The following is a 115,343-nucleotide window of genomic DNA, read 5'->3' as shown; positions in this document are numbered from 1 at the left end:
GTCAAAAGCTCACTTTTTGTTTCTTCAAGTGGGTCCTCTAGGCTGGTGGCGTCAGTACTTTCTTCTTCCCCCCAACCCATCAAAGCAGCAAGGTCGTCACCGCCACTTTCTTCATCAGCGTTACCTGTTGCGAGAACTGGAAGCTCAGAAAAGTGCTCTACGGCTTGAATAAGTTGATTGTTTGCTTCGATAAGTAATTGCTTGTTGGCGCTTGTTGGTGCGTTGAGATAAGTGGTTTTTGCGATACTTAAATCCGTAAGGGAGACATAAATCTCGCCTTGAGAGCGCAGGTAGCCTTGTACTTTTTCAATAGGGTGTTGATCGATGTATTTCTCAATGGAGGCATGTAAGTAATCCATAGATAGAATCATCTGACGTTCGTTGTTTTCAATTAGGGCAAAAGGGTTGCCGGAAAGCTTTCCTGCCGCTCGAACATCTGTTTGTAGCGTGTTCAATACCGTATCTAGGCTTGACTGGATTGGAGTTTGAATATCCTGAGGTAAGGTATTTAGCAGAGGGTGGATATTGTCCGTAATGTAGTGCTCAGAAGCTTGTAGCTCTGATGCTTCACCAGTTGCCAAATAACTCTCAATTTTTTGCTTCAGCGTGATGGCCGAGGCTTCCCATACTTTAGTATATGCTTCATTTTGATCAAACGCGTCGCGGAACTTAAGTAGGCTCCAAAGTAGGAGGCCTACTAAAACCAACGCGATTGCGACGTAGCTAAAGGTGGTTACTCGAGTTACATGTGCAATTTTCAAATTATTAATCTCTTAGTTTTTAACGCTTCGTAACGTATATCACTTACGTTATTTACGTAGTGTTACAAATCGAGAACAAAGGTATTAAATAATTGTGACGGTAATGTTTCAGTGTCTGAAAGAGAACTTAATAAGAGCTTGTTATTAGTTTTTGTTATTGAGCGCGTATCTTCATATAACTAAATAGTCATAAAAGTGTCATACTTTCTATGTACTGTGATCAATCATTAAAGTTAATATCTATAGCTACGCTGGAGCTAAATGATTGTTCTGTTAAATAGCTTCAATACATTAGTTCAATTAATCAGATCGAATCGGGAGTGTTTAAGATGACTCTGTCTCGTCGTCAATTTGTTAAAGGTGCATCCGCTGCTGGTGCGGTTGCAGCGGCGCCTTTCTCTATAAATAAAGCCATTGCTGCTAACAAAGAGTTACGTATCTATGCTTGGGCCGGCTACATTACAGATGAAATGCTAGCGGACTTTAAAGCGAAGACAGGTATCAATGCGACATTCACTCCGTATGGAACGAATGATGAGCTAATGAACTCGCTTCGAGCTACTGACGGTACAGGCTTCGATATTATCATGCCAACAGTTGACCGTGTGCCTGGTTACCTTGATTATGACTTGGTACAACCTTTGGATACTACACGTATCAATTGGGATGGTTGTCTAGACAGCGCTATCGCTGGTTCTGAAGTGGGTGGTGTGATTGACGGTAAACGTTACTTTGCACCTTCAGACTGGGGTACGGAAGCCATTGCGTATAACACAGAGTACGCGGATGTTGATCCTAAAAACCTGAGTTACGGTGACCTTTGGAAACCAGAAAATTCAGGTGGCGTAACCGTTCGTGGCCATTCTGCTTTAGTGGGCATTGGTCTTTGGTTAGAAAAAGCAGGCAAACTTCCTTACCCACTTTTAGAGTCTTACAAAAACGAAACAGCCATGCGTGCTAACTTCGATGTGATTCTAAAAGTCGCTGTAGAGAACAAATCTGCAATTGCTCAATTCTGGTCGACTGAGAATGAAGCGCAAGGCGCATTCCGTGCTAACGGCGCGATCATTGGCCAGACTTGGGATAGCACTGCATTTAAGTTGGGGCAAGAAGGTGAGCCAGTTGCATTCGGAGCGCCTAAAGAAGGTGCTCTAGCATGGATGGAAGGTTTTGTTATTCCTAAAAATGCGAATAACGTGGATTCTGTTTATGAGTTCATTAACTGGTATTACACACCGGAAGCGGGTGCGATGTTTGTTAAGGCAACAGGTTACAATTCTACAGCCAAGGGGGCTGCGGACTTACTACCTGAAGCAACTAAGCAGTTCTTCAAAGATTCTTACACTGAGCAAGACCTTGCTAACCTATGGTGGTGGCCTATCCAAGAACCATGGTATGTGGCGCTACGTAACGAGTATCAAGACCGTTACTTATCTGCATAAGCACTTGATAGTAAAACTAAATGCCCGCTGAATTCGTTCCGCGGGCATTTCGCGTTTCATATGCTTTGTTAATTACTTTTAAGATAATCCCAAATTTTCATATCAAATATATATTCGAGAGGCCTCATGGACAGTAGTGTTCATTTAGATAACGTTGTAATGCAATTCGGTGATTTTACAGCGGTTCAGAAAACAGACCTTAAAATAGAGTCAGGTGAGTTTTTTAGCTTTTTAGGTCCCTCCGGCTGTGGCAAGACGACAATTCTTAATATGATTAGTGGGTTTCTTGACCCGACTCAAGGTGTTGTTCGCATCGGTGGTAATGACATGCGTGGCGTACCAGCCAACAAGCGTCCAACGTCAATGATTTTTCAGAATCTTGCTTTGTTCCCATTAATGACCGTTGCTGAAAATATTGAGTTTGGGCTTGAAGTTCGAGGTGTCTCTAAAGCTGAGCGAAAGAAAACCTCGGATCGCCTACTTGAGTTAGTTGCTCTAGAAGGAAGTGGAACTAAAAAGGTATCTGAGCTTTCAGGAGGTCAGAAGCAGCGTATTGCCATCGCGCGTGCTTTGGCTGTTGAGCCGCAAGTATTGTTGTTAGACGAACCTTTATCAGCATTGGATCTTAAGCTGCGTCAGCATATGAGAACGGAGCTTAAAGAGATTCAAAGAAAAACAGGCATCACCTTTATCTATATTACTCACGATCAGGGTGAAGCATTGACGATGTCTGACCGCGTCGCAGTAATGTCGGCAGGTAAACTGCAACAGGTTGCTGACCCTATTACATTGTACCGCGATCCAAAAACTGCATTTGTGGCGTCGTTTGTCGGCGAGAATAATGGCATTACTGGTACCGTATTAAGTTCTGATGGAACCACTGCCACTATTGATGCGGGTGAACTTGGTCCATTATCCGGTCGATGTCAGTCTGTTCTTGAAAATGGAAGTCGAGCTACGTTGTTTGTTCGCCCTGAACAGTTGCATCTAAATGGAGAAGGCAATAATCACTTAGCTGCGAAAATTGATGAAGTGAATTTCGAAGGTTCATATCTAACATTGAACTCTATTTTGTCAACTCAGAAGGCAATCTCTGTGCAGATGGGAGCGAACCAATATTCTGAAGATTTCTCTCATGGACACGAATTACAGTTGTCTTTTAGTAGTCAGGACGCGGTTGTTATCGCAGGAGAGGCAGACCATGTATAACCAGCTCAAAGATCGCTTCGGCGGACCTTTGTCAGTTGGTATAGTTGCGCTTATCGCAATATGGCTGATTGGCATGGTGATTTTGCCACAACTCCTAATGGTGGATTATTCCTTCCGTCCAAATCTCTTGCCTGCCGAAGTGGGCAGCGAGAAGGATGTTTACTCATTAACGAATTATGAAACGCTATTTAATAATGGCATTCATATGACCATCTTCTTTAAAACAATTTGGTCGAGTGTGTTGGTCACGTTTCTCACTTTGGTTGTCAGTTATCCTCTTGCGTTCTATTTGGCAAAGGTTGCGACGCCGAGACAAGCTGCGCTTTGTTTGTTGCTTCTGATTATTCCTTTTTGGATCAATGAAATTCTGCGTACATTTTCTTGGTACATTATTCTGGCTTATAAAGGCCCATTGAATGCGTTGCTTCTTGGTTTGGGATTGATTAATCGTCCAATTCGTTTTTTATCGGGTGATGGCGGTGTCATGATAGGTATGGTGTATGCCTACATTCTATTTATGATTTTTCCTATCTATAACGCAATTGAAAGTCTGGACACAAACCAAGTAAAGGCGGCACGTAGTTTAGGAGCGGGCTGGATTCGTACTCACTATCGAGTAATCATTCCTCATGCTAAACCAGGTATTGCGACTGGGTGCATTATGACCTTCATGTTGGCGGCTGGTAGCTATGCGGTTCCCGCTTTGCTGGGCTCTCCTGGCAGTCGTTGGTTTACTCAGATTATCTATAACTGGTTCTTTGAGGGCGGCGATTGGAACCAAGGTGCAGCGTATGCCTTCTTATTACTTATTATTTGTATCAGCTTTATTGGTTTAGTAATGAAAGTGTTTAAAGTCGGATTGGGGGACATTGCACGATGAAATCGGAAACCCTCTTTAAATATGCCGTGCGTTTTTATATCGGCTTCTTCTTTTTATACTTATTTACCCCTCTGATTGTAATGGGTCTGGCGACTTTTAATGACAGCCGATTCCCGACGGTATCTCCTTGGCGAGGTTTTACGCTGAAGTGGTTTGAAGCATTGGCTCAAGATGGTGGTATGTGGGCCGCATTATTGAACAGTGTCATTGTTGCTGCTGGTGTTCTAATTGTGGCCGTTCCGATCGGAGTATGTTGTGCACTTTTCTTGTCTACCGTACAAGGGAAAGGCAAGACGTTCATTTACTCGTTAATGATGTCTCCTTTACTTACGCCTGGGGTTATCGTTGGTATTTCAACGCTGATCTTTTGGAAAGGCTTGTCTGTAAGTGGTGGTATTGTTCTTACGGTTATTGCACAAACGACATTTATCGCGGCTTACGTTATGTTGATGGTCCTTGCGCGGCTTCAACGGTTCGATCGAACATTGGAAAACGCAGCTTTGAGTCTAGGTGCTACGCAGTGGCAAGCCTTTAGACGCATTTTATTGCCTTACTTAAAACCAGCGATATTTTCTGCTGCAGCCATTGCGTTTCTTCAATCGTTCGAGAACTACAATACGACCTTGTTTGTGAAAGGGTACGATACGACGTTAACTGTGTATATTGCGTCGAAAGTAAGAACGGGGCTTACACCGGCAGTCAATGCTTTGGGTCTAGTTATGATTTTACTTACAGTCGTGCTGGCCGTTGTTTATGAAATAAAGCGTCGACGCGAGGCGGAAGCTCGAAATCGCGCTTAGTTTAAGAATGCTATCGTTATTAAAGTAGTAATAAGAGAAGTGCTATTTGTTTGAAAGTAGCAAGCTGTTCAAAAAAGCGCCTAAAAAGGCGCTTTTTATTTGCTTTCGTTTGCTTTTGTACAAATGTTGAACTAAAACTACTGCCCACGGACAAGAATATTACGGATGAATGACTTTTTTATTAAAAGTTTAAAAAAGTACTTGCGTAAAAAAATCTGGAAGGTAATATACGCACCCACTGACACGGAGAGCCACTCAGAACAACGAGTGACACACTAAGAAGAACACTTCTTAAGATGATCCAGTCAGTACGCTCTTTAAAATAGATAATCAGATAATTTGTGTGGGCGCTCGCTGGAGACTTCTAAAAAATTAAAGTCTTTGATGAGTGAACACGTCAATTCGCTTTACGGTCTTTCAGCTTAGGTTGGAAGGCAATAGTTAAAGTCAGACGTTATTCATGAGTTAGAGCAAATTCTTTTAACTGAAGAGTTTGATCATGGCTCAGATTGAACGCTGGCGGCAGGCTTAACACATGCAAGTCGAGCGGAAACGATGATAGCTTGCTATCAGGCGTCGAGCGGCGGACGGGTGAGTAACGCGTAGGAATCTGCCTAGTAGAGGGGGACAACATGTGGAAACGCATGCTAATACCGCATACGCCCTTTTGGGGAAAGGAGGGGATCTTCGGACCTTCCGCTATTAGATGAGCCTGCGTGAGATTAGCTAGTTGGTGGGGTAAAGGCCTACCAAGGCGACGATCTCTAGCTGGTCTGAGAGGATGATCAGCCACACTGGGACTGAGACACGGCCCAGACTCCTACGGGAGGCAGCAGTGGGGAATATTGGACAATGGGGGCAACCCTGATCCAGCCATGCCGCGTGTGTGAAGAAGGCCTTAGGGTTGTAAAGCACTTTCAGAAGTGAGGAAGGGTGCTTGATTAATACTCAAGTACTTTGACGTTAGCTTCAGAAGAAGCACCGGCTAACTCTGTGCCAGCAGCCGCGGTAATACAGAGGGTGCAAGCGTTAATCGGAATTACTGGGCGTAAAGCGCGCGTAGGTGGTTTGTTAAGTCAGATGTGAAAGCCCAGGGCTCAACCTTGGAATTGCACCTGATACTGGCAGGCTAGAGTACGGTAGAGGGATGTGGAATTTCCTGTGTAGCGGTGAAATGCGTAGATATAGGAAGGAACATCAGTGGCGAAGGCGACATCCTGGACTGATACTGACACTGAGGTGCGAAAGCGTGGGGAGCAAACAGGATTAGATACCCTGGTAGTCCACGCCGTAAACGATGTCTACTAGCCGTTGGTCGATTTTAGATTAGTGGCGCAGCTAACGCGATAAGTAGACCGCCTGGGGAGTACGGCCGCAAGGTTAAAACTCAAATGAATTGACGGGGGCCCGCACAAGCGGTGGAGCATGTGGTTTAATTCGAAGCAACGCGAAGAACCTTACCTACTCTTGACATCCAGAGAACTTAGCAGAGATGCTTTGGTGCCTTCGGGAACTCTGAGACAGGTGCTGCATGGCTGTCGTCAGCTCGTGTTGTGAAATGTTGGGTTAAGTCCCGTAACGAGCGCAACCCTTATCCTTATTTGCTAGCAGGTGATGCTGAGAACTCTAAGGAGACTGCCGGTGACAAACCGGAGGAAGGTGGGGACGACGTCAAGTCATCATGGCCCTTACGAGTAGGGCTACACACGTGCTACAATGGCGCATACAGAGGGCGGCGAACTTGCGAAAGTAAGCAAATCCCAAAAAGTGCGTCGTAGTCCGGATTGGAGTCTGCAACTCGACTCCATGAAGTCGGAATCGCTAGTAATCGTGGATCAGAATGCCACGGTGAATACGTTCCCGGGCCTTGTACACACCGCCCGTCACACCATGGGAGTTGATTGCTCCAGAAGTAGCTAGCTTAACCTTCGGGATGGCGGTTACCACGGAGTGGTCAATGACTGGGGTGAAGTCGTAACAAGGTAGCCCTAGGGGAACCTGGGGCTGGATCACCTCCTTAAACGATAAGAAGCTCTGGTGAGCGTTCACACAAATTATCTGATGGCTATGAGTTCTCATAGCAACCTATCTTAAAAGTGTTTTAGAACAGAGTTCTAAGCAAGAAGTTTGACTGATTTACTCATCAAGCATCTGACTTAGTGCTTTGCACTAAACTTGCTCTTTAACAATATGACTTTTTGAAATAGACGATAATCAAGCGTCAAACCGGTGGATTGATATTCGGATCTCTTAATTCCTTCTGAGATTTGAGTAAACAATCTAACAATCGTAAATCCAAAGAGGTACAAAAGCTCTTTGGTATGTAGTTCAATGTTTCTGATTCAGTATTACTGAATGAGATCATTTTGGGTTATATGGTCAAGTGACCAAGCGTGCACGGTGGATGCCTTGGCAGTCAGAGGCGATGAAGGACGTGGTAATCTGCGATAAGCTTGGGGGAGTCGATAAACAGACTTTGATCCCAAGATTTCCGAATGGGGAAACCCACCCGCTTGCGGGTATCGTAACGTGAATACATAGCGTTACGAGGCGAACGAGGGGAACTGAAACATCTAAGTACCCTTAGGAAAAGAAATCAATTGAGATTCCCTTAGTAGCGGCGAGCGAAAGGGGATTAGCCCTTAAGTTGATTTGGTGTTAGTAGAAGACTCTGGAAAGGGTCGCCATAGTGGGTGATAGCCCCGTATACGAAAATGCCTTATCAATGAAATCGAGTAAGACGGGACACGTGATATCCTGTTTGAATATGGGGGGGACCATCCTCCAAGGCTAAATACTCCTGACTGACCGATAGTGAACCAGTACCGTGAGGGAAAGGCGAAAAGAACCCCAGTGAGGGGAGTGAAATAGATCCTGAAACCGTGTACGTACAAGCAGTGGGAGCCGACTTAGTTCGGTGACTGCGTACCTTTTGTATAATGGGTCAACGACTTATTTTCAGTAGCAAGGTTAAGCATGTAGTGGAGCCGTAGGGAAACCGAGTCTTAATAGGGCGTTTAGTTGCTGGGAATAGACCCGAAACCGGGCGATCTATCCATGAGCAGGTTGAAGGTTGAGTAACATCAACTGGAGGACCGAACTCACACACGTTGAAAAGTTTGGAGATGACTTGTGGATAGGAGTGAAAGGCTAATCAAGCCCGGAGATAGCTGGTTCTCCTCGAAAGCTATTTAGGTAGCGCCTCGCGTATTGCCGTTGGGGGTAGAGCACTGTTTGGGCTAGGGGGTCATCCCGACTTACCAACCCCATGCAAACTCCGAATACCAATGAGTATGAGCGCGGGAGACACACGGCGGGTGCTAACGTCCGTCGTGGAAAGGGAAACAACCCAGACCGTCAGCTAAGGTCCCAAAGTTACAGTTAAGTGGGAAACGATGTGGGAAGGCTTAGACAGCTAGGAGGTTGGCTTAGAAGCAGCCACCCTTTAAAGAAAGCGTAATAGCTCACTAGTCGAGTCGGCCTGCGCGGAAGATATAACGGGGCTAAACTGTACACCGAAGCTACGGATACTAGTTTACTAGTATGGTAGAGGAGCGTTCTGTAAGCCGTTGAAGGTCAAGCTGTAAGGCAGGCTGGAGGTATCAGAAGTGCGAATGTTGACATGAGTAACGATAAAGGGGGTGAAAAACCCCCTCGCCGGAAGACCAAGGGTTCCTGTCCCATGTTAATCAGGGCAGGGTGAGTCGGCCCCTAAGGCGAGGCTGAAAAGCGTAGTCGATGGGAAACAGGTTAATATTCCTGTACCGATGTATATTGCGATGGAGAGACGGAGAAGGCTAGGCCAGCGCGGCGATGGTTGTCCGCGTTTAAGGTTGTAGGCTGAGGGTTTAGGTAAATCCGGACCCTCTTAAGGCTGAGAATTGATGACGAACCCTCTTTTGGGTGAAGTGGTTGATGCCATGCTTCCAGGAAAAACTTCTAAGCTTCAGATATACATAGACCGTACCCCAAACCGACACAGGTGGTCAGGTAGAGAATACCAAGGCGCTTGAGAGAACTCGGGTGAAGGAACTAGGCAAAAATGGCACCGTAACTTCGGGAGAAGGTGCGCCGGTTAGGGTGATGAGACTTGCTCTCTAAGCTTTGATCGGTCGAAGATACCAGGTGGCTGCGACTGTTTATTAAAAACACAGCACTCTGCAAACACGAAAGTGGACGTATAGGGTGTGACGCCTGCCCGGTGCTTGAAGGTTAATTGATGGGGTTAGCGTAAGCGAAGCTCTTGATCGAAGCCCAAGTAAACGGCGGCCGTAACTATAACGGTCCTAAGGTAGCGAAATTCCTTGTCGGGTAAGTTCCGACCTGCACGAATGGCGTAACGATGGCCACACTGTCTCCACCCGAGACTCAGTGAAATTGAAATCGCAGTGAAGATGCTGTGTATCCGCGGCTAGACGGAAAGACCCCGTGAACCTTTACTATAGCTTCACAGTGAACTTTGAACCTACTTGTGTAGGATAGGTGGGAGGCTTTGAAACTTGGACGCCAGTTCAAGTGGAGCCAATCTTGAAATACCACCCTGGTATGTTTGAGGTTCTAACTCAGGTCCCTTATCGGGATCGAGGACACTGTGTGGTGGGTAGTTTGACTGGGGCGGTCTCCTCCCAAAGAGTAACGGAGGAGCACGAAGGTGCGCTCAGCATGGTCGGAAATCATGCATAGAGTGTAAAGGCAAAAGCGCGCTTAACTGCGAGACAGACACGTCGAGCAGGTACGAAAGTAGGTCTTAGTGATCCGGTGGTTCTGTATGGAAGGGCCATCGCTCAACGGATAAAAGGTACTCCGGGGATAACAGGCTGATACCGCCCAAGAGTTCACATCGACGGCGGTGTTTGGCACCTCGATGTCGGCTCATCACATCCTGGGGCTGAAGCCGGTCCCAAGGGTATGGCTGTTCGCCATTTAAAGTGGTACGCGAGCTGGGTTTAGAACGTCGTGAGACAGTTCGGTCCCTATCTGCCGTGGACGTTTGAGATTTGAGAGGAGCTGCTCCTAGTACGAGAGGACCGGAGTGGACGAACCTCTGGTGTTCCGGTTGTCACGCCAGTGGCATTGCCGGGTAGCTATGTTCGGACGGGATAACCGCTGAAAGCATCTAAGCGGGAAGCCTCCCTCAAGATGAGATCTCACTGGAACTTTAAGTTCCCTAAAGAGCCGTTCGAGACTAGGACGTTGATAGGTTGGGTGTGTAAGGGTTGTGAGGCCTTGAGCTAACCAATACTAATTGCTCGTGAGGCTTGACCATATAACACCAAAGTGGTTTTGAGAAAGACTGCGAAGTGCATATGAATTTACGACGCTCTTGATGAGAGAGTGGGTTTGAAGTTTGATTAGAGTTATTTCAAAAAGCATTGTTAAAGCACGCTGATTGCGTTGAGCGATTAAATCTATGAATTAGATTGAAAAAGCCAGCAGAATCAGTAAGATAAGCCAAGTAACGAACTTGTGTGTTTTGGGAAGAGATCAGAGAAACAATCGATCACCCAGAACGAACACATCCCAGTTTGCTTGACGATCACAGAGGCGTTGAACCACCTGATCCCATCCCGAACTCAGAAGTGAAAAGCGCCATCGCCGATGGTAGTGTGGGGGATCCCATGTGAGAGTAGGTCGTCGTCAAGCTTCTAATACAGAAAGCCCTGATCAGAAATGGTCAGGGCTTTTTCTGTTTTTGGACTGAACCAGACCGAGAATCTTGCAAGCAAATACCCTCCTAAAAGTGCGTAAAATTCAATTATCTACTTGTAGATATAGAGTATTTCCTCCTCTTACAAAGGGGAGCGGGCATAAAGCCTCGGACTCTAGAAAGCTTTCTTAAATACTCCCTTAATACTCTCTTAAGTATTCTCTTCTAATATTATTAAAATTCGCACTCTATTCTAATTGGGAGAGAAAAATGCGCCTTCCTGGCCTACTGCTGGTTGTAATATTACTGCTTGTTCCGAGCTATGAGTTTTATACTCTTGCAGGTCAATATCCTATCACGCCTTTAATCAGCCAATATTTTGGTGTTGCTGCGATTGTCGCGATGGGCTTTGTTCAATTAATGGCAACCCGATTAACAGGGCTTGAATCTCTATTCGGTGGCATGGATCGAATTTATATTTTCCACAAATGGCTAGGGATCAGTGCGTTGGTCCTCGTTTTATTGCATGACAACATTGATCCCGATATTCGGGGGTTGAAAGGCGGTAATCTAGCCGACTTCGGCGAGAGTCTGGGTGGTTTTAGTTTAGACGCCTTACAAGTTCTTTTATTAGTGACTGTACTCACAGCCATTCCCTATAACTTGTGGAAACTGAGTCATAAGTTAATGGGCGTCATGTTTATCTGTGGTGTTTTGCATTTTGTCTTTATTCCAAAGCCGTTTGAGATAACTAGCTTTGTTGGCGTGTACACGATGGTATTTGGTGTAGTGGGTACCTTGAGTTACTTCTATTGCTTAGGCTTTCGTATTTTTATGCGTAAGCATCATCGATATCAGGTCACAAAAGTAGAGCGTAGAGGAAGCAGTGTCGCTGTTACGCTTGCTCCCTTAGATAAAAAACTGAAGCATTATGCAGGGCAGTTTGCTTTTGTTAAATTTAATAAGCCTAATTTGTCGGAAGCTCACCCATTTACCATCAGTAAAGCCCCAGATTCTGATGGTTTAGTGCGTTTCACGGTGAGTGCATTAGGTGATTATACCAAGCGCTTCCAATCTGAAATCTCAGTTGGGACAAAGGCTACCTTATCTAATGCCTATGGCAACTTCCTAATGAAGCGAACCAAGCAACCTCAAGTATGGGTTGCCGGTGGTGTTGGTATAACACCATTTGTTGCATGGGCGAATGCTCTCGGCAAAGAGCAAGAAGTCCACCTATTCTATTGCTATAGGAAAGAACGTGATGCAATCCATTTGGACGAGCTAAAGACAATCGCTCTCGAAAAGCCAAACCTTAAGCTGCATTGTATCGATTCGTCTCAAGGTATGCGTATTAATGCAGAACTAATTAGAAGTAAGCTGCCTACAAGCTGGCCTAAAGTATCCGTATCGTTCTGCGGATCGAAGAGCATGCGCAGAGACTTACTGCTTAACTTGCGAAAGCTAGGGCTAAATGGCCGCCGTTTTCACTATGAAGAGTTTGAGATTCGTTCGGGGATTGGTTTAACACAGCTGATATCTTGGGGAACGATGCAATTTAAAATGCGTTTTCCTCTGTCGGAGTCAAGGTTTCGAGTACTGTGGGATAGGGCTTGGGAGCAAACTGTAAAGCGCGTAGAGTCGTGGTTACAGTCGTAACGTACAAGCACATACACATTTGCTTTATTTAGAGAAGGTCACCGTAGATACAGTGACCCTCTCTAATGAACGGGTTTGCTTTCGCAAGAAGACTTTATTATCTATTACTGTTAGTCGATTTTGAACTTACTAACGTTTTCTATTAGCTCACTCGCGTAACCATTTAAGGTAGCCGCTTCTTTCGTATCTTTTTGCGCTTCATCTTCGAGTTCAACAGCAAGCTCACGAATCGCTTCGGTATTGGCGTTAATTTCTGCCGTCACTGTGGCTTGTTCTTCGGCGGCTGTTGCTATTTGTGCCGCCATATCGCTGATGTGTTGAATGGAGTCTGCTATTTCTCCAAAACTGGTACTGGTGTTGTTACTGTCTTCGACACTTTCAAGAGCTTGTTCATGGCAGGCTTGCATTGCGTTAACTGCTTTTGAAGTTGAGTCATGCAGTCCGATAATCATCTGATTGATCTCTTCAGTCGATTGATGTGTTTTCTGGGACAGTACACGTACTTCATCGGCTACGACGGCAAAGCCACGCCCTTGTTCTCCAGCTCGTGCAGCTTCAATTGCAGCATTCAGTGCCAACAAATTGGTTTGTTCGGCAATATCATTAATGGTAGACACAATATGATTAATTTTATCGCCCTGAACACTGAGATCTTCAACTATTTGACTAGCAGAGGAAATTTCAGACGATAAGTTATTAATTGAATTTTTACTTTTCTGAGATAAGTCGTTACCTTTTTGGCTTATTTCAACACTCGATTGGGCATTTTGATCGGTTTGTTCTGCATTGCTGGCGATATCCGCTGTCGCTGTTGCCATCTCATTGAAAGCAGTCGACAGCATCACGATTTCGTCTTGTTGATGCTTCGCTCTTTTCAAGCGCTCTTGGGTCGATGTGGCCATGGCATTGGATTGGGTTAACACCTCGTTAGAGAGTAAGTTAACGTTGTAGACGATATCGCGCATTTTCTTAACGAACTTATTGAAACTGTCCGCAAGTTGTCCCACTTCATCTTTACTGTTTGATTCGATACTGACTGTTAGATCGCCTTGACCTTGGGCGATACTCGTCAGCGCATCCGAGACACGCACTAAACTACGTAAAAGTCGGGTGATAACAAGGCTGAGGATGAAGATAGCAACTATGATCGTCACAATCGCGATAATGATCTGATAGATTAGCACTTCCCGCGCTGGCGCCATTAATACGTCTTCTTGATTCATTAACACAAGGTACCAATTGCTGCCAGCGACACTCGATACGGATGTTAAGTAGTTTAGGTTATTATAATCAACGGAAAGGAGGCGTTCTTGATCAACAAACTGAAGCAGCTGATTGATGCTAATGTTAGGCAGTAGCTGGTTTAGTGGCGCATTGTTTAACGCATCGTTTTTATTGGCAATGATGGTGCCTTCACCTGAAACCAAAAATGCGATGCCATTTCCAGGCACTTTAATAGACAGAACACTGTCGTTAATACCGTCTAAAGGGAGCGTTGCAGTCACTACCCCCTGCTTGTTATTAGTGACGACTTTCTTCGAAACAAAGGTGATAAGCAAACCGCTTGATGCGCCAACGGTCGGAGCACTTATTACGGTATTTGACTCGTTAATAGCGCCTTTATACCAAGGTCTGATGCGAGGGTCGTATCCCGCCTTTGTATTGAGGCCAATATTGCGGTATGTATCTCCATCCTCCGTGCCATAAAGTACAGAACGAAAGCCACCAGAAATCACTGTGGTTTTAATTTGATCGATGATTTCTTGCTCAGAACTAACCCTTTCAATAGCGTCTGCAAACGCGTTAATGGCCGCTTTTTTCTGCTCTATCCATGATGCGATCGTCCCCGCATTACTCTTTGCATATAAGAAGCTAGATGTCGTGATGCTTTCTCTTATTTGAAGTCTCAGGCTGTAGGCCGTAACGTACGTTTGAATGACGGTTAGGATGATCACAATGATGCAACTTATTAAGAGTATTTTGCGAGTAAGAGACATTTTGGGTTCCTCTAAATCGGGAAATTTGATGTTAAAGCGACAATTATCTTGGTAAACCGACTATTAATTGTCGCTTGAGGCGATCATCTCGTTAGAAAATCAAGGTCTAGCGAAGATGTGAGCGAATTAGCCATTCACCTCCCTCTGTAAGGTTTACTCACAACGAATGGCTAAGGAAGGTACGAATAAGTCCATTACCTCTAGCGTTACCTGTACTTTCCCTAATTATTAATATAGCAGTGTTTATATGACTAATTGGTGAAATGGAAAAATCTACGTTCAAGGCATACTGTGTGATGTGTGAGTAAAGGCGTTATACTCAATGATCTATTCATAACGAGTCTTATCAGTTTAAGGAAAAATTCCGTGAGGCCGATTTCAAATCATCTAGGGGACTACCTAGAAGAATCTGTTTATATTGACTGGCGTGAGCCAGCTATTACTCAAAAAGCCAAAGAATTGGCTCAAAACTGTCAAGGTGAGCGAGATGTGGTTAAGCGTTGCTTTGAATTTGTGCGAGACCACATTCGTCACAGCTCTGATTACAAAGAAAACCCAGTGACCTGCAAGGCATCCGAAGTTCTAAGCTATGGAACAGGCTATTGCTACGCAAAGAGCCATTTGTTGGCGGCGCTATTAAGGGCCAATGCGATTCCTACAGGATTATGCTATCAGCGCCTGACTATTAACGACGACAGCCCACCATATTGTTTACATGGCTTGAATGCAGTGTATTTAAAAGATCATGGCTGGTATCGAATGGATGCGCGCGGCAACAAGCAGGGTGTTGATTCTCAATTTACGCCTCCTATGGAGCAACTGGCTTTTCTCCTTAAAACCCCAGGAGAACACGATTTCGAAACGATCTACGTTGAGCCAGTGCAAGAAGTCGTGACCATATTAACGACTAGCCAAACTTATCTTGATGTATTGGAAAACCTGCCTGATGTGGTATCCCTGTAGGAGAATAGAGGGGCTTGGGTTACTTTGAAATAACGATTTTACGCACTGGTAGAGAGCGTAATGTTTCACCTCTTGCAATACTTTTAAATAGTAATGATAATCTTTATTTTTTATGGGTGATTTGCTTTTGAGGGAGTAGGTGCTAAGGCAAGTCGTTATTATAGTATTGCCTTAGTCATAGGTGCCTAATGTCTGAACCCCCAAGTCTTACTCGTATTGAGAAAGTACTGGATTACATTCACACTCATCTGGACGAGTCTATTTCCGTGGCCAGTTTGGCTTCAAAGAGCTGCTGGTCGCGTTGGCAATTTCAAAGGGTCTTTGGTGATGCGACGGGTTTAACTGTCGCGCAGTATGTGCGAGAACTCCGGCTTAGCTTGGCAGCAGAGCTCCTAATTAGTTCAACGGCACGACACCTTGATATAGCACTTGATTGTGGCTTTGAATCCGAAGTCAGCTTTAATCGTGCATTTCGTCAAATGTTTGGTTGTACGCCAGGGCAATACCGACGCCAAGGTCTGCGCCGTGGTTTAAGAACACCATTGCAATATGTATCACCTGATAGATATCCTTCAGTTACGTCAAAACTTTATGCGCAAATCAGAATAGAAACTCGTGAATCATTCAATGTATTTGGTGTGCACAATACGATACATGGGCCTTTTTCTTCTACGCCGGACTTTGCCTCCAAGGTACCTCGTATCTGGCGGGACTTGCAGCGTAGCAAGTCAACTCACGTCGATGGTGTCGATGAAGTCGGCGTGATTGATGCTCGCTATGAAAGCAGTCCAGACGAGTTGTGTTATTGGGCGGGCTATCAAGGGGGGTTAAATGAAGATCTTTCAAATTACGGTGCGAAGGCCCTCACTAAACTAACGATTCCACAACAGGAATACGCAGTTATTCCTGTATTCGGTAATGTTAGGAATTTAGAAGCCGCTGTGCGTTGGTTTATGTTTCATTGGTTGCCAGATTCAAATTATTTGGGGATAAATGGCTTTGAACTAGAGCAGTATGGTCGAAACTACAGCCCAGAGTTGGATAGTAGTTATATGGAATACTGGCTTCCTGTTATCCCTCGTCAGCAAGAGCAGGAAATGACGTTGTAGCGGACTGTTTTTGTGAGCATGCACCAAATTGTTAAGTCGAGAAAGCGCCCAACACATAAAATGAGATTCATTCTCAATAAAGTATTTGTTGGAGTTCTTATTACTATGAATCGATCTGCGCCTTTTTTACCTAGCTTAGTTGCGATAGCGGTTGCAAGCGTATCCTCAAACCTTGTTTTCGCAGCAGAGGGCGAAGAGCACGCTCAAAGTGATATAGCGTTGGAAACATTGACAGTGAGTGGTGAAACTTACCGTAATACCGCGACTAAGACAAAGCTAACTTCCAGCGAAACGCCTCAAGGTATCTCTGTTATTGATGCTGAAGCACTCGAGCAGCAAGGGGTTGAAAGCATTGCCGAAGCCGTTCGTTATACATCCGGTATTAATACCGAACTACGAGGGGGTGGCGTAACACGTTTGGATCTCTTTAGTATCCGAGGGTTTCAAAACGATCAGACTTATTACGATGGGTTGCGACTTTTATATAATGACTGGAATCTGCAGCCTCAGATTGATGTCGTAGCGATCGAGCAGGTTGAAGTCTTTAAGGGTCCAACGTCTACGCTTTATGGCGCGATGCCTCCAGGTGGTATGGTGAACGTCATTGGAAAGTCTCCGCAAGAAGAACCCTCTCATAGTATAGAAGTAGCCCTCGGGAATGATGAAAAGCAAGAGCTAACGTTTGATAGTACTGGTGCAATTAATGACAGTCTAAATTATCGGGTTGTAGGGCTCGGACGCAGCAAAGACGGTCAAGCTGAAACGTCTGAAGAAGAACGCATTATGCTTGCTCCATCGCTGGATTGGCATGTGAATGAAAAGACATTAGTGAACTTCAACCTTTACTATCAAAAAGACCCGAGTATGGGGATCTATTCTTCGTTGCCTGCTAAAGGAACAGTTTTAGATAACGTGAACGGTAGCCTGAGTTCCGATGCATATGCTGGTGACGCAAACTGGGAAACCTATGAAAAAGAAGTGTTAATGGCAGGTTATAAAATAAACCATTCATTTAATGACAACTGGTCTTTCTTACAAAACGCACGGTTTATGGATGCAACAGCCTATCAGGAAAACACCTACTCAACAGGACTGGCAGCGGATGAAAAAACGTTGTCACGCCGTGCTTACTTAACAGATGAAGCGACTAAGAGTGTAACGGTCGATAACCAGTTCTCAGGCACATTTGACACTGGAGTTGTTGAGCATAACCTACTATTTGGATTGGATTATCTTAAGCTAGAGTCGGACATAAAATACGAGGACGCCGCTGCACCTTCTATCGACCTTTATACTCCAAATTATTACCAAATTACTCGCGCTGGACTCGACTTTGCCGCATCGGGCTACAGCAGTGATTTCACTATAGAAAAAGAACAAACTGGGGTTTACCTACAAGACCAGATGCGTGCTGGAAATTGGGTAGTGATCGTTGGTGGGCGATATGATGATTTTGAAAGCACAGAAAAAGGTAAGAAGTACGGAGCGGACACGGATACCAAGCTTACACAAGATGCATTTACTGGGCGTGCAGGCTTATTATATGAAATGGAAAGTGGTTTTTCTCCATTTATAAGTTACGCCGAGAGCTTTGAAGCGGAAAGCGGTTCCGACAAAGATGGTAATAAGTTTGAGCCATCCGAAGCGCAGCAAATCGAGGCGGGCTTTAAATTCTCAGGTAAAAATACACTAGCAACCGTTTCACTTTATGAAATTACTAAACAAAAAGTGAAAACGCGCGACCCTAATGGTACTGCCTACGATCAAATTCAAGTTGGGGAGGTGCGTTCTCGTGGCGTAGAAATCGACTTAACGCAAAACCTGACTGATGCGCTCGACATGCGTATGGCAGTAACCAAACAAGAGGTCGAGGTCACCAAAGATAATAGTGGAATACAAGGGAATACTCCGATATGGGTTCCTGAGACAACCGCAGCCGTTTGGTTGAATTACAACTCTATTGAAGGACTATTTGAGGGAGCAGGTTTGGGGCTAGGTGTTCGATATATTGGTAAGATGCAGATGGATTCAGCTAACACTGAGACTGTTCCTTCTGCAACTTTGGTCGATGCGTCCATAGGTTATGATCTAGGTATGTTCTCAACCGAGTTGGAGGGCGCATCCATTCAATTGTCCGTCACGAATTTAATGGATGAGACCTACTACAGTTGTTATGACACGAATAACTGCTGGTATGGAGACGAACGCGCCTATGAAGTGTCCGCTCGATATGATTTTTAGGCCTGATGACTGATCACGTTTTGCATGTCCATTATGATCAAGCCTTGATTGATCTAGCGCAGTCATACTTGCCCCCTTTGGTCGGTATGGCCGTTCCTCAAAAAGGGATGATTCACCCTGATTCGGAGAGTACCGTCGTGCCTCTTATTGAGGCCTTGAGCCGTGCGCACCCAGAAGCAAAAGTCGGCTATTGGCGTGCGAGAAGCTGGGCATTGTTGTGTTGGCAGCCGATTTATCTAGCGATGATCTGTGTGTATCGTTTACATGCCGTCCCACAGGGGTTGAGTCGTATTGAACAAAGGCGGATTGGTAACTCAGTGGCTGGGTATTACTTGCCAAAAGGCGACTGGTACGTGAGTGAGAATACGGAGCATTGCATTGTTTGGTCTGGAGAGTTTATCACTCAGTTGTTTCGTAAATTAGAGTCGGCTATAGCGAAGCAAGTCGGCGGGCGCGGACATTACTATAAAGCGCTGCTCGCAGATCAGGTGATCTTAGTTTTAGAGCATGTTTCCACTGTTTATCCTGAGTTAACGTATGATTGGGTTATTTCTCAATATGACCTCTGGAGACGATCGTTAGTGCTACCGAAAATTGAAACCGCTCGGTTCACTTTATCGACTGAACAAACCTATCTAAGACGGTCTTGCTGTTTACAATTTCGTTGTGCGAACGGAGAGCTCTGTAGCAACTGCCCTAGGTCGAACTTCAGAGCGTAGAATAGTATGGGAGCGCGAATATCTTCACACTAAAAGACATTCAAATGGTTCGTCAGGAGCGTATCATTTTGGCATTGCCTGAACTGAATATACCGACAAATAAGTTGGTCGCTATTATTGGGCATAATGGTTCAGGGAAAAGCACCCTGATGAATGTGTTGGCTAGACAGAGTCTGCTTGATTCGGGTGATATTCTGCTTGACGGCGTTTCTCTAAGCCAATTATCGAATAAAGCATTAGCGCGGCGAATTAGCTTCTTACCGCAGGGGATTCCCAGCGCAGCAGGGCTTACGGTCAGCGAGTTGGTTGCACTCGGACGTTACCCATGGAGAGGGGCATTCGGGCGTTTAGATGAAACCGATCATCAGATTATTGCACGAGCCATAGAGCAAGTTGATTTACAGGGCTACGAGCATAAAATTACCGATGACTTATCCGGTGGTGAGCGTCAGCGTGCATGGATTGCCATGCTTTTAGCGCAACAGTCTCCGATTCTATTGTTGGACGAGCCGACTTCTGCCTTAGATATCGCGCATCAATACGAGTTGATGAATCTGCTCCACTCCCTAAATCGTCAGCATGAGCAAGGTGTGATTGTTATATTGCACGATATTAATCTGGCTGCGCGTTATGCCGATCATATTATAGCGCTTCAGCAAGGGCGGTGCTTTTATCAGGGGGCGCCTGAAGAGTTGATGAACAAAGAAAAGCTCGTTGATCTGTACGGTATTCCTATGACGGTAACCCCACATCCCAATCATGAATCTAAGGTGGCCTTAGTATGTTAAGTCGAGTTCATGCGACCACAATAAATTTGGCTCTATTGTTGTTTATGTCTTCACCAACCAGCCTATTTGCTGTGACTATGATGGATCAGTATGGTGAATCGGTTTTTGAGAGTGCGCCCAAACGGATAGCCGCTTTATCTTGGGAATTGGCAGAGGATCTGGTTGAGCTTGGTGTGACGCCACTGGCAATGCCCGAAATAGAAGGCTACTCCGAATGGGTTGTGCGGCCTGCCATTTCTGACACGACAGAGGATATCGGCTCTAGAGCCGAGCCTAATCTAGAGAAATTAACCGCTCTTCAACCAGATGTCATTGTGATCACCCCAACGCTTCTTGATCTTAGAGAGCGCCTCAGTGATATTGCTCCTGTGCTGGTTTTTGATACTTATCGCAAGGACCACAACAACATGGATGCAGCGGATAAGACGTTTTTACAACTTGGTCGTCTTGTCGGTCGTGAAGAAATAGCACAGCAGCGGCTGGTGGAGCGCGAACAGCTTTTTCAAAACCTGACGAGTAAGTTGAGAACTAAATTTGGAGAGCAGCTACCAGAAGTTACTACTGTGCGGTTTGCAAGTACGAGCTCTGTTTGGGTGTACGGTGACAATGCAATGCCGACTTATGTGCTGGAGAGGTTAGGGTTGAAAAATGGGTTCTCTTTGCCCGTGACCCAGTGGGGAGTAACACAAATACGGATAAAAAAGCTGAACGCGATAAAAGAAGGGTACTTGCTGTATTTCGAGCCTTTTCACCAACAGCAAAAACTAGAGCGCTCACTTCTCTGGAAGGCAATGCCTTTTGTACGGCATGGAAAAGTTAACGCAATCCGTTCAACCTGGACATACGGTGGTGCAATGTCGTTAGGGTACCTTGCACAAGCTCTGACGGATTCGTTACTAGACATCGCACCATGATCATATCGCGAAAGGGGCTTTGCTTACTGATTTTCCCCGTTGTTTTTATAACATTGCAAATTGATACATCGTTGACGTGGTTAGAACAAATCTGGCTTATCTCTGGGAGGAAAGGAGCGACAGAATTTGAAGAGTTGATCTGGCTACACGGTCAACTACCTAGAGTAACGATGGCATTGTTAGTCGGTGCGACTCTAGGTAGCATCGGTAGCGTTATTCAGCAGCTCACCCGAAATCCATTGCTGTCGCCTGTAACGTTAGGGTCTTCCAGTGGCGCTTGGCTCGGTTTAATTGTGCTCGCCATTCTATGGCCCGAGGGGCAGGAAAATTTTCGAACGTTGGCAGCGATGGTCGGTGCGATGATTGCACTTGGTTTTGTTGTGTTGATTAGTGGCTTACGAAACTTGAGTGGGTTATCGGTTGTTCTCGCTGGGATGGCGGTAAACTTATTGTTTGGCGCGATGACAACCGCATTAATTCTGTTAAATGATCAGTATGCACGTAACCTTTTTATATGGGGAGCAGGCGACCTTGGCCAAAATGGCTGGGAAATGGTGCAGTGGTTGTGGCCGAATCTATTACCTTTGATTGCAATTCTTTTGTTTGCTGGGCGACCTTTGGACTTGCTAAAGCTTGGTATGAGCGGTGCTAGTGGTCGGGGGCTGAATACTTTACTAACGTTTATCGTGCTTATGGTCGCTGGCCTTTGGGCATTATCGGCCGCCATCACAGCGGTGGGTATAATCGGATTTCTCGGCCTGATCGCGCCCAATTTAGCGCGTATGCTCAATGCTAGGACGGCTTCATCAGAGTTATTTCTTTCTTTTGTTCTAGGCGCATTTTTACTTCTCTGCGCGGATATGGTCGCACAGTTGGTTAGTTTGGTGAGCATCGAAATTGTACCAACAGGGCTGACGACCGCTTTGATTGGCGCCCCAATTTTTATCTGGCTAATTCGTAGAAAACTGACTGAGCAAGAGTTTAGTGCTTATCAAATTATACGAGGGCGAATGCAGTGGTCTCGCTATCATTTGCCTTTGGTTATCAGTGTATTGTTTTCGCTAGTGCTCGTAAGCCTATTTACCCATCAAACGGGCTCCCAGCTTTTATGGCAATGGCCTGAACTGGAGCAATGGATATTGCGTTGGCCTCGGATTGTGGCGGCGTTGTTTGCTGGAGCAGGTATGGCTGCTTCTGGTGTACTGATTCAGCGTATCATTCATAATCCATTGGCCAGCCCTGATTTGCTGGGTATGTCAGCAGGGGCTGTATTTGCCCTAGTGATCGCGGGTGGTGTATTAGGTGCCCAAATCTATCAGTTAGGACCACTTATTGCGTTTGTGGGCAGTGGGGGTGTTTTGCTAGTACTTCTGTTCCTAGGGCGTCGCTTTCGTTTTGCACCTCTGCCCATGATTTTAACGGGCATCGCAATTTCTGCGCTTATCGAAGCTCTCGTACAGACTTTATTAGCGCGTGGTGGAACCGAAGTGTACGACATTTTAGTTTGGTTAGCGGGCTCTACCTATCGAGTCTCAGAACAGAATGCCATTGCGCTAGCGGTTGGTGTTTTCGCAATGGTGGTGATGGTGTTGTCCCTTGATCGTTGGATAGTTTTGCTTGCGCTTGGGCGAAGCCAGGCGGTCGCTCGTGGCTTAAATGTACCTGCGTCTTTTTTAATACTACTTTCGCTTTGTGCAGCGCTGTGTGCCTATGTTACAGCACTCGTTGGGCCTATTAGCTTTGTGAGTATTATTGCTCCTCATATTGCCACTCTTTTAGGAGCGAGAACGAGCCGTCAGCATATGTTAATGGGCTCATTTGTAGGTGCTAACTTACTTTTATTCGCCGATTGGCTGGGGCAAGTGCTGATTTATCCTTATCAACTAGCGGCAGGCACGGTAGTAGCGATACTGGGTGGGAGTTATTTTGCGGTATTGCTTATACAGCAGCAAAAGCGAATGAGGTGATTCTGATGCTGGTTGTTAGTGAATCCCATCTCGACTAACGTAATATTTTGGCTTTTCCACTCGTTGAGCGGAGGGTTTTCCTATAAAGGTAGAAGATGAGTATGATTTTCGGGGGACACTCATTAAGCCATTGAATAAGTTGTTGGCACTTTAGCGGTGCGCCATGCTTGTTCAGGTGTGGCTGAAACCTGCCTGACATCGCAATTTAAAATAAGGAGGCGGATTTAGCCGTTAATTTTCTCTCATAGAGTGTAAATAATTGGGTAAGAAGAGAATCTGTAGACTATAGTCAAAATTGGTTTGATTAAACAGTTATCCGCGCGTCGAAGTCTGAGAACATGTTGGTAGCTCCCTTAACGTATAAGGATTTTTAGGTAAGGGATTATAGATGGCGAGTTTGATGCTCGTCGTTTTTCCTTATTTTCGTGAAATCCAACTTTATCTTAAATGGACGTTTCATGTATTTAACTAGATTAATCTACGCGAGTACTATCTCGGATAATATTTCGCCTTCAGCGATCGCTGATATTCTTGATAGTGCTAACAAGCACAATAAATTGAATGACATTACGGGCGTGCTTTTTTTTGATCAAAAGTATTTTTTACAATGCCTCGAAGGTTCGCGATTTCAGGTAAATGAAACCTACAATCGACTACTTCAAGATAATCGCCACTCGGATTTGGTGCTCTTAGAGTTTAAAGACATTTCTGTACGTGCATTCCCTGATTGGACAATGGGGTTTATACCTGAATCAGTGTTGTCCAAGGCTATCCACCTTAAGTTTTCTCCGCGAAAAAACTTTAACCCTTATAACTTACGCAGCGACAGTGCCTATCAAATGTTATTGGAACTGAAAGAGTTATTGCCAGAATAACGAAATAGTTAGCCGCTCTAGGGCGCCATAAACGGGAGATTGCAACGGGTTGTAGAGCGTTAGTCCCAGTTTGATTTGCGTAACGCTTTAACCTTGCCTCTCTGCTTTTTAGAGTCGACACGTTTTTTCTGAGAAGAGCGAGTCGGCTTCGTTGCGCGTCGTGCTTTTTGCACCCGAGTGGCAGATAAAATAAGTGCTTTTAATCGTTCCAGCGCGTCTTCTCGGTTTAATTCCTGTGTTCTATGCTGCTGGGCCTTGATGATAATCTCACCCTCTTTCGTTATGCGCGTATCACTGAGAGCCAATAAACGCTCTTTATAAAAACCGGGTAAAGACGACGCTCTGATATCAAACCTAAGATGAATCGCGCTCGAGACTTTGTTGACGTTTTGTCCGCCAGCACCCTGCGCTCGAATTGCAGTGAGTTGGATTTCATGAGGAGGAATGCTAACGGAGTGAGAGATGATAAGGTTCATTAGGAAGGTTGTACAAATACCCTAGTATAAAGGAACGAATTTAAATTCTTCATACTAGGGTAATGCATGTAGCGATGGATTTAAATCAAGAGTTGTTTAAATCGTTGCTGCTCTGCGTGCTATCAAGTGATTGGTTTAGCAAACTGTTGCCATTGACCAAGTCATTTAAACTGCCATTTTGGCTGTCTACTACGCCGAGCTCTTTTAACAACGAGTCCACCAACGGAGCATTTGCTCGGTAACTTAAGGCAGCATTCGTAACCTGATCTGCCATACTTGGGCTGGTGGATTCTCCCATCGAAACAGGATTAGATTGGCCGCCGTAGCCTTGTAAAATTTTAATTCCTTCGATGCTTTCAAGTGGTTTCACAGCATTGGCGACGAGTTCAGGAAGGACTTTTAATATTGCTAATGATTTTTGTAGGTCGATCTGTTCGTCTTTTAGAGTGTTTTCCGCTTCGTATAGCGCTTCTTTACCAGCAGCTTCTACCGCCAATACTTTCTCATCTGCTTCTGCTTGAAGGATTTTGGCATCTGCACTTGCTTTCGCTTCTGTTAAAATTGCCTCAGCAGTGGATAGACTCGCTTCTTTTTTAGCGGCCGCTTCGGTTGTGACGCCAACGGCTTCTCTTTCGGCTTCTTTTTTAGCATCGATCACTTCAATGTCTTTGCGACGGTTTGCTTCTGCTAGATGCCTAACTGTGATGACCTCTTCTTCTTTTTGAGCTTTGATTTTTTCTGCTTCGGCAGCTTTTGCTCTTGCTGCAGATTCTTCCTCTGATTTTTCGGCTATGGCAATTTGTTTCACTTGCTCTGCAACTTCAACGGCTTGCTGTTGTTGGATCGTTGATTGTTCTAAGGCTTGGCGCTTCGCAATTTCACGTGTTTCTATTTCTTTAGATTTTTCAATTTCTGCGGTTTCAATTGCTTTTTCTTTGGCGATCATCGCCTCTCGTTCTTCGCGCTCTTTTTGTTCTCTTTGCTTCGCGATTTCCGCTTTTTGTTCCTGACGTTTGAACGAGAGAATTTGCTCTTGGTTTAGGCGAGCTTCTTCTTCACTGCGCTTTACGTCCAACGATTGCTTTTCCGCTTCGAGGTTTCTTTGTTCGATTTTTATACGGTTTTCTTGTTGTATATCATTGGTTTCTTTACGTTTTTCTTCAATGATTTTCGCAAGCCTAGCACGGCCTTCGGCGTCGAATGCGTTGTTTTCATTGAAAAACTCTAGATCTGTTTGGTCGAACCCTGTTAATGAAACGGACTCCAGCTCCAAACCGTTTTTCTCTAGATCATTGGCCACGTTTTGCTGTACTTTTTGGACAAAATCAGCTCTTTGTTCGTGCATCTCAGTCATGCTCATTTCTGCAGCGACTGCGCGTAATACATCGACAAACTTGGACTCCATGAGCTTTTTGACTTCTTCAACCCGCGTGGTTCTTGTTCCAAGGGTTTGCGCTGCCATTGAAATCCCTTCGGCATTCGGTGCGACTCGCAGATAAAAGTCCGCTTTAACATCAACACGCATTCTGTCTTTAGTGATCAACGCGTCTTTTTGAGTTTTTTCGACTTCTATTCTTAGCGTGTTCATATTGACGGGGATCGTTTCATGGACAACCGGAAGCACGATAACACCACCATCTTTTACTACTTTTTCCCCTCCTAACCCCGTTCTCACAAAGGCGACTTCTTTTGTAGCACGAACATAGAGCCTCGCAAAGATTAAGCCGATGGCTATTAGAGCGAAAAACACTACACCGATTATGATGAGTGTGAAGCTTGCTGCTGTGTCGTTCAAAAATTCCATTTATTTCTCCTCATTGTTGATCATTGACGTACGCAAGAGTGAGCCTTTCCAAACGCCTGCGTCTTTTTCGATTAGTACAATCTGTTGCCCTTGCGAGAAAGTTTCTTCCGCTAAGGGTTCAACCATTACATAGTGTTTTTGTTTATATTTATCGGTAAACGAGGCTTCGGCTGGGGAGCCTTGTCGCGCTGTTCCAATTGTGATGATGGCAACACCTCCTGCAAACGAATCGGTTGCCACCGCAGATGATTCATTGTTAGGCAATATGTTTACAAGGGCATTACCTGCGATTCGTGTGATGAAAATACAGGCAATGAAAGCGATTGGCAGAGAAATTACGAAAGGTAAAGTGACGCCAACTATTGCCCAAAAGGCATAGTTAACTGTAAGTCCGGATAGTGAAAAGCCCGTGATTAACAGTATTAACCAGATGAGTACAGGGAGTCTGCCGAGGCACATCCACCCTAAAATTTTGGTCAGCGCTCCGTCTGGAGCATCAATGTCTATTGGGGTTAAATTATCAATTAACGATGAAAAACTAAAACCCACTAGAGTACATAAACCTTCTAAACAGGCTATAAACAATACACTCGCCACGAGAAGCAGGTAGATGCTGTTGCCGTCCGCCATTATGAAATCGAGCATTCACTAATCTCCGATACTCTTTAAACGCAGCTTATTCTGCGCGTGTTTTTATTTTATCTAAAATGTTCTGTGCTGAAGCCACGTTTGGAGTAATACCTGCGTCCTTGAGCTTCTCATCTAGGGTTGAGCGGCTCTCTAACTCTTGAGAAGCTTCTAGTCTCGCTTCAAAGTGCTCTTGTTTATTTCGAATGCGCTCCAAGCTTTCTTTTGCAGATGCTACGGAAGGTTTTCCTGTGAGAATATTAGCATGCATATTTTCTTGTGCTTTTTGAACTGAATCTGTTGCCTTCACTTGTTCTAATTGGCGATAAAAGTCTGAAATGTCGGTTTCCGCTTTTTGGATCTGAGATCGCAATGTGTGTGCGCTTTTAGCGAAATGTTCTGCTTGGTCTTTGTTGTTTTTTTGTTCTGCTTCTAGGGTGGCGATGTGATGCGCAATCTCTAGTGCTAATGCTTCGTTATTTTGCTTTAGCGCGACAAACGCATTGTTCTCGTATTCTTCTATTTGGCTGGAGAGCTTTGCTATTTTCGCTTCCGTCTGTTTTTGGCTCGCTAACAGCATAATTTCGCTCTCCTTAGCAAGATCCAATGACGCTTTTGATTCTCGTAGCTCTTGCTCAAGAATTCGAATTGCATTGTCATCAACAACAGCCTCTCCCATTTCTGAGGCGCCACCTTTTAAAGCGGTAAAAAGCTTACTGAATATGTTCATCATTCACTCCTTTGGATTTCAGTTTATGGCTTTAAGGTATTAAAACGGTACAGAGGTTCGAGCGTATCAATGACATGAAAGGTGTTCCTTACTAAGAGTTGCAGCTCTTCAATAATGACTTCGATCTTGGAGTTGGTTGAGAGCGCACCAAAAATGACATACCAATCAACACCGCCAATTGGTTGAATCCCTATTGTGCTTAAGGGCAGATATTTGTGGGTTGTTAGAAGCCGATAGTCGATTTCAGATGGGTCTTCAAATTCATGTCGCTCCACCAAGGCTGCCTCGACGAGGATTTGCCCATCGCCTATTGCCATAATGATAGGCAAGTCGCCGAATTCATTGAAAATAAGGGTCAGCGTACTTTCTTCAAAGGAAGCAGATACTCGGTGTGATTGATAAAAGCCTGCTTGAATAAAAGTGTTGTGAATACTTTCCAAAGTCCAATTCATGTTAACGTCCTTAAGCTTTTAATTCTCTAAAACCATAACTATATTTTTAAATATATTCAATAAAAATTAAATATATTTAACTAAAGTTGAAAATAATTCTTTATTTGCTATGCTTTCTAATATGTTATTTAGTGAGTGAGCAACACTGCCATGCCTAAAAAGGACCCCTCAATCAGTCAGGAAATCGAAAGCCTTCTTGTCGTGAGTAAAATGGAATGGAAAGAGACCTTAAAAAACTGGTTGCCCGCATACATTAAACGAGCTGGACTTGACCATGAGACTTTATCTAATCAATTGTGGGAGCAGTTTAATGTTCGTCAAAAAACGACGAACTTACGTTCCAAATTTAGTCAAGGGACCGTTGACGGTCAGTTGCTGATGCAAATTCTACTATTGTGTAACCAGCAAGTGAATTTGACGGAAATCAGCGAGTGTTATGAAAGAGCAAAAATGAAAGTCAGGGATTCAAGCTTACGAGATGAGATAGAGTGTTAAAGCATGACAACGAGGTTACTCATATTCGTCAACTTATGAATCTGGGTGTGAAAAGCGAGAAGGCTCTCTATGAGATCAATATAAGAACAGTCGATGCTTTTAAATCAGCGGATGTCTTCGATCTCTATCGTCAGTTTGGTGCAAGTGGCTTAGAGATGAATCTCAATATGTTGTACGCCATGATTGGCGCGCAAGAGAATGTGCATTGGCAACGCATAAAAGTGGAGCGTAAAACCGAAATTTTACTTCGTCTTGATGACATGGGAATTGCGCGATAATGATCTCCCCTGAAATTTACATAAAGAGAGCTTTAAAGGCAAAACGTGTTGATCGTGTTGAATCGATTCAAACCTTATGGAGTGGGTATGGGGAGATTGTCCGATACCAAGTCCATGATTCAGGTGTTATTAAAGAGCCTAATCCTCATAGTGTAATCTTAAAATCCATTCGGTTAGACAAAGTTAACGAGCATCCGCGAGGTTGGCAGTCTCAGCATAGTCATGAACGCAAGTTACGATCCTATGACATAGAAGCGAATTGGTATGAAAACTGGGCTAATCAGTGTTCTGTATCGGAGCGTGTCGCGCAATGTCATAGCGTCTGGCGTAGCGAAGAGGCGATCTACATTTTAATGGAAGATTTGGATGCGTCTCATTATTCCATTCGAAAATCGAGACTTGAAGTGATCGACTGTTTCGCCGTTTTAGAATGGTTAGCGAATTTCCATGCTCGATTCTTAGGTGTGGAGGAGAATGGTACCTCTTTTGATCTATGGCCTCGAGGTACCTATTGGTACTTGAGTACACGTCCCGATGAATGGCAAGCAATGGCCGAGTCACCTTTAAAGGCGTATGCCTCAAAGATAGATTTAGCGATCGAAAATGCGAGTTATAAAACGCTAGTTCATGGGGATGCAAAAGTGGCTAATTTCTGTTTTTCAGCGGACTTAAGGCAGGTCTCTGCGGTCGACTTCCAGTATGTAGGGAGAGGCATTGGTGTGCAAGATGTGGCTTATTTTCTGGGGAGTTGTCTGAATGAAGCGACATTGCCAGGTAATTTATCGTATTTGTTAGAACACTACTTTAGTGAGCTTTCTAGGTGCTTGATGGCTCGAGGCGAATCACCCGATTTTACAGAGAAAGTGGTCACGGAGTGGGATGCTTTGTTCTGTGTTGCGTGGGCGGATTTTCATCGCTTTATTCTTGGCTGGAGTCCAGAACATGCTAAAAATACGGCCTTTAGTCGCGAGATGGCGACCAAAGGCATTGAATGTATTTTAAGAGGCGATCGATAACGGCGCGTTTTCGTCGTCTTCGGTTTGTTTAGGAGACGGTTCTTCGGTACGTGTTGGAGGAGGCGATTGTTGTTCTTCTGATTTGGCGTAGACGCGTTGCATGTAGAGGCCTGCAATGGCTAAAAAGACGCCCGTCACTGCGCTGATGAAGGCCAGTGATGAGAACCAAACTAATGCGACTAAACCAACCGTTGACTTGGAGACCTCGATCGCTTGCTCTTTGTTTTCTATGTAGGCTGCCATGCGATAAATTTGGTTTGAGTTAACTAAACGGTTCACTTCATGAGCGATCAACGTTTGCTGTTGCTTATATTCATAGACTTCGGCATCGATGGCTTTTACTTCGACTTGGATCACATCATATTGCGATAGAAGCTCACTTTTTTCGCTATTGGCACGATTCACCGATGCGCTGCGTGATCGTGCTGCTAGGTCTTCTGATTGCTCTAGACTTGCGAGTAGGTTCGCTTTTTGTGAGCCATTTTTTTGTTTCTGTTCTTCAATTTGGTTTTCTAAGTAAGTGATTCGGTTACGAACTAAGTCGATGCGTTTTTGATAATCTTGCCCCAGCAGTTGCAATTGATCCTGAAGCTGTTTCTCTGTTTTTGTACGCTTTTCTAGGGCGCCATCGCCCGTGGTTCTATCCGTGACTTGGTATAGGCGTTCTTCTTTTTCTTTGATTAACGCACGGTATTTCTTTTCAACTTGAGATCGACTAAAGAAGCTTGCATCCGCAACCTCACGATCCATTTCTTTTTTCAGCTCTTCAAGCTCTTTTTCTTGTTTTGCACGGTCGTTTTCGGTGTTGTTTACATAGCTGTTTAATAGGGTACGAAAACGTTTTTGTAAATCATCACGCTCTTTGTCCCATGCATCGTAAATATCACGCTCTTTCGCATTCAGGGTCTGAATTTCCTGTTCGTAACTTGCCGTGCCGACATTACTGAGACGATCAAGTTGGGCATTGATGCGCTCTTTTTCCTGATTGACTTGAGCAAGGTAGTAGTTGTGCGCTGAGTTTACTTTCCCTCGATAGTCTTCTTCGACAAGGTCTGGGTCAATAACATTTATTTCGGTTTTTCGAGCTTCTAAGTCATCGATTTTTGCTTGAATAAGCAAAGATTCATTTTTTTGCTCGTCAATGGTCAGATTTAGATTTGAAAAGTTACGCTCAAAGCCGTTTAACATGGTTTCGAAGGTAATGGTTGCGAGCAGTGCTAAGCCTAAGAAAAACAGAATGCGCCAATAAAAGTGTTTGGCATACATCATGGCAGTGGCGAGTGGGATTTTTGCTGCCTCAACAACGGCGACCAGAACGAAGGGAAGCGCTGCGACTACGATGCTGCTGTAATCACCAATTGAAAGTGCGTCATTACCTCTATTTCGATTCAGCTCGGTATAGGCGGAAAACGAGACGACCATAGAAATCATGAAACCAATTGATACGGCCAATATTTCCACGATCCAAGCGAAGCGTACTAATCTAACGCCTATGCCAAAAAGTTTTTTGTTTGAGAGCTGGTTCTGAGAGTCCATAGTAGTTTAGGCGTCCGCTTGGTTATTCGGTAACCTCGTTACCGATTTAAAGTTGTTAATAATAAAAGCATCTTATATTTGTTCAACGGCAGCTGTGTTACACCCAAGAGATGAGTGTAACTTTTTGTAATTATTTCCATGTTTTTCGCTTTTTAGGTGTTCTTGTTATTAGCATGATTAGTGCCAGATCTCAGGCATTAGGTTCCTTCAAAGCGCGACGGTTTCTGTTTGATGTGCTATCGCTGCAGGGACCTATTGGTTTTGCTTGTCGCAGCCGCGGTTAAAGGATCTTCTGGCCACGGGTGTTTTGGGTACCGTCCTCTCATTTCTTTGCGTACTTCTGGGTACACATCCTTCCAAAAAAACGCCAAATCCATGGTCACCGCAAGGGGGCGTTGGGCGGGGGAAAGCAGCTCTATTTTGACGGGAATTCCGAGTACTTTGGGGCTGGATGTTTCTCCAAACATTTCTTGAAGTTTGACGCTGAGCACTGGCTCTCCTGATGTGTAGTCAACTCGGTGAGAGGCTCCTGATGCGACCCGTAGACGCTCAGGGACAGTGCTTTCGAGCTTAGATTGCACGTCCCATGGTAAATATGAGTGCAGTACTTGAGTTAGGTTTAGCTTATTAAGTTTCGCTTGAGTCGTAATACCATTCAGAAAAGGGGATAGCCATTCTTCTAGAGAGTTTAAGAGTCCGGTGTCAGAGACATCAGGAATCATATTTTTATCAAATGCGGTCGTCGTTGGCTTGGCCTCATCGCTAAACAGTGTGTTTCGAACAAAACGTATTCTTGCGAGTAATGCGCGGCTGGCATCATCCCAAGGGAGCACCTCTATCCCATCTGCTCTGACAAACTGACAAAACGCATGGCTTATCATGCTTTGGTCGAGATCACGTCTGGGTGTTTTAGACACGCAGAGTTTATGAATCCACCGTTGTTTTTCACCGATAAGGCGCTGGGTCTTTTTGTCCCATTCAGCCACGTTCTGTTCAAAAAATAAGCTTGGACGGCTGTATTGTAGCAACTCTATATTCAACCTCGATGCAAGGTAGATTTTATCCGACTGTCGACCTGCAACCCCTCCGAGTTCCAGCACGATAATGAACTCATGTTGCGCAAGTGGGTCGATCGAGCTGAGTAGGGCCGTGCGGCCGTTACTGAGTTTGTAGAGTGTTTCTTCTCCTTGCTGACGGACTCTTTTGGCGATTCTGTCGGGAAAACCATAGGTAAGTATCAAGCTAAACTGCTCATCCGACTCGGATATCTGCGATAAAGGTTTTATTGGTGTGACTTTGGATAGTCGGCTTTCCCAAGCTTTTGCAGTGTTGATGTAGCGCTTTGCTTGAGAGGGATGTTCGTTTAACCAAATGAGCCTGTGTTTGATGTCGCTGTTGTTTGCTGCGCTTGATTTGAAAGGGTCGCCTTCGTATAACAGAGCACACAAATACGTTATGTCCTTGCGGTTGTACTGAGTAAACTGCATGAGCATGGTCGCTAAGCGTACAGGCGCGTTTAATTGGCTAATATGCTGACCGACTGACGTTAGGGTAAGCGAGTCAGGTGAGGTTAATACCCCAAGCTCAAATAGAAGGGACTGAGCTTGATTCCAATGACCTTCCGGCGGTGGCGTAATCCAATCCAACTCGTCTCGCGTTTCGCTGCCCCAATGCGCTAATGCAAGGACAAGGTCGGTTAGGTCTTCTAGCTCAATTTGAGGTTGTGCTTGATCTGACAGTTGATCTTGTTGGGACTCTGACCACCATCGATAACATACTCCAGCCTGCGTTCGTCCCGCTCGCCCTAATCTTTGCGTGCTTTCAGCTTTACTGACGCGCCGAGTATGAAGTCTGGTTGTCGCAGTATTTGCATCTAATCGCGCTTCTCTACTGAGCCCTGAATCGATTACGACGCGGATGCCTTCAATGGTCAAACTGGTTTGCGCGACGCTGGTGGCCAATACCACTTTACGCTCCCCTGTCGGGGAGGGCGAAATCACTCTTTCCTGCTCGGCCACCGAGAGGTTGCCGTAAAGAGGTAACACCACGACGTGATCTAGGTCGTTTTCTCGTGCTCGCGCGTCTGATAGCTCGCTTTCAACCTTTCGAATCTCGCCTTGTCCCGGTAAAAAGACCAATATGGAGCCGGACTCTTCTCGCAGCGCGCTTAATATGGTTTTGGTTATGACGCCTGGAATTTCATAGTGCTTTAAGGACTTATTGGCGTATTTAACCTCTACAGGAAATTGTCTGCCTTCACTTACGATGCTTTGGCAGTCTAAGTGTCGCTCTAATGTCGTCGTATCGAGTGTGGCAGACATAATGAGAAGTTTCAGTGGGTCGTCATCACGAAATAATTGTCGGCTTTGTTGTGCGAGAGCAAAAGCAAGATCGGATTGAAGATTACGTTCATGAAACTCATCAAAGATAATGAGCGCAACCTCGTTGAGAGATGGATCGTCTTGCAACATGCGAGTGAGGATGCCTTCCGTGACCACTAACAACTGCGTGCGTGCGCTTTTCTTTCCTTCCTGACGTATTTGATATCCGACGCGTTCGCCAAGCGCTTCGCCCAACTGGTCCGCAAGTCGTTTAGCCGCTGTTTTTGCCGCAATACGGCGCGGCTCCAACATGACGATCAAACGACCACCTCTCCATGGTTCATCCAATAAGGATAACGGTACCACCGTGGTTTTACCTGCGCCGGGTGCAGCCTGTAGAATGGCTTCGTGGCGCATTAACAACTGTTGTTTTAACTCGGGAATGACATCGTGAATCGGAAGGCGTTCTTTCATCTTTTAGGTAGCGTCTTTTTATATAGAGTCTTTGTGATATAGCGTTTTTTAGGTCGGTGTTCTTAAATGGGGCGCTGTGCTTTCATACGTTTGAACAATCATGAAGACCAGCGATGAGAATCGAGCGTGATGGCGTGTTTGCAGGTGGCAATACAAGGTAATATATAGCCATCCTCTTCTTCCTGTTTAGATAGCCCACGTGGAATACGGCCCTGGTAGTCGATCTCGCCTTCTAAAAGAGGGGTGAGGCAGATCCCGCAAGCGGCATTTCGGCACGCATGTTTAATTTCAATGCCTCGTCTCAGCATCGCTTCTAGCAGTGTTTCGCCATCATGTACTAGGATTGTTGTACTATCTCGGTCTTCTGAGCTGTTATCCACTAGGCGGATCGTTATAGAATCTGCTTCCAAAGTCATGCGGATACCCAATATGGTGGCTGTAAGTGACGGTTTCCATTAGTCTGACTTAATTGTCCCAAAAATAGAACAAGAATCACGTTAATGACAGAACCAAGCAAAAAAAAGTTATTAGTGGTCGATGATGATCAGGATGTACGAGAGCTACTTTGTGACGTGCTGTCGCAAAAAGGTTACGCCGTGATCACTGCTGAAAATGGCGCCGCCATGTGGCCGCAGTTGCAAACTCAAACGATCGATTTGGTGTTGATGGATTTGTTCTTACAAGAAGAAGACGGATTACAACTCGCAAGACAGATTCGAGATCAGTATGCCATGCCGATTATGATGTTAACGGGCAAAGGGGATGAAACAGACCGTATTCTTGGTCTGGAGTTGGCTGCGGATGATTATATGATGAAGCCATTTAACATTCGCGAACTGACGGCTCGAATCTATGCTCTGTTGCGTCGTGCCAGTGCCATTCCTGCTACCCCCATTAAAGTGGAAGAAGCGCACGAGTGTTTGCGTTTCGGTCATTGGATTTTGGATCGCACCGCTCGGACACTAAAAGACATTCACGGAAAACAAATTTCCCTAACGCATGGCGAATTTTCGTTGTTAGAAGTACTCGCGACGCACCCTGATAGAGTCTTAACGCGTGAACAAATCATTGATTACAGTCGAGGGTTAGAGACGGAAGTATCGGATCGAACTGTCGACGTGCTTATTCTGAGACTGCGCCGTAAAATCGAAATAAACCCCAAAACCCCCGAATTTGTGAAAACCCAACGTGGTTTGGGCTACCTCTTTCAAGGTCCCGTCAGGAAAAATTGATGAAACTGACCAGCATTCGCCAAAAAGCGTCATTGGCTATTCTGACCATAAGCTTAGTGGCGTGTTTTATGGTGGCGATTGGCTGGCAAGCCATGCGTGTCAGTGAATCCAGCCTTGCCGAATTTGAAGCGAGAACACTGCCAGAGATCAGTACCGCGCTTACATTAGCCGAAGGCGTTGCGCAACTTGCCGCGACCGCGCCTTACACGGCCAGCTCAGCTCGTCCTTTTCAGCTGCAAACAGAAGCCAAACAGCTGCAAACACGCATACAAGCGCTGCGTGGCGTGGCGCGCTCCCTCATCGACTCAGAATTTAAAGACGACGTAAATCAACGGTTAGATGAACTGCAAGCCACATTGGAAGAGCTGGTTAAACTGGTTCGAGAAGAGCTATACATTCGTGAAGATAATTTAGCTCAGCAATTTCGTATACGTGTTCTAGAAGACAGCGGAGTCAACGAAGGTGAGTTATCCGTTGAGCGCACAAAGGTGCTGTTTTGGTTACTAAAGTTGATTGAAAACCCAGGGCACGTTTCGCAGGACATCGTCGACGATCTGGATCTTTTGCATCAAGTTCAACCGAGTAAAGACATTACAGAGCGTTTCTTAGCCGCTCAAAAAAGAATGAACGAAATCACAGAGCGGAAAACCTATCTGTTGATTTCTACCCGCGCAAAATCCGAGCTATTATCTGAACGAGTCAGTAACTTTGTGGGAATACTGAAAAAGCGGGTTAGCCGACAAAGAGAGAAGGTCGCTGAGGTGGTGGCTAACGGACAGCTCTGGATATTTGGTATTTCCGCCTTGCTTTTGATTGGCTTGGTCAGGCTGTATTGGTACAGCCAACGTATGACGAAAGATTTAGAAGCGGTGACCCACGACATGGAAGCGCTCGCAAAAGGCGCATTGGATTCCAACACGATCCAGTTGGATCGGGACGATGAAATTGGCACCTTAGTCGATGCGTTTGAAGTGTTTCGACGCGACGCTATTTACCGTATCGAAGTGACACTAGCGTTGTCGGAGCAAAAGCGATTACTCGAAACCATCTTTGACAATATGAACGATGGCTTAAGTGTGTTTTCTGCCAAAGGTGAATTAATTGCGTGGAACCAAGGCTACGAAGCGGTGTTTAGCCTGCAAAAAGGGGATTTGCATGTCGGTATGACGTTGGCTGACGTACAGCGCCTGATCAGTATGGGTGCGCATCGAAACCTCAGTATTGAAAATGAGCTTGTGTATATGGACGAGGTCAATGAATCTCGCCATCACTCCTCTCAAAGTTTCGAACGACATTTTGACGATGGTCGTATCATTGAGTTTCGATCAAAGCCAATGCCAGAAGGCGGCTTCGTCACTCTGTATACTGACCTCACCGAGCGTAAAAGCGTAGAGAGTCAGCTACGACAAGCTCAAAAAATGGAAATGCTAGGGCAATTAACGGGCGGCGTTGCGCATGATTTTAATAATCTACTAGCGGCGATTATGGGTAATTTGCAGCTCTTGTCTGACAGTGAGCCTCTCTCCAGTGATCAACGACGTTATACTGAGCGAGCTTTAGCGGTCTCGGAAAAAAGCAGTAACTTGGTACAGCGCTTGTTAGCGTTCAGTCGCCGCCAGCAGCTTTTTCCTGAATGTACGCACATTGACGACTTAATCGAAGGAATGCTCGACTTGGTTGAGTACAGTGTCGGTAGCCATATTCAGGTTAAGCCCAGTTTAAATTGCCCTGATGTTCACTGCTTGATTGATCCATCTCAACTGGAAAACGCATTGTTAAACTTGTCGTTAAACAGCGCGGCCGCTATGCCAAGCGGAGGCACACTGACGTTCTCGACGAAGGCTTGCACCTTACCAGACAGCGACGTCCCTGCGATTCGCATCAAAGTAGAAGACACGGGAGACGGTATACCGAAAGAGGTATTGGCACGTATCTTTGAACCCTTCTTTACGACGAAGCCTGTTGGAAAAGGCAGTGGTCTTGGTCTGAGTATGATTTACGGTTTTGTGAAACAGAGTGGCGGCGACATTATTGTTACGTCTGAAGAAGGTAAATGGACGAAAGTGTGTATCTTTTTGCCACAACAGGCAATGGCCCACGCCTCGTCGAAAACAAGCCTCGCAGCGTCTGCCGACATAAGTGAAACCGTCTCGGTCCCTGTTCCTGATGATGCACTGATTTGGCTGGTGGAAGACGATGAAGAAGTTCGAAACGTTATGCGGTCCCAGCTAAGCCAACTTGGTTTCATCGTACAAAGCTTCGACCGTGTGGAAACCGTGCTTGAGTCCCTTGAAAAAGCCATGTACCCCGATGTGATCCTAAGTGATGTGAACCTTGCGGGCGTTCGAAACGGCGTTGAGTTGGCGCACTACGTTAAAAAGAACGACGTTCTTTCTGGGATACCAGTGGTATTGATGTCCGGTCTGCCAAAACAAGAGTTACAGGAAAAATACACGCTCACGGATGACGATCTCTTGCTCTCAAAACCCTTCACAATCCGAACATTAGAATCCGTGTTTAAGTCTCGTGGGTCTGGTTAGTAGTCTGGTCAGTGGGTATGGTTAGATTATTAAGCGGTATTTTCTTCGCTGTTTTCAATGTGAATAATGAATTGTTACAAATATTTCAAAAAAAAATATCGTTTTGAAATTCGCCATTAGTTTTTATGAGCCATAGTAAATATGGGAGCCAACACACACGTTTGGCTTTTAGGTTATACAACCGACCATAAAAATAATATTGGAGTCGAAAACAATGAAATTCATGTACCGCAAGCTTGCATGCCTAGTTGCCGCTGGCGCCTTATCTACGACGGCTATGGCAGAAACCCCTATCATTGGCCTTATCACCAAAACAAATACCAACCCGTTTTTTGTTAAAATGAAAGAAGGTGCGCAAGAAAAAGCACAGGAACTGGGTGTAGAGCTTCGCACGTTTGCTGGTCGTTACGACGGCGACAATGAGACTCAGGTTCAAGCCATTGAAAACCTGATTGCTTCTGGTGCGAAAGGTATTTTGATTACACCGAGTGACCCAGCGGGCATTGTTCCGACTATCCAAAGAGCACGCGAAGCAGGCTTACTTGTTATCGCTTTAGACACGCCTCTTTCTCCTGCTAGCGCGGCTGACATGACGTTCGCTACTGACAACTTTAAAGCAGGTGAGATGATTGGTCAGTGGGCCAAAGCGAAGATGGGCGACAAAGCCAAAGACGCAAAAATCGCGCTGCTTGATCTAAATACCAGTGAAATTTCCGTTGATGTTGCCCGTGACCAAGGTTTCTTGAAAGGGTTCGGCATCGACATCAAAGACCCTCAAGACATCGGTGACGAAACCGATCCTCGCATTGTAGGCAATGACGTTACTCAAGGTTCTGAAGAAGGTGGTCGCCGTGCGATGGAAAACCTAATGCAGAAAGACCCTGAAGTGAATCTTGTTTATACCATTAACGAGCCAGCAGCAGCGGGTGCTTATGAAGCGCTTAAATCGTTTGGTATGGAAGACGACGTCTTAATCGTATCCGTCGATGGCGGTTGCCCAGGCGTACGTAACGTACGTGATGGCGTGATCGGAGCAACATCTATGCAGTTCCCTCTACGAATGGCTGCTGAAGGTGTTGAAGCCATTGCTACCTTCGCACTATCTGGAACGAAACCCGCTGCGACAGACGGGCTTGATTTCTATGATACGGGTGTGACTTTGATCACAGATTCTCCAGCAGATGGTGTGCAGTCTGTCGATTCTAAAGTCGGCCTAAATATGTGCTGGGGCTAACATGAAATAGAGGGGCTAGGTGTTGTTCTATCGTTAGGTAGGCTTTGGTTCTGATCCAAGTCTATCTAAATAGACCTAAAAAACAGCACCGAACTGTCCCTTTTTATTTCAATATTTCTACTCGTTCGTTTTTGTACGGCTGGCAGCGGAGACGCTTGCTGTCGGTCGTTTTTTCTCGCCCGGAGTTAACGTTATTATGAGTTCAACCAATTCTCAAAGTGCAAACGACAAAGTCGCAGAGCATGATAAAGTCGCTGATCAAGCTGGCGCATACGTCGCAAAGTTTGAGTCAAAAGGAAGCTTGGTTCATCGCTTTCAGAAATTCCTTCACCAATACCCCGTCGCAGCGCCACTTATCGTACTTTTGCTGGCGATTTTCGGTTTCAGCTTGATTGTTGGTGATCGCTTCTTACACCCGTTTAACTTGTCGCTTGTGCTACAGCAGGTCACCATTATCGGTGTGATCGGTATTGCGCAGACCTTGATTATTCTGACGGCAGGGATCGACCTCTCTGTCGGTGCCATCATGGTCTTATCCTCTGTTGTGATGGGGCGAATGGCAATAGATTATGGCATTGACCCTTCTTTGGCATTGCTTATCGGCATAGCAACAGGGGCGATAACGGGGTTTATAAACGGTACCTTAATTACTCGTCTTAAATTACCGCCTTTTATCGCGACCTTAGGTTCTTGGAACGTCTTCTTTGCGTTAAACCTATGGTACTCAAAGAGTCAAACAATTCGCTCGCAAGAGATTGCCGCCAATGCGCCTTTGCTTCAGTGGCTAGGTGAAACGATCAACGTGTTTGGTGCACGCCTCACTTACGGCTCCATTCTAATGCTGTTGCTGTTTGTCGTGATTTGGTATGCCCTAAACTGGACGGCATGGGGTCGTCACGTGTACGCCACGGGAGATGATCCAGCCGCCGCGAAATTGGCGGGTATTCGTACGGATCGTGTCTTGTTGTCAGTTTATATTCTTGCAGGTGTGATTTGTGCCATCGGTGCTTGGGTATTGATTGGTCGTATTGGTTCAGTGAGCCCACAAGCCGGTTATACCACTAACCTTGATAGTATAACGGCGGTAGTGATTGGCGGTTGTAGCTTATTTGGTGGGCGAGGCTCGATCTTCGGAACCCTCGTTGGCGCGCTTATTGTTGGTGTCTTCCGAAATGGTTTGGCACTTGCCGGAGTCGATGTACTTTGGCAGGAGTTCACAGTGGGTATTCTAATTATTGTGGCCGTTGGCGCCGATCAGTGGATCAGAAAGGGGACAGCATAATGAGCGTTGATATGACACAAACACCCGTTCTACAAGCAAAAGGTTTGGTAAAGCGCTACGGTAGCGTTACCGCGATTGACCACACCGAATTTGAACTTTATCCCGGCGAAATTTTAGCGGTTATCGGCGATAACGGTGCTGGTAAATCCTCATTGATCAAAGCCTTGTCTGGCGCATTAGTGCCAGATGAAGGGGAAATATTACTCGACGGTAAGCCTGTTTCGTTCCAGTCTCCCATGGAGGCGCGCGAATTAGGCATTGAGACCGTGTACCAGAACCTCGCGGTTGCCCCTGCTTTGAACATCGCAGACAACTTGTTCTTAGGTCGAGAACTTCGTAAGCCCGGTATTTTAGGCTCCGTCTTTCGTATGCTTGATAAGAAAGCGATGGAAGAGCGTGCTCGTGCCAAAATGCAGGAGCTTGGCCTTCTGACGATTCAAAACATCAACCAAGCGGTTGAGTCTCTTTCTGGTGGTCAACGACAAGGCGTTGCAGTTGCTCGCTCTGCTTTGTTCGGCAGTAAGGTTGTGATCATGGATGAGCCGACAGCTGCATTAGGTGTCAAAGAGTCTCGCCGCGTTTTGAATTTGATTAAAGAAGTGCGTGACCGAGGCCTGCCTATCGTTCTGATCAGTCACAATATGCCGCATGTGTTTGAGGTCGCGGATCGCATTCATATACACCGTTTAGGGAAGCGTGCTGCTGTGGTAACACCGCAAAGCCATTCTATGTCGGACGCTGTCGCGATCATGACAGGCGCTATGGAAGTGGACGAATCCACGGAAGCCGCGTAAGGTAGGCGACTTCTTTACACGAAGTGGCTTCGAGCAGAAAAGGCGGCTATGCACAGGTTAATAGCAAGACTTAAAAAGACAGCGCATCGAGTGGTGCGCTTATTTCACACCGCTCGCTGTCATACAATAAAGAGTAAGTACTTGCTTACCGGGGTAGCCTTTTCTCTCTTCCTTGTTTCTTCACCTTCAATCTCTACCGAGGCGGGCGTACTGCGTTCGATCGGTATCAGTGTTGCTGATTTAGGCAACCCATATTTTGTTAAATTGGTCGAGTCGACGGCGAGCAAGGCAAAAGAACTCTCTCCTAATCCAGTCAAAATGCACATTCGTTCCGATGCTTACGATTTAGAGCGCCAAACGGAGCAACTGAATCAATTCATCGACGAAGGCGTTGACCTTATCGTATTAACCGCGGCGGATGAATATGGCGTTGCCCCTGTGGTCGCAAAAGCGCGACGCGCGGGTATTAAAGTCATTGCTGTGGATGTAAATGCAGAAGGTGCTGACGCGACCATTACCACTGATAACGTTCAGGCTGGACGTATTGCGTGCGAGCACTTAGCTGAACGCATCAACCACAAAGGCAACTTCGTGATTATTAATGGCGTTTCGGTGTCGTCTGTTGTGGAACGCGTCGCGGGCTGTAAATCGGCGATTAGTCGTTATCCAGACATCACGTTACTAAGTGATCGATTAAACGGCACGGGAAGTTTAGAAGGTGGTATGGAAGCCATGACCTATTTAATGGAAGCGTATGATCATATCGACGCTGTTTTCACCATTAATGACCCTACCGCACTGGGCGCGATTCAAGCGGCAGAGCAAGCCAAGCGTGGTGAATTTATATTGGCCTCCGTTGACGGAGCAGAATTTGCCAAGCGCTACATAGACAAAAGTGACATATGGATCGGCACCGCCACGCAGCAGCCTGTTCAAATGGCTGAAAAGGCCGTGGAGATTGGCTTAGATCTATTGAACGGTAAACAAATAGAGCAAAAGTTTATACTGATACCGTCTGAGTTTTATGAGGCAACGCCCAACTAGGGCGTTGCTGTAATTCGACTTTATTTTTGGTGGCTCCTGTATCTGGATAGCCCTTAATGACACCCACATCCGCCGCCTGAGCAATCATCGTCTTTCGACAACTCTTTCCAGTGCTTTAGTTTACTTGTACCACCAATACCAGGGTTAAAGGCGTTGGTTGGGTCGACTTTCTGGTAATGGTCGCGCAGTGCTTGCTTAGCAATGTATTCATGGCCAACGTTATGCTCTGCGGGGTATTCAGCACCACGAGCATCGAAGGATTCGAGAATCTTATTCTTCACCGCTTTTGCATCGACGCCTTTTTTCATTATGTAGTTCTGGTGCATAACGTGACAGAAGAAGTGGCCGTAGTACATCTTCACGGCGATTTGGTCTTCAAGCTCTTTTGGTAACGTTTCAAACCACTCGCGTTCGTTACGAGGAAAGGCTACGTCAATGGTCATGATAGAACCAAGGTCTTTGCCATCCATCAAGTGATAACGGCCAATTGCGCCACCTGCAACGAAACGGTGAAGGATCGCTTGATCGGCTTCGCGTTCTGTACAAGCAAAGTAATCGCCTTCGTTGTCTTTGAAGAACTCATCAAGGTAAGCTTGCGCTTCATCGACACCTGCGTTTGCGGTTTCCACAATCCAGTGATGTTCGAAGCGCTCACGGAATTCTTCCATGCGTTGTGGTAGGTGGTTCGGGAAAAAGTCTGCAATAAATTGCATAGCGCGATCAGAGAATTTGTTTGGTAAAAACGAAAATTTGCTTGCTATACGGTCAACGGTGCGTTTCATAGCAAACATCTTAGGCATGTATTTCGTGCCCATTTTGTCGATGACCAAGTAGCTGTCTTTACCGTATTTTTTACTGATGTCGTAACACGTCTTGTGCATGTACTCACCAGAGACTGGCAAGTTGTCGAACTTAGACAGCATATCGCGACGAATTTGTTCCATGACCGCTGGATCGTTTGTGCCAATGTAGAACACTTGGTGTTTTTCAGGGATTGGAAAGGTGTCCATTCGCACAGCAAAGACAGCCAGTTTGCCCGCACACCCAGAGGATTCATGTAGGCGGCGAGGGTCGGCATTGAAGCGGGACGGTGTTTCTGCGTCAACATCGCGAATACGCTCGTGGTATTCGTTGTCTGAAGCGCGCTTTTCAGGGAACTGGATGTCTGCTTCTTGATACGTTTTATTCTGAAGATTAGACAGAATCTCTTCAGGTGTTTCACCTAAGTCGATACCTAAGTGGTTGACTAGACGAAGTTCGCCTTCTGGCGTTACTTCGGCGTAAAGCGTGAGTTCTGTGTAAGCAGGGCCACGCTGCACCAGAGCGCCACCTGAGTTGTTACAGATCCCGCCCACAATGGACGCACCGATGCAGGAGGAGCCAATGACAGAATGCGGTTCGCGACCAAACGGCTTAAGGCGTTCTTCCAGTCCAAACAGGGTACTACCAGGCAAACCAACGATTTGTTTGCCTTCGTTAATGATATGTATGTCGTCGATACGCATGGTACTGACCACCACGATTGGACGATCGTAATCGTCGCCATTGGGGGTCGAGCCGCCTGTTAGGCCAGTATTGGCGGCTTGCATGATGACAATCGCATCGGCTTTGACACAGGCTTGAAGCACCTTCCAAATTTCAACCAGACTGCTTGGCCGCACGACAGCATACGCTTCACCTCCCCCTAGTCGAAACCCTTTGCAAAACGGTTGCTTCTTGTCTTCGTCCGTTAGTGTATGCTGAGCGCCAACAATGGCTTGTAGCTCATTCGCCAAATCTGAGCTGAAACTTGGGATGGTCATAGATGTATTTCGTCGTGTGGTAAATAGAAGTGCTAAGTATACGTGACTAAACCTGCTGCAAAAACAGGCAATGCTCGGTTACATGGCTTTATATCAGTCAATCTAATCGATGTATCAATGATACTTATGGTGATTCGGAGGGCTAATGACTTTGTGGGCGGCTGTTCTTTTTAGACATGAAAAGACGCGAGGTGCAGACGGCGCTTGTCCTAAGCGCCTTGCAAACTCGCGTAACCTTAATGTTCTAATGTTCGTCTTCACGCTCATCATGGTCTCGGTTGAAGCAAACAACCTTAGTCTGTGTCATTTCTTCCAGAGCGTAGCGAACTCCTTCGCGACCTAAACTGCCTTTCTTATAACCGCCAAACGGCATGGCATCGAAGCGGAAATCGGAAGAATCGTTCACCATGACGCCGCTAAACTCTAGACGCTCAATGGCTTGAAGTGCCTTATTCATGGAGTTAGTAAAAATACCCGCATGTAGGCTGCATTCCGTTTGGTTGGCCAATTCAATGACTTCACCGAAGTTCTCGTAGGGCTCTAGGATTACAACAGGGGCAAACACTTCATCTTCGAAGACTTTCGCGTCCATTGGAACATGAGTCAAAACGGTTGGCTCATACAAGGCGCCGTGACGCTGGTGGCCAGTCAATACTTTCGCACCTTGCTCAATAGCGGCATCAACCCAGGTTTCAATTCTTTGGGCTTGAGCTTCGTTGATCATAGGGCCAAGATCCATTGTGGTAATCATCGGATCGCCGACGTTCATTGCGTTTGTCTGTGCAATGAAGCGCTCAGTGAATAGGTCGAAAACAGTGTGATGCACATAGATTCTTTGGACGCCAATGCAGTTTTGTCCTGCTGCCCAGAAAGCACCAGAGACGCACGAGCTCACGGCCAGCTCTAGGTTGCAGTCATTCATAACGATAACGGGCGCGTTGCCACCTAAATCCATCGCCATTTTCTTTAATCCCGCTTGCCGAGTAATGGCTTCCCCTGTTTTCATTCCGCCTGTAAAAGACACCATGCGAACCTGCTCTGAGGCGATTAACGCTTCACCTAATGCCGCATCCCCAATGACGACGGAAATAATGTCTTCGTTAAGCCCGGCTTCGACAAAGGCATTTACCAGCTTGATCGCTGAGAGAGGGGTAAGTTCAGATGGCTTTAAAATAACGGCATTGCCGCCCGCTATCGCTGGGCCTAGCTTATGTGCAACTAAGTTTAATGGGTCATTAAAAGGCGTGATTGCAGCGATGATGCCCAGTGGGTCTCGGTGAGTGTAGCCTTCACGACCCGCTGCGCCTTCATAGGAATCGAACGGGATCACCTCACCCGCATGACGTTTCGCTTCTTCAGCAGATAGCTCCAGAGTATTGATGCAACGTGCGACTTCCTTACGTGCTTGAGTGATCGTTTTTCCCGATTCTTGAACGATGGTTGTCGCGAAACCATCGCTTCGTTGTGACACTATTTGCGCGGTTTTGGTTAGGATGTTTGCGCGCTGATAACGTGCCAAAGCGCGACATGCTTTGGCACCTCTTTGTGCGGCATCGAGGATGCTTTGCAGTGAATTTGGCGAGGTGGTTTCGATCGTTGTTATGACGTTATTAGTATAGGGGTTCGAGACGTTCAGCAACGGCGAAACTCGGCTAATCTGTTGGTTTATGGCCATGTTATTTTCTCCGCATACGGTCATTAATGATGAGTTTTGGTGTGAATCGCAATAATGTCGGACAACAGTGCGTAGCCTGTTTCAATGCGGCCTGCACCTGGACCGGATACTGTCACTGGGCCCAGCATGTCGGTATAAAAGGTTACGGCGTTTGTTGCGCCTTGAGCGCCTGCTAAAGGGTGGTCGCTTGGCAGTTTTTCAGGGGCGACTTGGGCCTCGACTTGCCCGTTTTCGAGCAGGGACGCTTTCCCTATTAATTTCCAATGAAAGCCATCTTGTTGAGCTTGGATGATGTCGGTCTCAGTGAGCGTATCAATGCCAACACAAGCAACGTCCTGAGTCGCTAAATGCACACCGAACAGACTATTCGCTAGGACAATGACTTTAAGCATGACGTCCTTTCCGCCAATGTCAGCCGTTGGGTCGGCTTCAGCGTAGCCAAGCTCTTGTGCTTGTTTAATGGCTTGCTCGAATGATTGGCCTTGTTCAACTAACCCAAGAACAAAGTTCGCCGTGCCGTTAACAATGCCTTCAAAGCGGTTCGTCGTCGCGCCTTTTAGCATCTGATCTGCGTAACGCAGTACGGGGGTTCCGCTCATCACCACACCTTCGTACTCAAAGCCCAGTTGGTTTTGTGCAGCTAACGTTTTAAGTGGACCGGCGGATAGGGCCAAAGGCCCCTTGTTGGTGGTACAGATGTGTTTGCCAGACGATAAAGCCCACTGGCAATGTGAAATTGCGGGTTCCCCAGTGACGGCGTCGGTAAATGTCGCCTCTGCGACAATGTCGGCGTTACTGTTTTTGATGATGTTTTCATTGTCTGCGTCTTCCTTGCCATTTGGCAATGCCGCTAATGCACCTTTCTCGACAGGCAGCTGTGTCAAGGCTTCTAGCTCTATGCCTTCTGGTTGATATAGGGAGCCTAAGTACATATCCGATACGGCAACGACTTTCAGGCTAAACCCCAGTTCTTGTTCCATTTTGCCTGAGTTGTTGTGGATGATTTCTGCTAGCGCTCTGTTCACGCCACCAAAGCCAATGAGTGCGATATTGTAGTTTTTCATAGCGTTTCCCCATGCGATTGTTGTCTTGTTCTCGTTAGTATCACAGAGGAAAAAGGTCAGTGTATATTGGCTAAAATGGCCAAAATAATGGTGATATTGACCAAAATCGCCAAGCATTTTGGGCACCGATGTCTTCTTAGACTTGTCTCTTATTGGCTCGAAAAAAGGCGAGATGACTGTTATTTCTTCGTAGGTATGACAAACGGCCTGGTTGGAAGGTGTTTAGTGACCGTGTCTAGAAGCGCTAGGGCTTGATAGTCGAGAGTGTAAAGGTCGTGTGGATATTATCGACACCAGAGAGGGAGCTGATATTTTCCCAGATTTGGTGGATTCTGTCATGCGACACGGATTCCACTTTAAGAATCAGGTCGTACTCGCCACTCATGATGTAACAGGACTTTACCTCTGGAATATCGGCAATGTACTTAGTGACATCTTGACCTCGCATACGGTCTTTTCGGTAGACCATCATCATTGCAATCATCGGGGCTTGGTTTGGTGATCCCGTCCCCAATTTAGCGTGATACCCAGCAATGACATTGGCTTTCTCTAATTTCTCGATGCGGTGACGAACTGCGTTTCTAGATAAGTTAACTTGGCGCGATAGATCGGCAATAGGAGTGCGAGCATCGTCTAACAGGGTTTGTACGATTTTTTGATCAATATCATCAAGTGGTTGCTCTGCCATTGTCTACTGCTCACTGTTAGAGAGGTCTCATTTCATGTTTTGCATGCTATCACAGAGATTAGAAAAAACAGAAACCTTCGCCAACGCTATTTAGATGTTGTGCTTTGTCTAAGTCCAGAGAGGCGGTTTGTTGAGCGATTATCTGGCCACTCTGTCGCGTGGTAGTGCCGATGAAAAAGTGAATAGCCATTAATAAAATCGACCCTTAGTCCAGAAATAGATGATTACTAGGTGAGCGTTTTATCTTCTATATTCGAATTTGTAAGCAAATTAGTTTGACCCGCTCAACTCGCTTTCAGTCGGTTTAGTGGATCAGTCTATAACGTAATTTGCCTTACCTTCTAATTATTCTAATAGCGAGCAAAGGGGACAAAAATGAAATTTGGTTACCAGAAAGCATTAACAGGTCTTGCTCTAGCGAGCGCTCTAGTCGTGTCTTCTCAGGCCAGTGCTGCATCTGCAATTGATGACATCCTTTCCAGCGGAGAGCTTAAAGTCTGTTTTGAAGCGGGCTATATCCCGTTCGAAATGAAGACAAAAGATGGGCGCTATATTGGGTTCGATATTGACATTGGCAAGCACATGGCACGCTCTATGGATGTTAAATATGTGCCAATTAATACGGCTTGGGATGGCATTATTCCCGCATTACAAACAAAAAAGTGCGACATCATTATGGGTGGCATGACGATTACCGCGTCGCGTAATCTAAGTGTTATGTTCTCTAATTCCTATATCTCTATTGGTCAAACGGTGGTTATTAAGCCGGAATTGAAAGGCATCATTAAGAGCTATAAAGACTTAAATAAAAGCGAATATACCATCACATCTCAAATTGGTACGACAGGCGCAGAAGCCGCGCGAAAATACCTGCCTAAAGCAACGTTAGATTTATTTGAAACGTCTGCGGACGGCGTCTTACAAGTCGCAAATGGAAAAGCCGATGCCTTTGTGTATGACCTTCCTTTCAATGCGTTGTATGCGTCGCAACACCCAGACACGGTTGAGCACCTGAGTACATCTTTCACCTACGAACCATTGGGGTGGGCGATCCGCCAAGACGATCCTAACTTCTTGAACTTCCTAAATAATTATCTTTCACAAATTAAGAATGACGGTACGTATGAGCGAATTTACTCAAAATGGTTTGAGTCCGATTCGTGGGTAGACAGTATCCAGTAACGTTCCGCTTTCCAGAAGAGTCTTCTGTTTAGCGGGCTCTTCTTCAAAACAGTGAAGAGGCAGTATGCAAACACAAACTAATCGTTGGTCTGGTCATGGGCTGTATTTGATAATTATGGCGATCCTTATCTCGGGAGTATTTCTCTCAGGACAGCGCATTAATTACACATGGCACTGGGAGAGGTTGTTTCCTTACATCATTAATACTGAGCCGCAAGATATCATTGCTGAAACAGATGGAACCGTGGTGGTTGAGAACGGTACGCTGCGCATTGCGCCGGATTATGGTGGCGACCCTCAAGTCGTCGAAGAGTACAGCAAGCTTGTCGCTCATGATGGAGACCTAATCTTTCAGGGAGATACATTGGCAAGAATAGAAGGTTGGAGGTTTGGCCCGATTGCAGAAGGGCTTTGGGTAACCATAAAAATATCGTTTATATCGCTCGTGTTCTCCATCATTCTCGGCTTGATATTTGGGCTGATGCGGATATCACATCGGCAGGTACTACGTAATCTTGCTGTTACCTATGTGGAAGTGATCCGAGGTACGCCGTTACTGGTACAGATCTTTATCGTTTACTTCTTTATCGGGACGGTTTTTGACCTTGATCGTTTTACAGCTGGTGTGGCAGCGCTTTCTATCTTTACAGGCGCTTATGTGGCCGAGATTGTAAGAGCGGGTATTCAAGCAGTGCCAACCGGACAGATGGAAGCTGCTCGGTCATTAGGTATGAACTACGTACAGGCAATGTGTTACGTCATCATGCCGCAAGCCATTAAGCGTACATTGCCACCGCTGGCGGGTCAGTTCATCAACTTAATCAAAGACTCGTCTCTGGTGTCGGTGATTTCGATCACAGATTTAACAAAAGCAGGACGAGAAGTCGTTAGCGGAAGCTTTGCTCCTTTTGAAGTGTGGTTTACGGTGGCGGCACTGTACTTAATTGTCACTGGAGCCTTGTCTTGGGCAATTCAAATTCTGGAAAAGAGGTTATCTGCAAGTGACTAATACAACGTTGGATACGACTGTAGGGGCGGCCATTATTCAGGCGCGTCATGTAGACAAAACCTACCCTAATGGATGTCATGCGCTCAAAAAGGTATCGCTGGATGTTAACCGTGGCGAAGTCGTGGTTATTATTGGCCCAAGCGGGTCGGGTAAATCGACTTTTTTACGGACGTTGAATCAGCTTGAAACGATTTCTAGCGGATCGATTGATATCGATGGCATTGAGCTTACCGACAAAGCGACCAATATCAATAAAGTCCGTGAGGAAGTGGGCATGGTATTCCAATCCTTTAATTTATTTCCTCATAAAACCGCGCTTGGGAATGTCATGCTTTCGCCAATGAAAGTGCTGAAGAAAACCGAGGCAGAGGCTGGTATTCATGCGCGTGAGCTACTGACACGCGTCGGACTCGCTGAACGAATGCAGAACTATCCGTCACGCCTATCGGGTGGTCAGCAACAGCGCGTCGCGATCGCGAGAGCGTTGGCAATGCGGCCGAAAATCATGCTTTTTGACGAGCCTACTAGTGCGCTTGACCCTGAAATGGTAGGGGAAGTGTTAGATGTCATGCAAGGACTAGCACAAGAAGGAATGACAATGGTGGTCGTCACGCACGAAATGGGTTTCGCGAAAGAAGTGGCTGATCGAGTCGTATTTATGGAAGATGGGGAGTTGATCTTAGAGGAAACACCTGAAAAGTTCTTCGAGTCCGATCACCCTCGACTCAAGCAATTCCTGGGGCAGGTGCTTTAACTCAGGTGCCGAAAGCGGACGTTGCTTTTGGCTGCTCTTAAGTAACATTGAACGTAAAAAGCGAATTCTTAGGAGTTCGCTTTTTTTATGCGTTTTTAAAGTGCCTTCTTTATGCTTTTTGTTACTTCGCCTCTGCTTCATTAATACGGTTTTAGAGGCGGCGCCAGCCATTAAAAAAAACGACCCTTAGGCTTTGAATACATGATTACTCTCACACTGAATTGTCCACTATATTTGCGCTTAGAAACGAGACCTACTGGGAGCCTGTCATGGACAATCAACATTCAAATGAACCAAATCAAACAAATGCCATCGATACTGTTGGTGTGGGTACGCAAGCCGTTTGGGGGGGGGAAACAGAAGGCCATCCGTATCGAGCCACTCAGACGCCGATTGTTGCTAGCGCAGCCTATGGTTATGAAGACATCGACGAGTGGTACGACGTTGCATTAGGCAAGGCCCCCGGTTTTATTTACAGCCGCATGAGCAACCCAACCGTTGAGGTCTTGGAAGCGAAGCTTTGTCAGCTGGAGCGTGCAGAGTCGGCGGTTGCATTCAGTACTGGAATGGCCGTGATCAGCAGTGTGTTGTACACCTTTTTGTCTCACGGCATGCGCGTTGTGTCGACCAAAGACAGCTACGGCGGCACGAATAAAATTTTTGAAGAGTTTCTGCCAAAAATGGGCGTAGAGGTAATACTTTGTGAAACCCAAGATCACGAAGCCATCGAAGCTGAAATCGCCAAAGGGTGTGATCTTCTGTATTTAGAAACGCCAACGAATCCGACATTAAAAGTCTTGGATATTAAACGTCTTGCGGCCGCTGCTAAAGCGCAAGGTGCCATTGTTGTTGCGGACAACACCTTTGCCACACCGTTGAATCAAAGCCCGCTGACGCTTGGTGTCGACGTTGTGCTGCACAGCGCGACTAAGTTTCTAAGTGGCCATGCCGATGCGATGGGTGGTGTTGCTTGTGGCGCAGAGTCTTTAATGAGCCAAGTTAGGCACTATCGAGAAATCAACGGCGCGTCTCTTGACCCGTTCTCGGCTTACCTTATTATTCGTGGAATCAAGACGCTGGCATTGCGAATGCGCCAACAACAAGCCAGTGCAATGGCTTTAGCGGAGTATCTGCAAACTGAGCCCTTAGTCGAAGCGGTTAATTATCCGGGGTTACCGACGCATACAGGGCATGAGATTGCTAAAGCGCAAATGAAAGGTTTTGGTGCAATCGTTAGCTTTGTGCTCAAAGGCGGGATGGAAACCGTGACCAAACTCTTGCCTAAGCTGCAATTTGCGCATTGTGCAGGCAACCTCGGCGCAGTGGAAACCATTTACGGTCCTGCAAGAACGACAAGTCATGTTGAAAACACACTTGAAGAGCGCTTAGCATTGGGGATTTCCGAAGGGCTAGTGCGTATTTCTGTCGGAATTGAAGATACCGAAGATTTAGTGGCGGATCTCAAGCAAGCTTTCGCTTCTTTATAAACATAACGCCATTGCACCATAAGAGGCTTTTTAGCAAAGCCTCTTATGGTCACGTTTTTCGCTAATGTCTTTTCCTTTTGTAGCGGGAGCGTTACGATTACCTGACTATTTGCAGGGCGTTTCAAATGAATCAAAAAGTTCTCCCTCCACTCAATTGGCTGCGTGCTTTTGAAGTCTCAGCGCGCCATCTCAATTTTACTCATGCCGCAGCAGAGCTGTGTTTGACTCAAGGCGCAGTCAGCCAGCAAATACGCCTGTTGGAAGATCACTTAGGCATCCCACTTTTTAAACGTTTACCAAGAGGGTTAAGTTTAACTTCCGAAGGGCAGTCGTATCTGCCCGTTGTTCAGGACGCCATCTCTCGTCTCGCCGCCGCAACCAGCGAGCTCGTTAACAAAGATGCCCATAAACCGATTAAAATTCACGGTAGTTTATCTTTCTTTGTTCACTGGTTAGCGCCCAAACTAACCGATTTTAAACTGCGTTACCCGAACATCGATATTCGCTACACCACCTCGCTTTGGGTAGACGAGGTTGATGACGATCACGAGCTAGAAATACGATGGGGCAACGGCGATTGGCCAGGGCTTGTCGTAAGGCGACTCACTTGGGACACCCTGTTTCCCGTTTGTGCCCCTTCATTGCTCGATACCATAGATACGCCTTCAGATCTCGCTGCACAGACCTTACTGCACACTATCGGTTACGAAGAAGGATGGGGATACTGGCTTTCAATGGTTGGGGAGCAGACAGTAGACCCAGCGAAAGGCATGCAAGTGGACACACTCCTTGCCGCCCTAAGAATGGCGGAGTTGGGGTTAGGTGTTGCACTGGCTCGTTCGTCCATGGCCGAAGACCTGATTGCGGAAGGAAAGCTGGTGGAGTTGTTTGATAAAAGGCTCAACGCCAGTGAATCCTTTTATCTGGTTCATAAAACAGGGACAGAGTTGAGTGACGATGTAAATGTGTTTTTGGAGTGGTTGGGGAAATAACGAGATTTCTGAAATTAAGGCCGCGTTATTCGCAGGTGCTCTAGCGTTTTAAGAGCAAAGAACTGTGTAAATAAATTGGCTAGTGAACAGGAATTTTCTGATTAGACCTAAAAAGAGGGCATATGGAAAACAAAGTGTAACAAGGTGTAATTGAATAATTGAAGTTACTCTTATATTTTTGTTAAGGCTAGAGAACCAGTCTTGTTTTTAATTAAAAATGTCATCCGAAATTACAATTATATTTTGTTTAAAAAGGTTTTTAACTTGAGGGAAAATCATGATTCGAGTAAGGAAAAATGTTAATGAATTAACCGATGATACACTACTTTGGTATTCGAAAGCTGTGGAATCAATGAAGCAAAAGGATATTACGGATCCTAGTAGTTGGTGGTATCAAGGTGCGATTCATGGTTATGGATTGGATAAACGGCCTAATTTAGCAAATAATGAAAGTTGGAGCGAGAGCTCTGTCTGGGAGCAAGCCGAGGGTTTCCCGCCGTCAGAGGGACTAGTCAATAGTCAATTTTGGCAACAATGCCAGCATGGTACATGGTTCTTTTTACCTTGGCACAGGATGTACCTGCAATTTTTTGAAGCGATTGTTGCAAAGACTGTTGTTGAGTTAGGTGGGCCAAAAGATTGGACGTTGCCTTACTGGAATTACTGCGATGCAAATAATCCGGCTCTCAACCCCACTGAACAGTTACAAGCTTTAAAGCTGCCTTCTGAATTTGGGACGAATACGCCTAATCCAGATTTTCCAGGGCTATGGATGAAGGAAAGAGCTCAATACCAGCTGAGCTCTCAAGCTGATGCGAGCTGCAGCGTAGCAATGAAATTACAAAATTTCACGGCCTCTTCCCCTGCAACGAGCTTTGGTGGTGTTCAAACTGGATTTAGTCATGATTCGGGAACTTTTGGAGCAGTCGAAAACAACCCTCATAACTTGGTTCATGTGGATATCGGCGGTGCTATGGGGGACCCAAATACTGCTGCTTTAGATCCTATATTTTGGTTGCACCACGCCAACATAGATCGTTTATGGCAGTGTTGGATTGACCAAGGTAGAGAAAATACCAATGACATTACTTGGCTTAATCAGGTCTTTGACTTTCATAATGCAGACTCTCTGCCAGATACCCTTAGTGTAAAGGATGTTTTGTCTACGGAGGCTCTTGGTTTTACTTACAGTGATAGCTATTCAAGTTCGGCTGCTCCGACGGATAGCAAAGTCTTCGCTTTGGCTTCAGCAGGAGGAAGTGGAATGTTTGACACCATTGCTGCAACGACGAAGCCCTTCCTATTGGGATCACAGTCTACGTCTGCACAGCTTGAGTTTTTGCCAGAAAAGCAGAGAGCTGCTCAAGTGCCTGTACTGGGAGCGTCGAACTCACAAACTCCTAATCAAGTTATTATTGTTCTTGATAACGTAACGGGATCAGGTGTTGTTGCTCCTGTGAGTGTTTATGTGAAGGCGTCAGCAAACTCAGAACGTGTTCTAGTCGGGAAAATCGGTCTATTTGGTTTGACGCAGTCCTCTACACCCAGCGTACGTCATGCTGGAACGGGGATTAGTATAGAACTTGATGTCACTGATGCTCTACAACAGCTCCGCTCTCAAACCAACTGGAATCTTGAGAATTTACAAATTGAGCTTGAACCCGGTCGAGAGCTAGGTAACGCGAGTGTAACAGTGGGTCGTGTAAGCATTAAAGCTGAGGTTGTATAAAGGGCTATGTTAGTTTCCGCTTGGAAACGGGTTAGTTACCTAAGGGTAGCTAACCCGCATTGGTTTATTTTAGTGATCTCTGCTTTTCTTTGGGCCTTTTATTTTTGGCAGCAACTGAGTTTAGTCGGCGCACATCACCATCAGCATGCACACCACAGTGAGCATGCTGATGGTGTATCGTCGCTGCTGAACATTATGTTTGCTTGGATGCTGATGGTCTATGCAATGATGTTGCCAATGACCAGCGGCACGATCCGAGCAATAGTGAATCGGATTCCCATATCAAGAAAGTTGAGAAGCTTGGTGCTATTCATTGTTGGCTACTCGCTCGTTTGGTTGGTGTTTGGGCTAGTTTTACAATCGTTTTCGGAAGCCTTGTATAATTCGCAATTTATAATGACATTAAGGAATATCCCTAGCGCTGCTATAGCATACGTGTTGGCAGCTCTGCTGAGTAATGCGAGGTTCAGGATGCGGCTACTCAATGCTTGTGGAGGGATTTGGGCTCCTCGGATTATTGGCTTCAAAGCCGATATGGACGTTTTTAAAATAGGCTTTCATGAAGGGATAAAATGTGTTCAAACTTGTGCTCATATTATGATAGCAATGCAGATTGCGGGGCACAGCGTTATACAAATGGCGATTCTTACAGTGGCGCTATTTTATGAGAAATTGATTTATAGAAACAAAAAAAATCTATTAAGAAATACCTGTATCATTTTATCCATTTGTGAATTGATATTATTTTATCAATCATAGTCAAAAATCGCTTTTAAAGCGTGATTGGTGTTGTGCAGTTATTAATTTAAAACTTTGCTTCCAAACGTCTCAGGTTGCGCCAACAAGAGAGGCGCTGCCTGACTTTGGCTTAATAGGATATGTCAAAATCTAGAGTGGTGAGGTTTTGCCATTTTTCGTCCGTATCTTCGATCCATATAGGCATTCAATTTTCTGTTTTAAAGCGAGCAAGGTTGGGCGATTTTTTCTATACTGTTCGCTTAGTGGTTGTCTTAAATGACTGTTGAGCATCTTGCAATACTCACAGCTAACCAATTTGTGGATTACTTATCGCCCCTTTAGATGCTATTTTTTCTCGGTTAAACACATTTTTCTGAACGTTTTCTATTTTGACTAGGTCGTCATCGCTTTTCTCTCTTTCTTTCTATGATTTATTGCCGCAGTCGATCGACACTCTTTTCTTAAAAATGCTACTGCTCTCATCCAGACACCCGCTGTCCGAGCTATAACGCAGCCTTTCTCCAAGTGCGTATCTAAAGCTAAACGCCAGTGAATCCTTTTATCTGCTGCATAAAACAGGGGCGGAGTTGAGTGACGATGTAAAAAGTCTTTTACGGTTTCCTAGATCATAAAAACACTTTGAACTGATGGCTATTAATGTCTCTCTCCCCACTTTAATCCACTCTAAGCACCAAAAATAAGCAAAAATGGAACGAAATTTGCTTATTTTTGTCTCGAATAGTCAGTTTCAAGCCTTTTTTAGTCAATTTGTGCGAAAAAGGCGCAAAAAGAAGAGTAAACAGTACCTACTTGGTGCGATCAAATGAGAGGGTTCTTTGTGACAGCCACAAACAGTGCAGTAGAAATGCTGATAGCCAATTCTAATACCTTTTTTATTCTCCTAGGCGCCATCATGGTGTTTGCGATGCATGCAGGTTTTGCATTTTTGGAGGTAGGAACCGTTCGCAGTAAAAACCAAGTCAACGCCCTTGTAAAAATCATGACAGATTTTGCGATTTCCGCTCTCGTGTATTTTTTCATCGGCTACCAAATCGCCTATGGCATTAACTTTTTCGAAAGTGCTGCGACCCTTGCTGAGCAAAGTGGCTACGCTTTAGTGAAGTTTTTCTTTCTAATGACCTTTGCCGCGGCGATTCCTGCCATTATTTCCGGTGGTGTGGCGGAACGGGCAAGGTTTTATCCGATGCTGATCTCCGCCGCTGTTATTGTTGGCGTGGCTTATCCATTTTTAGAAGGTCTGATCTGGAACGGTAATTATGGTTTTCAAGATTGGTTAGAAACACAATTCGGCGCGCCTTTTCATGATTTTGCAGGTTCTATCGTCGTACACGGTTTTGGAGGCTGGGTCGCGTTAGCCGCTATCATCTTGCTTGGGACGCGTAATGGGCGTTTCAGAGGCGACAAATTGGTCGCTTTTGCGCCGTCCAATATTCCTTTTCTAGCGTTGGGTGCATGGATACTTTGCATTGGCTGGTTTGGCTTTAACGTTATGTCGGCACAAACCTTAGACGGCATCAGCGGGTTGGTCGCAGTGAACTCGTTAATGGCTATGGTCGGCGGTATTATTGCCGCGATGATTCTGGGTAAAAACGATCCCGGTTTTATTCACAACGGCCCACTGGCGGGGTTGGTTGCTGTCTGTGCAGGTTCAGACATCATGCATCCCATCGGCGCATTGGCAACGGGTCTTGTAGCGGGTGCGTTATTTACTTGGCTATTTACGCTGATTCAACAAAAGTTCCAACACATAGACGATGTCCTAGGCGTATGGCCATTACATGGTATTTGCGGAGCGTGGGGCGGTATAGCGGCAGGTATTTTTGGTCTTGAATCCCTAGGCGGGTTGGGCAATGTTAGCTTCTTATCACAGTTGGTCGGTTCTGCCATTGGTATAAGCATCGCTTTAGTCAGCGGCTTTGTTGTATATGGAACGGTGAAGGCCGTCAGCGGATTACGTCTAAGTGAAGAGGAAGAGTACAACGGTGCCGATCTTTCTATTCATAAAATCGGTTCGGTGAGCAAAGATTAAGATCTGGTCTTATTCATAATAAAAGGCGGTCTCTGTTACGCAGAGACCGCCTTTTCTCCTTTATCCAAACAAATTTGGCTACAAATCAAATTCTAGCTATTTCAATATTCGTCAGTAATATGGCTTTGCAGCCTAGTTTGTAAAGAATATACAGGCCATATATGGACGCTCCGGCTAGGTCAAGACCCAAACCGAATCACTCTTTTCAGGGTGATTTTTTACTCTCTTATTAACCGATCTTTATCTTTTCTAGTCAATCATCATGAATAAAGGGCCGTACTGCCATCTTTCCTTTAGATAAGCGGCCTATTATGAAAACGTATTTTGGTCGAAGTTTATAAAGGACACGCACCACGTTATTGACGCCAAATCAATAACTCGTTACAAACTCAAGGATGAGGAAGCTCATTATGCTACACGCTTAAACACGAAGAGATACAAGACTATGGCATAGTTGCGGTTTTACAATCACCAAAGGCCGCTTAAACTCTCCCTTTTGAACTATGTTTAAAAAGGGAGAGTTACCCATGAATACAAACTCATGTTTTCTCAGCTACAAACATATTTTTGCAAAGCGAAACGAACGCCTTTGGCGTTAATCAATTCTAACCAGCGGACGAATAAATCCATGAGCCTAGAATTTTCACAAAGAGTTCCAAATAGTGGAGAATACTCTAAGAATGCCGACGGTCGAGTGTTGGCTTGTTCGGACAATTTCATTAACATATCAGCGTGATGATCAATAATGTTAATCTCTTTTCCGCTTTCCGTTTTACCTGAACAATAACGACACCAAATAGCCAGCTCTAACGCTAAACCTTCAATGCTACCGTTGGATTTAATGGCATCAGCCAGAGTTGGAAAGATGAACTTTGGTTGGCGGTCTGAGCCGTATGCTGCTAAGCGGGGTATCGTATCTCCGATTTCAGGATTCGCGAATCGTTCAATTACTTTTTCAAGATAGACGTTATAGTCAACACCATTAATCGGCTTCAATGTCGGTATAGCATCATTCTGTTGAAGTGCTCGAAGCCAGTTTACTAGATCGGCATCAGCCATCGCCTTATGAACAAAATGATAGTCCAGCAAAGCGGAAGCATAAGCAATACTGGCATGTCCAGCATTCAATATACGGAGCTTCATTAGCTCATATTGTTCTATGTTATCAACAAATTGAACACCTACTCGTTCTAATGGCGGTCGTCCTGAACTAAATTTATCTTCGATAATCCATTGTATAAATGGTTCGCAAACCACTGGATTTGCGTCGATGATACCAAATGATCTTTCTACCATGGTGCGTTCCCTCTGTGTTGTCGCTGGTACAATTCGATCTACCATCGAATTAGGGAAACACACGTTACTCTCGATCCAAGATGCTAAATTAGAGTCAATTAATTTGGCAAATCCCAATACCGATTGTTTCGTTACATCACCGTTGCCCGGCAAATTGTCACATGAAAGAAGAGTGAAAGGCTTAATGTCATGATTTCTTCTATATGACAACGCTTTAACGAGAATTCCAAAGATCGTTTGTGGATCTTCCGGGTTTGACACGTCAGATTCAATATCTGGGTGAGTGGTATCGAACTTTTCTGACGCCGCATTAATAAAATATCCACCTTCCGTGACGGTTAGTGAAACAATGCGAATCCTAGGGTCAATCAAGGCAGCCACAATAGAATCAGAATTGACTTCAGCAAAGTCAATCATAGAACCGACTACTCTTGGAGAGTATCCTAGCGGATCGAGTTCTACGACTGTTGTCAGCCAGTCTTGGTCTTGTAACTGCTTTCTCATTTGAATATTAGACGATTGGATACCGCTTCCAATTATTCCCCAATCTAATGCGTCTCCTTCGTTAAACAAACTATCAAGGTAGAGCGCCATATGAGCACGATGAAAGTTTCCCACTCCGATATGAAGAATTCCAGGGCTAACCTTAGATCGATCATAAGATGGAACCTTCACATTTTCTGGAAGGTCGCTAATATTATTGTTGTTAAGCATAAGGGACATGCAGTCTCCATTAAAACTGTTATACCGACACGGTTTCATAGTCAAAAATAGGCCAGAACCTAGGGGAGGTCTGGCCCATTACAGTACCGACTTATTTAATTAACAGGCAGTGAAGCCCCCATCGATTGGCAGAGACACGCCAGATATCATTGAGGCTCCGTCGCTTAATAAGAAAACGATAGGAGCAGCAATTTCATCCTCAGTTGCCCAACGACCTAGAGGCATCTGGTTTAAGAATGGCTCGCCAATGTCTGGACGTCCCCAATAAAATGCAGACATTTCTGTCATAACTACAGTAGGGTTTACACTGTTGACACGGATACCGTATTTCCCAAGTTCCAGTGCGGAAACTCGAGTAATGTTATCCAAAGCGGCTTTGGAAGATCCGTAGGAAATATGGCCTTTTAAAGCCACCAGTGATGCTTGGCTTGAGACGTTAACAATCGCTCCTCCGTTGCCCAGGCGAACCATTGATTGAGAGGCATATTTAGTGACAAGTAGTGCACCGCGGGCGTTTATCGAAATCACCTTATCAAATACATCGATATCGGTATCCATCGGAGTTGCAATTTCTCCTCCAAAACCGCCACAGTTTACTACGCCCCATAGGTCAAGCCCTTCCAAAGCATTCTTGATACTCTCTTCAGATGTCAGGTCGAAAGCCAATGTGCGACATCCGGTTTCTTCAGCCAATTTATCAAGTTGATCCGTGTTACGTCCGCTGGCAATGACTTCTGCGCCAGCGTCGCAAAGCTGTCGTACTGTTGCTGCCCCAATTCCACCACTTGCGCCGGTTACTAAAATAGGACCTTTATCATTAAATTTAGACATGTTTTTTCCTTTTTTTTATTAGTTACTGGTTAGACCAGTTGTTCTCTATAAGAAAGTTTGATGGTACTGAACAAGTGAGTACGGTTCGTCCGTTGGGTAAATCATTCGTTTCTACCTTAGCTTCGCCTTCTTTAGGCTCAAGACCTAGGTTATGCCAACGTTGAATCAGTCGTCTTCGCAGTTCTTCTTCCGTAACGTCAATTGAAACGGTGTAATCAAAAAGTGACGCTAATGAATTCCATGGAGCACGGTTTAGCAGCAGGTAATTTCCTTCTACGATCAAAACATTGATGTGATTCGGAATTAATCGAGCACCAGAACGAGCGATTTCCAATGAGCGATCGAATACCGGAACGGCAATTTCCGTTTCCGTATTGTCACGTAATCTTTTTATGGTGGTTTTTAATCCTGAAACGTCGAAGGTTTCAGGAGCGCCTTTTCTGGATAACAGTCCTTTCTGATCCAAAATTAGGTTGTCGTAATGAAAACCATCCATCGGTAAAATCGCCGAAACGGTCATTTTTGAGGAATTGATTGCGGTTTGAAGCCTGTCAGCTAATAGCGATTTCCCTGAGCCGGGAGCACCGATAAGTGCGACTACTATCCGAGTGTCCTTACCTTTTTTAATTAACAGTTCAGCGAGCTCTTTTACTGATATTGGTGTTGTTGATGTCATATTCGAAAGCCTTTGCTTTATCAGTTCATCGAAGCGTTATGTTGAGCATCGATGAACTTTTCTTGTTCAACTGCGTTTGTGTGAAACTTACGAATGCCGTTTGAAAGCTTGTCATAAGCAATCTCATCTTCATTTATTTTCCATCGAGAACGAGATTCACTAATGGTAGTGGATTAAATTTTCGGACAGCCTCAAAGTCACCGATATCAGCGACAACCATACCCATATCACTTAGCGGTTCGAGTTTGTTCGTCATTTTCTTGACTCCTACAATTCTTAAGATTTACGCAATACGCTTTTCCGTTTCTGGATCAAAAGCGACGACTTTTTCCATGTTTACTGCGAATTGTTGGATGTCTCCCGCTTTGACTGGAGTGTCTGCTCGAAAACGACTAACAACATCTTTGCCACTCAAATGCGTTATTACAAAGGTGTCTGATCCTGCTGGTTCAACCACTTCTACGCGGGCTTTTATGGTGTGAATAGATTTTGAATGCGGGTCAGCACTGTCGTAATCCGTAATTGACTCTGGGCGGAGACCGAGAATCACTTCTTTCCCTTCATAAGCAGTAAAGACATCACTATTTAATGGCAAGACCGAAGTAGAACCATCCTTTGCCGTTATTTCCGCTAGCGCATCCCCATCCTGTATGGAAATTCGTGCTGGGAATAGGTTCATAGATGGAGACCCCATAAAACCTGCGACAAACATATTTGCAGGATTGTTATAGATTTCACTTGGCGTTCCCAGTTGCTGAACGTAGCCACCATACATGACTGCAATTCGGGTAGATAACGTCAGCGCTTCTATCTGATCGTGTGTGACATAGACAATGGTTGTACCGAGCTTCTGATGCAATTTTTTAATTTCGGTACGCATATCAACACGTAATTTTGCATCAAGGTTTGATAAAGGCTCATCAAACAAAAATACATCTGGATTTCGTGTCAATGCTCGGCCCATCGCCACTCTTTGTCTCTGCCCTCCTGATAGTTGACCTGGCTTTCGGTCCAACAAATGCGTTATCTGAAGAAGTTCTGCGACTTCTGAAATCTTCTTTTCTCGATCTTTTTTGGGTACTCGATGCATCTCCATACCAAAAGAAATATTTCCTTTGACAGTCATATTTGGATAAAGCGCATAGGATTGAAAAACCATCGCAATATTTCTTTCTGATGGCTTGATTCCCTTCATGGAACGTCCTGCAATTTCGATGTCACCAGAGGTAATTTCTTCTATACCGGCGATCATATTCAGCAAAGTGGATTTTCCACAACCAGAGGGCCCTACAAGGACAAGGAATTCACCTTCCTCAACTGAAATATTTGTTTGTTGTAGAACCTTTACAGAGCCGTATGATTTAGTCGCTTTGTTAATATTTAAAAATGACATTTGACTATCCCTTTACTGAGCCGGACATCAATCCGCGAACGAAATACCGTCCAGCTACGATGTATACGATTAGAGTTGGTAGCGCCGCTAAAATGGCGCCTGCAAAATGCACGTTGTATTCTTTAACTCCGGTTGAAGTCTGCACCAAATTGTTGAGAGCTACGGTCATAGGTTGACTGTCAAAATCTGAGAATGAAGCCCCAAAAAGAAAGTCATTCCAAATATTCGTAAATAACCAAATGATGCAAACCACGGCTATTGGGCCTGACGAAGGCAACATAATTCGCCAAAAAATTGTAAAGAAACTTGCGCCGTCGATCTGAGCAGCTCTAACTAATTCAGTAGGAAATGATGCGTAGTAATTTCGAAAGTAGAGCGTTGAAAAGCTGATCCCATAAACGACATGCACAAAAATTATGCCGGGAAGTGTTCCTGCGATTCCCATTCGACCAAGTACGCTCGCCATCGGAATCAAGATTGCCTGAAATGGTATAAAGCATCCGAATAGAATAAGTCCAAAAATGAGAGTCGCTCCGGGAAAAGTCCATTTAGTCAATACATAACCGTTCACGGCACCCAGTAAAGTCGTAATGGTTACAGCTGGAATTGCCATCAGGAGTGAGTTTATGAAATAGGGTTTTAGCCCCGTCGCTTCAACCCCTATTTGAGCTTCAGACCATGCACTTTGCCATGCGGAAATTGTCCAATCTATCGGTAGAGCAACCATTCCCCCGGAAGTGATCTCTGGCAATGGTTTAAATGAATTGACGACCATCACGTAAAGGGGTAACAAATAGTAAACACAGAAAAGCCCTAATATGAGATAGAGGCTGAATCTCGTGAAAGTTGGCATGATAGACCGCGTTTTACGGCCACTTGCACTGATATCCGTATTAGCTTCGATCAATGTTTTTTGTTTGCCATCCATTACTTCTTCTCCCGTAATTCAGACCACAAATAGGGCACAATGATGGCAGCAACCGTCATAAGCATCATTACAGCTGAAGCCGCACCGATACCCATTTGGTTGCGAGTAAAGGTATATGAATACATAAACGTTGCAGGCATCGAGGTGGCGTTCCCTGGTCCTCCGCCCGTTAAGGCGATAACAAGGTCATATGACTTGATCGCCATATGGGCCAATACTACAAAAGCTGACATAAATGCAGGACGTAGCTGAGGGATAACGATTCTACGGTAATACGCAAAAGTAGAAGCCCCGTCTAACTGTGCGGCGCGTAACATTTCATTATCGATGCCGCGCAATCCTGCTAAAAACGTGGCCATTACAAAACCTGAAGTTTGCCAGACGGCCGCAATTACAATGGTATAGATGGCCATGTCACGTTCTTTAATCCAACGAAAACTGAAACTCTCCCAGCCCCATCCTTGTAAAACCGCTTCTAGGCCAATGCCGGGATCAAGAATCCACTTCCAAGCAACTCCGGTTACAATGAAACTCAATGCCATTGGATAAAGGTAAGTTATTCGAATAAATCCTTCGTTACGGATCTTCTGATCAAGCAAGATCGCAAGCATTAAACCGATAAAACAGCATATGCCTATATACAAGACACTAAAAATCGCGAGATTGGTTACAGAAGTGTCCCATGTACGAGATCTGAAAAGTGTTATGTAATTCTGTAATCCAACCCAATTGAAATTAGGTAGCATCTTGCTACCTGTAAAAGAGAGATAGCTTGTGTACAAGATAAATCCATACACAAAAATCACTATAATTGCGACGGATGGACTTAATACAATTTTGGGCAGTTGAAATTGGAGGCGATCAAGTACACCTATATGATTTCTATTTTTCACTGAATAGACCCTATTTTTTATTAGTAAAGGGGGAGTCTTGCTTTCGAAAACCAATGACAAACTCAGCACACTTATTCAAATAAAATACCTTGTGGGTACTCTCTTTTCTTAAGGGTGCTGAGGTAAATCCCAGCCATAAAAGGTTGAAGCAACAGTATTTAGATTACAGCATTGCGTCTTGAATGGCGTTGACGAGAATGTCAACCGCCTCTTTTGAGCCTATATCAGAGTTAAAGTGATAGGTTACTACATCTGAAATTGCACTCTGCACAGAAGCGCCTTGAGCGGTACCGTGAGCGAGTGAACCGATAAGAGTTCCTTTTTCCTGAGCTTCAGCCAAATCATCCATTGATTTTTGAGCGCAAGCGTCGAACCGAGTACGAGAAATATCTGTACGAGCTGGAATAGAACCTTTTACAAGGTTAAACTCTTCTTGGAATTTCTTAGAGAGAACACTAGAAGCAAGTGCGCCTTGGGCATCACGATCATTGGCACCAACATCAAACCCAGCGAAGAAATCACTGATAAATAGGAAAGAGCCAGCAGTGCTTGGAGCAGGTAAACATAAGATATCTTTACCTGGAGTAACATTGGCATGTGTCATCTCGCCTTTTGCCCAGTCTCCCATCAACTGCATTGCCGCTTTGCCATTTATCAACATAGCGGTTGCTAAGTTCCAATCGCGACCAGAGAAATCTTTATCTACGAACCCTCTAATAATGCGCATTTGGTCGAACACTTTGACCATCGTATCTGACCCAAGGGCGTCCATATCGAGCTCGTGGATTGCCTTACGATAAAAATCAGGCCCGCCTACGCCAAGTACTACGTCATCGAAGATGGTTAAATCCTGCCAAGGTTGGCCGCCATGAGCTAGAGGTGTGATCCCTTTTGCCTTAAGAGTGTTAGATACTGTGTTGAATTCTTCCCAAGTGGTAGGAGGAGTTAACCCATTTTCTTTAAAAATGGTTGCGTTAACCCATAACCAGTTAGGTCGATGTATATTGACTGGCACGGCAACCCATTTACCATCATTGATGGCGAAATCTTTGACAGCATCCGGTACAACGGCATCCCACCCGTCTGCCTTAGCGACAGATGATAGGTCTCCAAGTGAGCCTTCATTAGCCCAATCCTGAACGGCGACACCGAGAAGCTGAGCTGCAGTGGGAGGATTTCCACCCGTAACTCGAGCTTTCAATGTGGTCATAGCCGACTCTCCACCTCCACCAGCAACTGGCATATCTTGCCATCCGTATCCTTTGGACTTTAGATCGTCTTTTAATACGTTGAGTGCTGCAGCTTCACTTCCGGAAGTCCACCAATGCAGTACTTCAACGTCTTGAGCTAATACGTTTTGCGTTAATCCACTTGAAAGGATAATTGCCAAAGAACTTAAAACTAGTTGCTTTTTCATCTTGTTATTCTCCAATTGATTATTCTTTTTGTTCGGATGATAAGTAGAGCGTCTATACGCACAACATCGCTTTGCATATATAAAGTGTAATTCATTTGTTTGTTTGGGTGTCAAACAAACAAAACTATGATTCAATAAAGATCAGCTGTCAACATATAATACGTGACTCTCCTTACCCATTTATTCGAGGGTGACGTGGTTAGGATTAACAATCGAGGATAGACATAATGGTAATGCCAAGAGCAGTCCGACATATCAATGAAACAAGAGCGCTTGAAGCATTGCTCGATCTGGGTGCAATGAGTCGAGCTGATCTAGCTCGGGAACTTGGTGTAACCCGATCAACCGCAAGTAGTATCGTGGCCTCCTTAATGGCTTCAGGCCTTGTAATCGATGAAGCTAGCCCTCCAGATAGCAATCCAATTCGAACAGGAAGACCCAGTAAACGAGTTGAATTACATCCGAAACATGCAATTTTTCTAGGAGCTGACATTGGCGTTGGTCGTATTACGATTGCGGCTATCGATCTTGCGTCGAATGTAGTGGCTCTTGAGACCGTTAATTATGATTTAGCTGACACTTCACCCAGTGTTGTTACAACACTCCTCGCTAAAGAAGTGTCATCGCTTGTTTTAAAATTGGGTTTGAGAGAGGCAATAAAAGGCCTCAGTATCTCTGTGCCGGGGGTTGTTGATCTTAAAGGCAGGGTAATTCGCGCCCCTTTACTTGAGTGGAAAAATGTCCCGATCTTAGACTTATTAAAAACAAGCTTGCCAGACATAACGATTGCACGCGTAGACCACGATGCTAATGCCTTCGCTGTCGCGGATCTTAACAGTCGTAAAGACTCGCCTGTTAGCGAGGCGGTTTATATTTTTGCTGATGCGGGTGTCGGTGGATGTGTAGTGAGTGGCGGAAACATTTTACGTGGCTTTAACGGATATGGAGGTGAGATCGGGCATATAGTCGTCGGTGAAAGAGGTTATTTTCATCCAACACCCGTAGATGGTTCTTTTGAAAGTTTTGTTTCACGCGATGCGATTTTAGCTCGGTATAGAGAGTTAGGAGGTAAAGCCGAGTCCATTAGTGAATTTTTGAAATCATTGACCGACAAAGACCCTATAGCGTTGCAGGTAATTAATGATTGGTCCCACTATCTAGGAAGAGGCATTGCTACTCTTACGAGCATTTTAAACCCCGAGAAAATCTATATTGGTGGTGGGTTAGGTCCGTTATTAAATTTAGCTCATTCACAAGTTATTGAGAGTATGCGCAAGCACCTACTCCCTGATTCATATGAACCTCAAATTGAGCTATCAGAATTAGGAATAGAAGCGCCCGCAATTGGAGCGGCCATGATGTTGCACCGTGAATTCTTTGAGTTCGATACAAAAATGTTGTTTGGAACGTCTTAGAATACAACAATGGAGCCATTGTCGATTTGGGTGTATTAGCGGAAGCGTAATACGCCTTTTTTGCTGGAGAGAAAAAGTTTCTGAAAACTCTAAAGGGCGTACTGTACTTTTTTACTGACGCTAAACTGTATTAATTTCAGACTTCACCTGACGACTTTATTTTTCAATTAGGATGGTCAGATTAAGTCGAAATTAATATAGATTAAATATTAAGTTAGATCCTAGCCATTTCAATGTTTGTAAGTAATATGGCTTTGCAGCCCAACTCCTGAAGGCTATCAAGAATTTGATGTGCTTCGTTTTTCTTGATCATAGATTTGACTGAACACCAGTTCTGATCTTTCAACTGACAGATTGTTGGAGATTCAAGCCCAGGTGTTAGTTCGCAAGCTTGATCGAGAATTTCTAGTGGTGAATCATATTCTACTAACTGATAATCCAATGCGATCAGTCGGCCGGTAATTCTGTTTACGATTTTGTTCTGATCCGGCTTATTGGTTGGGTTAGGCGCTGAGTAGAGAGACGCATTTGACGTAAATATTGGCTCAGATACGACTCTTAATCCGGCAGACTTTAATGTAGAGCCAGTTTCAACAATATCAACCACGCAATCAGCAAGGCCAAGGCTCACTGAAATTTCAACGGCACCATCAAGTTCGACTATTTCAATATCATTATCTTGAAAGTAATCTCCCACGATATTAGGAAAAGAGGTTGCCACTCTAAGACCGGAAATATCATCTTTATTATTTAAAGTGGAACTTTGCATAGCCGCTATACAGAGCTTTGAATGGCCAAACGGCAGGTCTAAAAGGTTTACTGCGTTGCTCTTCTTCTCACTGTGAAAATCTTTCCCTGTAATACCTATGTCTATTATGCCTTTGCTTAAATACATCGGGATATCATTGGCACGTAGGAAATAAAATTCTATTTCATTTTTTTCGTCATAAAAATACAGCCCTTTAGTAGGCTTTTTAACGCTGTATCCGCATGAAACAAGTAAGTCGATACAAGGCTGATACAAGCTCCCTTTGTTCGGCAGGGCCATCCTAATCATTATAAACTCCGTATACATTGATTTTATTTATGAACTAAAAGTATCACTTTATAGGTTTATTTTATAGAAAATTTAGGCTCTTTGATGGGAAGCATCATTCTGTTGGGGTAAGGGCCTAACTTGCTCGTTCCAAATAACATATTCAAGGTCAAGAAACCGACAAAAAGCCTAATTTCAAATATTTTACGGCGGCACATCAGTTGTTGACGAGCTTCGAGGGTAAGGATATAAGCTTCCAGAGGACGTACAGATATTGCATCTGTTTATCTATCGTCCTTAATCAGTTTTGTCTGGCTCTTAGTATTTAGCAGATTATCCAACACTTCTTGCAGACGTATCTTTCGTTTATGCTCCATTTGTAAGGCTCGAATGTAGCGTTGCCATTCTTCTAAACGCTGGTGCTGTTGATATACCATGCGTAATTGACGAAGGTGTTTACCTGCTTGTTGATAAGCGGATGCCTTCTTTCGGTCGATTTCATATAAGGCACAGGCTTTCCATATACTGATCGCCGTTTCAGGGTAAGAGTTAGATACTGCAATGGCTAATGATCGAGCCAGGCTATCGGTCATGGTTTCGAAACCGACTCGATTGCCAAAACGGTCCACCGCTTCATCAAGGTGATTTTCATGCACGGCAATCTCAATGAGCAACTCTTCAATTAGTATCTGACTTATATGGTTGTTTGATATGCCTCTATAGTTGTTCGATATACCTCCTAATGAACTCACCTCCGGTTTAGGCAAAGGCCAATTATTGGGCCAAACATAAGTCGCTGGATCATCATGCTCAATGAGGTGTAAAACTTTGTCCCGTACTAGGTTCCACGGTACGTCAAGGTGCGAGCGCTCCGCTTGAAACAAACGTTCTATTCTTTGGAAGTTTTTCATCTCTGGTGACGCCAAAAAATCGTCCACACACAAAGCCGCCACTTGCGAGGCATTACCTTCCTGCGTATGTGATTCTATCAGCCATTCTTTTAAACGACGTGCAATGCCTGGTTTCTCTTTTAATGTGTCGTTAAAACCAACCAAGCACCATTTTTTGGCTTTTTGTATATCGCCTTGTTGGACAAACGACTCTACCAGTTTGACATAGTCTTTTGTATGGCTGACTTGCTTTTCCATTATCGTGATAATAGCGTTGTTATCCCCCGCTTTTTGGTAAGCAAAGGTCAACATATCAACGGCTTTTTTATATTCGAAATCTTGCTTTTGAAACTCGGTAAACCCCGTTAGACGCCGCTCTAGAATCATAGCGACATCCTGCCAGTGTTCAGCTTGATAAGCGTCATGGTGATACACAAGATCTTTGCTTTCAAGTAGACCAAAGTCGTCGTCTAACTCACGATCTAGCAACCAAAGAAGCTGCACGACGGGCTTCATTTTGGTATTGGGTAAGGCCTCTAACACCATAAACATAGTGCGACTCAGTTCATTGGCGAGCTCTCCTTCATCATCACTGTGCTGGATTTGCTCTATGCCCAATGTCCAAAGCTCTTCTCCCAATGCCACCAGCTCATCGAAAGCACGATGCTTAATTAAGGTATCAAAGCCTGTGCGAATAGGTGTGTAATCTGGGGTATGGCCTTTATTGTTCCAATAATCCTGCCAGCTTTCTTCAGCGGTAATTTTCTTGATTTTGCGCTTTAAGGCCGTAACCTGAGACTTTACGTTAAAAAGATTCGACGGTTGCTCAGCCAATTGCCATACACTCTGCTCGGTTTCATAGTCTTTCATTGCTAACTGTAATAGCTGTTTGACTAGCGCCGCTTTTGGTTGCTTAGTGAGCATTTTCTGTAACGCTTCTAAAGTATGGGGGTAGCTGGGGGCCAGTTCTACTTTCTTCGACGATGGCTTAGACCTAGCTAACGAATGATCAAACATAGACAACTCAATATCCCTCGGTGTTGCAGCAGATATAGGGTCTTTGGGGATATCTTTGCCTGAATTGATCTGCTTGGCGGCTGCTAAGATCACCGCCACCGCATGTTTACATTCGCCATATTCATAAGGACAGCTGCAAAACGATGTTAACTCTCCACCTTCTAAATACACCTCGGTTTGGTACTTTTGTGTGCCTTGAACCTTGGCAGACAAGACATCATTGATGGTCAAAACAAGTCCGCTCACTTTATTCATCATATTTTGACCGCGCGAATAAATCTTCTCTCCTGCCCAAAGTTCAAGATCATCTGTTGCGAGCGTACGTAGCAAAGTCATTAAATCAGTCACGTTTATTTCGCATTTTTTTCAGCTCTTGAGCCGCATTCTCGATAATAATCATGGAGAACTTTTCCGCTTTTTAATACGGTTTAGTCCATCAGACAATTTAGGGTAATCAAGGATAAATTTATATATACTCGCACCCGCTGATCACAATCGCTTTGCTCCTAAGTGGAAGCCAAACCAATTTGTTTGGTTACCCTTTAATCGACTTCAAGTTTGGCTTCTTATTGTTTCTATGCCAATTTGAATGATGATTATTTTAGGAGGATTCCGTTTCAATGGCTATGGGGAGTGTTACTTAAGCTGTGTTTCACGAATTTGTGCTCTATGGTAAAGAAACCAAGAACTCATCTTCGTAGCTCTCAGGTTCTCTTCTAATCTAACCACTCTTGTTCAATTCACCCCTTTCTGCGATGATTTTCATTGTTTTGTTAATGATGTCATCACTCTATGTCCGAAGTAAGTTGTTCAAATCCTCACAGACGCTTTTCTCAAGAAGCGCTTTTAGGCATTAAAACGCCAGATGCCCCAGCAGGCTTTCAGTCGTATTGGCAGCAAGCGTATCAAAATGCGTTGTTCAAGAAGCCAACGATGAGTCTCAAGGATTCCGGTCGCCGTGTGAAAAATTGGAAGGTCATGGATGTCCAGTATGAGTCATGGCCGAAGGCCTGATCGCGAAAGGCAAGCTGGTGGAGTTATTTGATAAAAGACTCAACGCCTGTGAATTCTTTTATCTGGTTCATAAAACAGGGACGGAGTTGAGGGACGATGTGAACGTGTTTTTGGAGTGGTTGGGTTATTTGAATTTGCGACACTGAACTTGCTCTCTAAAATACTCAAATTCGTTGTGTTATTATTAATTGATTATCGGAGTGCTTTCGGTATTGTGGATATGGTTATCCTAGAGGGAATAGCTAGAGGGAATGAAAATGCCATCTAATCCAATTTTTTATTATTTCTTATCAATATATCTAATTTGTTACTTTTTTGCTAAGTCTTTGGCAGAAAAAAGACCGAAAACTAGCTTGTCTAATCGCGTAGGTTTATTTTTTGTTGTTGCTTCATGTTTAATTTCGAGTGTTCATTATGCTGTTTTTGAGGACGGAGTATTTAGAATATTCTCATGCTCATTTTTTGAGTTCTATAATGATTATAATATCAGACTGTTTGCTTTCATAATGATGATATTAGGGGTGATTTTTCCTATGAGAATTTTTAGGAAAAACTGGAATAAATAGTCTCTGATATTTGTACAGGAAGCTTTATGAAAAAGCTAATATTCTGGTTCCCTATTATTTTATTTTCGTAAATAATAAGGTGAGAGAGGAATAGCTCGCCATTTATAAAAATAAACGGGCATATTTATTTTAAATCTATATAGATGGAGGAGAAGGTAGAAAAAATGAGTCCATATTTATATTTAGCGTCATCTGTCATGTTAACTACATTTATATATGCTATTTCAGCAGTAGCCGCTAAAACTCGTCATGGGAAAGACCTAGCATCTCACGTAAGCATTACAATTATACTTTTTTCTATATTTGTTGGTACAGGGCAATATACTATATCTAAAGATGGTGCCTTTTTCTTTATCGATTTTACGGAAAATGTTTATGTTAGAGTGCTTTCTCTTTTTATGGCTGGATTAAGTGTTTTAATTCCAATTAGAAAACTAGGAAGAAAGAAATAATTATATGGTTTTTTTAACTAGGTTTAGGTTTTTAGATGAGTTTTTTTGGAGTGATATATTTTAGGGAGCACACTACTTTTTTGGCTCCAAGGTTCCCTAATTGAAAAGTGTCGCACTTATTATCTGAATTTAGGTCAATATATTTAATTTGTTAATTTGTTAATTTGTTAATTTGTTAATTTGTTAATTCTTTGGCAGAAAAAAGAGCGAAAACTAGCTTGTCTAATCGCGTAGGTTTATTTTTTGTTGTTGCTTAATGTTTAATTTCTAGTGTTCGTTATGCAGTTTTTGAGAACGGAGAATTTAGAATAGCCTCATACTAATTTTTTGACTTCTATAATGATCATGATATCAGGTTGTTTGTTTTCATAATGATGATAGCAGGAGTGGTTTTTCCTATAAGGGCTTTCAGGAAAAACAGTATTTGATTTTAGGTTTATATTTTTTAAGATGTTTTTGAGGTTTTATATAAGATGGTGTTTATATATTGGTTGGTTGTATGTTGAGTTTATTTTTCTATCCTATAAGTTTTCTGTTTTTAATTTTACTTTTGTTCTGGGCGAAAAAACTATCTCGAATAAATGCTTTTACTTTTTATCGGCAATAAACCACATTACTTAGTTTGTTTTAGTTTGTTTTAGTTTGTTTTAGTTTGTTTTAGTTTGTTTTAGTTTCTTTGTTCTTATCTTGTTTATATGGAATATTTTTAGATGGTCGAGCCTTCTTTTTTGATTTTGGACCCGATTATGGGCTAAGGCTTTTTTCAATAGCAATTGCATTTCTGACATTTGTCGGTTCTTGCTACTTAATTAGGTCAAAAGCTAAAAAATAGTACCCAGAGCAAGTTCTGTTATCTTGGTAAGACGCTAAATATTGGTCGGTTAAATTTTAGTTTAAAATTTATACAGGCTACCCATGGCTTTATTAACGGAAACAAGATGAAATTGTATAAATAAAAGGGCTATTCATTTAGAGCAACCAATGTCAATATGTATTGATGAACAAGAAATCTTCATTACTTAAAGCGGGTATCGATTACCTTAAAAGTTGGTGCTAATTTATATAGGGTGTCCATAACTTTATTGTCTGAATTTAGGAAAGATAAATAGAGAAATATATGTTGAGTATCAAAAATATAACTACAACAATTAGATCGAATAATATGTTTAAAAAAATATTTTTTTTTGATTTTTGGGTTTTTACTTGTTTCGTGTTCAAATGAAAAAATATACAGTATAGACATTCCTTATTATAAGGATTGCATCGAAACAATAGAAAGAGCTTCTGCCTATTATAAATATAGAAACAAAATAGATGCGAATAAAATTTATTTAGAGGAAAAACACTTTTATGATTCTAAGTCTATAGACGTTGGGGTTGTCGGATATTTGAAGATTTATACTGACTCTGCTTGGACTACTTTAGATGAAGGAGATCAGGTTGATTATTTAGGAATAATTGCTCAGTCTATTGCTGCTGAGTGTATGCCCAATGCTGGGTTTAAAGGCGACCTTAAGGATGTTGATAGTGTTTTAAAAAGGTATTCTGGGAAAGGAGTATACTTAGAGAGTAGAGCCAGACAGTATTATATATATTACAATGATGGTACTTATAAAAATGAGGTTTGGGACTATCGATAAAAAATAAGGACAATGGAATTTATACAAATCTATACAGGGCATACAAGTTTATATAGGCCGACCATGAATTTATTGACGGAAAAAGTGTCAGGTCTTATAAACGTTTTTCTACGGATTTAGGATTGCCTATTTTTATGATTATTCTTACAGCTAAATATATTTTTTCAATTTTTATCATAGTTTCACTCTGTTTTTTATACATTGCGTACTCAATATTTGTAGAGCTATCAATAACTGAGCTGAATACTAAGCAAGGTGTTATCAGTAAGGTCGAGTGTGTAAAAAGTGGAAGCGCAAGCTCCTATTTGGGCTTCGACGTTCTTTATCATGGAGAAACATCTATTAAACATGAGTCGATCTACGTTAATGCTAAGTATTCTTGCAACGAATCGTTTGAAGATAGGGTCAGGAGGTCAGGCAGCGTTGAGGTTACTTACTCTGGAAATTATTATTTGAGAGTTGTAGTTGGTAGTGTTCCCATAAAAGACTTTGATGAAAATTCATTTTTCAAAAAACAATCTACATTCGGATTTTACTCAATAATATTTATATTTGTCTTCATTGTTTTTTAGTTCTATGGGTTTCTTATCGAGAAAAAACGTTAAAAGAAAAGGGTAAGTGGAAGCCTTTATAAGGTTTATTTTATGTGGAGCCTATATAGGAGGTGCCCAACTTTGATTGCCATTAAATTGTATATTTATATACTGTACTAAAGGGCAGTGTGTTTTTGGTATGTAAGAATAAGGCGAAGTTGTCCCCCATTATGCTTTATTGATTTGGACGCCGATGCCATTGGAAAATCCCCGAATGTCATAGAATCAGTGCGAAAGTCGTCTTCTAACCCCGCTACCCTTGTTCAACTCCCGCCTTTCTGCGATGATTTTCATTGTTTTGTTATTGATGCCATCACCTTATGTCCGAAGTCCGTTGTTCAAACCCTCACAATCGCTTTTCTCAAGAAGCGCTTTTAGGTATTAAAACGCCAGATGCGCCTGCTGGTTTTCAATCGTATTGGCAGCAAGCGTATCAAAATGCGCTGTTCAAAAAGCCAACGATGAGCCTGAAGGATTCTGGCCGCCGTGTGAAAAATTGGAAGGTCATGGATGTCCAGTATGAGTCAACGGATCAGGTCATGATCGGTGGTTGGCTGTTGCTTCCGATTGATCGTCCTCCTGTTAGAGGTTTTGTGGTTGGGCATGGTTATGGTGGTCGTGAAGACCCTGATTTTCATTTGCCGTTTGCAGACGCGGCGATTCTATTTCCGTGTGTAAGAGGCATTTCCCGCAGTCCTGCGCCACCGATCTCGCCAGAACCTCGATGGCACGTGCTTCACGATATTGACAAAAAAGATCGTTATATTATCAAAGGTTGTGTTGAAGACATTTGGCTAGCGGTGTCGTGCATGGAACAGTTGTTCCCTTATTTAGTGGGTAAATTGGGCTATTTGGGCATCAGTTTGGGTGGCGGTATCGGTGCGTTGGCGATGGCATGCGAGAAGCGCGTTTCCCGTGCGCACTTTAACGTGCCAACGTTTGGCGATCATCGTTTAAGGTTGCGTTTGCCGACTGAAGGGAGTGGTAAATCTGTGCAGACGTTCTTTAAGTCACATCCTCGGTTGGCGCTTAAGACATTACGATACTTTGATGCAGCCAATGCAGCGCATTGGATTGATATGCCGGTGCATTACGCTTTGGCACTAAAAGATCATGTAGTGACACCGCCGGGGCAGTTCGCCATTTATAACGCCACGCCTAAAAACAGGCGGCATTTAATGGTGTTAAAAGAAGGGCACAGCAATTACCCCGAAAAAGCGCGTCAAGATCAAGCGCTGTTGTCAGAGTTAGCTGCGTTTTTTGAGGATTTAAGATAAGAGTTGAGAGAAAGGTGTAACGCGCGACATAAGGTTTATATTGAGATGTGACAATGAGACGAGGCTCAGCGTGAACAGAGAATATCACAAGTGGTGGAGTCCCAATCTGCAACGAGATATGGAGTTGTTGGTATTTGGTTCTGGTGGCGCGAAGGTGCTGGTTTTTCCGACGCGAGGAGGACGTTTCTTCGAGTATGAAAACCTCGGTATGGTGGAAAAAATTCGTCATAAAATCGAGGCCAACAAGCTTCAGCTTTTTTGCATCGACGGCATCGATGCGGAGTCTTTTTATTGTTATTGGGCGCATCCAAGCGGACGAATGTCGCGTTATATGCAATATGAAGAGTATGTCTTACGCGAAGTCTTACCTCTTATGCATACGATCAATGCGCACCCTACGACAATCAGTCACGGGTGCAGTTTAGGCGCGTTTCATGCGGCGAATATCGCCTTTAAACACCCTCATTTATTCAATAAACTTTGTGCGTTCAGTGGGCGATACGATTTAACCTTACAGGTTGAGTACTTTCCTAACTTACTCGACGATCACTATGACGAATCTGTGTATTTTAATACGCCGACGCACTTTCTGCCCAACCTCCACTGTCACGATCAATTAAACGCGTTGAGAGCGATGGATATTGTATTGGTGATCGGTAAAGAAGACCCCTTTCTGGATAACAACTTACACTTGAGCCAAATACTGAACGAAAAAGGCATCGACCATCAGTTGCACTTGTGGGAAGAGCGTGCCCATCGAGGGTATTATTGGCGACGCATGGTGCCTTTGTACTTGTGATAAAAATGCTGTCGCTAAATAGTGATAATCGATAGGCCGTAACCGAAGACCTCAGGTTAAGACGTTACCGATAACCTTTGGCTTGCAAGGCAAATAAGTGAGCGTATTGCCCTTTTTGCTCTAACAGGCTTTCGTGCGTGCCGCGTTCTTTAATCTCTCCATGCTCCATTACGATGATCTCATGCGCCAAGCGAACCGTCGAAAATCGATGAGAGATTAGTATCGCCATTTTATCCTTTGTGTGCTCTTGGAAGTGTTGGAAAATCGTTGCTTCTGCTTGTGCATCCATCGCGGCAGTAGGTTCGTCTAAAACAAGGATGTCTGCATCTTGACGCATAAACGCGCGAGCAAGCGCTATCTTCTGCCATTGTCCACCAGAAAGCTCCTGCCCGCCCTTAAACCAACGTCCTAATTGGGTTTGGTAGCCTTGTTCTAGGTCTCCAATGAAGTCGCTTGCTTTTCCGAGTTGCGCGGCTTGCTTCCAGCCCTCTTCGTCGTCAAAGCGGCGATCGTCCCCCGCACCGATGTTTTCACCGACAATAAATTGATATCGAACGAAATCCTGAAAGATGACGCCAATGCGGGTCAGTAGTGCGGTTTCGTCCCAGCTTTTTAGATCAAGCCCATCTAAAAGAATGCGTCCTTCTGACGGTTCGTAGAGCCTTGTGAGCAGCTTAATGAGAGTGGTTTTACCGGAGCCGTTCTCCCCGACAATCGCGAGGCTTTGTCCCGGGGTAATATGCAAGTCGATATTCGATAAGGCCGGTTTGATGGCGCCGGGATAGTGAAACGTCACCCCTTCGAATCGTATACCATCGTTCGGTTTAGGGCCTTTTTTACGGTTTTCTGCTTCTAAATCGCTGTTTTTTAGAGCGTTCTCTTCTAAGGTGTCGTCTTCTTCTGATGCCAAGAGTTTGGTGGTTGGTTGCTCTAAATATTCATATAGGTTTGATAAATAAAGGTTGTCTTCATACATGCCGCTGATGGAGGTGAGCGATGCGGATACGGCACTTTGTCCCTGTTTGAACAGCAGTAAATACATGGTCATTTGACCGAGTGTGATAGCGCCTTTAACGGTGTCTGTCACAATCCAGCCGTAGGCACCATAAAACACGAGCGTTCCAATGATGCCAAGGGCAAACCCCCAGCTTTCACGGCGCAGAATTAGGCGCTTCGTTTCACTAAAGATAGTGACAAAGATGTCTCGATAGCGTTGCAAAAAGCGACGTCCAAGTTGATAGAGGCGTACTTCCTTAATGTGATCTTCACGGGCGAGCAAAGTTTCGACATAGTTTTGATGACGAAATTCTGGTGAGCGCCAACGCGACATTCGAAATGCATCGCCTGAAAACTTTGCCTCGGCAATGAAGGACGGTAGTGCTCCTGCTACTAAAAGAACCAGCACCCAAGGCGAGAACTGCCACAGTAAGATCGAGAAGCTGGTCAGAGTGATGGCGTTTTGCAGTAGGCCAAATGTCTTATTTACTAAGGCGAGTGGTCGGCTAGAAGCGTCTCTGCGGGCACGAATGAGCTTGTCGTAAAATTCAGAATCCTCGAAATGCGCTAGGCTAAGTGTCTGCGCCTTTTCTAGAATCATGGTGTTTACTTTTTGGCCCAGCAATAAGCGCAATATGGCTTGTTGTGCGGCTAATGAGCGTTGCGCCGCTGCGGTGGCGATGACCAATATGCCTTCTAACACAACGTAGTTTAACGCCGTGCGATAGTCTAAGGTTTTACTATCCTTATAGAGCTGCATGGCAGCTACGACGGCATCGACAATAAGTTGACCCACATACGCCATAGCGGCAGGCAGCAAACCGCTGATTAAGGTCGCCAACGCGATCCCTATCGTTAGGCTGGGCGATGTCTGCCATACAAGGCCAATGGCTCTGCGGCTATAGCGAAAGACACCTAGCATGTTTTTATCAACCGTGTGCGTATTGTTGGTTGGCCTCATTAGGTTTCCTGCGTATTAACGGTTATTTGGGCTGTGTTTTTGTTCTGTTGGATCGATCAATATTAGTCCTTCCGTCTGGTCTCGATATTCCTCCCAGCTAGTTTGAATTTCTTTTACTTCTTGTTTGAGCCATTTTCTGAATTTTTGAACTTTTTCATACTTAAAGTGGCTCGGAGGCGCGACGAGGTAAAAGTGATAGGTGGATTTCATATAAAAAGGCAGCGGGCTAATAAGCTGACCTTTTTTGATTAAATCATACACCAAACTAAAGCGGATCATGCTGATGCCCTGACCAGATAAAAGGGCTTCAATCAAAATGGTCGCGTCTGAGACTTTTAGGTGTGAAGGTAGCTTTCTAGTGTCATCGACAATGTGTTGTTGAAGAACGGACCATGTCGCGGTCATATCTGGACCGCTGTCCTCGATGATCTGTAATTTAGCGAGTTGAGGTTTGATCGGAAGGTTTTGATCAATCAACGAGGGGTGGCAAATCGGGATCAAAAATTCTTCGAATAGAAGCTCGGATTTTAGGTCGCTGTAGCTTCCTTGGCCGAAGCGAACGGAAATATCCAGTTCTTGATCCTGAAAACTGGCGATTTGCAGCCCCGGTATTAGGTATAAATTGAGTGATTGTTCAATAGCTTGAAACGTACCAATACGAGACACGAGCCAACGGCTCGCGAACGAAGGCAAAGTACTGATAGCGAGTCTGTTTGGGTTAGGGTCTTCAACAATCGTTCGCACGCCCTGCTCTAATAGATCGAAGGCTTGTTCGACATATTGGTAAAGTTGTTCGCCTTCTACAGTTAAGGATACTTGTCGTGTTTGACGCTCGAATAAGGTCATGTCCAATGTGTATTCTAGAGTCTTAATTTGCTGACTGATCGCCGCTTGAGTCACATTAAGGTGTTCGGATGCCTCCTTGAAACTCAAGGATTTCGCAGCATGCCGGAATGCGAGCAGTGATTTGAGCGGCGGTAATCGAAAGTGAGTCATAGTGGATCTAGGGCTTACGTAAGTATGGTTAAGATAAACTTAATTATGGTGTGTTTTTTCTCGTTTGTCAGTGTTTGTTTATTGAACGATTATTTGATCATCAACAGAACGACATAGGAGAAACAAATTATGAGCCACGCAGTTCACTTTCAAGCGCAGAGTGTTATGACATGCCAGCAACAAAGCCAACAGGGAGTATGCAAAGAACGGTTAGAAAAGGCGCACCCAAGTCAGTCGAAAACGCGAGTGCAGCGTGTTCTGAATATGATCGCGCGAGTGCACCACAACTGGCGGACACGGAGTCAATTGGCAAAGTTAGATGACGCGGCGTTAAAGGATATCGGCGTCATGCGTTCAGATGCTTATAACGAATTACATAAACCATTATGGAAGTAATGATTCGAGTGGGAGGCGGCGTTGTTTCCTAGGCCGTCGCTTCCCTTATTTATTTGTTCGGTTAACAAACTTTGAAAATTGAAAAGAATGATTATTTTTTGAACAGTCGTTAGAAGAAGTTTCGTGGTTGTGCTTTAATTAAACGCTCTGGCCGAATTGTCGGCGCGTTTGATACGAGTCTCCCACATGAAAACAGATCCAAAAAGCTTGCTTCAAAAGAATGAAGCTATGGTGCACAGTGACGCTTTAAAAGTGAAATCGCATGTTCAGCGTAATGATGAAGATTGGGTGCAACATACCTTAATGATAGAAGGCTACGATGTTCCTTTTCGTTTTCGTCGTAAAGGGAAATACCGGACGCTTCGTGGAGCACGTGTTAATCTGACCTATTACCCAGCTGAAGAGAACGTCGCGGGCATCCCTATGGAAATAATGAAAGTGGTTCGAGTTAAACGCAGCTAGTGTGTACCTTAGGTTATTTAAAGAGGCGCTATTAACCCTAAACCCCTCAACCTCAAGATGATCCGAGCAATTTTATACAGAGCTATTGAATCACGGCTCTTGAATCAGAGCCATTGAAGAGTTATCTAATCGAGCAATCAGAGCTTAATGGACGCGAAGCAGTATGAGCACGTCAGAAAAAGCGAAGTTAAACCTTTCTAAAAAACAAACCGAATACATAAGAGACGCAGAGCCGTTTTTGTGGATTAATCCCAGTTACGGCTCCGAAGCCACAACCTTTGCTGATGTGGGCTTGATCTTTGATGCCGATGCTCGTCTGCGTCGATTCTCTCCCGTATTGATATCACTTTTCCCTGAACTTAAAGAAACCAATGGGCTAATCGAGTCCACCTTGGACGAGGTTTCGCTGTTGCGTGGCGAATTGCTACTGGGCGAATTGCCGCACGGAGAAGTGGCGCTTGAAAAGCTGAATCAAGCTGGTGGACGTTTGTTCATAAAAAGTGACCATAACCTCCCAGTGGCCGGCTCGATAAAGGCGCGGGGTGGTATTCATGAAGTACTGCATTTCGCCGAATCACTTGCATTAAAGGTGGGCATCATTGAAAGCACGAATTCAGATTATCACGCGTTTCTATCTGAGCCCGCTAAGTCGGTATTTGCTCAGTACACGATTGCGGTGGGCAGCACTGGGAATTTAGGACTGAGCATCGGTATTATTGGCGCCGCGTTAGGCTTCAACGCGGTGGTGCATATGTCGTCGGATGCTAAAAAATGGAAGAAAGACCGTTTACGCAAACGCGGTGTTCAGGTTGTTGAGCATACTGCTGATTATGGCGCTGCTGTTGAAGCAGGGCGAGTACAAAGCGAGGCCGACCCTTATAGCTATTTCGTTGATGACGAACGATCGTCGCACTTGTTTATGGGATACGCAGTCGCGGCGTTGCGACTAAAAGAGCAGCTGGAAAACGCAGAGATTAGCGTCGACAAAGATCATCCATTGTTTGTTTATCTTCCCGCAGGCGTTGGTGGCGCACCGGGCGGTATCACGTTTGGTCTGAAATCGGTCTTTGGTGATCACGTACACTGTTTTTTCGCGGAGCCCGTTCAAGCGCCTTGTATGCTGTTGGGGATGGCAGGACAACCCAATAGCGCCCCAACACCTGTTTATGATTTCGGGTTGTCGATTGACACCGACGCCGACGGTTTAGCCGTTGGTACTGCCTCTCAATGGGTCTGTGATGTGACACGTCATATGGTTTCTGGTGTATACACCCAACGCGATGCCGTGCTCTATCGAGATCTGGAAAAGTTGAAACGCTTACAAGGGATAGAAGTTGAGCCGTCCGCCGCCATTAGTTGCAGTGGTCTGCAAATGCTGAACACGAATAGCGGACAAACTTATCTCAAACACCACGGTTTGTTAGAAAAGATGGGAAATAGTACTCATATTGCTTGGCTTACCGGAGGCGCTTTTGTGCCTGCTGAAGAGTACGAGAAGTATTTGCAAGCAGTCTCGTTTAAGTAGATTAATAAATGATGTTTTGCTTTCGTACTGCAAAAGCGAAATAAGACCTTGAAAGGCGAGCCCTTCTCTCATTAGTATTGCCATCAGAATAAGCGTGTATGAGGTAATCTCGTATACGAATACATTATTGATCCGAGAGGCGTCCCCCTGATGGAAGTAACCCCTTCAAACTCTTTTCTAGGTTTGGTTAAGCGCGTTGAACGTAGTGTTTGGTTTCAAGGCTTTATTATCAGCATTATTATCATTGCTGCATTGACGGTAGGCGCAAAAACCTATTCGCTGCCCTATGAAGTTGAGTTGGCTATTAACTACCTCGACACCGCGATTACGGTTTTTTTCTTAGTCGAGATTGTTCTGCGGTTTATTTCTTATGAGAAAAAGAGGGCTTTTTTCAAAGACCCTTGGAACGTGTTTGATATGGTAATTGTAGTCGGGAGTCTGATGCCAATTTCCGATACGGATATGATACTGGTTGCTCGATTGCTACGTGTATTCCGTGTTTTAAGATTGGTCTCGATCATTCCTGATTTGAGAGTGCTGATCAATGCACTACTGAAAGCGATTCCTAAAATGGGCTACATCGCTTTGCTCATGTTTATCATCTTTTACTTATTTGCCGCAGTTGGCTCAATCTTCTTCGAAAATGTGAACGAGACGTTATGGGGGGACATTGCGATATCCATGCTGACCCTATTTCGGGTTGCGACCTTTGAAGATTGGACGGACGTCATGTATGAGACAATGGCGGTCTATCCATTTAGTTGGATCTTTTATGTTGTCTTTATCTTTTTAACGGCGTTTGTGTTCTTAAACATGATGGTTGGGGTGGTGTTGGATGTGATGACTCAGGAAACATCAGCAAAAGAGCATCAAGAGCAAGAGGATAATCATCAAGCTTTGGTTAACCAGATTTCTGAGTTGCAAAAGCAAGTCCAAGCGTTGAGCGAAAAATTAGATAAGCCTAAGGATTGAAGTTAATGTAAATTATCTGTAATTTCTATAAAGAATACGCTTCTAATTAGGTAGGGATAGCCGAAGGAAGTGGCGCACTTTGGCGTGAAAGTCGAGTCACCACTTCTCTAAACAAAGTATTGTGGTTAAACAGTACCTTCCTTAAATATTTTATAAGGTCGGTACTGCGCACTAGGCATTAAAAGAGCTCTGAGGGATGTTGTGGTATGCCTAAGACATACGATTCTAATAGTATAACTAAGATATACCTGTTCATTTTTACGATTGTTGCAATCATTAGCTTTGCGCTGCTCGCATTTACTCATTCGCCTCTCAATATCAAAAGTACGTCTTTACTGACCGACCCTCGTAATGAATTACGTGCTAGCTTCGCGTCCAATGGAGAAGATCTTTCTGGCGTCACTCGCTTTAGAACAGCAGACAACTTGGTCGAGTTTGAGTGTAATGTAACCGACGAAATCCCCATTCTCTACTGTGGTGCGGCACTCTCTTTCCCCAGAGAGCAAGGCTCTGAAGAATCGTTTGAAAAAGTCGATGAGTTCTCGCTCGATATTAATGTTTGGTCGGATGCGCCTGAATACGACGGACGTATGCGTATTTTTATTAAAACGATTATGGAAGGCGGCTACCGCAATTACCCAAAGAATAGCGATGTGAAATATCATGCGGTTAGAATCAGAGGTAATGGAGAGAAACACATTCCTATCAATCGATTCGATGTTGAAACGTGGTGGCAGAGTCAATACAAGGTCGAGTTTGACGAAGCGGATAAAGACTTTTCAAAGATTCACAGTATGGAGTTCTCCATAAATGATGTTCCGTTAACGACAGGTCATTATAAAGTCACCGTTTCCAATTTGGTCTCTCATGCTCATTACATTAACAAACGTACTTTAAATAAGTGGTTGTTGTATGACTGGGTAATTTGCTTGTTTTTATTTTTACTTCATTACGCTTGGTTCAATAATCGTTTGCTTCGTAGTGTTCGCAAAGACGCATCGTTTGATGTGCATACTGGGTTGCTAAATGCGGTTGGATTTGAGCATGCTGTACGCTCACCTGAGTTCAATGATGGGCATTTATATTTGGTTAAAATCACAAACTGGCAAAATGTTGTGAAACATTTTGGAGTGGATACCGCGCATTACCTGGTGACCAAAAGTGCAGAGCATTTGCAGGAGGCGTTGCAGGGATTAGCGCCGATTATTGCAACGCTGGAAAATGACGAAATTGCCGTCTACCTTCCTAATGGTAGACTTGATTTTGAGCAAGAAAGCGCAATGTTTGACAGCCTTACTCAGGGAGACACTCTTCAAAAGCTAGGTCATATTCGACTTGAAGTTAAAATCGGCATTATTAGAGATGCGATGCAAGATGTTCTGTTGGATGGCGTGATCGACAAGGCTCGACAAGTTGTACAATCTATTCTCGGTACTCATGAAGATATTCGCATGTTCACCGATGAAATTCATGAAGCCATTCGATATTCCGCTTATATTGAGCAAGAAGTACGTAAAAGTTTAGCTGAAGATAAATTTTACTTATTGTATCTGCCTGTTTATGACGCTCAAGTAAACCAGATCGTTGGGGCAGAAGCCTTGCTACGTTCGAGCTTGGACAGTTTAAGCGGCTTGTCGCCTCAGGTTTACGTTACCGTTGCGGAAAAGACGGGGCTGATCCGAGAGATCGATCGAATGGTGATTGGAAAAAGTTTGAAGGCACTCGAAAGCGTATCATTGCCTGATGACTTTACGATTTCCATCAATATATCCTCTCAAGAATTACTGGATACGACCTTTATTGAACGATTTGAAGAGGCGGTTAATGCCAGTTCTATTTCTCCTTCTCAGTTGCGTTTGGAGATTACCGAAACGTCATTCGTCGACCTAAACCAAGCCAACACCTGTATGTTGGAAAGGCTTCGCAGCTTTGGGTGTCGTATTTCTCTTGATGACTTTGGAACGGGCTACACGTCGTTTAATCATCTTAAAAACATTCCAGTTGACGAAATTAAGATCGACAGAGGGTTTGTTAACGAAATGGATGAGTATGAAACGGGGGTGATTATCCAGTCAATGATCACCATCGCGCGCGCTTTCAAATACGACCTTGTCGCAGAAGGTATTGAAACCCAACTTCAATTAAAGCGATTGCGTGAAATGGGGTGTGTTTATTTTCAAGGGTATTATATCTCTATGCCGACTCAACTTTCTGACGTGATTGATTTAAATGATCGTCTTAAATCAAAGGATTTGTTGTTGCTTGGTGTTCTCTGAGGAATGGGCCTTTTCGCTGAAGGCTCATTCGCAGAGCCTTTAACTGGACTCCCATATTTTCAAGCGTTAGCGGCTCAGGGCTTTGAGCCACTTACCGCCAAATGTATTTAAGATCAGCCCAACTAGCACCACACCGATACCGATCCATTGAACGTTTGATATGTGCTCGTCAAGCAGCATCGCTGACGATGTCAGCCCTACAACAGGCACACCCAAAGTAAGGGGTGCGACCGTGCTTGCCGAGTAGCGAGACATCAAAAAGCTCCAGAGTCCGTATCCTCCTACCGTTGCAAAAATCGAGAGATAGGCAAGTGTCGCGATGGTGGTTATATCGATGTGCAGCAGGCTATCCCACATTAAGTCGCTACCGTCGATAAAGTACGCGCAAAGAAAGAAGGGAATAGGTGGAATCCAGCAAGACCAAATAACAAGGTTGACGTTTGCGCTGTATCCTTTTTGACTGATTATCTTCGTTGCAATATTACCTATCGCCCAGCTCGATGCCGCAACCAGCGTTAAAACAAAGCCAACTAAGGTCATATGTGTATCGTTATTTTCTGAACCGATGACCATCAGGCCGATTGCGGCAATGAGAATGGCGATAATTTGATAAGGCCGAATGTATTCTTTTAAAAATAAAATGGCGAATAAAACCGTAAAGATGGCTTGAGCTTGGAGCACAAGGGAAGCAAGTCCCGCTGGCATGCCAAACTCCATCGCGGTGAATAGAAACGCGAATTGCCCAAAGCTGATTGGAAGAGCGTATAGAAACCACCACTTCAATGGGGTATTAGGCTTTGCAAAAAAGCACGACCCAATGACTGCAACCGCTAAAAACCGAAGACCACCCAGCATCATTGGCGTTAAGCCGTCCAGCCCCCAACGTATGACGACAAAGTTAAAGCCCCAAGCAAAGATAATGGCTAACCCCAGTAACAGGTGGTGTGGTGTCATATGAAGGTTCCTTGAACCGCATTGCTTGTTTTCGGAATTGAAACAAGCAGACTTATCGAGAGCGGAAAACGGAGTATATTTCGTTCTGCTCTCAGTCAATTCGAGTCGTTTTTCTCTCGCTCAATTTGAGAGCAAGCGAGGCTCCATTGTAGCCTGTGGCGGCTACCTCTTAATAGAGGCAGATTGAGGCAGTTTTCGTCAAACTTTGTTCGGTAAAGAAAGGCTTTTAGTCATGACGTGCCGCTCTAGGATTCGCAATTTACGGTTGGGTTCAAGAAGGAATCAAAGAGCCTTTTCGTTTTACTGTGTCTTAAACTGCGCGACTAATTGCATTTGCTCCGCGGCAAGTTCGGTCATGGACAAACTGCTTCTTTGGCCTTTAAGTGCTTCTGCGGAGGCGGTTTCACTGCTATCCGAGATCTCGTGCACACTTTGGTTTATCTCTTGAGCCACTAATGACTGCTGCTCAGCCGCCGTTGCTATTTGCATACTTAAGTCTCGAATATCGGACATCATGCTTCTCAATGAATCAAGCGTCGTACCGACGTTACGCGCTTCATCCATGCTGGTGTATGCGTTGTTACGGCATTGCTCCATACTAACAACAGTTTCTTTGACGCCTTTTTGAAGCTGTTGAATGACGGTCTGAATCTCTTCTGTCGACTGGTGAGTACGCGTCGCCAGTGTTCGTACTTCGTCTGCAACAACCGCAAAACCTCGACCTTGCTCACCCGCGCGCGCTGCTTCAATGGCGGCATTAAGTGCTAATAAGTTGGTTTGCTCTGCAATGCCTTGGATAACTTCTAGTATTTGGTCGATGTTTTTGGAGTGCTCGTTAACGTTATTTACTAAGGTGGTGGAATGTTCTAGCTGCGCAACGAGTTTTTCAACTTCATCGATATTGTGTTGCATTTTATCTCGGCTTTCTTCTGCGTTTTTGTCCACACTTTGGATTTTGTTCAGGCTGTTTTCCGCATTTTTAGCGACTTCGTTCACGGTAGCAGCCATCTCTGTCATGGCAGAGGCGACGCCAGTGGTTTTTTCATTCTGGGAGCTCATTAAGTGTTGCGAGGTCTCCGCAATTTCGTGGGTTTGGTGGGCGGCATTTTCGACTTTCCCTGATGCTTCACTTACTTGCTGCATGACATCTTTTAGTCTCGCAACCAGACTGTTTACCCACTTTGATAGCTCGCCGAACTCATCTTTTGTTTTGACGTTACTGTGCTGTGTAAAATCACCTTTCGCGACGTCTCCCAAAACTCTCATGACTTCGGCTAAAGGCGTTCGAATACTTCGACTCACCCACAGAGCAACGATCAGGGCGGCGATAATAGAAATAACGACCGAAACGTAGGTGACGCTTCTCGATAACTGAGAGGCGAGCATGGCATCATCGCGTGCTTCTACTCGAATGGCCGAGACGTCGGCGAGCAGTTGAGCGCTGTGTTGCTGCAATTGCTGCATGCTTTCCATCAAGCGGTTGGCGGCAGATTCGGACTCTTTGTTAAGTTTGTTGAAGGTATAGTGAGCGTTTACGACGCCGTCATCGCTTTGAAGGTTATCAATGAATTCAGTGAGCAGACTGTTCATGTCTCCATCGTTTAATTTTTGACTCAAGTCGCCAATACGGGCAAAGCCTTTCGTCATTTCAGTACGCATGGACGCGAGTTCGCCTAAATCTGTTAGGTCAAAATAATCGTTGGTCAGGTCGATTAGGCTGGAGAGTTGGCTACGAATATAAGACGCTGCGAACTCTTGCTCCTTTGATTCAGGGTAACTTTCAATGGCGGTTAGATCGTCCATCCCAAATTCAAGCGACTCAATCCAGTCTAGCTTCATATTGGCAAGTTCTTGTTGGAGTTGAATAGAATGCTTATGATTCTTAAGTGCGAACTCTGCCGTATCGAAAAAACCACTCGACTTGGTTTGAATTTGTTGAAGTGTTTGTACCAGTTCAGGGTGGTCTGTCAGAGCGTCGTTGAGACGTACTGTTGTGTCGGAAAAACCAGTTTGCCCTTGGGTATACTGATTAAATGGCGCTTCAAGGTCTTGTTCTGCTTTTGTGACGAGGTATCGCAGTACGGCGATATTTGAAAGCGCCAACTGGTCGTTCAGTATCGTACTTTCTGTTGTTATGTTCGCGACGTCACCGGTGACGGTTTTTAGATGTTGTTGCATCGTATTTGAGCCAGAAATACTAACGGCTGCAACGACAAGCAAAAGCGCTAATAAGGAGCCAAAACCAATTAAAATTCGTTGTACGACAGACAAAGACATACTCATTCCTCAACACACTATTTGTGTCTTATAGTTAAGCAAATCCTTTGCCAAGCCGTAAAGTCAAAGACAGTCGTATATTTTTATCAAATCTCATAAAAGAATTTTATCGAGAAAGGCAAGCCGCCATAATTAGGGGTAAACCGCAATCGTAAATATCGTGGTTTACCCCTAGTTCTTGCTAGTGAAGAGTTATCCACACGCTGAAGCCAGTGGACTTGTTCACGCCTTCCCTAGTCTCTCTTATACAAGGATTCAATTGTGCTGGTTTCGATGCTATTTGCGTTAATCATGTAACCTGTGAGTGCGCCAGAAGCGTTCTCAGGCAGGTCTATTTTGTCAGTAGACAACGCGTGTAGAGTAAAGCGGTAGTGGTGAACACCGTGACCTTGTGGTGGGCAAGCGCCACCAAATCCATGGACACCATAATCGTTTGCGATTTGAATACTGCCTTTGGGGGCTAATGTTTGATTGGGGTTTCCTGCTCCTTGGACAAGTTCATTCACATTCAGAGGGATATTAATGATCTGCCAGTGCCACCAGCCGCTTCCTGTTGGTGCATCTGGGTCATAGGCTGTGAGTGCAAAGCTTTTTGTTCCTGCAGGCGCACCAGACCAAGTAAGTTGTGGGGAGAGGTCGTCACCTGAACAACCGAACCCATTAAACTCTTGGGCTTTTGTCATAAATTTGCCGTCGGCAATGTCTTCGCTGGTAAGCGTCAAACTTTCTGCCCAGCCAAGTGGTGCAAGACATAAGGTAGAGATGGCGCATAGCTGTTTTATATTCAATGAAATGTTCATTTCGCGTTCCCTCAAATGGGTTAATAAAGACCCTATAAGAGTAACGCTCTGCTTTACGCCGTATTATGCGGATGCTGTCAGACTTTCGCTCAAATCCGTCAATTTTGTTTTTCGTAAATCTGTTGGGGTGAGGCCAAATCGAGTTTTAAAGCGGTTCGCGAACCTTGACTGAGACAAATAGCCGCAACGCTCTGAGATAATAGAAATGGGTAAGTGTGTGGTTTGCAGTAAATGCATCCCTAGTCCCAGTTTTACCTGATCTTTAATTTCTTGGACGGTCACGCCTTCGGATTTTAGCCTACGGCGTAAGGTCGATTCACTCATGGCTAATTCATCGCATAGAGCGTCGAGTGGCAGATCTTTTTCTGGATGAAGGCTGATTATATGGTGCAGCTTTTGGCTTACCTTGTGGTTAGAGACCATGGATGGAATGACGGAGTGGCCCGTTAAAAAAAGCAAGTGAAGAAGCTCTTTTCGCCGTAATGACCAAAGTTCTTTTGGCGCCCATCTTGCCCACTCGACATACTGATAAAGACTCTTTTTTAGTTCACTAGAAAGGTCTCCAACATAAAATGAATCATTTGGTGTTGTGTGCGCGAAATGCGACAAGCTTTCAAAATCCTGCCGTTCGAATTCGATTATCAAAGCGACGTATTGATTAGGATCAGGAATATTTCTCATGTGAACAGATGGGCTGTCGGACAAGAAAACAAACTGTTCAGGACCGCATAAACATTCATTGCCCAATCCGAGTGTTTTATGTCCTTTTAAAACAACAATTAATAATGGATTGACGACAGGCACGTTGACCATGCGTTGTTCGTCCTTTGCAGAATAGACAAAGAACGGTAGAGGCATGTCCGTTGTGCTTACGTCAGTAATGAGGTCAATGAGACTTTGTGACGCCATGTCTCGCTCCCTTGATGTGGTTTTGTTAGCGAACTTGTCGCTTTGAATAAAACCAACAAGCCGCACAGGTTAAAAGCACCATAGCAAATAATTCACATAGAAGCATCGTCGTGATGGCGGTTAAGTAATCGCCTGTACTTTCTAGAACTTGGTAGGTGACGGTGCCCAGCAGGGCGGTGCCAATTGCGAGCGTTGCTTGCTGAATGGTTGCGAGCATCGCACTGGCAGTACCAGCTTGTTCCTTCTGAATCTTGGCAAGGCCGATACGAAAAAATCCGGTTACGATAAAAGCTTGAGCAAACCCCATTCCAGCCGTAGCAGGCATCAGAATCAGTTCGTTCAGGTCAGGCCAAGTCATATGAAACGTGAGGATTAGGCTTATCAAAAAGGGAAGTTGCAGAACGCAGCCCAGTATGACTGTTTTTAAGTTTCCAAGCTTAGCCACGACCTTGGGACTAAGGATAGAGCCAATGAAAAAAGTTGCTCCCATTGCGATAAAGCTGTTACCCGATTCGATAGGGAGAAATCCAAGGCCTGATTGCAGGACAAGCGCCACCGAAAACATAAACCCTCCCCAACTTGTAAACATAAGCATGGCGAGAATAAAGGAGAACTGCACGTTGGCTTGGCGCATTAAGGTAGGGGGTAACAAGGTGGTTAACTGCTTATTATCTTTCGATTTTTCCACATTCCACAAAATGAGCAGCAAAGGGACGACTGCAACTAACATAGAAAGAAAAGGCCATGTCCAGTGAAAAAGTGGCCCTAATGAAATAGCCAGCAGCAAACACATGAGTGCCAAAGCGAGCAAACATGTACCAGACCAATCTATCGCGGTTTTTCGATTTCCTGTTGTTTCTGGGATCCAGAGCCAAGCGCCGATTAATATGACGATGCTAATCGGCACATTGACCAAAAATACGCTTCGCCAACCCAAGTCTGCAATATTGGCGAACACAAGCCAACCACCCAGTAGTTGTCCCAGAATAAAGGCCATACCTCCGATCGAACTGTAGGAGCCAATCGCGATGGAATGTCGCTTGCCCGACAAAGATATATGGATTGTAGCTAATATTTGAGGGATCAATAAGGCAGCGCCAATGCCTTGCACGCCGCGCGCAATTAGCAGCATCTCGATTGAATTTGAAAGGCCACACGCCAGAGAAGCGAGCCCGAATAAGGTCACGCCATAGCAAAATAATCGCCGACGACCGTAGCTGTCGCCAAGTTTTCCAGCCATCGCAATAGAGACAGAAAAAGCGACGCCATATATCGCGACCATCAGCTCTAATTCGACGTGACTTGCATGAATGGAGTCCGCGATTGATGATAAAGCGACATTAAGAATGGAAAAATCGATAAGGGGGAGCAGTAGCCCTGCAAGCAGCGTAATTAACCCGATATTGGTGAGTTCTTTTTTGTCACTTGTGCAATCTATCGCAATCATCTCGATCTAATCCAGTAGTCTATTCAATGCCATTTTAATGTGCGTTTAGGGTAAGAGATCATCACTACTGTTTGATGTCTTTGAGAACGTTCAGCGCCCTAGCGATGTTTTTACTAACAACAAAAACAAGACAACCACAAAACAAACACAGATATGAAAACAACAACGAGTTCACGTGTTTGAGCATCCTAGCACTAAAAGGCGTTGGAGGCGGGTGGGGAAGAGGTGCGTTTAGGTCGATAATGGTGAAAACCTTTTTATGTGCGCGATTCGCGGTTTAGTTCGGTCGGAGAAACGCGAAAAAGGCCAATAGAAAGACCGAATATGAGGGAAGTTCTTGCGTCGTAGGCAAGAGCGCTTACAATACGGAAAATTTCCAATGTCTAATAGGTGATGTCTTGTCTTCAGATAAAAATAACTTCGATGCACGGCTTCAAACAGCGCACGAAGAGCTTGAAAAGCAGGGCGTATGGCGCTCCAATTATAATCCTCCCGTCTATGGTTTGTTTCGAAAATTGGGGCTGAAATTACCGCCTCCTTACTACCTGTCATTTCATGCAAATGTGGTTGTGAATTTTGTTTACATGCTGGTGCTGGCGTCGGTTATTTTTGCGCTAACGCAAGGCGGTTTTGATTCAACTGTATTTGATAAGACCCTACTTTGGAGCATGGCTTACGGTGTATTTATGTCTGGTTTTTATGCGGTTCGTCGCAAACAACTAAAATTAGGCGCGTGGGAAAACATAGGCTTGGATAAAAAGTAACAGGTCGGGAAAAGCTGCTAGTTGATTGAAATCACTAGGAATTAAAGGCTTGTTTATGCTTGTACATACAACTGGTGTGAAAACTTTTTGAACAACCCGTTTACTTGCTGGCCATTTGATTATATTGTGCATAAATTAAGGTAGCTCAATGTTCATTTTCTGAGGCGATTTTGGTGGCGTTGTTGCAGGTCTTTTATTGCGATCTTGTTATTGTGACGACGATACAGAACTAACGTGACAGAAATAATACATCCACCTTTCTATGATTTTTAAAAAACAAACAATGGGGACACTTATGAAATTCGGTTTTAAAAAAGCCTTAACAGGTTTGGCATTAGCGGGTTCACTATTAGCGACAACGCAGGCCAGTGCTGCATCAGCTATTGATGGTATTTTGTCCAGCAACGAACTTAAAGTCTGTTTTGAAGCAGGTTATATTCCGTTTGAAATGAAAACAAAAGACGGCCGCTTCATCGGTTTCGATATCGATTTGGGTAAACACATGGCTCGTTCTATGGATGTAAAATTCGTTCCAGTGAACACCGCTTGGGACGGTATTATCCCGGCTCTACAAACCGAAAAATGTGACATTATCATGGGTGGTATGACGGTTACGGCACAACGTAACCTTAAAGTGATGTTCTCTAACCCTTACATCACGATTGGTCAAACGGTTGTGATTAAGCCTGAATTAAAAGGCACGATCACAAGCTATAAAGACCTGAATAACCCTAAGTACACAATAACGTCTCAAATTGGTACAACGGGTGCGGAAGCGGCGAAGAAGTACTTGCCAAAAGCGAAGTTGGACTTGTTCGAAACATCGGCTGATGGTGTGCTACAAGTAGCAAACGGCAAAGCAGATGCGTTTGTATACGACCTTCCATTTAACGCGTTGTACTCTTCTCAGCACAAGGACACAGTGGTTCACCTAGATGAATCTTTTACTTACGAGCCGCTTGGTTGGGCGATTCGTCAGGATGATCCAAACTTCCTTAACTTCTTGAATAACTATCTGACGCAAATCAAGAATGACGGCACTTATGACCGTATCTATTCTAAGTGGTTTGAATCTGACTCTTGGGTAGACAGCATTCAGTAGTACTCGGCTTCTATCTGCTCTTAAGAGGACTCGTCACGTTCTGAGTCCTCTTTCTCCATCCTCTTTCATACAAATTAAGAGATATCATGCAATCACAATCTAGTCGTTGGCTGGGTCATGGGCTTTATTTGCTTATCATGGCCGTCCTTATTTCTGGAGTATACGTCTCCGGGCAACGTATCAACTATACCTGGCACTGGGAGCGCTTGTGGCCTTACATTGTAAACACAGCCCCACAGGATATTATCGCAGACACGGATGGTACAGTCGTTGTTGACCAGCAAGGAAAGCTAAGCATTACACCTGACTACGGCGGTGATCCTCAAGTGGTAACTGACTATACGACACTGGTTGCGTTTGACGGCGATTTGATTTTCCAGGGCGATACTCTAGCGCGGCTTGAAGGCTGGCGTTTTGGTCCTATTGCCGAAGGTTTGTGGGTGACGATAAAAATATCGTTTATATCGCTCATATTTTCAATCATTCTTGGATTGATATTTGGCTTGATGCGCATCTCGCATCGGCAAGTGTTGCGAAATCTTGCGGTGACCTACGTTGAGGTAATTCGTGGTACGCCTCTGTTGGTTCAAATTTTTATCGTTTACTTCTTTATTGGAACGGTATTCGATCTAGATCGATTTACCGCAGGCGTTGCGGCCCTGTCTATCTTTACGGGCGCCTACGTGGCCGAAATCGTTCGAGCGGGTATTCAAGCGGTGCCAACGGGTCAAATGGAAGCCGCGCGTTCGTTAGGCATGAATTACGTACAAGCGATGTGCTACGTGGTGATGCCACAGGCGATCAAGCGCACCTTGCCGCCTTTGGCAGGTCAGTTCATTAACCTAATCAAAGATTCCTCGTTGGTATCTGTTATTTCCATCACAGATTTAACCAAGGCTGGCCGTGAAGTTGTCAGCGGCAGCTTTGCACCGTTTGAAGTCTGGTTTACGGTCGCTGCGCTCTATTTAGTTGTGACCGGTGCATTGTCTTGGGCCATTCAGATCTTAGAACAGAGGTTATCTGCCAGTGACTGATAAAACATTAAAAGCGCCTATTATTCAGGCTCGTCATGTCGATAAGACCTACCCGAATGGTTGCCATGCGTTAAAAAAGGTTTCGCTGGATGTGAGTCGCGGTGAAGTAGTGGTGATTATCGGCCCAAGTGGCTCAGGTAAATCGACTTTTCTGCGCACATTGAACCAGCTAGAAACCATTTCTACTGGGTCGATCGATATCGACGGCATAGAGTTGACAGATAAGACAACCAATATAAACAAGGTTCGCGAAGAAGTCGGCATGGTCTTTCAATCGTTTAACTTGTTTCCGCATAAAACCGCGTTAGGCAATGTGATGTTATCGCCAATGAAAGTGCGTAAAGAAAGCAAATCAGAAGCAGAAAGACATGCTCAAGAGCTTCTGACTCGCGTTGGCTTAGCAGAGCGGATGCAAAACTATCCTTCGCGTTTATCTGGCGGTCAACAACAACGTGTCGCGATTGCTAGAGCGTTGGCGATGAAGCCAAAGATCATGTTATTTGATGAGCCCACTAGTGCACTTGATCCTGAAATGGTTGGGGAGGTGTTAGACGTCATGCAAGGCCTTGCTCAGGAAGGCATGACCATGGTCGTGGTGACGCATGAAATGGGCTTTGCAAAAGAGGTAGCAGATCGGGTTGTCTTTATGGAAGATGGCGAATTGATCTTAGAAGAAACCCCCGATAAGTTTTTTGATTCCGATCATCCGCGTTTGAAGCGTTTCTTAGGGCAAGTCTTATAGCGGTTGTCTCTGTCGTTATCGTTTTGGGCTTTTATCTTTAGGTTAACGTCCAAAACGATAACACAAATACTTCAAGACCAGTTCGATTCATTCAATGTTTGATGAGTGAAGAAATCGTGCTGGTTTTATTTTTTCTGGTGTTGTCTCTTCTCGTTTTATTACTTCACATATTATTGTTATATATCGCGTTACATTTTACTTACTAAATAGACACAATCAGAATCGATAGCACTGCTATGGTTTATTGATCATGGTAAGAATGTGGCCTTCGGGTGACGTTATGTAACGTTTGAATCTGAGCGGTGCCCTTTGTGAAAAAACCGGATATCCTTACTAATGACGATGCGCGTCTTTATGCATTGAACATACTTCGTATTTTGGATTCTGAGCCTGAACAGCGCTTTGACAGTATTACGCCCGTGGCGACGAAGTTGTTTGATGTGCCAATCGCTCTGGTCAGTTTAGTTGATCAAGACCGACAATGGTTTAAGTCCAAAGTCGGCCTGTCTGCTTGTGAGACCACCAAGGGTACCCTTTAGGGACTTTATGCTTAATTGACAAACAACCTAGACACTTTGATGAGTCGGACAGGGCGTCATTAGATGATCTTGGTTGTATGGTTGAAAGAGAGTTACTTGCACTGCGTGTCGCAAAGTTAGATGGCCTAACTCAGTCTCTCAATCGTACTGGCTTTGTCGCCGAGGCGGAAAAAGTCTTTGCTTCATCAAATGGATGAGCGACTTACCGCTTATTATTTCGATTTGGACGATTTCAAAGCTCTCAATGATGTCGGCGGACATGAATTAGGCGACAAAGCACTTAAAGTATTTTCCGATGGGTTACATCAACGCTTCCATTATACGGATTTAGTTGGCCGTCTAGGGTGCGACGAGTTTATGGTGTTGTCCAGATGCAATAAGCGCGAAAAGGACTCACAGGCTGCGGTTGAGCCGATTGATAAGCTCAATCGGTACATAGACGATTCCCCGTTAAGTAAGGACGATGCACCGGCGTTACGTTACTCATGGGGGGCGACAGACTTTAAAGTGTCATCCGACATCGATTTTGACCGGATTCTGCGGCGTGCGGACGATGCAATGTACGACCAAAAGAAAAGCATAAAAAGCGCATTGTCTTAGCGCTTTTTATGCTTTTCTTTCTCTGCCAAACGTTAAAGAATTAAAGGGCTTGCTCGGCCAGCTTTTTCAGTAACGCCTCAAATACGCTTAAATCTGAATAGAGATAAGCGTTGTTAACGTCGCCTGCGAGAAACAGCCCGTTTGCAAGATGAATACCGCCTTCTAGCATTAAGTTGTCTATTAAACCGAACTCTTCTATCTTGTGATTGAGTCTGTCTCGTATGTCGCCTTTGGGCGCTTGTTCAATGGAACCTTGGCCATAATCTCGCCACACGCGCTCTAAAAAAGGGGTTGTGGTATTGCTGTAGGCTGCTAGTTGTTTGCGTAGCCCTCTTCCTAACCCCAGTTCGTAAATGGTGCCGGCATCTGCGCTTGTGCCGCGAAAAGGTGTTAAATTGGCAAGCACAATGTCGGACCTTTCAACGAGGAGCTCGTTTCCTTCGCTGATGGCAAGCGCCGTCTCAATCGGTGTTTTTTGCGGCGTAATCACTTTATCGAGAGGGAAAAGACCAATAAAACCGTATTTTTTACAGAGTGACTTTTTGTTCTCGCCTATCTCCTCTGCATTGGGTAAAAATACTTCAGGGCCTGCTAGGTAAATTGTTTGCACCGCATCGTCTCCTTAGATCATGCTTTTATTCTTTCAGTACCATATCGATGCACATGACGGCGGCAATAATCAGCTGTCTTGCGGGGCTGTTGGGGGCGATATGATCAGAAATTTGAAGTACGTAGTTATCGGCACTGGTGAACATTTCTTTGCCGATTCCAGCCCATTGCTTGCTCACATGGGCCATTTCTATATCACCGTAGAGAAATTTAAAATCCCACCCTGTCCATTTACCTTTCAGTTCACAGACTTCATTGCCGTGTTGGTCTTGAATAGAGAACTTGCCGCCAATGGATAAAAGCTTTTGATGAAAACTGCCTAAAAGAGCATTGTTTTCGTCGAACACTTCAACATGGGAGCGAAGTAGTGATATACCCCGTTTAACACGGACGACTTGAGTGCCGTCTTCCGCTCGAATGCGCACGTCAAACGGCGTATAGGTTTTATAATCTGTAAATCGAAGTATCTTGGTGATAATCCCCAAGCTCTCTTCTCGGCATTCGAGAATTTTGTCGCCATTGTCTGGATCAAATATATCGAAGTTATTGGCGGCCTTAAACATGCCGACATGCTCTTTTACGAGGTAGAGGTTACGAGCCAATATGTCCATCATGCTACTCCTAAAAGGGTAGGATACAGAGATTTTTATTGGTTGTTTAGTGGTGAGGTGAAGACAAGGGGGCGGAGGGATTACTCTGGGCGCACATGCAATTGATAATCTCGAGCGAGCTCGATTAACTTCAAGTCGAGTTCATTGATAACGGCGAAGCCATATCCATTGGGGTCGTCGCAGCTCGATCGGTATTTTTGAAGTAGTCGCATTAATTCAGGCAATACCCGTTCGAAATAACGATCAATGTCTTCGTCATCCAGCCATTCAACGATATCGTTGGATTCAAGAACGGCTTGTTCAATGACCCAGCCAGTATTACCCCAAAAATAAGATGCGGCTTTTTTGCTATTGGCGTCTTTCATCTGTCGTTGAAGTACGGCTGAGATTTGGTTCTTCAGATTTCCTTTTAATAAGGCTTCAGGAGAGTCATCACTTTCCTTAGAGTCGCTTCTCGTAAACTTACCTAAAAAGTAATGTTTCATGCCTGCATCCTGCAATAAATTGAATAATCTGCATTCTAATTTCTCATGCATTAGGTTGGCAGACAAGGGGGAGTAAAAGAGTATTTTAATCTTTACACATAAGTTGATTATTGATCATCGTCAGGTTGTTGCGACTAAAAGATATATTTTTCAAACGCTTCCGATGGTTTTTGATTTATCTGGTTGACACGTACTGCAGGTTATTTGCATACTTTTGTACGTTTTGTAAATTCGATATATAGAGGTTCGCTTTTTTATTTAGTCCTGTAATTTAGTAGAAAACTCGTCTAATGTTATAAAAATTCGTTATGCCGTTTTTGTTTTTTTGTTATGTCTTATTGTTTTAGTATTTTATTAGGTTTTACTGTCTGTCCAATTGCAGTTAAGGATGTAGAGGCTGGGAATGTTGAATACGCTGAAGGGAAGGTTATATCTAATCACGTTGTTGATTGTCGTTCCTTGTTACGCATTTATTTACCTTAGTTTTGATTTCAGCAAGGCCTCGGAAAAAAAAGAGCTGTACCAGTATGCGAATTTGATCTCTAAGAAAGCGGTGCAGAATCAGGAGGCCATTGTGGCTTCTACTCGTTCCTTTCTTGAGGCATTGGTGTCTTTACCCGCACTTCAATCACCTGATTCACTCGAATGCCAACAATTAGTCCAAAAGCTTACTCGTCTTGATGATCGATTCGTCAATATTGGCGTGCCTGATCGCCAAGGTGTTCTGACGTGTAATGGCACCAAACTAACCTCACCAGTTAACGTCAGGGATCGTGCTTATATCAGTAAGGCGCTGTCTGGCCAGCACTTTACGACCAGCGGTGTGCACATTGATCGTGTCATTGGTCGTCCGGCGATCAATTTTGCGTATCCGGTCATAGATGAGCGTGATCAATCCCATGTAGTAGGCGCGGGTGTGGTCGTTATCTCGCTTGATTGGTGGACAGACTTAATAAACAGTATTGATTTGCCAAATAAGAGCATTGCGTATGTTTTGGACTCGCAAGGGCGTGCGATGGCAAGCTTCCCTAGAGACGCCGACTCTTCTTTATTGGAATCAGTGCGTTCTCTCTCAGGGATGAATACGGGGCCAGATGGCGTGAATCGAATATTTACGCGGCATCAGGTCGATGACGAGGCGGCTGGTGTGTTGCTTACTTTTGTGACGGGTATCGCAGTAGACGATGCTTTAGAGCAAATAGACGACCGTTATTCCTTAATCTTCATGATTTTTACAGGCGTTGTTGCTGCGGTATTGTTATTGCTCAGAATCTTCTTTTTAAATTCCATTCTTACTCCTTTGAACACCCTCTCCTATATGACGTTCCGTATTGGTCAGAATGAAAAAATCACCTACAAGGCCGCCACTGGCGTAAAAGAGATGGACGAATTACAAAATCGTTTCATCTCAATGGCTGAGAAGAAGGAGCAAGCTGAAAAAAAGATGATTCAGCAAGCGCAAACCGATTTGTTGACGGGGGCTGGAAATCGAGAGCGATTTAACAAAGCGCTGTTTGAACAACTCAGAGAAGCCAAAGTTTACAATCAAAAATTCGCTTTGTTATTGATCGATTTGGATCTCTTTAAAGAAGTGAATGATACTCGCGGTCATCAGGTAGGCGATGAAATCTTAAGAATTACAGCCAAAAGACTCATGGCACTTTGCCCTAAACAACAACTTATTTGTCGTTTAGGAGGGGATGAGTTTATTTTCTTGCTGAGCGGCACGAATGTGAATAAAGAATACGTTCATGATTTTTGTCAGAACATTCAAACACAAGTTCGTCAGCCGTTTGAGTTCTCGCAGGGTGAGATTCATGTGAGCTGTAGTATTGGCGTTGCTATGTACCCTGAAGACGGGGTCGATGAGCGCGAGGTGATGGCGGCAGCGGATCAAGCTCTGTATTCAGCGAAGCGAGCAGGTAGGAACGAAGTAAAAGACTTTGATGTTGAGCTTAAATACGCGTTGCTGGAAAAAATCGAGCTGGTAAAAGATTTACGTGACGCCATTGCGAATAAAGAATTTCATCTTGTCTTTCAGCCAATCGTCAACAATGTTGGTGAGATTATGAAGTTTGAAGCATTGATTCGTTGGCAGCATCCGACGCGAGGCTTAATACCGCCAGATCAATTTATTGGGTACGCGGAAGAGTCCGGTCAAATTGTTGATATTGGTGAATGGGTGATCCTCGAAGCAAAAATGGCGTTAGACAAGCTGCAATCTGTCTATGGCGAGCATATTCAGGTCAGTGTTAATGTCTCGCCTATTCAGTTGTCAAACAGCCAAAGCGATCGAACTAAGCTGCTCTACGATTTGCTGACAGGTGTCTACAGTGAGGGAACATCAGGCAAAAACGGTCTCGTTGTTGAAATCACAGAAAACCTTTTTATGAATGCGGAAGACGGCACTCAGCAGCATCTTTTAAATTTCAGAAAGCACGGTGTTCAGGTTGCCTTAGACGACTTTGGCACGGGGTATTCATCGCTTTCGTATATTATGAACTACAACATTGATTATCTAAAAATTGATAAGTCTTTTGTGAGCAAGTTAGACGAACAGTCACCGTCTGGTGCATTGTGTGAAGGGATGATATCCATGGCGCACTCGTTGGGCATCTTGGTGGTCGCTGAGGGCGTAGAAACGCAAGAGCAGGCGGCGTTACTCAGCAAATATGGCTGTGATTACTTGCAAGGGTATTATTTTTCAAAACCCCAGCGCTTGGAAGATATTATTGCGACGTTGCGATCGGCTTCAATACCTTCAACCTGCGATTAAAAAAGCATTGTCTATTCTCGAATGCCCCCGTAGGCATTTCATACCTTCCTAAAGCGAGCCATGCGAGCGTTTTTCCGTGTTTCATGAGCTGATTTCTTAGCTGAATATTACAGTTGTGTAAGAAAGCGACTAATTGTTTCGAGTGTTTATTTTGATGGTCGATAATTCGCACTGAGTATATAAATTTCAGCAGCGTAGTCTATTTCATGAGCAGTATATCTATGGATTTAAGTTCTATAACCAAGCAGTCCTCCAGTGGTTCTTCTGGATCGTCTAATAATCAGTCTAAGATCGAAAAGTTAGAGGCAAAGGTAAAATAACTAAGAGAGCAGCTCGCTAGTGCGGCAACAAAGTCAGGGGCTTCTGAGACTGACACGAGCAAAACGGACCTGATTCAAAAGCAAATTACAAAGAGAAGAAGGCAAATGAAAGCAACACTTATTCCAATAAACAATCAAATGAAACGAGTGACGCTAAGGAAAAGAAAAAAGACCCAGATGGAAAAGTGGGCTCTAAAGTGGATACGTTTGCTTAAGGAAAGTGTGAAACAGCGTGTTGATAACGCCTCTTCACTCTCGCCTTAATAGGTTGTTTCTCTGATAAGACTGAAGCTCATAAGACTGATTCGTACCTTCCTTAATAAAGCAACATCGTAGGTAGGGCGGATGTCTTATTCAGATGAACATGCCCATGCCTGCGACCTTGTGTCGTCAGTCATTTTATTTATCGTCTTATCTTGGTTTGTTCTATCTTGGTTTTTCCTACCGTACTTTGCCTCATCGCATTTTTTCTTGTGAGTGCGGCGTCACTAGCGTCCTTTTTGTCGTGTTCATAATGTAACTATCGGTAAGGGTTAATAATGTTATGTATGGAGTGCTTGTAAATTGGGTAATACCCGAGTAAATCTTGTTCAATGGTACTCAGCGCTTTGTAAATAAAGTATCGTTAAGGCGCAAGAAATTGTTTATGAAGGTATATAAACAGCAAAGGGGGAAGAGTGGAGCCAGCAATAAGCGACCAATTAGACCGCAATACGTCTACAAGTCAGAAGTCAGGACGTCTTGAGGCGCTCCATCTTCTTTATAAAAATAACATTTTGGGCCTTGGCGTCACTCAGATCGTCGCACTGATTCTAGTGTTTGGATTTGAACACCCCAATGACATGACGCAACGTCTGATCTGGCTGTGCGCAATGACGGCTATTTTGGCGGTCAGGCTAACGGACTACTTTTGCTATGTAACGGCACGCAAACGCAGTCAAGCCGACCTTTACTCACGATTTATTAAACGCTTTTCGTTCAATCTTGTGCTTACGGCACTGGCTTGGAGCGTCTATGGTATTTGGTTTCACGAGACGGCCACCTTCGTCTCAAACATATCGACTGTCGTAATCTTGGCGGCCTTTGCTGGCGGGTCCGTTAATTTTTTATCCAGTAACCGCATTCTTGCAGTGACCTATTCAACACTGGTATTGCTTCCCTATTCCGTAGTGTTGATATTTTCAGCCGCATCTGGCTTTCATATGTTTGGCTGGCTTGGTGCTTTTTTTACATTTGTTATGTGTGGGAGTGCGTTTAATGCATCTCATTTTACAAAACAGGCGATAGCTCATAAATATCAAAATCAGCATTTGATTTCTCACATGGAAAAAGAGATTGAAGATCGCACGAAACAGCTGGACCGACTTTCACGTTTTGACTCTCTTACCAATCTCCTAAATCGCTATGGCTTCTTAAAAGCGCTGAAGCGTGTTCAGATAGAGAATGAACACTATTCTCTGATGTTTATGGATCTCGATGGATTTAAATCCATCAATGATCGCCTTGGGCACGCTGTTGGCGATGATCTACTCCAACAAGCTGCAGCACGCTTAATGTCATCGTTAAACGAACGTGACTTGGTTGGCAGATGGGGGGGCGACGAGTTTCTCGTACTTACATTAGACCGTGAGGGTTTAGAGCAGAAAGCCAATGGTCTGATTGAAGACATTTCTCGCCCTTATGTGATTAATCGGATGAACTTGTCCATCGGGGTAACGATTGGGGTCGCCCATTACCCCGAACACGGCCGTTCATACGACCTATTAATACAAAATGCTGACATTGCCATGTATCAACAGAAGAAGGCCGAAAAAGGGCAAGTGGGCTTTTTTAGTCAGGCAATGTACGAGAAATACACCCGTGAGTTGACCCTTAAAGACCAGTTAGAAGATGCGATTCTCAATAACCATCTTGAGCTGTATTATCAGCCTATTTTTGACGCTCGTACCAAGGAAGTTGTTTCATTCGAAGCGCTTTGCCGTTGGCAGCTTGACGGCGAGTTTATTCCACCGGATGAATTTATTGTCATCGCGGAGCAGCATGGGTTAATACAATCTTTAGGGAATTGGGTACTCAAAAGAGCGTGCGAGGACAGCGTTTCATTGAGCCAGATGTACCCCAGTGCTGCGATCGGGATTAACGTCTCGGTCATTCAGTTTCAGGACGACGAATTTGTTGAGCTGATCGAAGTCGTTTTGGCTGAGGTGGGTGTTAGTTCCGCTAACATTCATTTGGAGCTGACGGAGTCGGTTTTTGCAACCGATAAAGGCGGGTTGCTTAAGCGCATCGAGCGGGTTCGTGAGATGGGTATTAAAGTTTCACTCGATGATTTTGGAACAGGCTATTCATCATTGTCAGTTATTCAGGATATCGGTGTCGATGTCATTAAAATTGACAGAGCTTTTATCAATAACATATTTAAAAATGGCTCAGCCATTATTGGCGCTGTTGCTCATATGTCTCAATCTATGGGGCAGGGCGTGGTTGCCGAAGGTGTGGAAACGCAAGAGCAGGCTGACCAACTGATCGCCAATGGTATTTATCATCATCAAGGTTTTTTATATAACAAACCTATGCCGCTTAGTGAGCTAATGGCACGACATTGTTAATAACGTTGAGCATAACCTAACGATTTATCCCAACTTTGTTTCAAAATGCACTTTTTGGCATCAATGGGGATAACTTTAAGAGGCTGCTTTCAGAGATAGCTTTTCAGTCTATTTCTAGGTTTGCTCATTGCGGTTTAACAGTGTTAAGGCGTCATCAGCAGTGGAGAAGAAGCGTTTTTCTCCTATGCTCTCCATTAGGCCGCTGTCTCTTATTTCATCCATGACGGTATTTTTTAGTGCGCAAAAGTAGAGTGAGCACCCTTCCTCTTCTAATCGATGCGCTTCTCGCTCTAGCATTTCTGCGCCGGATAGATCAATAAAGTTGATGCCTGGCCCATGTATCAGTATGTGTTTTAAATGGGTGTTGGCTTTTTGTCGACGCTGAATTTCTTTCTGGATGTGATTGACGGCGCCAAAAAAAATAGAACCATCGATACGGATGATTTTGAGGTTTTCCAGTTCTTCTAAATCGAAGCGTTCGACACTTCGAAGATCGATGCTCGGCGTATATTGCTTAGGTGCGACATCCATAACGCGGGGCTGGGAGGTACGCTTTAAATACATTAATAAAGAAACCAGTACGCCGAGATAGATGGCAAATTCGAGCGCCATAAATAGGGTCGCGAAGAAAGTTACTAATAGAACGATCGATTCCTGTCGATTGCGTTTGAAAATATGATGGATGTGTTTCGTATCAATCAAATTCCATGCAATGAGCATAATGGCGCCGCCCATGGCTGAGAGCGGTAAAAAAGCCGTGATGTTTGGGACAAACCACAGAACAAGCACCAATAAGCATGCCGTAAATATGGCAGCAAGTGGTGTTTTAGCGCCTGCGTCGTAGTTCACGCCTGATCGAGTAAAAGAGCCAGAAGCCGCGTGGCAAGAGAAAAAGCTCCCCAGCATGTTTGCCAACCCTTGACCAATAAACTCTTGATTACCGTCTATTCTTTGCCCAGATTTAATGGCAATGGCTCGGGAAATAGAGACCGCTTCTACTAGACCTAGTATCGCCAACGCCATTGCGCCGGGTAAGAGGGCACTGACCATCTCTTGTGACCAATTTGGAATGTTAAAAGCGGGTAATCCTGATGGCATGGCTCCTACCATACGGACATCATGCGCGGTGCCTTGAATAAAAAAGCACACAGCGATGCCTCCAAGCATACCTAATAACATGGGAGGTATGGGGGATTTTAAACGTTTTGCGATTAGTGCGCAGAACACGGTACTTGCGGCAATAGCAAGGTCGTACAGGTTTAGTTGAGGTAGGGAGTGAAAGAGTTGATCCCATGTCTCCAGAAACGACAAACCGGACTCAAGAGAAACACCCATAACGTATTTAAATTGACTGGTCGCGATCAAAAGAGCCGCGCCTGCCGTAAAACCGATGACAACCGTATGTGAGATAAAATTAACTAAAATGCCCAGCCGAGCAATACCCAAACCAAACTGAATTAAACCGACGAGAAAGGTAAGTAATAGCACAGCGGAAATGAAGTCTGTCTGTGTGCTTTCCGCCACACTGCTGGCGACACTCAAAACGACAATAGAAATTGCGGCAGCGGGGCCTGAAATGAGGTGCCATGACGAACCAAATAAGGCCGTTACAATAGGGACAATAATGGCCGTGTAAAGACCGTACTCCGGCGGCACTCCTGCAATCAAGGCATACGCCACACCTTGAGGAAGAACAACGACTAAGCCCGTTAAGGCTGCTAAAAAGTCAGCGACGAGTGTTTTCGAGGTCGAGGCTTTTAACCAACGAAAGAAAGGCAGATGTTCTACCATCTTTGCGCGCGTGCTGTTTGAAAGAAAGGGCGTATTGCTGCCTCGTTGACTCACGCTGATCTCCTCGACCACAAAAATGCGATATCTGAATACAAACAATCGGCCTTTCTGTGTTTAGTCATTTTGTGAATGTATCCAATCTTTGAACGTTTTAACAATAGGGTCTTCTACCAACGGCTGTGGAACGACGGTAAAGTAGCCATAATGAGATTGGCTTCGGAAGGCTTGCAAGCCCACCAACATGTTCTTGTCTATCATATCGTCGATCAGTGATCCCCATCCAAGAGCAAAGCCTTGGCCTGCAATCGCCGCTTGAACCAAAAGCGTATAATTATCGAATTCCATTACTGAATGAGAAGGTGACCACGACGTGTTGTGTTGCTGAAAAAGTGTCTCCCACGTCATCCACTTTTCTTCGTCACCTGCATTTAACTTTAACAGTGGAACCCCTGTGATTTGGTCGAGGTCTGTAATTGGACCGACCTCTTCTAATAACCTTGGACTGCAAATCGGGTACACATCTTCTTCGAACAATTTATCAGTATAAAAACCACTGTGTACGCCATTACTAAACACAATGGCTAAATCCGCATCTGATAAGCCGATATCCACATTGCTTTGAGCGGTATGTAAACGAATATCAATATCAGGGTGACGCTTTCTAAAATCGGGCAGTCTGGGCAGCAACCAGTAAGCGGAAAAGGCAAAATCGGTCGCGACATTGATGCGTGGCGTCTTATTTTTTTTGCGGATATAGGTCACCGTTTTACGAATTTCGCCAAAACTTGCTTGTGTCGTTTTTAGTAAAATATGACCTGCATCCGTTAATTCGACTCCTCGATAGACTCGCTTAAAAAGAGGAGTCTTCAAATACCCTTCTAACGCTTTGACCTGCTGGCTAATAGCGGGTTGAGTCGTGCCCAATTCTCGGGCCGCTGCAGTAAAGCTTAAATGCCTAGCAGATGATTCAAAAACTACCAGCATTTGTAAAGGGGGCATGTCGCTTTCAGTTAGCATTAGTTCAGCTTATCTCAGTCATTAGATTTTAGTCGGTTTACAGTACTAAAAATAAGATTCAGTCTAGGTTATATCTATTTTATGACTAATGTCTTCGTAATTTAAATATTATTTTATCTTATTTTATTCTTTGTTTTGAGGTCTTGCTGAATGGCGAATCAACAATCAAATATTTTATTCATTATGGCCGATCAAATGGCGGCGTCCGCGTTGCCTATGTATGGTGGCAAAGTCGCGAAAGTGCCGAACTTACAAAGACTTGCGGATCAGGGCGTCGTATTTGAATCTGCTTACTGTAATAGTCCACTTTGCGCGCCGTCGCGATATGTCTTAATGACGGGGCAGCTACCGACTCGCATTGGCGCTTGGGACAATGCCGCCGACTTTCCTGCGGACATTCCAACGTTTGCACATTATATGAGAGCGAGTGGCTATCAAACGGCCCTATCGGGAAAAATGCACTTCTGTGGCCCAGATCAATTGCATGGTTTTGAAGAGCGTCTGACGACGGATATTTACCCCGCCGATTACGGTTGGTTCCCTAACTGGGATGAGCCAGACGTACGCCCAACTTGGTATCACAATATGTCGTCTGTGACACAAGCGGGAACGTGCGTGCGAAGCAATCAGCTCGATTTCGATGATGAGGTGGTGTTTCATGCCCAACGTTATCTTTATGACTACGCACGCGGTAAGCAAGATAGACCGTTTTGTTTAACGGTTTCTATGACGCACCCGCATGACCCGTATGCGATCACCCAAGAATATTGGGACCGTTACGATCATGATGAGGTCGATTTACCAAAAGTGAGAATGCCTGAAGCAGATCAAGATCCGCATTCTCGTCGTCTTCAGGGTGTGTTTGCGTATTACGACCAAGAGATTTCTGACGACGAGATACGTAACGCAAAGCACGCTTATTATGGCGCGTGCAGCTATGTTGACGACCAAGTGGGTCAGCTGCTTAAAGCGTTGAAGGATTGTCGTTTGGACGAGAACACCATCATTGTATTCTCCGGTGATCACGGCGACATGCTAGGCGAGCGCGATCTTTGGTACAAAATGTCTTACTTCGAAGGTTCTGCGCGCGTGCCTATGATTGTTTGCGCACCTGATCGCTTTAAACCAAAACGCGTTAAAGAGTCTGTATCGACCATGGATTTATTGCCAACGTTTGTCGACTGGGCAACGCATGGCGAGGGTGTGGATTACGCTATGCCGATTGATGGTCGTAGCCTTGTTCCACATGTGGAAGGCAAAGAGGGTGGCCATGATGAAGTGATTGGCGAGTACTGTGGCGAGGGTACGATTGCTCCCTTGTTTATGATCCGTCGCGGGCAGTACAAATACGTACATTGTATCGCTGACCCTGATCAGTTCTACGACCTCGAAAAAGACCCTCTTGAATTGAATAATTTGGCGACTAATCCAGAGTTTGCTGATATTACCAACGCGTTTCGTGAAGAAGCACTACAGCGTTGGGATTCCAATGCAATATCACAAGCGGTTGTTATTAGTCAGCGTCGCCGCCGTCTTATTGTGAAAGCATTTGGTGAAGGGAATTCGAAAATTGCTTGGGATCATCAACCGATTTTTCAGGCCAGTGAAATGTATATGCGCAACCACATTGATCTGGATGATCTAGAGGCGAAGTCTCGCTATCCGAAAGTACAGGGAAGGTACGAATAAGTCTTATGAGCTTCTTAATTCTTGTTAACTTTCTTGCCAATATGCTCAATATTGGACAGCGGCATTTGTCTCCAGACACTTGCCTCGAATAAAGAAGAGTTATCACACGCTGAAGCCAGTGGACTTGTTCACACCTTCCCTAGCTTCCCTAGCTTTCGAAGCATTTTAAATAATAAGAAAGACCATTCACTATCATAAAAGAAACGAGGAACCGAGTAATGAAGCAGTTTAGTTTATGCAAACGTGTTCTACCGGCAATAGTGGTGTCGGCGGTGTCTGTCAGTGCGATGGCGGTAGAATCAGAACAATGTAAAACCGTAACTTTAACGGACCCAGGTTGGAGTGATATCGGCGCCACCAACGCGTTGGCGACGACCGTTTTAGAAGCGCTAGGTTACAAAACCGATATCAAGCTGTTGGGTGTTCCGATTGGGTTTGAAAGCGTGAAAAACGGCGAAATTGACGTGTTCCTTGGCAACTGGATGCCTGCTCAAACGGCCTTTATTGAAAAATATAAAGGTGAAATTGACGTCGTTAAGACGAACTTGACGGGCGTCAAATTTACATTGGCCGTGCCGTCTTATGTCTATGATGCTGGTGTAAAGGACTTCTCTGATTTAAATAAATTTCCTCGTAAATTTAATCGCCGCATCTACGGTATTGGTGCTGGATCGCCAGCGAACCAGAACTTAATGAAGATGATCGAGAAAAATGACTTCGACCTCGGTAAATGGAATGTGGTTGAGTCGGGTGAGCAAGCCATGTTGTCTCAAGTGGCGCGCTCGGTGAAACGTGATAAATTCATTGTCTTTCTTGCGTGGGAACCACACCCAATGAATGTTAACTTTGATCTTAAATACCTGTCGGGCGGCGACGAGTATTTTGGTCCGAATTACGGTGGCGCGACGATCCATACCGTCACTCGTAAAGGTTATATGGACGAGTGCGCAAACACAGGTAAATTCTTCGAAAACCTAGAGTTCTCTCTCACAATGGAAAACACCGTTATTTCAATGACAGACGAAGGAATGTCGGCGAAGGAAGCGGCGCAAAGCTGGCTTAAGAAGAACCCAGCGGTGCTTTCATCATGGCTAGATGGGATTAAGACGGTTTCTGGTGAGCCAGCATTGCCAGCCGTAGAGTCAACGTTAGGTTTGTAATGTCAGACGGTTTGTCATGCCGTCAAACCGTTCACGAATTGTTGGCATCGCTCAGTAATAAGTGATGCCAACAGCACGTCTTTGGTCGCTACTATGTCCTCTTCTTTTGTGGTGGCGGCCAATTCTTAACGTTATTCTTTTCTCTTTTCTCTTTTCTCTTTTCTCTTTTCTCTTTTCTCGACGGCCGTTCGCCTTTCGTTTTCGTTCACAGCCTTAGCTGAGGACCTTTTCATGCAATGTCGAAAAGCCTTTAAGAACCCCTTCATACAGTTGGTCGATGACCGAGGTTGCTTCTTTAAATAAGGTATCTGGATCCTGATCACCAAGGCTTTGGTTCTCCGTTCCTTGGCGAATAACCCCTATAAAACTGGCAATGTGCTTTAGGCTTTTTTCTGAATAGTATTGGTCGAGGCCAACAAGGCGCGATTCGATACGCGATAGGGTGTAAAGCAGTTGCAGCTTTTTGTCTGCACTGAGTTCGTGATGGCTCGCGGCTTGAACAGACAGTGCTCGAATTTGGCCTATGGATTCCGTGAGTTCGGGGATATTGCGTACGAACTGTGCTGCCAATTCTCTTATCTTCTCATCTGGGTGGGTCGTCAATCCAAACTTGTCTGCAACGTCCCAAAGCGTGTCGAGTAATCGGGAAATGGCTCCAGAATGCGCTCGGAAACTTTCATTACTGGATTGCAAGTGTGTTTGAATCAGGCGTTGCCAGCGCAATTGTAGGGCTTTTGTGCCAAAGCCCTGTTTATAACTGTGTGTTTCCTCAAATTGCTGTAAAACAGTGAAACGGTGCTGAATGTCCGTCTCTAGCGAGGATAGTTTAGCTTTGTAATCTGCTTTACCATTCAAAAAAGCGGAGTGAAGGCCCCTATGTTGTTGAATTAGCTTAATGATACCGATTAACTGTTTGAGTCCTTCTAGACCGTTACTGGCGCGGGCCTTTGCCGCTTTTTTTGACCAGAGAGTAGTCAATAAGGCGAGCACTGACAGACCAATAATAATGACAATTGAAATAACAAGCGTCAGTGTCATACAAGTTCTCCTTGAGGTTTTAACCTCGATGAAAGCCATTCTAAATAGCGCACCATGTCTTTTGTGTCCTTGCTACTTTTTGAGTTTAGTTCACTTACGCCTGCGAGGTGCTGTAATCGCTGAGACATTTGTTCATTTGCTAAACGAAACTCATCCATAGTGGCGCGCGACATAACAACTTCTTCCTGAGTATCCTTTGCAGCGGATTCTATTGAGTTGAATGAGACGGTCACTAACTTAAGAGCTTGCTGTGCTTGCTCTGTCAGTGTTTCTAAATGCTGGCTGTTTTTATTTGAAAGTGAAACTCTTTGGTTCATGCTGGACACCAGCTCAGAGATATCCTGAGTCGCCTTGGCCGTATTATGGGCTAAGTTACGTACCTCATCTGCAACCACGGAGAACCCTCGTCCCGCCTCACCAGCTCGTGCGGATTCAATAGAAGCATTGAGTGCTAGAAGGTTAATTTCGGATGTGATGTCTCGAATACGCTCCACAAAAGAGGAAATTTCATCGGCACTTTGAGTAAGAGAACCAATGTGATCCTGATTGTGAGCCACCATCGTCCCTACTTCCTTTAGCCGATCTGTCAAACTGCTTAAAACCTCTCGGCCTTGTTGTGACTCTGACAGAGTGCTGAGTGCTTTGGTGCTTGTTCCGTCTAAACGGCTGGCGATATCAGTGATGGTGGTATTCATTTCCTCGCTGGTGGAAGCGAGAGAGTCGAGTGCGTGAAACTCTTGTTCTGCACCAGAAGCGACCTGAGAAGACGAGTTTTGCAGCTCTTTAGCTGTGTATTCGGCTTCCATTGAGCAGTTGTTTAGAAGCTCTTTTTTTCTGTCGAGATCTCTGAGCAGCCCATTTACAAGGTTTGCGACGTTGTTAAAGTCTTTATCTTGTTCACTTAGGGGGAGTGTTTGCTCCTCACGTTTCAGTGCTGCGATATGTTCGATTAATGAGCGAATTCTCATTCGGCTAAGTCGTTGACCTGAAACAAAGAAATAAGCAGACAATAAAAAGGCGATCAGCGGTAGGTCTGCGTCTGACGGCAGTGCGTGTATGCCCATATAGGGTGTACAGGCGCAAAATGTCAGCACGCTGAATAGCGCAAGTTTTCCGTTATCGGAAAGATTTGATAGAACGACAATACCAGGCTTTAGCAACATACCTTTTCTCCTAAGGTCTTTTTTAGTTCAAGTTAAGCAACAAGCGCGCCATAGTAAGAGTCGCAAATAGTATTGAATTGGCTCGTTTTGGTGTTTTTAGGTCGTTATTCGGTCGATTTAATCTATTTTGGATAGAAGTGAGCACGCAAATGGTGCGGTGCTAACTCGAGTTTAACGATTCGATATATTGGGAGTGAAGGAGGTCGGTTTTTGTGGCGTATAAGAAACGACACAATTACGCCCGTTTCCTTTTGCCTGATAAAGTGCATGGTCTGCTTTGCTTAATAAATCGTCAATGCTGCGGTTCTTTGCGTCATTGCAGACAACGCCAAAAGAGGCCGTAAATTGCACGTCTATTCCTGTGCTGCTAGGAGTCCTCAACTCCGATAGCGCTTGTCTGAGTGTTTTGGCTAAGCTAGCGGCTCGTTTTCGGTCTGACTGTGGTAGCAAAATCGTAAACTCTTCTCCACCAAATCTCCCTACAACGTCGTTTTTACCCACAAGAGAGCTAGCGCATCTCGCTAAGGCTTGTAAGACTCTGTCGCCTGTTTCATGGCCAAAACGGTCATTGATTTCTTTGAACCTGTCGATATCCAGCATCAAGATGGACAAAGGGTAGTTCTGTTCGATGGATTCTTGCAGACTAACTTCCGCTAATTCGAAGAAACGCCGGCGATTCACTAGGCCAGTGAGGTGGTCATAAAATGCCTGTTCTTCCAGCTTTCGTTGAGCAAGGCGATTTTCGATTGCGACGGAGGCTAACTTAGCGGCAAAGCTGATGAGTTCAATATCGTCGTCTGAGGGCGTTGCAGGTGCCTCATTGTAGATCGCGAACGAGCCTATAGCATGCCCTTTAGAAGACAAAATAGGTTCAGACCAGCATGACTGTACTCCGCCTATTTTTGCGAGATCAAGGTAGTCTCGCCAATATTCGTGGGTCATGATGTTTTCAACAATCACACGCTCACCCAAGTAAGCGGCGGTGCCACAGGAGCCTACACCTAGGCCTATGCTCATCCCACATACGGCTTGGTTATATTCTTCAGGAAGGCTTGGGGCGACACTTTTTACATATGTATTCCTGGCATTGTTTAAAAGAAGGATTGAGCATTTAAACCCTTTGCATGCTTCGTTTTCGATACGCCTGACAATTGAAGCCAAGACCTCATCCAAAGAGGCCTTGGTAAGCAGCATTTCGAGCATCCCATAACGCGTTTGCATACGACTCTCTATATCCGATAAAGCGGAAAGATCCACAAAACTGGAGATTCTGTAGTCACCGAGCCTCTCTATCTGTTGCAAGACTTGGCGTGTGCTGCCGTCGCGACAGGTGATTTGTGTCCTAATGCTTGGCACGGATCGCCCCTGCTGCCTATAACTGTCGATTCTTTGAATCCATTCTGCGGCGACATTCAGTCGAACGGCATCATCAGGGTAAGCTCGCTCGACCCAAGTTTGGAGCGTGGGTATTTCTTCTAATGCGTAACCAAAGGTGTCTTGAAAGGCCTTGTTAATAAATTCGATCTTACCTGTTTTACCGTTGAGATAGTTAATCGCGATCGGGGTGGCATCAATTACATGGCGAAACGTTTCTTCTCTATCCTGAGAGTACCTAGTAACCTGATTCAGTGATAACTGAATGCTTTGTTGCATGCAGGTCATGATGGCATCTGCTTTTTCTAAGTCTACAACATACAGTTCTAGTAGGCCGATCTTCTCGGAGTTATGAACGATGATCGATTCTATTTTATGCCGCTGTGAGATAGAGGAGGGAGCTTTTTCAGATCGAGCAGGCTGTTTAAGATAGGACGGTTTAAGTGCGCGTAGAGCAGGCTCGTTCTCTGGAAGGGTGCAGATTTCGTTGCCGTTTAGTGAGCGCAAGCACACCCACGAGTTGGTTGCCTCACAAAGATTGGAGATCGCTTGAAGTACTGTTGTGTCCGACAATCCGTGGCAGGAACAACTATGGTCGCTAGAGGTCTTTGAGCGAATCATACAAAGTAAGCCTGCTTGCTTGGGAAGACGCAAACAAGTCTACAACTTTTCTAGTAGACTTGTTCATACCTTCCTTAGCCAATTGTTATTTTGTCTTAATATAGAAATAGTATGAGATATTCACTCTAAATGGCAACTATAAAAGTGCTTAATTCGCAATGGGTTATGCTCGTACACTCTTCGTTATTAACCGTCGAGTTGGTTTGCATAATAAAGGTCAGAGGCAAAAAAGTCAGAGTTTGCGGCCGATAGCGTACTGTCTAGAAGCAAACTGAAACCGGCTCTTTCTGCTATTAAGTCATTGTTTTGGCTGGTATCTTTTTCTATTGTGACCGTATTCGAAACGCCAACATTGCCGAGTGCGTCGGATGCATTTACCACGACCGTAAGCGAGCCATCGTTTAAAGAACTCACATCAATGAAGGATTCAAAGTAACTCCAGCCACTTTCCTCTTCCATCGTAATGTCATTCGAAATGGACAGCACGTTGCCACTTGCGTCTGAAATGTCGATGGAAGTAACCTGGCCTCCTTCTTCTATCCAGCCTCCGACTTTTACATTACCTTGTTCGTCAAACGTGATGTTTTGGTCACGGTTTGCATCCTCAATAAAGGCTTCGATATCGGCGTTTAAGTCGAGTTTATAGATTTCAGTGCTGCTCGCGCTGTCAACACCTGAGTTGTCGCTGACGGTCGCTGTAATGAATGGATTCACAAGGGAGGTTTGAGCAAGTGTTGAGCCTTGTACTTGTGCGTCAAACAGGTAGCGGCCGGACGCATCTTGTGTCTCGCTGACCGTTGTCTGGCCGATCACCATGTCTTCAAGAGTGATCTGAACGGTATCGCCGGGGCGTGCATCACCCGATACCCAGCCAGAAATCGTCACCATTGCATCGGGGGCAGATTCTACCGAACTAATGATTTTGTCTGACGTAATGATGTCGACGTCTATGCTGGCATAGTACGTTTCTGGCACGTCGTTATTTGGCTCGCCGCTTTCAGGTTCGGTAGCTTCTGGTTCAGTTACTTCTGGCTCTGTCGTTTCTGGGGTAGTGTCTTCTGGCTCAGCCGTGTCGTCTGATGGTAGTTGAGCGTTCGGTTCAGATTCTTCAGGTGTGGTATTGCCTTGCTCATCTGGCACTACAGGGGTGGAGGTTGAACCCTGAGTAGGCACTGTGGCCGTTGTTGATTCAAAGGCAATCAGGGTTGTGTTCGCTTCACCGAAGCTTGTGTCGTCAAATGCGCTGCTTATCAATATGGGATTGAAGCCAGTGGTGTCATAGCCAAACGTGGGCAGCTCAATGTCATTGTTGTTGCTAATGGAAACAAACAATGGCGACTCTTCACTGTTAATCAGCCCTTCACCAGCAGCAGGAGCGTCTTGAATTAACGTCGGGTCTTCTCCCGCCAGAATAGCTTGTTGCAAAGTGTCTTCTGCTGAGATGCTGTTGGTTGCTTCTGCAATGACATCGTTATCAAAGCGATAGAGGTTGTCGCCTATTTCAACCGATGACTGGTTATTAACGAAGACTTCGGTTCCATCGTCAAAGACAATAGTCGCACTGCCGTTGCCTAATGCAACGACGGTTTCTCCGTAATATATCGAATCCTTGATGTTTAACGTTCGCACTTGTCCATCAATAGAATGAACTTCGACAGTGCCAGATACTTGTTGTGCATATCCGATTGCATTGCCTAATGTTGCGAAAGTTATTTGATTACTGTCCACGATAAAACCTATTAAGTTGCTATTTCACTATTAGGTTACTGTAGGATCAAGCTGCCATACTTACTATTGTACCTTGGTACATTTTTACACTCTTATAACAAATGGTATTTTTTGTTCACATAAGTCAACGTATTATGAAACGTGTCTATTTTGAAGTGTCTATTTTGAATGAGCTCGCCAAGCGGAATAAATAGGAGAGTCATGCAGCTGCTCTTAAGTAAGTTATTAACGCCTTTAGCGCAAGCGAACCATATTAAGCGCCGTCGCCTGC

At 44.6% G+C, this 115,343-nt stretch carries 92 protein-coding genes and 3 rRNA genes (2 of these 95 cut by a window edge); 55 read left to right on the top strand and 40 right to left on the bottom strand.

Annotation, left to right across the window (positions count from 1 at the left end; translation table 11 throughout):
- A protein-coding gene (locus tag MARME_RS20125; protein ID WP_013663114.1) for a methyl-accepting chemotaxis protein crosses the window boundary here: on the bottom strand, positions 1-761 show its 5' portion. 1,219 nt of this gene lie to the left of the window's left edge; 761 of the gene's 1,980 nt are visible here — the first part of the coding sequence; its start codon is at positions 759-761; the stop codon falls past the left edge of the window.
- A gap of 329 nt (positions 762-1,090) precedes the next feature.
- Between MARME_RS20125 and MARME_RS20120 the strand changes: the two genes are divergently transcribed.
- The 8 genes from MARME_RS20120 (at position 1,091) to MARME_RS20085 (ending at position 12,395) form a co-directional block, all read left to right on the top strand.
- Positions 1,091-2,203: an extracellular solute-binding protein gene (locus MARME_RS20120; protein WP_013663113.1), complete on the top strand. Its 1,113-nt coding sequence runs from the start codon at positions 1,091-1,093 to the stop codon at positions 2,201-2,203.
- A gap of 126 nt (positions 2,204-2,329) precedes the next feature.
- Positions 2,330-3,412 (top strand): ABC transporter ATP-binding protein, encoded by a 1,083-nt coding sequence (locus MARME_RS20115; RefSeq protein ID WP_013663112.1) that lies wholly within the window; start codon positions 2,330-2,332, stop codon positions 3,410-3,412.
- Positions 3,405-4,292, top strand: a complete 888-nt coding sequence (locus tag MARME_RS20110) for an ABC transporter permease (protein WP_013663111.1) — start codon at positions 3,405-3,407, stop codon at positions 4,290-4,292. The genes MARME_RS20115 and MARME_RS20110 overlap by 8 nt, the downstream gene beginning before the upstream one ends.
- Positions 4,289-5,092, top strand: coding sequence for an ABC transporter permease (locus MARME_RS20105; RefSeq protein WP_013663110.1), 804 nt, complete (start codon positions 4,289-4,291; stop codon positions 5,090-5,092). The genes MARME_RS20110 and MARME_RS20105 overlap by 4 nt, the downstream gene beginning before the upstream one ends.
- Before the next feature lie 481 nt (positions 5,093-5,573).
- Positions 5,574-7,112: ribosomal RNA gene (locus tag MARME_RS20100) — 16S ribosomal RNA — on the top strand.
- 357 nt (positions 7,113-7,469) lie between these two features.
- Positions 7,470-10,358: ribosomal RNA gene (locus MARME_RS20095) — 23S ribosomal RNA — on the top strand.
- Positions 10,359-10,620: 262 nt separating this feature from the next.
- Positions 10,621-10,735: ribosomal RNA gene (rrf, locus tag MARME_RS20090) — 5S ribosomal RNA — on the top strand.
- Together the 16S, 23S and 5S rRNA genes form the textbook arrangement of a ribosomal RNA operon.
- A 274-nt stretch (positions 10,736-11,009) precedes the next feature.
- On the top strand, positions 11,010-12,395 hold the full coding sequence (locus MARME_RS20085) for a ferredoxin reductase family protein (RefSeq protein WP_013663109.1): 1,386 nt from the start codon (positions 11,010-11,012) through the stop codon (positions 12,393-12,395).
- Positions 12,396-12,505: 110 nt separating this feature from the next.
- Here MARME_RS20085 and MARME_RS20080 read toward each other — a convergent pair whose 3' ends face one another.
- On the bottom strand, positions 12,506-14,392 hold the full coding sequence (locus MARME_RS20080; RefSeq protein ID WP_013663108.1) for a methyl-accepting chemotaxis protein: 1,887 nt from the start codon (positions 14,390-14,392) through the stop codon (positions 12,506-12,508).
- Between the two features lie 366 nt (positions 14,393-14,758).
- Here MARME_RS20080 and MARME_RS20075 point away from each other — a divergent pair, with 366 nt between their 5' ends.
- The 8 genes from MARME_RS20075 to MARME_RS20040 all read left to right on the top strand — a co-directional run bounded on the left by MARME_RS20075 (position 14,759) and on the right by MARME_RS20040 (position 23,968).
- Complete coding sequence (locus MARME_RS20075) at positions 14,759-15,355, top strand: transglutaminase-like domain-containing protein (RefSeq protein WP_013663107.1); 597 nt, start codon at positions 14,759-14,761, stop codon at positions 15,353-15,355.
- A 188-nt stretch (positions 15,356-15,543) separates the two neighbouring features.
- Positions 15,544-16,464 (top strand): helix-turn-helix domain-containing protein, encoded by a 921-nt coding sequence (locus MARME_RS20070; RefSeq protein ID WP_013663106.1) that lies wholly within the window; start codon positions 15,544-15,546, stop codon positions 16,462-16,464.
- A gap of 105 nt (positions 16,465-16,569) precedes the next feature.
- Positions 16,570-18,705 carry a TonB-dependent siderophore receptor gene (locus MARME_RS20065; protein ID WP_013663105.1) on the top strand — a complete coding sequence of 712 codons (2,136 nt, stop codon included), beginning with the start codon at positions 16,570-16,572 and terminating at the stop codon, positions 18,703-18,705.
- Positions 18,706-18,710: 5 nt separating this feature from the next.
- A complete protein-coding gene (locus tag MARME_RS20060; RefSeq protein ID WP_013663104.1) occupies positions 18,711-19,424 on the top strand; it encodes a siderophore ferric iron reductase in 714 nt (237 codons plus the stop codon).
- A 44-nt stretch (positions 19,425-19,468) separates the two neighbouring features.
- Positions 19,469-20,212 carry an ABC transporter ATP-binding protein gene (locus MARME_RS20055; RefSeq protein ID WP_013663103.1) on the top strand — a complete coding sequence of 248 codons (744 nt, stop codon included), beginning with the start codon at positions 19,469-19,471 and terminating at the stop codon, positions 20,210-20,212.
- Positions 20,206-21,126 (top strand): iron-siderophore ABC transporter substrate-binding protein, encoded by a 921-nt coding sequence (locus MARME_RS20050; RefSeq protein ID WP_013663102.1) that lies wholly within the window; start codon positions 20,206-20,208, stop codon positions 21,124-21,126. The genes MARME_RS20055 and MARME_RS20050 overlap by 7 nt, the downstream gene beginning before the upstream one ends.
- Positions 21,123-23,093, top strand: a complete 1,971-nt coding sequence (fhuB, locus tag MARME_RS20045) for a Fe(3+)-hydroxamate ABC transporter permease FhuB (RefSeq protein ID WP_013663101.1) — start codon at positions 21,123-21,125, stop codon at positions 23,091-23,093. The genes MARME_RS20050 and fhuB overlap by 4 nt, the downstream gene beginning before the upstream one ends.
- A 458-nt stretch (positions 23,094-23,551) precedes the next feature.
- Positions 23,552-23,968 (top strand): BLUF domain-containing protein, encoded by a 417-nt coding sequence (locus MARME_RS20040; RefSeq protein ID WP_013663100.1) that lies wholly within the window; start codon positions 23,552-23,554, stop codon positions 23,966-23,968.
- A 59-nt stretch (positions 23,969-24,027) separates the two neighbouring features.
- Here the strand turns inward: MARME_RS20040 and arfB are convergent, their stop codons facing one another.
- The 5 genes from arfB to MARME_RS20015 form a co-directional block, all read right to left on the bottom strand.
- Complete coding sequence (gene arfB, locus MARME_RS20035) at positions 24,028-24,444, bottom strand: alternative ribosome rescue aminoacyl-tRNA hydrolase ArfB (RefSeq protein ID WP_013663099.1); 417 nt, start codon at positions 24,442-24,444, stop codon at positions 24,028-24,030.
- Between the two features lie 85 nt (positions 24,445-24,529).
- Positions 24,530-26,248 carry a flotillin family protein gene (locus tag MARME_RS20030; RefSeq protein ID WP_013663098.1) on the bottom strand — a complete coding sequence of 573 codons (1,719 nt, stop codon included), beginning with the start codon at positions 26,246-26,248 and terminating at the stop codon, positions 24,530-24,532.
- Positions 26,249-26,893 carry a YqiJ family protein gene (locus MARME_RS20025; protein WP_013663097.1) on the bottom strand — a complete coding sequence of 215 codons (645 nt, stop codon included), beginning with the start codon at positions 26,891-26,893 and terminating at the stop codon, positions 26,249-26,251.
- 31 nt (positions 26,894-26,924) lie between these two features.
- Positions 26,925-27,605, bottom strand: coding sequence for a PspA/IM30 family protein (locus MARME_RS20020; RefSeq protein WP_013663096.1), 681 nt, complete (start codon positions 27,603-27,605; stop codon positions 26,925-26,927).
- A 23-nt stretch (positions 27,606-27,628) separates the two neighbouring features.
- Positions 27,629-28,057 carry a YjfI family protein gene (locus tag MARME_RS20015; RefSeq protein ID WP_013663095.1) on the bottom strand — a complete coding sequence of 143 codons (429 nt, stop codon included), beginning with the start codon at positions 28,055-28,057 and terminating at the stop codon, positions 27,629-27,631.
- A 150-nt stretch (positions 28,058-28,207) separates the two neighbouring features.
- Here MARME_RS20015 and MARME_RS20010 point away from each other — a divergent pair, with 150 nt between their 5' ends.
- From MARME_RS20010 to MARME_RS20000, 3 genes are read left to right on the top strand one after another with little or no spacing between them, the layout of a single operon-like run.
- Positions 28,208-28,552, top strand: a complete 345-nt coding sequence (locus MARME_RS20010; RefSeq protein ID WP_013663094.1) for a DUF6471 domain-containing protein — start codon at positions 28,208-28,210, stop codon at positions 28,550-28,552.
- Positions 28,546-28,830, top strand: a complete 285-nt coding sequence (locus tag MARME_RS20005) for a TfoX/Sxy family DNA transformation protein (RefSeq protein ID WP_013663093.1) — start codon at positions 28,546-28,548, stop codon at positions 28,828-28,830. The genes MARME_RS20010 and MARME_RS20005 overlap by 7 nt, the downstream gene beginning before the upstream one ends.
- Positions 28,830-29,846 (top strand): phosphotransferase, encoded by a 1,017-nt coding sequence (locus MARME_RS20000; RefSeq protein ID WP_013663092.1) that lies wholly within the window; start codon positions 28,830-28,832, stop codon positions 29,844-29,846. Before MARME_RS20005 ends, MARME_RS20000 begins: the two co-directional genes overlap by 1 nt.
- Here MARME_RS20000 and MARME_RS19995 read toward each other — a convergent pair.
- From MARME_RS19995 to MARME_RS19985, 3 genes are all read right to left on the bottom strand, one after another.
- Positions 29,829-31,382, bottom strand: a complete 1,554-nt coding sequence (locus MARME_RS19995; protein WP_013663091.1) for a coiled-coil domain-containing protein — start codon at positions 31,380-31,382, stop codon at positions 29,829-29,831. The two genes, MARME_RS20000 and MARME_RS19995, sit on opposite strands and share 18 nt — an antisense overlap.
- Before the next feature lie 236 nt (positions 31,383-31,618).
- Entirely contained in the window at positions 31,619-34,177 is a 2,559-nt protein-coding gene (hrpB, locus tag MARME_RS19990) for an ATP-dependent helicase HrpB (RefSeq protein ID WP_013663090.1), read from the bottom strand.
- 98 nt (positions 34,178-34,275) lie between these two features.
- Entirely contained in the window at positions 34,276-34,593 is a 318-nt protein-coding gene (locus MARME_RS19985) for a 2Fe-2S iron-sulfur cluster-binding protein (protein ID WP_013663089.1), read from the bottom strand.
- 84 nt (positions 34,594-34,677) lie between these two features.
- Between MARME_RS19985 and MARME_RS19980 the strand changes: the two genes are divergently transcribed.
- The 6 genes from MARME_RS19980 to MARME_RS19955 all read left to right on the top strand — a co-directional run bounded on the left by MARME_RS19980 (position 34,678) and on the right by MARME_RS19955 (position 42,303).
- Positions 34,678-35,409 carry a response regulator gene (locus tag MARME_RS19980; RefSeq protein ID WP_013663088.1) on the top strand — a complete coding sequence of 244 codons (732 nt, stop codon included), beginning with the start codon at positions 34,678-34,680 and terminating at the stop codon, positions 35,407-35,409.
- A complete protein-coding gene (locus MARME_RS19975; RefSeq protein ID WP_013663087.1) occupies positions 35,409-37,949 on the top strand; it encodes a PAS-domain containing protein in 2,541 nt (846 codons plus the stop codon). The genes MARME_RS19980 and MARME_RS19975 overlap by 1 nt, the downstream gene beginning before the upstream one ends.
- Positions 37,950-38,163: 214 nt before the next feature.
- Positions 38,164-39,183 (top strand): sugar ABC transporter substrate-binding protein, encoded by a 1,020-nt coding sequence (locus MARME_RS19970; RefSeq protein ID WP_013663086.1) that lies wholly within the window; start codon positions 38,164-38,166, stop codon positions 39,181-39,183.
- Positions 39,184-39,379: 196 nt separating this feature from the next.
- Complete coding sequence (locus MARME_RS19965) at positions 39,380-40,465, top strand: ABC transporter permease (RefSeq protein ID WP_013663085.1); 1,086 nt, start codon at positions 39,380-39,382, stop codon at positions 40,463-40,465.
- On the top strand, positions 40,465-41,259 hold the full coding sequence (locus tag MARME_RS19960; RefSeq protein WP_013663084.1) for an ATP-binding cassette domain-containing protein: 795 nt from the start codon (positions 40,465-40,467) through the stop codon (positions 41,257-41,259). The genes MARME_RS19965 and MARME_RS19960 overlap by 1 nt, the downstream gene beginning before the upstream one ends.
- 141 nt (positions 41,260-41,400) lie before the next feature.
- The gene (locus MARME_RS19955) at positions 41,401-42,303 is read left to right on the top strand and encodes a substrate-binding domain-containing protein (RefSeq protein WP_223294994.1); all 903 of its coding nucleotides are present in this window, start codon (positions 41,401-41,403) and stop codon (positions 42,301-42,303) included.
- 53 nt (positions 42,304-42,356) lie between these two features.
- Here MARME_RS19955 and dld read toward each other — a convergent pair whose 3' ends face one another.
- The 4 genes from dld to MARME_RS19935 form a co-directional block, all read right to left on the bottom strand.
- Positions 42,357-44,105, bottom strand: a complete 1,749-nt coding sequence (gene dld / locus MARME_RS19950; protein WP_013663082.1) for a D-lactate dehydrogenase — start codon at positions 44,103-44,105, stop codon at positions 42,357-42,359.
- A gap of 244 nt (positions 44,106-44,349) precedes the next feature.
- Complete coding sequence (locus MARME_RS19945) at positions 44,350-45,780, bottom strand: aldehyde dehydrogenase family protein (protein ID WP_013663080.1); 1,431 nt, start codon at positions 45,778-45,780, stop codon at positions 44,350-44,352.
- Positions 45,781-45,803: 23 nt separating this feature from the next.
- Positions 45,804-46,844, bottom strand: coding sequence for a homoserine dehydrogenase (locus tag MARME_RS19940; protein ID WP_041649033.1), 1,041 nt, complete (start codon positions 46,842-46,844; stop codon positions 45,804-45,806).
- A gap of 244 nt (positions 46,845-47,088) precedes the next feature.
- Positions 47,089-47,532 (bottom strand): Lrp/AsnC family transcriptional regulator, encoded by a 444-nt coding sequence (locus tag MARME_RS19935; RefSeq protein ID WP_013663078.1) that lies wholly within the window; start codon positions 47,530-47,532, stop codon positions 47,089-47,091.
- A 375-nt stretch (positions 47,533-47,907) separates the two neighbouring features.
- Between MARME_RS19935 and MARME_RS19930 the strand changes: the two genes are divergently transcribed.
- From MARME_RS19930 to MARME_RS19895, 8 genes are all read left to right on the top strand, one after another.
- Positions 47,908-48,714 (top strand): transporter substrate-binding domain-containing protein, encoded by an 807-nt coding sequence (locus MARME_RS19930; RefSeq protein WP_013663077.1) that lies wholly within the window; start codon positions 47,908-47,910, stop codon positions 48,712-48,714.
- Between the two features lie 64 nt (positions 48,715-48,778).
- Positions 48,779-49,723 carry an amino acid ABC transporter permease gene (locus MARME_RS19925; RefSeq protein WP_013663076.1) on the top strand — a complete coding sequence of 315 codons (945 nt, stop codon included), beginning with the start codon at positions 48,779-48,781 and terminating at the stop codon, positions 49,721-49,723.
- Positions 49,716-50,477 (top strand): amino acid ABC transporter ATP-binding protein, encoded by a 762-nt coding sequence (locus MARME_RS19920; RefSeq protein WP_013663075.1) that lies wholly within the window; start codon positions 49,716-49,718, stop codon positions 50,475-50,477. Before MARME_RS19925 ends, MARME_RS19920 begins: the two co-directional genes overlap by 8 nt.
- A 269-nt stretch (positions 50,478-50,746) precedes the next feature.
- Entirely contained in the window at positions 50,747-51,964 is a 1,218-nt protein-coding gene (locus MARME_RS19915) for a cystathionine gamma-synthase family protein (protein WP_013663074.1), read from the top strand.
- Positions 51,965-52,089: 125 nt separating this feature from the next.
- The gene (locus MARME_RS19910) at positions 52,090-52,956 is read left to right on the top strand and encodes a LysR substrate-binding domain-containing protein (protein ID WP_013663073.1); all 867 of its coding nucleotides are present in this window, start codon (positions 52,090-52,092) and stop codon (positions 52,954-52,956) included.
- Positions 52,957-53,233: 277 nt separating this feature from the next.
- Positions 53,234-54,685 (top strand): tyrosinase family protein, encoded by a 1,452-nt coding sequence (locus MARME_RS19905; protein ID WP_013663072.1) that lies wholly within the window; start codon positions 53,234-53,236, stop codon positions 54,683-54,685.
- 6 nt (positions 54,686-54,691) lie between these two features.
- Entirely contained in the window at positions 54,692-55,444 is a 753-nt protein-coding gene (locus MARME_RS19900) for a DUF2182 domain-containing protein (RefSeq protein WP_013663071.1), read from the top strand.
- 817 nt (positions 55,445-56,261) lie between these two features.
- Positions 56,262-57,473, top strand: a complete 1,212-nt coding sequence (locus MARME_RS19895; protein ID WP_013663070.1) for an ammonium transporter — start codon at positions 56,262-56,264, stop codon at positions 57,471-57,473.
- A 549-nt stretch (positions 57,474-58,022) separates the two neighbouring features.
- Here the strand turns inward: MARME_RS19895 and MARME_RS19890 are convergent.
- The 8 genes from MARME_RS19890 to MARME_RS19860 all read right to left on the bottom strand — a co-directional run bounded on the left by MARME_RS19890 (position 58,023) and on the right by MARME_RS19860 (position 65,630).
- Positions 58,023-59,492: a mannitol dehydrogenase family protein gene (locus MARME_RS19890; RefSeq protein ID WP_013663069.1), complete on the bottom strand. Its 1,470-nt coding sequence runs from the start codon at positions 59,490-59,492 to the stop codon at positions 58,023-58,025.
- Between the two features lie 99 nt (positions 59,493-59,591).
- Positions 59,592-60,323, bottom strand: coding sequence for an SDR family oxidoreductase (locus MARME_RS19885; RefSeq protein WP_013663068.1), 732 nt, complete (start codon positions 60,321-60,323; stop codon positions 59,592-59,594).
- 22 nt (positions 60,324-60,345) lie between these two features.
- Positions 60,346-60,999, bottom strand: a complete 654-nt coding sequence (locus MARME_RS19880; RefSeq protein WP_013663067.1) for a nucleoside triphosphate hydrolase — start codon at positions 60,997-60,999, stop codon at positions 60,346-60,348.
- Between the two features lie 133 nt (positions 61,000-61,132).
- Positions 61,133-61,255, bottom strand: a complete 123-nt coding sequence (locus tag MARME_RS22745; RefSeq protein WP_013663066.1) for a hypothetical protein — start codon at positions 61,253-61,255, stop codon at positions 61,133-61,135.
- A 27-nt stretch (positions 61,256-61,282) separates the two neighbouring features.
- Positions 61,283-62,392 (bottom strand): ABC transporter ATP-binding protein, encoded by a 1,110-nt coding sequence (locus MARME_RS19875; RefSeq protein ID WP_013663065.1) that lies wholly within the window; start codon positions 62,390-62,392, stop codon positions 61,283-61,285.
- 4 nt (positions 62,393-62,396) lie between these two features.
- The gene (locus MARME_RS19870) at positions 62,397-63,320 is read right to left on the bottom strand and encodes a carbohydrate ABC transporter permease (protein WP_013663064.1); all 924 of its coding nucleotides are present in this window, start codon (positions 63,318-63,320) and stop codon (positions 62,397-62,399) included.
- The gene (locus MARME_RS19865; RefSeq protein ID WP_013663063.1) at positions 63,320-64,213 is read right to left on the bottom strand and encodes a carbohydrate ABC transporter permease; all 894 of its coding nucleotides are present in this window, start codon (positions 64,211-64,213) and stop codon (positions 63,320-63,322) included. Before MARME_RS19865 ends, MARME_RS19870 begins: the two co-directional genes overlap by 1 nt.
- Before the next feature lie 163 nt (positions 64,214-64,376).
- Positions 64,377-65,630, bottom strand: a complete 1,254-nt coding sequence (locus MARME_RS19860; RefSeq protein ID WP_013663062.1) for an ABC transporter substrate-binding protein — start codon at positions 65,628-65,630, stop codon at positions 64,377-64,379.
- 227 nt (positions 65,631-65,857) lie between these two features.
- Between MARME_RS19860 and MARME_RS19855 the strand changes: the two genes are divergently transcribed.
- A complete protein-coding gene (locus MARME_RS19855; RefSeq protein WP_013663061.1) occupies positions 65,858-67,045 on the top strand; it encodes an ROK family transcriptional regulator in 1,188 nt (395 codons plus the stop codon).
- Between the two features lie 214 nt (positions 67,046-67,259).
- Here MARME_RS19855 and hisG read toward each other — a convergent pair whose 3' ends face one another.
- Together hisG and MARME_RS19845 are read right to left on the bottom strand one after the other, a co-directional pair.
- Complete coding sequence (gene hisG / locus MARME_RS19850) at positions 67,260-68,102, bottom strand: ATP phosphoribosyltransferase (protein ID WP_013663060.1); 843 nt, start codon at positions 68,100-68,102, stop codon at positions 67,260-67,262.
- A 263-nt stretch (positions 68,103-68,365) separates the two neighbouring features.
- Positions 68,366-70,324, bottom strand: coding sequence for an SWIM zinc finger family protein (locus tag MARME_RS19845; protein ID WP_013663059.1), 1,959 nt, complete (start codon positions 70,322-70,324; stop codon positions 68,366-68,368).
- A gap of 456 nt (positions 70,325-70,780) precedes the next feature.
- Between MARME_RS19845 and MARME_RS19840 the strand changes: the two genes are divergently transcribed.
- The 5 genes from MARME_RS19840 (at position 70,781) to MARME_RS19815 (ending at position 76,329) form a co-directional block, all read left to right on the top strand.
- A complete protein-coding gene (locus MARME_RS19840) occupies positions 70,781-71,002 on the top strand; it encodes a hypothetical protein (protein WP_041648032.1) in 222 nt (73 codons plus the stop codon).
- 730 nt (positions 71,003-71,732) lie between these two features.
- The gene (locus MARME_RS19835) at positions 71,733-72,020 is read left to right on the top strand and encodes a hypothetical protein (RefSeq protein ID WP_013663057.1); all 288 of its coding nucleotides are present in this window, start codon (positions 71,733-71,735) and stop codon (positions 72,018-72,020) included.
- 1,184 nt (positions 72,021-73,204) lie between these two features.
- Positions 73,205-73,660: a hypothetical protein gene (locus MARME_RS19830; protein WP_013663056.1), complete on the top strand. Its 456-nt coding sequence runs from the start codon at positions 73,205-73,207 to the stop codon at positions 73,658-73,660.
- Between the two features lie 913 nt (positions 73,661-74,573).
- Complete coding sequence (locus tag MARME_RS19820; protein ID WP_013663054.1) at positions 74,574-75,530, top strand: acetylxylan esterase; 957 nt, start codon at positions 74,574-74,576, stop codon at positions 75,528-75,530.
- A 70-nt stretch (positions 75,531-75,600) separates the two neighbouring features.
- Positions 75,601-76,329: an esterase family protein gene (locus MARME_RS19815; protein WP_013663053.1), complete on the top strand. Its 729-nt coding sequence runs from the start codon at positions 75,601-75,603 to the stop codon at positions 76,327-76,329.
- Between the two features lie 64 nt (positions 76,330-76,393).
- Here the strand turns inward: MARME_RS19815 and MARME_RS19810 are convergent, their stop codons facing one another.
- Together MARME_RS19810 and MARME_RS19805 are read right to left on the bottom strand one after the other, a co-directional pair.
- Positions 76,394-78,286, bottom strand: a complete 1,893-nt coding sequence (locus tag MARME_RS19810; RefSeq protein ID WP_013663052.1) for an ABC transporter ATP-binding protein — start codon at positions 78,284-78,286, stop codon at positions 76,394-76,396.
- Positions 78,287-78,301: 15 nt separating this feature from the next.
- Entirely contained in the window at positions 78,302-79,282 is a 981-nt protein-coding gene (locus MARME_RS19805; protein WP_013663051.1) for a LysR substrate-binding domain-containing protein, read from the bottom strand.
- Positions 79,283-79,411: 129 nt separating this feature from the next.
- On the opposite strand from MARME_RS19805, the gene MARME_RS19800 reads away from it, so the two are divergent.
- From MARME_RS19800 to MARME_RS21690, 5 genes are all read left to right on the top strand, one after another.
- Positions 79,412-79,678 (top strand): DUF1127 domain-containing protein, encoded by a 267-nt coding sequence (locus tag MARME_RS19800; protein WP_013663050.1) that lies wholly within the window; start codon positions 79,412-79,414, stop codon positions 79,676-79,678.
- Between the two features lie 186 nt (positions 79,679-79,864).
- Positions 79,865-80,140, top strand: coding sequence for a hypothetical protein (locus tag MARME_RS19795; RefSeq protein ID WP_013663049.1), 276 nt, complete (start codon positions 79,865-79,867; stop codon positions 80,138-80,140).
- A gap of 163 nt (positions 80,141-80,303) precedes the next feature.
- Entirely contained in the window at positions 80,304-81,665 is a 1,362-nt protein-coding gene (locus MARME_RS19790; protein ID WP_013663048.1) for a D-serine ammonia-lyase, read from the top strand.
- Between the two features lie 150 nt (positions 81,666-81,815).
- Positions 81,816-82,637 carry an ion transporter gene (locus tag MARME_RS19785; protein WP_013663047.1) on the top strand — a complete coding sequence of 274 codons (822 nt, stop codon included), beginning with the start codon at positions 81,816-81,818 and terminating at the stop codon, positions 82,635-82,637.
- 206 nt (positions 82,638-82,843) lie between these two features.
- Positions 82,844-84,913, top strand: a complete 2,070-nt coding sequence (locus MARME_RS21690; protein ID WP_013663046.1) for an EAL domain-containing protein — start codon at positions 82,844-82,846, stop codon at positions 84,911-84,913.
- Positions 84,914-84,979: 66 nt separating this feature from the next.
- Here MARME_RS21690 and MARME_RS19775 read toward each other — a convergent pair whose 3' ends face one another.
- From MARME_RS19775 to MARME_RS19755, 5 genes are all read right to left on the bottom strand, one after another.
- Positions 84,980-85,867, bottom strand: coding sequence for an O-acetylserine/cysteine exporter (locus MARME_RS19775; RefSeq protein WP_013663045.1), 888 nt, complete (start codon positions 85,865-85,867; stop codon positions 84,980-84,982).
- Positions 85,868-86,167: 300 nt separating this feature from the next.
- Positions 86,168-88,144: a methyl-accepting chemotaxis protein gene (locus tag MARME_RS19770; RefSeq protein ID WP_013663044.1), complete on the bottom strand. Its 1,977-nt coding sequence runs from the start codon at positions 88,142-88,144 to the stop codon at positions 86,168-86,170.
- Between the two features lie 233 nt (positions 88,145-88,377).
- Positions 88,378-88,944, bottom strand: coding sequence for a YbhB/YbcL family Raf kinase inhibitor-like protein (locus tag MARME_RS19765; protein WP_013663043.1), 567 nt, complete (start codon positions 88,942-88,944; stop codon positions 88,378-88,380).
- A gap of 63 nt (positions 88,945-89,007) precedes the next feature.
- The gene (locus MARME_RS19760) at positions 89,008-89,853 is read right to left on the bottom strand and encodes a helix-turn-helix transcriptional regulator (protein WP_013663042.1); all 846 of its coding nucleotides are present in this window, start codon (positions 89,851-89,853) and stop codon (positions 89,008-89,010) included.
- A 25-nt stretch (positions 89,854-89,878) separates the two neighbouring features.
- Positions 89,879-91,300 (bottom strand): MFS transporter, encoded by a 1,422-nt coding sequence (locus MARME_RS19755; protein WP_013663041.1) that lies wholly within the window; start codon positions 91,298-91,300, stop codon positions 89,879-89,881.
- 398 nt (positions 91,301-91,698) lie between these two features.
- On the opposite strand from MARME_RS19755, the gene MARME_RS19750 reads away from it, so the two are divergent.
- The 6 genes from MARME_RS19750 to MARME_RS19725 all read left to right on the top strand — a co-directional run bounded on the left by MARME_RS19750 (position 91,699) and on the right by MARME_RS19725 (position 96,081).
- The gene (locus MARME_RS19750; protein WP_013663040.1) at positions 91,699-92,064 is read left to right on the top strand and encodes a DUF6404 family protein; all 366 of its coding nucleotides are present in this window, start codon (positions 91,699-91,701) and stop codon (positions 92,062-92,064) included.
- Positions 92,065-92,359: 295 nt separating this feature from the next.
- Positions 92,360-93,166: a transporter substrate-binding domain-containing protein gene (locus MARME_RS19745; RefSeq protein WP_013663039.1), complete on the top strand. Its 807-nt coding sequence runs from the start codon at positions 92,360-92,362 to the stop codon at positions 93,164-93,166.
- An 86-nt stretch (positions 93,167-93,252) separates the two neighbouring features.
- The gene (locus MARME_RS19740) at positions 93,253-94,200 is read left to right on the top strand and encodes an amino acid ABC transporter permease (RefSeq protein WP_013663038.1); all 948 of its coding nucleotides are present in this window, start codon (positions 93,253-93,255) and stop codon (positions 94,198-94,200) included.
- Entirely contained in the window at positions 94,193-94,942 is a 750-nt protein-coding gene (locus MARME_RS19735; protein WP_013663037.1) for an amino acid ABC transporter ATP-binding protein, read from the top strand. Before MARME_RS19740 ends, MARME_RS19735 begins: the two co-directional genes overlap by 8 nt.
- 311 nt (positions 94,943-95,253) lie before the next feature.
- Positions 95,254-95,481, top strand: coding sequence for a hypothetical protein (locus MARME_RS19730; protein ID WP_041648029.1), 228 nt, complete (start codon positions 95,254-95,256; stop codon positions 95,479-95,481).
- A 177-nt stretch (positions 95,482-95,658) separates the two neighbouring features.
- On the top strand, positions 95,659-96,081 hold the full coding sequence (locus MARME_RS19725; RefSeq protein ID WP_148231061.1) for a GGDEF domain-containing protein: 423 nt from the start codon (positions 95,659-95,661) through the stop codon (positions 96,079-96,081).
- Between the two features lie 40 nt (positions 96,082-96,121).
- Here MARME_RS19725 and MARME_RS19720 read toward each other — a convergent pair whose 3' ends face one another.
- The 3 genes from MARME_RS19720 to MARME_RS19710 form a co-directional block, all read right to left on the bottom strand.
- Positions 96,122-96,691, bottom strand: coding sequence for a nucleoside 2-deoxyribosyltransferase (locus MARME_RS19720; RefSeq protein ID WP_013663036.1), 570 nt, complete (start codon positions 96,689-96,691; stop codon positions 96,122-96,124).
- Positions 96,692-96,716: 25 nt separating this feature from the next.
- Entirely contained in the window at positions 96,717-97,304 is a 588-nt protein-coding gene (locus MARME_RS19715) for a phospholipid scramblase-related protein (protein ID WP_041648025.1), read from the bottom strand.
- Positions 97,305-97,381: 77 nt separating this feature from the next.
- Positions 97,382-97,786, bottom strand: coding sequence for a hypothetical protein (locus MARME_RS19710; protein ID WP_013663034.1), 405 nt, complete (start codon positions 97,784-97,786; stop codon positions 97,382-97,384).
- Positions 97,787-98,189: 403 nt separating this feature from the next.
- On the opposite strand from MARME_RS19710, the gene MARME_RS21685 reads away from it, so the two are divergent.
- Complete coding sequence (locus MARME_RS21685) at positions 98,190-100,562, top strand: bifunctional diguanylate cyclase/phosphodiesterase (RefSeq protein ID WP_013663033.1); 2,373 nt, start codon at positions 98,190-98,192, stop codon at positions 100,560-100,562.
- A 997-nt stretch (positions 100,563-101,559) separates the two neighbouring features.
- Complete coding sequence (locus MARME_RS19700) at positions 101,560-103,491, top strand: putative bifunctional diguanylate cyclase/phosphodiesterase (RefSeq protein ID WP_013663031.1); 1,932 nt, start codon at positions 101,560-101,562, stop codon at positions 103,489-103,491.
- A gap of 114 nt (positions 103,492-103,605) precedes the next feature.
- On the opposite strand, the gene MARME_RS19695 is transcribed toward MARME_RS19700, so the two are convergent.
- Together MARME_RS19695 and MARME_RS19690 are read right to left on the bottom strand one after the other, a co-directional pair.
- Complete coding sequence (locus MARME_RS19695) at positions 103,606-105,336, bottom strand: SulP family inorganic anion transporter (protein WP_013663030.1); 1,731 nt, start codon at positions 105,334-105,336, stop codon at positions 103,606-103,608.
- 60 nt (positions 105,337-105,396) lie between these two features.
- Positions 105,397-106,299, bottom strand: a complete 903-nt coding sequence (locus tag MARME_RS19690; protein ID WP_013663029.1) for a LysR substrate-binding domain-containing protein — start codon at positions 106,297-106,299, stop codon at positions 105,397-105,399.
- A gap of 150 nt (positions 106,300-106,449) precedes the next feature.
- On the opposite strand from MARME_RS19690, the gene betC reads away from it, so the two are divergent.
- Both betC and choX read left to right on the top strand, forming a co-directional pair.
- A complete protein-coding gene (gene betC, locus MARME_RS19685; protein ID WP_013663028.1) occupies positions 106,450-107,988 on the top strand; it encodes a choline-sulfatase in 1,539 nt (512 codons plus the stop codon).
- A 218-nt stretch (positions 107,989-108,206) separates the two neighbouring features.
- Entirely contained in the window at positions 108,207-109,148 is a 942-nt protein-coding gene (choX, locus tag MARME_RS19680) for a choline ABC transporter substrate-binding protein (RefSeq protein ID WP_013663027.1), read from the top strand.
- A 213-nt stretch (positions 109,149-109,361) separates the two neighbouring features.
- Here the strand turns inward: choX and MARME_RS19675 are convergent, their stop codons facing one another.
- The 4 genes from MARME_RS19675 to MARME_RS19660 all read right to left on the bottom strand — a co-directional run bounded on the left by MARME_RS19675 (position 109,362) and on the right by MARME_RS19660 (position 115,072).
- Positions 109,362-110,186 (bottom strand): hypothetical protein, encoded by an 825-nt coding sequence (locus tag MARME_RS19675; RefSeq protein ID WP_013663026.1) that lies wholly within the window; start codon positions 110,184-110,186, stop codon positions 109,362-109,364.
- Entirely contained in the window at positions 110,183-111,349 is a 1,167-nt protein-coding gene (locus MARME_RS19670; protein WP_013663025.1) for a methyl-accepting chemotaxis protein, read from the bottom strand. The genes MARME_RS19675 and MARME_RS19670 overlap by 4 nt, the downstream gene beginning before the upstream one ends.
- A 171-nt stretch (positions 111,350-111,520) precedes the next feature.
- Positions 111,521-113,344 (bottom strand): sensor domain-containing diguanylate cyclase, encoded by a 1,824-nt coding sequence (locus tag MARME_RS21680; RefSeq protein ID WP_013663024.1) that lies wholly within the window; start codon positions 113,342-113,344, stop codon positions 111,521-111,523.
- A 186-nt stretch (positions 113,345-113,530) separates the two neighbouring features.
- The gene (locus tag MARME_RS19660) at positions 113,531-115,072 is read right to left on the bottom strand and encodes a retention module-containing protein (RefSeq protein WP_013663023.1); all 1,542 of its coding nucleotides are present in this window, start codon (positions 115,070-115,072) and stop codon (positions 113,531-113,533) included.
- 201 nt (positions 115,073-115,273) lie between these two features.
- Between MARME_RS19660 and MARME_RS19655 the strand changes: the two genes are divergently transcribed.
- Positions 115,274-115,343: the 5' end (the start) of a LuxR C-terminal-related transcriptional regulator gene (locus tag MARME_RS19655; RefSeq protein ID WP_013663022.1), read on the top strand. The gene runs 2,615 nt beyond the window's last position; the window shows 70 of its 2,685 coding nt (coding positions 1-70); its start codon is at positions 115,274-115,276; its stop codon lies beyond the right edge, outside the window.

This window comes from Marinomonas mediterranea MMB-1, assembly GCF_000192865.1.
GTDB lineage: Bacteria > Pseudomonadota > Gammaproteobacteria > Pseudomonadales > Marinomonadaceae > Marinomonas > Marinomonas mediterranea.
The sequence above is the reverse complement of the archived record's forward strand: the minus strand, read 5'-3'. Positions and strand labels throughout refer to the sequence as shown.

What these genes read in the sequence shown, in the direction of transcription:
- MARME_RS20010 (WP_013663094.1), top strand. Translation starts at nt 28,208, where the DNA reads ATGCCTAAAAAGGACCCCTCAATCAGTCAGGAAATCGAAAGCCTTCTT.
- MARME_RS20000 (WP_013663092.1), top strand. Translation starts at nt 28,830, where the DNA reads ATGATCTCCCCTGAAATTTACATAAAGAGAGCTTTAAAGGCAAAACGT.
- MARME_RS19960 (WP_013663084.1), top strand. Translation starts at nt 40,465, where the DNA reads ATGAGCGTTGATATGACACAAACACCCGTTCTACAAGCAAAAGGTTTG.
- MARME_RS20070 (WP_013663106.1), top strand. Translation starts at nt 15,544, where the DNA reads ATGTCTGAACCCCCAAGTCTTACTCGTATTGAGAAAGTACTGGATTAC.
- MARME_RS20060 (WP_013663104.1), top strand. Translation starts at nt 18,711, where the DNA reads ATGACTGATCACGTTTTGCATGTCCATTATGATCAAGCCTTGATTGAT.
- betC (WP_013663028.1), top strand. Translation starts at nt 106,450, where the DNA reads ATGGCGAATCAACAATCAAATATTTTATTCATTATGGCCGATCAAATG.
- MARME_RS19925 (WP_013663076.1), top strand. Translation starts at nt 48,779, where the DNA reads ATGCAAACACAAACTAATCGTTGGTCTGGTCATGGGCTGTATTTGATA.
- MARME_RS19785 (WP_013663047.1), top strand. Translation starts at nt 81,816, where the DNA reads ATGGAAGTAACCCCTTCAAACTCTTTTCTAGGTTTGGTTAAGCGCGTT.
- MARME_RS20120 (WP_013663113.1), top strand. Translation starts at nt 1,091, where the DNA reads ATGACTCTGTCTCGTCGTCAATTTGTTAAAGGTGCATCCGCTGCTGGT.
- MARME_RS19835 (WP_013663057.1), top strand. Translation starts at nt 71,733, where the DNA reads ATGAGTCCATATTTATATTTAGCGTCATCTGTCATGTTAACTACATTT.
- MARME_RS19675 (WP_013663026.1), bottom strand. Translation starts at nt 110,186, where the DNA reads ATGACACTGACGCTTGTTATTTCAATTGTCATTATTATTGGTCTGTCA.
- MARME_RS19910 (WP_013663073.1), top strand. Translation starts at nt 52,090, where the DNA reads ATGAATCAAAAAGTTCTCCCTCCACTCAATTGGCTGCGTGCTTTTGAA.
- choX (WP_013663027.1), top strand. Translation starts at nt 108,207, where the DNA reads ATGAAGCAGTTTAGTTTATGCAAACGTGTTCTACCGGCAATAGTGGTG.
- MARME_RS20050 (WP_013663102.1), top strand. Translation starts at nt 20,206, where the DNA reads ATGTTAAGTCGAGTTCATGCGACCACAATAAATTTGGCTCTATTGTTG.
- MARME_RS19915 (WP_013663074.1), top strand. Translation starts at nt 50,747, where the DNA reads ATGGACAATCAACATTCAAATGAACCAAATCAAACAAATGCCATCGAT.
- MARME_RS20025 (WP_013663097.1), bottom strand. Translation starts at nt 26,893, where the DNA reads ATGCTCGATTTCATAATGGCGGACGGCAACAGCATCTACCTGCTTCTC.
- MARME_RS20065 (WP_013663105.1), top strand. Translation starts at nt 16,570, where the DNA reads ATGAATCGATCTGCGCCTTTTTTACCTAGCTTAGTTGCGATAGCGGTT.
- MARME_RS19670 (WP_013663025.1), bottom strand. Translation starts at nt 111,349, where the DNA reads ATGTTGCTAAAGCCTGGTATTGTCGTTCTATCAAATCTTTCCGATAAC.
- MARME_RS20080 (WP_013663108.1), bottom strand. Translation starts at nt 14,392, where the DNA reads ATGTCTCTTACTCGCAAAATACTCTTAATAAGTTGCATCATTGTGATC.
- MARME_RS19945 (WP_013663080.1), bottom strand. Translation starts at nt 45,780, where the DNA reads ATGGCCATAAACCAACAGATTAGCCGAGTTTCGCCGTTGCTGAACGTC.
- MARME_RS19985 (WP_013663089.1), bottom strand. Translation starts at nt 34,593, where the DNA reads ATGACTTTGGAAGCAGATTCTATAACGATCCGCCTAGTGGATAACAGC.
- MARME_RS19790 (WP_013663048.1), top strand. Translation starts at nt 80,304, where the DNA reads ATGAGCACGTCAGAAAAAGCGAAGTTAAACCTTTCTAAAAAACAAACC.
- MARME_RS20115 (WP_013663112.1), top strand. Translation starts at nt 2,330, where the DNA reads ATGGACAGTAGTGTTCATTTAGATAACGTTGTAATGCAATTCGGTGAT.
- MARME_RS19755 (WP_013663041.1), bottom strand. Translation starts at nt 91,300, where the DNA reads ATGATTGCGATAGATTGCACAAGTGACAAAAAAGAACTCACCAATATC.
- MARME_RS20105 (WP_013663110.1), top strand. Translation starts at nt 4,289, where the DNA reads ATGAAATCGGAAACCCTCTTTAAATATGCCGTGCGTTTTTATATCGGC.
- MARME_RS19980 (WP_013663088.1), top strand. Translation starts at nt 34,678, where the DNA reads ATGACAGAACCAAGCAAAAAAAAGTTATTAGTGGTCGATGATGATCAG.
- MARME_RS19775 (WP_013663045.1), bottom strand. Translation starts at nt 85,867, where the DNA reads ATGACACCACACCACCTGTTACTGGGGTTAGCCATTATCTTTGCTTGG.
- dld (WP_013663082.1), bottom strand. Translation starts at nt 44,105, where the DNA reads ATGACCATCCCAAGTTTCAGCTCAGATTTGGCGAATGAGCTACAAGCC.
- MARME_RS21685 (WP_013663033.1), top strand. Translation starts at nt 98,190, where the DNA reads ATGTTGAATACGCTGAAGGGAAGGTTATATCTAATCACGTTGTTGATT.
- MARME_RS20110 (WP_013663111.1), top strand. Translation starts at nt 3,405, where the DNA reads ATGTATAACCAGCTCAAAGATCGCTTCGGCGGACCTTTGTCAGTTGGT.
- MARME_RS20015 (WP_013663095.1), bottom strand. Translation starts at nt 28,057, where the DNA reads ATGAATTGGACTTTGGAAAGTATTCACAACACTTTTATTCAAGCAGGC.
- MARME_RS19855 (WP_013663061.1), top strand. Translation starts at nt 65,858, where the DNA reads ATGGTAATGCCAAGAGCAGTCCGACATATCAATGAAACAAGAGCGCTT.
- MARME_RS19845 (WP_013663059.1), bottom strand. Translation starts at nt 70,324, where the DNA reads ATGACTTTGCTACGTACGCTCGCAACAGATGATCTTGAACTTTGGGCA.
- MARME_RS19930 (WP_013663077.1), top strand. Translation starts at nt 47,908, where the DNA reads ATGAAATTTGGTTACCAGAAAGCATTAACAGGTCTTGCTCTAGCGAGC.
- MARME_RS19965 (WP_013663085.1), top strand. Translation starts at nt 39,380, where the DNA reads ATGAGTTCAACCAATTCTCAAAGTGCAAACGACAAAGTCGCAGAGCAT.
- MARME_RS21680 (WP_013663024.1), bottom strand. Translation starts at nt 113,344, where the DNA reads ATGATTCGCTCAAAGACCTCTAGCGACCATAGTTGTTCCTGCCACGGA.
- MARME_RS20020 (WP_013663096.1), bottom strand. Translation starts at nt 27,605, where the DNA reads ATGAACATATTCAGTAAGCTTTTTACCGCTTTAAAAGGTGGCGCCTCA.
- MARME_RS20055 (WP_013663103.1), top strand. Translation starts at nt 19,469, where the DNA reads ATGGTTCGTCAGGAGCGTATCATTTTGGCATTGCCTGAACTGAATATA.
- MARME_RS19840 (WP_041648032.1), top strand. Translation starts at nt 70,781, where the DNA reads ATGTCCGAAGTAAGTTGTTCAAATCCTCACAGACGCTTTTCTCAAGAA.
- MARME_RS19690 (WP_013663029.1), bottom strand. Translation starts at nt 106,299, where the DNA reads ATGCTAACTGAAAGCGACATGCCCCCTTTACAAATGCTGGTAGTTTTT.
- MARME_RS19810 (WP_013663052.1), bottom strand. Translation starts at nt 78,286, where the DNA reads ATGAGGCCAACCAACAATACGCACACGGTTGATAAAAACATGCTAGGT.
- MARME_RS19805 (WP_013663051.1), bottom strand. Translation starts at nt 79,282, where the DNA reads ATGACTCACTTTCGATTACCGCCGCTCAAATCACTGCTCGCATTCCGG.
- MARME_RS21690 (WP_013663046.1), top strand. Translation starts at nt 82,844, where the DNA reads ATGCCTAAGACATACGATTCTAATAGTATAACTAAGATATACCTGTTC.
- hisG (WP_013663060.1), bottom strand. Translation starts at nt 68,102, where the DNA reads ATGATTAGGATGGCCCTGCCGAACAAAGGGAGCTTGTATCAGCCTTGT.
- MARME_RS19935 (WP_013663078.1), bottom strand. Translation starts at nt 47,532, where the DNA reads ATGGCAGAGCAACCACTTGATGATATTGATCAAAAAATCGTACAAACC.
- MARME_RS19745 (WP_013663039.1), top strand. Translation starts at nt 92,360, where the DNA reads ATGAAATTCGGTTTTAAAAAAGCCTTAACAGGTTTGGCATTAGCGGGT.
- MARME_RS19795 (WP_013663049.1), top strand. Translation starts at nt 79,865, where the DNA reads ATGAAAACAGATCCAAAAAGCTTGCTTCAAAAGAATGAAGCTATGGTG.
- MARME_RS19900 (WP_013663071.1), top strand. Translation starts at nt 54,692, where the DNA reads ATGTTAGTTTCCGCTTGGAAACGGGTTAGTTACCTAAGGGTAGCTAAC.
- hrpB (WP_013663090.1), bottom strand. Translation starts at nt 34,177, where the DNA reads ATGAAAGAACGCCTTCCGATTCACGATGTCATTCCCGAGTTAAAACAA.
- MARME_RS19820 (WP_013663054.1), top strand. Translation starts at nt 74,574, where the DNA reads ATGTCCGAAGTCCGTTGTTCAAACCCTCACAATCGCTTTTCTCAAGAA.
- MARME_RS19885 (WP_013663068.1), bottom strand. Translation starts at nt 60,323, where the DNA reads ATGTCTAAATTTAATGATAAAGGTCCTATTTTAGTAACCGGCGCAAGT.
- MARME_RS19770 (WP_013663044.1), bottom strand. Translation starts at nt 88,144, where the DNA reads ATGTCTTTGTCTGTCGTACAACGAATTTTAATTGGTTTTGGCTCCTTA.
- MARME_RS19760 (WP_013663042.1), bottom strand. Translation starts at nt 89,853, where the DNA reads ATGGCGTCACAAAGTCTCATTGACCTCATTACTGACGTAAGCACAACG.
- MARME_RS20085 (WP_013663109.1), top strand. Translation starts at nt 11,010, where the DNA reads ATGCGCCTTCCTGGCCTACTGCTGGTTGTAATATTACTGCTTGTTCCG.
- MARME_RS19905 (WP_013663072.1), top strand. Translation starts at nt 53,234, where the DNA reads ATGATTCGAGTAAGGAAAAATGTTAATGAATTAACCGATGATACACTA.
- MARME_RS19800 (WP_013663050.1), top strand. Translation starts at nt 79,412, where the DNA reads ATGAGCCACGCAGTTCACTTTCAAGCGCAGAGTGTTATGACATGCCAG.
- MARME_RS19875 (WP_013663065.1), bottom strand. Translation starts at nt 62,392, where the DNA reads ATGTCATTTTTAAATATTAACAAAGCGACTAAATCATACGGCTCTGTA.
- MARME_RS19880 (WP_013663067.1), bottom strand. Translation starts at nt 60,999, where the DNA reads ATGACATCAACAACACCAATATCAGTAAAAGAGCTCGCTGAACTGTTA.
- MARME_RS20030 (WP_013663098.1), bottom strand. Translation starts at nt 26,248, where the DNA reads ATGGAATTTTTGAACGACACAGCAGCAAGCTTCACACTCATCATAATC.
- MARME_RS20040 (WP_013663100.1), top strand. Translation starts at nt 23,552, where the DNA reads ATGTATTTAACTAGATTAATCTACGCGAGTACTATCTCGGATAATATT.
- MARME_RS19940 (WP_041649033.1), bottom strand. Translation starts at nt 46,844, where the DNA reads ATGAAAAACTACAATATCGCACTCATTGGCTTTGGTGGCGTGAACAGA.
- MARME_RS19710 (WP_013663034.1), bottom strand. Translation starts at nt 97,786, where the DNA reads ATGAAACATTACTTTTTAGGTAAGTTTACGAGAAGCGACTCTAAGGAA.
- MARME_RS22745 (WP_013663066.1), bottom strand. Translation starts at nt 61,255, where the DNA reads ATGACGAACAAACTCGAACCGCTAAGTGATATGGGTATGGTTGTCGCT.
- MARME_RS19995 (WP_013663091.1), bottom strand. Translation starts at nt 31,382, where the DNA reads ATGGACTCTCAGAACCAGCTCTCAAACAAAAAACTTTTTGGCATAGGC.
- MARME_RS19890 (WP_013663069.1), bottom strand. Translation starts at nt 59,492, where the DNA reads ATGTCCCTTATGCTTAACAACAATAATATTAGCGACCTTCCAGAAAAT.
- MARME_RS19740 (WP_013663038.1), top strand. Translation starts at nt 93,253, where the DNA reads ATGCAATCACAATCTAGTCGTTGGCTGGGTCATGGGCTTTATTTGCTT.
- MARME_RS19860 (WP_013663062.1), bottom strand. Translation starts at nt 65,630, where the DNA reads ATGAAAAAGCAACTAGTTTTAAGTTCTTTGGCAATTATCCTTTCAAGT.
- MARME_RS19715 (WP_041648025.1), bottom strand. Translation starts at nt 97,304, where the DNA reads ATGATGGACATATTGGCTCGTAACCTCTACCTCGTAAAAGAGCATGTC.
- MARME_RS19975 (WP_013663087.1), top strand. Translation starts at nt 35,409, where the DNA reads ATGAAACTGACCAGCATTCGCCAAAAAGCGTCATTGGCTATTCTGACC.
- MARME_RS19765 (WP_013663043.1), bottom strand. Translation starts at nt 88,944, where the DNA reads ATGAACATTTCATTGAATATAAAACAGCTATGCGCCATCTCTACCTTA.
- fhuB (WP_013663101.1), top strand. Translation starts at nt 21,123, where the DNA reads ATGATCATATCGCGAAAGGGGCTTTGCTTACTGATTTTCCCCGTTGTT.
- arfB (WP_013663099.1), bottom strand. Translation starts at nt 24,444, where the DNA reads ATGAACCTTATCATCTCTCACTCCGTTAGCATTCCTCCTCATGAAATC.
- MARME_RS19970 (WP_013663086.1), top strand. Translation starts at nt 38,164, where the DNA reads ATGAAATTCATGTACCGCAAGCTTGCATGCCTAGTTGCCGCTGGCGCC.
- MARME_RS19870 (WP_013663064.1), bottom strand. Translation starts at nt 63,320, where the DNA reads ATGGATGGCAAACAAAAAACATTGATCGAAGCTAATACGGATATCAGT.